The organism is Aureimonas sp. AU4, assembly GCF_001463765.1.
Lineage (GTDB): Bacteria > Pseudomonadota > Alphaproteobacteria > Rhizobiales > Rhizobiaceae > Aureimonas.
Map to the genome: position 1 here is coordinate 1 of NZ_BBWK01000027.1, position 112198 is coordinate 112198.

111 protein-coding genes and 1 pseudogene (1 of these 112 cut by a window edge) are annotated in these 112198 nt (G+C 68.3%); 81 read left to right on the top strand and 31 right to left on the bottom strand.

The window, feature by feature from the left end:
- The 3 genes from AUL35_RS08850 to odc2 form a co-directional block, all read right to left on the bottom strand.
- Positions 1 to 1848: PAS domain-containing protein (locus AUL35_RS08850; protein ID WP_062014157.1), on the bottom strand; the 1848-nt coding region annotated here is incomplete at its 3' end.
- Positions 1849 to 1982: 134 nt separating this feature from the next.
- Positions 1983 to 2549, bottom strand: coding sequence for a GNAT family N-acetyltransferase (locus tag AUL35_RS08855; RefSeq protein WP_062014159.1), 567 nt, complete (start codon positions 2547 to 2549; stop codon positions 1983 to 1985).
- Positions 2550 to 2701: 152 nt separating this feature from the next.
- Entirely contained in the window at positions 2702 to 3835 is a 1134-nt protein-coding gene (odc2, locus tag AUL35_RS08860; RefSeq protein ID WP_062014161.1) for an ornithine/lysine decarboxylase, read from the bottom strand.
- 539 nt (positions 3836 to 4374) lie between these two features.
- On the opposite strand from odc2, the gene AUL35_RS08865 reads away from it, so the two are divergent.
- The 4 genes from AUL35_RS08865 (at position 4375) to AUL35_RS08880 (ending at position 7592) form a co-directional block, all read left to right on the top strand.
- Positions 4375 to 5295 carry a LysR family transcriptional regulator gene (locus tag AUL35_RS08865; RefSeq protein WP_062014163.1) on the top strand — a complete coding sequence of 307 codons (921 nt, stop codon included), beginning with the start codon at positions 4375 to 4377 and terminating at the stop codon, positions 5293 to 5295.
- Positions 5296 to 5336: 41 nt separating this feature from the next.
- Positions 5337 to 5849: a L,D-transpeptidase gene (locus tag AUL35_RS08870; RefSeq protein WP_082666214.1), complete on the top strand. Its 513-nt coding sequence runs from the start codon at positions 5337 to 5339 to the stop codon at positions 5847 to 5849.
- Between the two features lie 64 nt (positions 5850 to 5913).
- Positions 5914 to 6582, top strand: coding sequence for a DUF1007 family protein (locus AUL35_RS08875; protein ID WP_062014165.1), 669 nt, complete (start codon positions 5914 to 5916; stop codon positions 6580 to 6582).
- On the top strand, positions 6570 to 7592 hold the full coding sequence (locus AUL35_RS08880; protein WP_062014167.1) for a nickel/cobalt transporter: 1023 nt from the start codon (positions 6570 to 6572) through the stop codon (positions 7590 to 7592). The genes AUL35_RS08875 and AUL35_RS08880 overlap by 13 nt, the downstream gene beginning before the upstream one ends.
- Here AUL35_RS08880 and AUL35_RS08885 read toward each other — a convergent pair.
- On the bottom strand, positions 7589 to 8398 hold the full coding sequence (locus tag AUL35_RS08885; RefSeq protein ID WP_062014169.1) for a gamma-glutamyl-gamma-aminobutyrate hydrolase family protein: 810 nt from the start codon (positions 8396 to 8398) through the stop codon (positions 7589 to 7591). The two genes, AUL35_RS08880 and AUL35_RS08885, sit on opposite strands and share 4 nt — an antisense overlap.
- 273 nt (positions 8399 to 8671) lie before the next feature.
- Here AUL35_RS08885 and AUL35_RS08890 point away from each other — a divergent pair, with 273 nt between their 5' ends.
- From AUL35_RS08890 to AUL35_RS08920, 7 genes and pseudogenes are all read left to right on the top strand, one after another.
- Positions 8672 to 9373 carry a hypothetical protein gene (locus tag AUL35_RS08890; RefSeq protein ID WP_062014171.1) on the top strand — a complete coding sequence of 234 codons (702 nt, stop codon included), beginning with the start codon at positions 8672 to 8674 and terminating at the stop codon, positions 9371 to 9373.
- Positions 9374 to 9416: 43 nt separating this feature from the next.
- On the top strand, positions 9417 to 9974 hold the full coding sequence (locus tag AUL35_RS08895; RefSeq protein ID WP_062014437.1) for a regulatory protein RecX: 558 nt from the start codon (positions 9417 to 9419) through the stop codon (positions 9972 to 9974).
- Between the two features lie 102 nt (positions 9975 to 10076).
- Positions 10077 to 10640, top strand: coding sequence for a type 1 glutamine amidotransferase domain-containing protein (locus AUL35_RS08900; protein WP_062014174.1), 564 nt, complete (start codon positions 10077 to 10079; stop codon positions 10638 to 10640).
- 143 nt (positions 10641 to 10783) lie between these two features.
- Complete coding sequence (locus AUL35_RS08905) at positions 10784 to 11041, top strand: aa3-type cytochrome c oxidase subunit IV (RefSeq protein WP_062014176.1); 258 nt, start codon at positions 10784 to 10786, stop codon at positions 11039 to 11041.
- Positions 11042 to 11123: 82 nt separating this feature from the next.
- A complete protein-coding gene (locus AUL35_RS08910; RefSeq protein WP_062014178.1) occupies positions 11124 to 12359 on the top strand; it encodes a Re/Si-specific NAD(P)(+) transhydrogenase subunit alpha in 1236 nt (411 codons plus the stop codon).
- A 125-nt stretch (positions 12360 to 12484) separates the two neighbouring features.
- Positions 12485 to 12778 (top strand): annotated as a pseudogene (locus tag AUL35_RS08915) (proton-translocating transhydrogenase family protein); the annotation flags it as partial.
- Between the two features lie 6 nt (positions 12779 to 12784).
- Positions 12785 to 14185 carry an NAD(P)(+) transhydrogenase (Re/Si-specific) subunit beta gene (locus AUL35_RS08920; protein ID WP_062014182.1) on the top strand — a complete coding sequence of 467 codons (1401 nt, stop codon included), beginning with the start codon at positions 12785 to 12787 and terminating at the stop codon, positions 14183 to 14185.
- A gap of 74 nt (positions 14186 to 14259) precedes the next feature.
- Here the strand turns inward: AUL35_RS08920 and AUL35_RS08925 are convergent, their stop codons facing one another.
- The 4 genes from AUL35_RS08925 to AUL35_RS08940 all read right to left on the bottom strand — a co-directional run bounded on the left by AUL35_RS08925 (position 14260) and on the right by AUL35_RS08940 (position 18253).
- Positions 14260 to 14766 carry a DUF992 domain-containing protein gene (locus AUL35_RS08925; protein WP_062014184.1) on the bottom strand — a complete coding sequence of 169 codons (507 nt, stop codon included), beginning with the start codon at positions 14764 to 14766 and terminating at the stop codon, positions 14260 to 14262.
- Between the two features lie 143 nt (positions 14767 to 14909).
- The gene (locus tag AUL35_RS08930; RefSeq protein WP_244493716.1) at positions 14910 to 15755 is read right to left on the bottom strand and encodes a tetratricopeptide repeat protein; all 846 of its coding nucleotides are present in this window, start codon (positions 15753 to 15755) and stop codon (positions 14910 to 14912) included.
- A gap of 168 nt (positions 15756 to 15923) precedes the next feature.
- Complete coding sequence (gene rpsU, locus AUL35_RS08935) at positions 15924 to 16160, bottom strand: 30S ribosomal protein S21 (RefSeq protein ID WP_062014187.1); 237 nt, start codon at positions 16158 to 16160, stop codon at positions 15924 to 15926.
- A gap of 44 nt (positions 16161 to 16204) precedes the next feature.
- Positions 16205 to 18253, bottom strand: coding sequence for an FUSC family protein (locus tag AUL35_RS08940; RefSeq protein ID WP_062014189.1), 2049 nt, complete (start codon positions 18251 to 18253; stop codon positions 16205 to 16207).
- A 212-nt stretch (positions 18254 to 18465) separates the two neighbouring features.
- Here AUL35_RS08940 and AUL35_RS08945 point away from each other — a divergent pair, with 212 nt between their 5' ends.
- The 4 genes from AUL35_RS08945 to AUL35_RS08960 all read left to right on the top strand — a co-directional run bounded on the left by AUL35_RS08945 (position 18466) and on the right by AUL35_RS08960 (position 22341).
- Positions 18466 to 19377 carry a hypothetical protein gene (locus AUL35_RS08945; protein WP_062014191.1) on the top strand — a complete coding sequence of 304 codons (912 nt, stop codon included), beginning with the start codon at positions 18466 to 18468 and terminating at the stop codon, positions 19375 to 19377.
- Between the two features lie 237 nt (positions 19378 to 19614).
- Entirely contained in the window at positions 19615 to 20526 is a 912-nt protein-coding gene (locus AUL35_RS08950) for a class I fructose-bisphosphate aldolase (RefSeq protein ID WP_062014193.1), read from the top strand.
- A 127-nt stretch (positions 20527 to 20653) separates the two neighbouring features.
- Positions 20654 to 21103, top strand: coding sequence for a Fur family transcriptional regulator (locus AUL35_RS08955; RefSeq protein WP_192847073.1), 450 nt, complete (start codon positions 20654 to 20656; stop codon positions 21101 to 21103).
- A 449-nt stretch (positions 21104 to 21552) separates the two neighbouring features.
- Positions 21553 to 22341, top strand: coding sequence for an outer membrane protein (locus AUL35_RS08960; RefSeq protein WP_062014196.1), 789 nt, complete (start codon positions 21553 to 21555; stop codon positions 22339 to 22341).
- A gap of 168 nt (positions 22342 to 22509) precedes the next feature.
- On the opposite strand, the gene AUL35_RS08965 is transcribed toward AUL35_RS08960, so the two are convergent.
- The 3 genes from AUL35_RS08965 to AUL35_RS08975 all read right to left on the bottom strand — a co-directional run bounded on the left by AUL35_RS08965 (position 22510) and on the right by AUL35_RS08975 (position 25471).
- On the bottom strand, positions 22510 to 23466 hold the full coding sequence (locus tag AUL35_RS08965; RefSeq protein ID WP_062014198.1) for a carbohydrate kinase: 957 nt from the start codon (positions 23464 to 23466) through the stop codon (positions 22510 to 22512).
- 208 nt (positions 23467 to 23674) lie between these two features.
- Complete coding sequence (locus AUL35_RS08970) at positions 23675 to 24544, bottom strand: DUF6492 family protein (RefSeq protein WP_062014200.1); 870 nt, start codon at positions 24542 to 24544, stop codon at positions 23675 to 23677.
- A 189-nt stretch (positions 24545 to 24733) separates the two neighbouring features.
- Complete coding sequence (locus AUL35_RS08975) at positions 24734 to 25471, bottom strand: DUF3750 domain-containing protein (protein ID WP_062014202.1); 738 nt, start codon at positions 25469 to 25471, stop codon at positions 24734 to 24736.
- Positions 25472 to 25571: 100 nt separating this feature from the next.
- Between AUL35_RS08975 and AUL35_RS08980 the strand changes: the two genes are divergently transcribed.
- Positions 25572 to 26573 (top strand): asparaginase, encoded by a 1002-nt coding sequence (locus tag AUL35_RS08980; protein ID WP_156417914.1) that lies wholly within the window; start codon positions 25572 to 25574, stop codon positions 26571 to 26573.
- A gap of 19 nt (positions 26574 to 26592) precedes the next feature.
- Here the strand turns inward: AUL35_RS08980 and AUL35_RS08985 are convergent, their stop codons facing one another.
- From AUL35_RS08985 to AUL35_RS09005, 5 genes are all read right to left on the bottom strand, one after another.
- Positions 26593 to 27363, bottom strand: a complete 771-nt coding sequence (locus AUL35_RS08985) for an NYN domain-containing protein (protein ID WP_062014439.1) — start codon at positions 27361 to 27363, stop codon at positions 26593 to 26595.
- A 212-nt stretch (positions 27364 to 27575) separates the two neighbouring features.
- Positions 27576 to 28640, bottom strand: coding sequence for a magnesium transporter CorA family protein (locus AUL35_RS08990; protein WP_062014206.1), 1065 nt, complete (start codon positions 28638 to 28640; stop codon positions 27576 to 27578).
- 124 nt (positions 28641 to 28764) lie between these two features.
- On the bottom strand, positions 28765 to 29118 hold the full coding sequence (locus AUL35_RS08995; protein WP_062014208.1) for a hypothetical protein: 354 nt from the start codon (positions 29116 to 29118) through the stop codon (positions 28765 to 28767).
- 93 nt (positions 29119 to 29211) lie between these two features.
- Positions 29212 to 30789: an FAD-dependent oxidoreductase gene (locus AUL35_RS09000; RefSeq protein WP_062014210.1), complete on the bottom strand. Its 1578-nt coding sequence runs from the start codon at positions 30787 to 30789 to the stop codon at positions 29212 to 29214.
- 61 nt (positions 30790 to 30850) lie between these two features.
- Positions 30851 to 31573, bottom strand: a complete 723-nt coding sequence (locus tag AUL35_RS09005) for a L,D-transpeptidase (protein ID WP_244493717.1) — start codon at positions 31571 to 31573, stop codon at positions 30851 to 30853.
- 261 nt (positions 31574 to 31834) lie between these two features.
- Here AUL35_RS09005 and AUL35_RS09010 point away from each other — a divergent pair, with 261 nt between their 5' ends.
- From AUL35_RS09010 to AUL35_RS09025, 4 genes are all read left to right on the top strand, one after another.
- Complete coding sequence (locus AUL35_RS09010; RefSeq protein WP_156417915.1) at positions 31835 to 32701, top strand: branched-chain amino acid aminotransferase; 867 nt, start codon at positions 31835 to 31837, stop codon at positions 32699 to 32701.
- Between the two features lie 117 nt (positions 32702 to 32818).
- Positions 32819 to 33421: a superoxide dismutase gene (locus AUL35_RS09015; RefSeq protein WP_062014214.1), complete on the top strand. Its 603-nt coding sequence runs from the start codon at positions 32819 to 32821 to the stop codon at positions 33419 to 33421.
- Between the two features lie 153 nt (positions 33422 to 33574).
- Entirely contained in the window at positions 33575 to 34027 is a 453-nt protein-coding gene (locus AUL35_RS09020; RefSeq protein WP_062014216.1) for a cytochrome c, read from the top strand.
- A gap of 13 nt (positions 34028 to 34040) precedes the next feature.
- Positions 34041 to 34961, top strand: a complete 921-nt coding sequence (locus AUL35_RS09025; RefSeq protein WP_062014218.1) for a cytochrome c — start codon at positions 34041 to 34043, stop codon at positions 34959 to 34961.
- A 7-nt stretch (positions 34962 to 34968) separates the two neighbouring features.
- On the opposite strand, the gene AUL35_RS09030 is transcribed toward AUL35_RS09025, so the two are convergent.
- The gene (locus AUL35_RS09030; RefSeq protein WP_062014220.1) at positions 34969 to 37083 is read right to left on the bottom strand and encodes a S9 family peptidase; all 2115 of its coding nucleotides are present in this window, start codon (positions 37081 to 37083) and stop codon (positions 34969 to 34971) included.
- A gap of 291 nt (positions 37084 to 37374) precedes the next feature.
- Between AUL35_RS09030 and AUL35_RS09035 the strand changes: the two genes are divergently transcribed.
- Genes AUL35_RS09035 through AUL35_RS09075 form a run of 9 tightly spaced genes read left to right on the top strand, consistent with a single transcriptional unit; the run spans position 37375 to position 44653 of the window.
- A complete protein-coding gene (locus AUL35_RS09035; protein WP_062014222.1) occupies positions 37375 to 39747 on the top strand; it encodes a putative monovalent cation/H+ antiporter subunit A in 2373 nt (790 codons plus the stop codon).
- Positions 39744 to 40163 carry an MnhB domain-containing protein gene (locus AUL35_RS09040; RefSeq protein ID WP_062014224.1) on the top strand — a complete coding sequence of 140 codons (420 nt, stop codon included), beginning with the start codon at positions 39744 to 39746 and terminating at the stop codon, positions 40161 to 40163. Before AUL35_RS09035 ends, AUL35_RS09040 begins: the two co-directional genes overlap by 4 nt.
- Before the next feature lie 3 nt (positions 40164 to 40166).
- A complete protein-coding gene (locus AUL35_RS09045) occupies positions 40167 to 40544 on the top strand; it encodes a Na+/H+ antiporter subunit C (RefSeq protein ID WP_062014226.1) in 378 nt (125 codons plus the stop codon).
- Between the two features lie 14 nt (positions 40545 to 40558).
- Positions 40559 to 42247, top strand: a complete 1689-nt coding sequence (locus AUL35_RS09050; protein ID WP_062014441.1) for a proton-conducting transporter membrane subunit — start codon at positions 40559 to 40561, stop codon at positions 42245 to 42247.
- Positions 42244 to 42717, top strand: a complete 474-nt coding sequence (locus AUL35_RS09055) for a Na+/H+ antiporter subunit E (RefSeq protein ID WP_062014228.1) — start codon at positions 42244 to 42246, stop codon at positions 42715 to 42717. Before AUL35_RS09050 ends, AUL35_RS09055 begins: the two co-directional genes overlap by 4 nt.
- Entirely contained in the window at positions 42714 to 43073 is a 360-nt protein-coding gene (locus AUL35_RS09060) for a cation:proton antiporter (RefSeq protein WP_062014230.1), read from the top strand. The genes AUL35_RS09055 and AUL35_RS09060 overlap by 4 nt, the downstream gene beginning before the upstream one ends.
- Complete coding sequence (mnhG, locus tag AUL35_RS09065; protein ID WP_062014232.1) at positions 43070 to 43447, top strand: monovalent cation/H(+) antiporter subunit G; 378 nt, start codon at positions 43070 to 43072, stop codon at positions 43445 to 43447. Before AUL35_RS09060 ends, mnhG begins: the two co-directional genes overlap by 4 nt.
- Complete coding sequence (locus AUL35_RS09070; protein WP_062014234.1) at positions 43444 to 43815, top strand: DUF423 domain-containing protein; 372 nt, start codon at positions 43444 to 43446, stop codon at positions 43813 to 43815. Before mnhG ends, AUL35_RS09070 begins: the two co-directional genes overlap by 4 nt.
- Before the next feature lie 52 nt (positions 43816 to 43867).
- A complete protein-coding gene (locus tag AUL35_RS09075; protein ID WP_062014236.1) occupies positions 43868 to 44653 on the top strand; it encodes an SDR family NAD(P)-dependent oxidoreductase in 786 nt (261 codons plus the stop codon).
- 4 nt (positions 44654 to 44657) lie between these two features.
- On the opposite strand, the gene AUL35_RS09080 is transcribed toward AUL35_RS09075, so the two are convergent.
- Both AUL35_RS09080 and mprF read right to left on the bottom strand, forming a co-directional pair.
- Positions 44658 to 46067 (bottom strand): virulence factor family protein, encoded by a 1410-nt coding sequence (locus AUL35_RS09080; protein WP_062014238.1) that lies wholly within the window; start codon positions 46065 to 46067, stop codon positions 44658 to 44660.
- Positions 46064 to 48664 carry a bifunctional lysylphosphatidylglycerol flippase/synthetase MprF gene (gene mprF, locus AUL35_RS09085; RefSeq protein ID WP_062014240.1) on the bottom strand — a complete coding sequence of 867 codons (2601 nt, stop codon included), beginning with the start codon at positions 48662 to 48664 and terminating at the stop codon, positions 46064 to 46066. The genes AUL35_RS09080 and mprF overlap by 4 nt, the downstream gene beginning before the upstream one ends.
- Before the next feature lie 349 nt (positions 48665 to 49013).
- Here mprF and AUL35_RS09090 point away from each other — a divergent pair, with 349 nt between their 5' ends.
- The 3 genes from AUL35_RS09090 to AUL35_RS09100 all read left to right on the top strand — a co-directional run bounded on the left by AUL35_RS09090 (position 49014) and on the right by AUL35_RS09100 (position 54393).
- Positions 49014 to 50435 (top strand): NAD(P)-dependent oxidoreductase, encoded by a 1422-nt coding sequence (locus AUL35_RS09090; protein WP_062014242.1) that lies wholly within the window; start codon positions 49014 to 49016, stop codon positions 50433 to 50435.
- Between the two features lie 15 nt (positions 50436 to 50450).
- Complete coding sequence (gene preA, locus AUL35_RS09095) at positions 50451 to 51794, top strand: NAD-dependent dihydropyrimidine dehydrogenase subunit PreA (protein ID WP_062014244.1); 1344 nt, start codon at positions 50451 to 50453, stop codon at positions 51792 to 51794.
- A 139-nt stretch (positions 51795 to 51933) separates the two neighbouring features.
- Positions 51934 to 54393 (top strand): bifunctional diguanylate cyclase/phosphodiesterase, encoded by a 2460-nt coding sequence (locus AUL35_RS09100; RefSeq protein WP_156417916.1) that lies wholly within the window; start codon positions 51934 to 51936, stop codon positions 54391 to 54393.
- A 9-nt stretch (positions 54394 to 54402) separates the two neighbouring features.
- Here the strand turns inward: AUL35_RS09100 and AUL35_RS09105 are convergent, their stop codons facing one another.
- The gene (locus tag AUL35_RS09105) at positions 54403 to 55056 is read right to left on the bottom strand and encodes a TetR family transcriptional regulator C-terminal domain-containing protein (RefSeq protein WP_062014442.1); all 654 of its coding nucleotides are present in this window, start codon (positions 55054 to 55056) and stop codon (positions 54403 to 54405) included.
- Between the two features lie 165 nt (positions 55057 to 55221).
- Here AUL35_RS09105 and AUL35_RS09110 point away from each other — a divergent pair, with 165 nt between their 5' ends.
- The 8 genes from AUL35_RS09110 (at position 55222) to AUL35_RS09145 (ending at position 63660) form a co-directional block, all read left to right on the top strand.
- The gene (locus AUL35_RS09110) at positions 55222 to 56550 is read left to right on the top strand and encodes an aspartate aminotransferase family protein (protein WP_062014247.1); all 1329 of its coding nucleotides are present in this window, start codon (positions 55222 to 55224) and stop codon (positions 56548 to 56550) included.
- 29 nt (positions 56551 to 56579) lie between these two features.
- Positions 56580 to 57836 (top strand): Zn-dependent hydrolase, encoded by a 1257-nt coding sequence (locus AUL35_RS09115; protein WP_062014249.1) that lies wholly within the window; start codon positions 56580 to 56582, stop codon positions 57834 to 57836.
- Complete coding sequence (locus AUL35_RS09120) at positions 57833 to 58240, top strand: VOC family protein (RefSeq protein ID WP_062014251.1); 408 nt, start codon at positions 57833 to 57835, stop codon at positions 58238 to 58240. The genes AUL35_RS09115 and AUL35_RS09120 overlap by 4 nt, the downstream gene beginning before the upstream one ends.
- A 170-nt stretch (positions 58241 to 58410) precedes the next feature.
- Positions 58411 to 59859 carry a dihydropyrimidinase gene (gene hydA / locus AUL35_RS09125; protein WP_062014253.1) on the top strand — a complete coding sequence of 483 codons (1449 nt, stop codon included), beginning with the start codon at positions 58411 to 58413 and terminating at the stop codon, positions 59857 to 59859.
- A 65-nt stretch (positions 59860 to 59924) separates the two neighbouring features.
- On the top strand, positions 59925 to 60689 hold the full coding sequence (locus AUL35_RS09130; RefSeq protein ID WP_374754483.1) for an ABC transporter ATP-binding protein: 765 nt from the start codon (positions 59925 to 59927) through the stop codon (positions 60687 to 60689).
- 12 nt (positions 60690 to 60701) lie between these two features.
- Positions 60702 to 61652: an ABC transporter permease gene (locus tag AUL35_RS09135; RefSeq protein WP_082666217.1), complete on the top strand. Its 951-nt coding sequence runs from the start codon at positions 60702 to 60704 to the stop codon at positions 61650 to 61652.
- Positions 61649 to 62629 carry an ABC transporter permease gene (locus AUL35_RS09140; RefSeq protein WP_082666218.1) on the top strand — a complete coding sequence of 327 codons (981 nt, stop codon included), beginning with the start codon at positions 61649 to 61651 and terminating at the stop codon, positions 62627 to 62629. Before AUL35_RS09135 ends, AUL35_RS09140 begins: the two co-directional genes overlap by 4 nt.
- A gap of 50 nt (positions 62630 to 62679) precedes the next feature.
- On the top strand, positions 62680 to 63660 hold the full coding sequence (locus AUL35_RS09145) for an ABC transporter substrate-binding protein (protein WP_374754484.1): 981 nt from the start codon (positions 62680 to 62682) through the stop codon (positions 63658 to 63660).
- Positions 63661 to 63702: 42 nt separating this feature from the next.
- On the opposite strand, the gene fliI is transcribed toward AUL35_RS09145, so the two are convergent.
- Together fliI and flgF are read right to left on the bottom strand one after the other, a co-directional pair.
- Positions 63703 to 65049: a flagellar protein export ATPase FliI gene (fliI, locus tag AUL35_RS09150; RefSeq protein WP_082666219.1), complete on the bottom strand. Its 1347-nt coding sequence runs from the start codon at positions 65047 to 65049 to the stop codon at positions 63703 to 63705.
- Positions 65046 to 65774: a flagellar basal-body rod protein FlgF gene (gene flgF, locus AUL35_RS09155; RefSeq protein ID WP_062014255.1), complete on the bottom strand. Its 729-nt coding sequence runs from the start codon at positions 65772 to 65774 to the stop codon at positions 65046 to 65048. The genes fliI and flgF overlap by 4 nt, the downstream gene beginning before the upstream one ends.
- A gap of 218 nt (positions 65775 to 65992) precedes the next feature.
- On the opposite strand from flgF, the gene motA reads away from it, so the two are divergent.
- The 32 genes from motA to fliQ all read left to right on the top strand — a co-directional run bounded on the left by motA (position 65993) and on the right by fliQ (position 94208).
- On the top strand, positions 65993 to 66862 hold the full coding sequence (gene motA, locus AUL35_RS09160) for a flagellar motor stator protein MotA (protein ID WP_062014257.1): 870 nt from the start codon (positions 65993 to 65995) through the stop codon (positions 66860 to 66862).
- 18 nt (positions 66863 to 66880) lie between these two features.
- Positions 66881 to 67810 carry a FliM/FliN family flagellar motor switch protein gene (locus AUL35_RS09165; RefSeq protein ID WP_062014259.1) on the top strand — a complete coding sequence of 310 codons (930 nt, stop codon included), beginning with the start codon at positions 66881 to 66883 and terminating at the stop codon, positions 67808 to 67810.
- On the top strand, positions 67791 to 68144 hold the full coding sequence (locus tag AUL35_RS09170) for a hypothetical protein (protein WP_062014261.1): 354 nt from the start codon (positions 67791 to 67793) through the stop codon (positions 68142 to 68144). Before AUL35_RS09165 ends, AUL35_RS09170 begins: the two co-directional genes overlap by 20 nt.
- Positions 68145 to 68222: 78 nt before the next feature.
- Positions 68223 to 68639 (top strand): flagellar motor switch protein FliN, encoded by a 417-nt coding sequence (gene fliN, locus AUL35_RS09175; RefSeq protein ID WP_082666221.1) that lies wholly within the window; start codon positions 68223 to 68225, stop codon positions 68637 to 68639.
- Between the two features lie 13 nt (positions 68640 to 68652).
- Positions 68653 to 69678: a FliG C-terminal domain-containing protein gene (locus tag AUL35_RS09180; RefSeq protein ID WP_062014263.1), complete on the top strand. Its 1026-nt coding sequence runs from the start codon at positions 68653 to 68655 to the stop codon at positions 69676 to 69678.
- Between the two features lie 56 nt (positions 69679 to 69734).
- The gene (gene flhB / locus AUL35_RS09185) at positions 69735 to 70823 is read left to right on the top strand and encodes a flagellar biosynthesis protein FlhB (RefSeq protein WP_062014265.1); all 1089 of its coding nucleotides are present in this window, start codon (positions 69735 to 69737) and stop codon (positions 70821 to 70823) included.
- Positions 70824 to 70879: 56 nt separating this feature from the next.
- On the top strand, positions 70880 to 71329 hold the full coding sequence (locus AUL35_RS09190; RefSeq protein WP_062014267.1) for a hypothetical protein: 450 nt from the start codon (positions 70880 to 70882) through the stop codon (positions 71327 to 71329).
- A 198-nt stretch (positions 71330 to 71527) separates the two neighbouring features.
- Entirely contained in the window at positions 71528 to 71908 is a 381-nt protein-coding gene (gene flgB / locus AUL35_RS09195; protein WP_062014269.1) for a flagellar basal body rod protein FlgB, read from the top strand.
- 9 nt (positions 71909 to 71917) lie between these two features.
- Positions 71918 to 72331: a flagellar basal body rod protein FlgC gene (flgC, locus tag AUL35_RS09200; protein ID WP_062014449.1), complete on the top strand. Its 414-nt coding sequence runs from the start codon at positions 71918 to 71920 to the stop codon at positions 72329 to 72331.
- Positions 72332 to 72336: 5 nt separating this feature from the next.
- A complete protein-coding gene (locus AUL35_RS09205; RefSeq protein WP_062014270.1) occupies positions 72337 to 72660 on the top strand; it encodes a flagellar hook-basal body complex protein FliE in 324 nt (107 codons plus the stop codon).
- Positions 72661 to 72676: 16 nt separating this feature from the next.
- Positions 72677 to 73459, top strand: a complete 783-nt coding sequence (gene flgG / locus AUL35_RS09210) for a flagellar basal-body rod protein FlgG (protein ID WP_062014274.1) — start codon at positions 72677 to 72679, stop codon at positions 73457 to 73459.
- A gap of 3 nt (positions 73460 to 73462) precedes the next feature.
- On the top strand, positions 73463 to 73915 hold the full coding sequence (flgA, locus tag AUL35_RS09215) for a flagellar basal body P-ring formation chaperone FlgA (RefSeq protein ID WP_062014275.1): 453 nt from the start codon (positions 73463 to 73465) through the stop codon (positions 73913 to 73915).
- Positions 73912 to 75114 (top strand): flagellar basal body P-ring protein FlgI, encoded by a 1203-nt coding sequence (locus tag AUL35_RS09220; protein WP_082666222.1) that lies wholly within the window; start codon positions 73912 to 73914, stop codon positions 75112 to 75114. The genes flgA and AUL35_RS09220 overlap by 4 nt, the downstream gene beginning before the upstream one ends.
- Before the next feature lies 1 nt (position 75115).
- Complete coding sequence (locus tag AUL35_RS09225) at positions 75116 to 75730, top strand: MotE family protein (protein WP_062014276.1); 615 nt, start codon at positions 75116 to 75118, stop codon at positions 75728 to 75730.
- A complete protein-coding gene (gene flgH / locus AUL35_RS09230; protein WP_062014277.1) occupies positions 75727 to 76434 on the top strand; it encodes a flagellar basal body L-ring protein FlgH in 708 nt (235 codons plus the stop codon). The genes AUL35_RS09225 and flgH overlap by 4 nt, the downstream gene beginning before the upstream one ends.
- 129 nt (positions 76435 to 76563) lie before the next feature.
- On the top strand, positions 76564 to 77079 hold the full coding sequence (locus tag AUL35_RS09235) for a flagellar basal body-associated FliL family protein (protein ID WP_062014278.1): 516 nt from the start codon (positions 76564 to 76566) through the stop codon (positions 77077 to 77079).
- The gene (fliP, locus tag AUL35_RS09240) at positions 77076 to 77858 is read left to right on the top strand and encodes a flagellar type III secretion system pore protein FliP (protein WP_062014279.1); all 783 of its coding nucleotides are present in this window, start codon (positions 77076 to 77078) and stop codon (positions 77856 to 77858) included. Before AUL35_RS09235 ends, fliP begins: the two co-directional genes overlap by 4 nt.
- Before the next feature lie 191 nt (positions 77859 to 78049).
- A complete protein-coding gene (locus tag AUL35_RS09245; protein WP_062014281.1) occupies positions 78050 to 79717 on the top strand; it encodes a flagellin in 1668 nt (555 codons plus the stop codon).
- A gap of 351 nt (positions 79718 to 80068) precedes the next feature.
- Entirely contained in the window at positions 80069 to 80890 is an 822-nt protein-coding gene (locus AUL35_RS09250) for a flagellin (protein WP_062014283.1), read from the top strand.
- A 206-nt stretch (positions 80891 to 81096) separates the two neighbouring features.
- Positions 81097 to 82797: a flagellar basal-body MS-ring/collar protein FliF gene (gene fliF, locus AUL35_RS09255; protein ID WP_062014451.1), complete on the top strand. Its 1701-nt coding sequence runs from the start codon at positions 81097 to 81099 to the stop codon at positions 82795 to 82797.
- Positions 82798 to 82800: 3 nt separating this feature from the next.
- On the top strand, positions 82801 to 83616 hold the full coding sequence (locus AUL35_RS09260; protein ID WP_062014285.1) for a hypothetical protein: 816 nt from the start codon (positions 82801 to 82803) through the stop codon (positions 83614 to 83616).
- Complete coding sequence (locus AUL35_RS09265) at positions 83613 to 84737, top strand: flagellar motor protein MotB (protein WP_062014286.1); 1125 nt, start codon at positions 83613 to 83615, stop codon at positions 84735 to 84737. The genes AUL35_RS09260 and AUL35_RS09265 overlap by 4 nt, the downstream gene beginning before the upstream one ends.
- Positions 84738 to 84919: 182 nt before the next feature.
- Complete coding sequence (locus AUL35_RS09270) at positions 84920 to 85978, top strand: hypothetical protein (RefSeq protein WP_062014288.1); 1059 nt, start codon at positions 84920 to 84922, stop codon at positions 85976 to 85978.
- The gene (locus AUL35_RS09275; RefSeq protein WP_062014290.1) at positions 85975 to 87441 is read left to right on the top strand and encodes a flagellar hook-length control protein FliK; all 1467 of its coding nucleotides are present in this window, start codon (positions 85975 to 85977) and stop codon (positions 87439 to 87441) included. The genes AUL35_RS09270 and AUL35_RS09275 overlap by 4 nt, the downstream gene beginning before the upstream one ends.
- A gap of 332 nt (positions 87442 to 87773) precedes the next feature.
- On the top strand, positions 87774 to 88445 hold the full coding sequence (locus tag AUL35_RS09280) for a response regulator transcription factor (protein ID WP_062014292.1): 672 nt from the start codon (positions 87774 to 87776) through the stop codon (positions 88443 to 88445).
- Between the two features lie 190 nt (positions 88446 to 88635).
- A complete protein-coding gene (locus AUL35_RS09285) occupies positions 88636 to 90015 on the top strand; it encodes a flagellar hook protein FlgE (RefSeq protein WP_082666224.1) in 1380 nt (459 codons plus the stop codon).
- Between the two features lie 107 nt (positions 90016 to 90122).
- On the top strand, positions 90123 to 91541 hold the full coding sequence (gene flgK / locus AUL35_RS09290) for a flagellar hook-associated protein FlgK (RefSeq protein WP_062014296.1): 1419 nt from the start codon (positions 90123 to 90125) through the stop codon (positions 91539 to 91541).
- Between the two features lie 14 nt (positions 91542 to 91555).
- Positions 91556 to 92641: a flagellar hook-associated family protein gene (locus AUL35_RS09295; protein ID WP_062014299.1), complete on the top strand. Its 1086-nt coding sequence runs from the start codon at positions 91556 to 91558 to the stop codon at positions 92639 to 92641.
- 65 nt (positions 92642 to 92706) lie between these two features.
- The gene (flaF, locus tag AUL35_RS09300; protein ID WP_062014301.1) at positions 92707 to 93057 is read left to right on the top strand and encodes a flagellar biosynthesis regulator FlaF; all 351 of its coding nucleotides are present in this window, start codon (positions 92707 to 92709) and stop codon (positions 93055 to 93057) included.
- Positions 93058 to 93060: 3 nt separating this feature from the next.
- The gene (gene flbT, locus AUL35_RS09305) at positions 93061 to 93525 is read left to right on the top strand and encodes a flagellar biosynthesis repressor FlbT (protein ID WP_062014303.1); all 465 of its coding nucleotides are present in this window, start codon (positions 93061 to 93063) and stop codon (positions 93523 to 93525) included.
- A 3-nt stretch (positions 93526 to 93528) separates the two neighbouring features.
- Positions 93529 to 93939 (top strand): flagellar hook assembly protein FlgD, encoded by a 411-nt coding sequence (gene flgD, locus AUL35_RS09310; protein WP_062014305.1) that lies wholly within the window; start codon positions 93529 to 93531, stop codon positions 93937 to 93939.
- Positions 93940 to 93941: 2 nt separating this feature from the next.
- Complete coding sequence (fliQ, locus tag AUL35_RS09315; RefSeq protein WP_062014306.1) at positions 93942 to 94208, top strand: flagellar biosynthesis protein FliQ; 267 nt, start codon at positions 93942 to 93944, stop codon at positions 94206 to 94208.
- A gap of 84 nt (positions 94209 to 94292) precedes the next feature.
- On the opposite strand, the gene AUL35_RS09320 is transcribed toward fliQ, so the two are convergent.
- On the bottom strand, positions 94293 to 94712 hold the full coding sequence (locus AUL35_RS09320) for a VOC family protein (protein ID WP_062014308.1): 420 nt from the start codon (positions 94710 to 94712) through the stop codon (positions 94293 to 94295).
- Between the two features lie 521 nt (positions 94713 to 95233).
- Here AUL35_RS09320 and flhA point away from each other — a divergent pair.
- From flhA to AUL35_RS09365, 9 genes are all read left to right on the top strand, one after another.
- Positions 95234 to 97339: a flagellar biosynthesis protein FlhA gene (gene flhA / locus AUL35_RS09325; protein ID WP_062014310.1), complete on the top strand. Its 2106-nt coding sequence runs from the start codon at positions 95234 to 95236 to the stop codon at positions 97337 to 97339.
- A complete protein-coding gene (locus AUL35_RS09330) occupies positions 97336 to 98091 on the top strand; it encodes a flagellar biosynthetic protein FliR (protein ID WP_062014312.1) in 756 nt (251 codons plus the stop codon). The genes flhA and AUL35_RS09330 overlap by 4 nt, the downstream gene beginning before the upstream one ends.
- Positions 98088 to 98489, top strand: a complete 402-nt coding sequence (locus AUL35_RS09335; RefSeq protein ID WP_062014314.1) for a hypothetical protein — start codon at positions 98088 to 98090, stop codon at positions 98487 to 98489. Before AUL35_RS09330 ends, AUL35_RS09335 begins: the two co-directional genes overlap by 4 nt.
- 94 nt (positions 98490 to 98583) lie before the next feature.
- Positions 98584 to 98997: a rod-binding protein gene (locus AUL35_RS09340; RefSeq protein ID WP_062014316.1), complete on the top strand. Its 414-nt coding sequence runs from the start codon at positions 98584 to 98586 to the stop codon at positions 98995 to 98997.
- Positions 98998 to 99062: 65 nt separating this feature from the next.
- Complete coding sequence (locus AUL35_RS09345; RefSeq protein WP_062014318.1) at positions 99063 to 99413, top strand: hypothetical protein; 351 nt, start codon at positions 99063 to 99065, stop codon at positions 99411 to 99413.
- Positions 99410 to 99895 carry a hypothetical protein gene (locus tag AUL35_RS09350; protein WP_062014320.1) on the top strand — a complete coding sequence of 162 codons (486 nt, stop codon included), beginning with the start codon at positions 99410 to 99412 and terminating at the stop codon, positions 99893 to 99895. Before AUL35_RS09345 ends, AUL35_RS09350 begins: the two co-directional genes overlap by 4 nt.
- Before the next feature lie 93 nt (positions 99896 to 99988).
- Positions 99989 to 102094: a DUF1217 domain-containing protein gene (locus tag AUL35_RS09355; protein ID WP_062014322.1), complete on the top strand. Its 2106-nt coding sequence runs from the start codon at positions 99989 to 99991 to the stop codon at positions 102092 to 102094.
- Positions 102095 to 102152: 58 nt separating this feature from the next.
- On the top strand, positions 102153 to 102404 hold the full coding sequence (locus AUL35_RS09360) for a hypothetical protein (RefSeq protein ID WP_062014324.1): 252 nt from the start codon (positions 102153 to 102155) through the stop codon (positions 102402 to 102404).
- A gap of 123 nt (positions 102405 to 102527) precedes the next feature.
- Positions 102528 to 103304, top strand: a complete 777-nt coding sequence (locus AUL35_RS09365; RefSeq protein ID WP_062014325.1) for a Crp/Fnr family transcriptional regulator — start codon at positions 102528 to 102530, stop codon at positions 103302 to 103304.
- A 14-nt stretch (positions 103305 to 103318) separates the two neighbouring features.
- Here the strand turns inward: AUL35_RS09365 and glpK are convergent, their stop codons facing one another.
- The 8 genes from glpK to glpD form a co-directional block, all read right to left on the bottom strand.
- A complete protein-coding gene (gene glpK / locus AUL35_RS09370; protein ID WP_062014327.1) occupies positions 103319 to 104809 on the bottom strand; it encodes a glycerol kinase GlpK in 1491 nt (496 codons plus the stop codon).
- 82 nt (positions 104810 to 104891) lie between these two features.
- Positions 104892 to 106664 (bottom strand): ABC transporter substrate-binding protein, encoded by a 1773-nt coding sequence (locus AUL35_RS09375; protein WP_062014329.1) that lies wholly within the window; start codon positions 106662 to 106664, stop codon positions 104892 to 104894.
- A 98-nt stretch (positions 106665 to 106762) separates the two neighbouring features.
- Positions 106763 to 107044, bottom strand: a complete 282-nt coding sequence (locus AUL35_RS09380; RefSeq protein ID WP_062014331.1) for a DUF2160 domain-containing protein — start codon at positions 107042 to 107044, stop codon at positions 106763 to 106765.
- 64 nt (positions 107045 to 107108) lie between these two features.
- Positions 107109 to 107921 carry a carbohydrate ABC transporter permease gene (locus AUL35_RS09385; protein WP_062014452.1) on the bottom strand — a complete coding sequence of 271 codons (813 nt, stop codon included), beginning with the start codon at positions 107919 to 107921 and terminating at the stop codon, positions 107109 to 107111.
- A 95-nt stretch (positions 107922 to 108016) separates the two neighbouring features.
- Positions 108017 to 108904, bottom strand: coding sequence for a carbohydrate ABC transporter permease (locus tag AUL35_RS09390; protein WP_062014333.1), 888 nt, complete (start codon positions 108902 to 108904; stop codon positions 108017 to 108019).
- A gap of 6 nt (positions 108905 to 108910) precedes the next feature.
- On the bottom strand, positions 108911 to 109993 hold the full coding sequence (locus AUL35_RS09395; RefSeq protein WP_062014335.1) for an ABC transporter ATP-binding protein: 1083 nt from the start codon (positions 109991 to 109993) through the stop codon (positions 108911 to 108913).
- Positions 109994 to 110005: 12 nt separating this feature from the next.
- Entirely contained in the window at positions 110006 to 111088 is a 1083-nt protein-coding gene (locus AUL35_RS09400) for an ABC transporter ATP-binding protein (RefSeq protein ID WP_062014337.1), read from the bottom strand.
- A gap of 60 nt (positions 111089 to 111148) precedes the next feature.
- Positions 111149 to 112198, bottom strand: partial view of a glycerol-3-phosphate dehydrogenase gene (gene glpD / locus AUL35_RS09405; protein ID WP_062014338.1) — the 3' portion only. 459 nt of this gene lie beyond the right edge of the window; 1050 of the gene's 1509 nt are visible here — the last part of the coding sequence; its start codon lies beyond the right edge, outside the window; its stop codon occupies positions 111149 to 111151.

The window sequence follows — 112198 nt, forward strand, 5'->3', positions numbered from 1 at the left end:
GCCGAAGCCGCGGCCTTCCGGCACGCTCACTGGCGGGCCGCCGCTCTCGCGCCATTCGATGCAGAGCGCCGGCTGGTCGTCGTCACGCTCGATCCACCAGGCGAGGTCGACCGCGCCCGTTTCCACCGACAGGGCCCCGTATTTCACCGCGTTCGTCGCCAACTCGTGCAGGGCGAGCGACAGGGCAAGGCTCTGGCGGGCGTCGAGGGCGATGTCGGGTCCCCCGAAGCGGATGCGGGGGGCTTCCGGCTCGCCGGTCTCGTGGGTCGCGAGCGCGCCGGCCACGACCTCGCGCATCGACGCTCCGGTCCAGTTCGTGGCGGTCAGAACGTCGTGGGCCTGGGACAGGGCGTCGAGGCGGGCGGCGAAGTTGGCGATGCCCTCGGCGGTCGAGGGCGCGCGGCGCAGCGTCTGGTTCGCCAGCGCCTTGACGATGGCCAGCGTGTTCTTGACGCGGTGCTGGAGCTCGCGCGCGAGCAGGCGCTGCCGGTTCTCGCTCTCCTTCTCCAGCGTGACGTCGCGCAGGAGACCGATGAGAATGCGCTCGTCCCGGTCGTTGCGGATGAGCTGGGCCGTCGCGTGGACATGGCGGACCTCCCCGTCCGTCGGTCGAACGATGCGGTACACGATGTCCAGCGGCTCGGGCGGATCCTCGACGGCGCGCTTCGACGCCTGCGCCACCCGATCCGTGTCGTCGGGATGCGTGAGGGCCAGGATCTCGTCCCGGTGGGTGACCGGGTCGTCCGCCGCGATGCCGAACACCTCGCGGCAGCGACGGTCCCACGTCAGCGCTCCGGTCGCGACGTTGAACTCGTAGACGCCGAGATCGGCCGCCTCGTGCGCATGGCGCAGGCGGCGCTCGGCATCGGCCAGCTGGAGCTGGGCCTGACGGCGCTGGCTCGAGATCCAGGCGCGATTCAACACATCCCGGACGAAGTCGACCTCCTCGTCCGGCCAGGTGCGCGGCTCCCGCGCGTGAAGGAACAGGATCACCTCGACCCTGTCCTCGCGCACCACCGTCAGGTTGAGGAGGGAGCGACTGCCGATCGCGCGCCACGCCTCGGTCTTGTCGCTGGTCAGCGGATCGACCTCGACATCGTCGATCCGCACGAAGCCGCTGCGCAGGGCGTCGAGGAACTGTGCGCCGAAATGGGAGATGTGGAGCGGCCCGGACAGCGGCGTGACGCCCGGCGCGCACCACTCCGCCGCGATCGCCACGCGGTTCTGGTCGACACCCACCGTGGCGTAGCCGACGCGGTGGATGTCCAGCGTCTCGCCGAGGATCGCGAGCGCCTGCGTCGTGAGGTCGGTCTTGGCGTCGGTCTGGCTGGCGAGGTCTCCGAGTTTCAGGAGCGCCTCCTGCCGCTCGGCGCGGTGCTTTTCGCGCGTCACGTCCACCACGGCGCCGGGGAAGCGGACGGCGTGGCCCGCCGGATCGTAGAAGGCGCGCCCGCGCGCGAAGACCCAGCGCGTCTCGCCCTCGCGATTTCGCGTGCGGTACTGGTGGGCGAAGATGGTGCCGCTCCGGATGGCGCCGTCGATGGCTTCGACGAGCCCCGGCCGGTCGGCCTCGAGGACCCCGTCCGTGTAGCGGGCTATGGGGAGGCCGCGGGGGCCGTCCTCCGGGTCGAGGCCGTAGAGCGCGGCAAAGCGCGAGTCCGCGAAGATCCGGTCGTGGCGGAGATCCCAGTCCCAGGTGCCGACCAGCGCTGCCGCATCGAGCGCGAGACGCAGGTCGTCCTGGTGAGGCTGGGCGTTCAGCCTCGCCTCGAGATTCTCCTTGGCGTCCCGGAGCCGCCTGATCTCCTCGTGCGCCTGCGCAAGCTGTCGCTCCAGTTCAGCCGTCATCCGTCGAAGGCCCCCTCTCCCGACGGCGAGCGCGGGAGCAGGCGCCGCACCGAAACGTCCCGATGCGACGACAAGCATGTTTCCGGGCGCAAGCAAAGCAAGCCGCGCGAGGCAGACCGTTAGCTGGCTGCGAATCAGGCGTCCGACCGGGGACCGTTCGGCTGGATCAGGCCGCAGGCACCCTGAAGGCTGGCCGTCGCGAGCTCGAGTCCGAGCAGGCGATGGCGCTCGAACGGACCCGGCATGACGAGGCCGGCCGCGGCTTCCGCCCGGAAGCCGAAGCGCTCGTAGTAGGGCGCGTCGCCCACGAGCACGATCGCGCGGTGGCCGCGCCAGGCGGCCTCGGCGATCGCGCGGCGCATGAGCTGCGAGCCGATGCCAAGCCCCTCGAACGGGCGCGCCACCGCCAGCGGTCCGAGGAGGAGAGCCTCGACCGGCGCACCGCCGCGCTCGCCGGCCGCGACGTGCCACAGTCGCACCGAGCCCGCGAGCACGCCGTCGGTGGTTTCGCTGACGAGCGACAGGCCCTGTGCGGGAAGACGGCCGCGCCGGATGGCCTCGGAGGACTTGCGCGTGCGCCCGGCGCCCATGGCGGCGTCGAGCAGCGCCTCGCGCGCGCCGACGTCCTCCGCGCGCTCGGCGCGGATGAGCGTGTGGAAGGGCTGGAGCGAGACGTCGAGGGGAAGGGCGAGAGCGGACATGGGCGGAACCACCGGACAGCGAAGTCGAACGACGGATCGGCCGGGCGCCTTTCGGGCGCACGAGCACGGGCGAGGACCGCCCGGCACGAAGACGTGCCGGGCCTGTCGCATTTCGGAATGAGGGGAGAGGGCGGCGAAGCCGCCCGCCGAACTCAGATCACGTAGGAGCGCAGCGGCTCGAACCCGTTGAAGGCGACGGCGCTATACGTCGTGGTGTAGGCGCCGGTTCCCTCGATCAGGACCTCGTCGCCCACGGTCAGCGAGATCGGGAGCGGGTAGGGGGTCTTCTCGTAGAGGACGTCGGCCGAGTCGCAGGTCGGGCCGGCGAGCACGCAGGGCTCCATCCGGTCACCGTCGCGCTGGGTGCGGATCGGGTAGCGGATGGCCTCGTCCATCGTCTCGGCGAGGCCGCCGAACTTGCCGATGTCGAGATAGACCCAGCGATTCTCGTCGGTGACCGACTTCTTCGACACCAGCACCACCTCGGCCTTGATGACGCCCGCGTCGCCCACCATGCCGCGACCCGGCTCGATGATCGTCTCGGGCACCTTGTTGCCGAAGTGGCGGCGAAGCGCCTCGAAGATCGACCGGCCATAGGCCTGCGCGCTCGGAACGTCCTTCAGGTAGCGGGTCGGGAAGCCGCCGCCCATGTTGACCAGCGTCAGCTGGATGCCGCGCTCGGCGAGCTCGCCGAAGACGTGCGCGGCATCGGCCAGCGCGCCGTCCCAGGCACCGGTGTCGCACTGCTGCGAGCCGACATGGAACGAGACGCCGGTCGGAACGAGGCCGAGGGTCGCCGCATGGGTCAGGACGTCGATCGCCATGGCGGGCACGCAGCCGAACTTGCGCGACAGAGGCCACTCTGCGCCCTCGCCCGAGGTGAGGACGCGGCAGAAGACGCGCGCGCCGGGCGCGGCGCGCGAGACCTTCTCAACCTCCTCGACGCAGTCCACCGCGAAGAGCGACACGCCGTGGGCGTGCGCGGCTGCGATGTCGCGCTCCTTCTTGATCGTGTTGCCGTAAGAGATGCGCTCCGGGGTCGCGCCGGCGTCGAGCGCCATCTCGATCTCGGCGACCGAGGCGCAGTCGAACGAGGAGCCGAGCGAGGCGAGCAGGCGCAGGATCTCGGGCGCGGGATTGGCCTTCACCGCGTAGAAGATCGCCGAATCGGGAAGCGCGCGCCGGAAGGCGCGGAAGTTGTCTTCCACGATGTCGAGGTCCACCACGAGGCAAGGGCCGGTGGGACGTCGGGTGGCGATGAAGTCGAGGATACGCTGCGTGGCCATGTGGGGCTCCCAAGAACCAAAGGTCAAAGAGAGCGCACGCGTGCGAACCCACGAGCAGCCGGTGGAGACCCCGCTCGAAGAATCGACGCGAAACGCGACATGCTCCATTCGAACGCCGGCGGAACGCCGTTCGTTCAGACAGAGAAGTGTGCCATGGCTTGGAGGGTGGGGACCCGCCGCACTTCAGGCAAGGATGGTGTGCCTCTGCAGAATTCCCGGATATGGAGACCGGGAGAGACCAGAAAGGCCCGCACCGTCGTTGCTTCAAGGCGTCCACGATTCCGCCAGCAGCGGAACCGACCGGAGGTTCACTCCAGGTACCGTCCCGGCAACCCTCGCATTCGAGGACCGGGGGACGCCCACAGGCACGTGCGACATTGGGCAAGGACGCATATAGAAGCGAGTTTCGTCACAAACAACCGGATTTTGACGGGTCGGATGCAAAAATCCTCGCCGCGCTGGACACGGCAAACCATTGTCGTCAAAGCGCAACAGCGGTCGGTCTCGCTCAAGCCATTTGTGCCCGAGGAAAAATTTTCATGGATACGCTGACCCGCATGCGCGCCTTCCTCTCCGTCGTGGATGCGGAAGGCTTCTCGGCGGCCTCGCGAAAGACGGGCCGCTCCAAGGCGCTCCTGTCCAAGTACGTGCGCGAGCTGGAGGACGAGCTCGGCGTGCTCCTCATCAACCGCACGACGCGGCAGGTTGCGCTGACGGCGGCGGGCGAGGTCTACGTCTCGCGCGCCTCGGCGATCCTGAGCGATCTGGAAGCGTTGAACGAGGAGGCGCGGGAGGCGACGGGCGAGGCCAAGGGCTCGCTGCGCGTGACCGCCGCGCGCACCTTCGGCGACGCGGAGCTCGGCCTCAGCCTCGTCGAGTTCTCGGCCGCCTATCCCGCGATCTCGCTCGACCTCCACCTCAACGATTCGTTCGTGAACCTCGTGGAGGAGGGGTTCGACGTCGCCATCCGCATGACGCGCCTCACGGATTCGGCCATGATCGCGCGCCGGCTCGGCTCGCTGGAATTCGCGATCTGCGCGACGCCCGACTTCCTCGCCCGGCACGGCACGCCCGCCCATCCGCACGACATCGCCCACATGCCCGCGGTCATCGATTCCAACGCCAAGGCCCTCTACAACTGGACCTTCCAGGATCCGCGCACCGGCTCGCCCATCCCGATCAACGTGTCGGGGCGCTTCTCGGCCAACTCCCCCTATACGGTGCGGGCGGCGACGCTGGCGGGTCTCGGCGTCGCGCTGATCCCCGAGTTCATCGTGCGCGATGACATCGCGCAGGGGCGGCTCGTGGCGCTTCTCGACGACTTCGTGCCGAAGGACGCCGGTATCTACGCCGTCTTCCCGCATCGGCGGCACCTGCCGGCGCGCACGCGCGTCTTCGTTGACTTTCTGGCAACCTGGTTCCGCAAGTATGAGGCGGAGCGCCTGGCGGCGGCGGCCTGATCGGGGCGCGCGCCGGGCGCACACAAGGAATGGCCTGTCCCATGCTCCGCGCTGCCCTCTCGCTCGCCCTTCTGCTTCTCCTGCCCGGCCTGGCCGAGGCCGCTCCCGGCACCGGTCCGCGCGCTCGCGAGACCGTGTTCGTCGGCGACTACGAGCCCGGCACGATCGTCGTCATGACGGGCGCGCGCCAGCTCTTCCTCGTCACCGACAGGAACTCCGCGCTGCAGTACGACATCGCCGTCGGCAAGCCGAGCGAGCAATGGTTCGGCACGAGCTGGGTCTCCAAGAAGCGCCTCAATCCGACCTGGGTCCCGACCGATTCCATGCGCAAGGCCAAGCCCTCGCTGCCCGCCTCCGTCGGGCCCGGCCCGAAGAACCCGCTCGGGCAGCGGGCGATGAATCTCGGCTGGGGCACCTATCGCATCCACGGCACGAACTCGCCCAACTCCATCGGCTCGGCGGCCTCGGCCGGCTGCTTCCGCATGCGCAACGCCGATGTCGTCGACCTCTTCGAGCGCGTGCACGTGGGCGCGCAGGTCGTCGTCCTTCAGTAGGACGCATCCGTAATTTCGCCCCGAACGCCCGCTCCAAGAAGCGGCCGTCGTTCGGGGGACCCGCATGCCGAAACCGACATCTCTGGCCGTCCGCCTCGGCGTGGCGGCGCTCGCGTTCGCGCCCGGCGTCGCGATGGCTCACCCGCACGTCTTCGTCGACGCCCAAATGGAGATCGTCGGGGGCCGGGGGAGCGAACTGGGCTCGATCCGCAACATCTGGCGCTTCGACGAGCTCTTCTCCTCGTCCGTGGTGGTGGACTTCGACAAGAACGGCAACGGAACGCTCGATCCCGACGAACTCGAGGCGGTGGGCGAGACCGTGCGCGGCTCGATCGCTGAATGGAGCTACTACACGTTCCTCACCACGGGAGGACACGACGTGAAGCTCGCGCCCCCGGACGTCATCCGGGGCAAGTACGACGGCGGGCAGCTCACCCTCTTCTTCGAGATGAAGCCGGCCGAGCCCGTGGACCTCGCCAAGGAGAAGGTGACCTTCTCGGTCTTCGACGAGAGCTACTTCGTTGCCTTCGACTTTCCCGACGTCGGACGCTTCCAGCTTCTCGACCTGCCCAAGACCTGCCGGACCGACTTCTCGCGGCCCGATCCGGACGCTGACGCCGAGGACTGGATGGCGCAGGTCTCCATGCTCAAGCCGAACCAGCAGATCCCGAGCGACGGCGTGAACTTCGCCGAGGCGCTGGCGACCAAGGTCGACGTCTCGTGCGCGCCGTGAGATGGGCGGGTGCGGGCGCCCTTCTGCTCCTGGGAGCGGGTCTGGCGCATGCCAACTCCTCGCTCGGCATCGGCAACGCCGAGGTGACCGCCGCGCCGAGCGGCATCCTCGCCGGACCCTTCATGGAGATCATGCGCATCCAGCGCACCTTCTTCGTGGACCTGCGCCATGCGCTGGTGGCGATCCGCGACGGTGGAAACGGCGGTCTCGCGTGGCTGATGGCGCTGTCCTTCGTCTACGGCGTCTTCCATGCGGCCGGTCCCGGCCACGGCAAGGCGGTGATCGCCTCCTACCTGATGGTGGACGGGCGGGCGCTGCGCCGGGGCGTCGTTCTGTCCTTCGCCTCCGCCGCCGTGCAGGGCCTGTCGGCGGTCGCGATCACGGCGGCCGGCTGGTGGTGGCTGCGCGGCAGCGCGGTGACGATGACCGAGGCCGCGAACGTTCTGGAACTCGGCTCCTACGCGATGATCGCGCTGCTCGGGCTCTGGCTTCTCCTGCGCAAGGGGGCGGCACTCGCCTCGCGCCTGCCTCTGATGCTGCCCGCCTCGCGCGCCATGGGCACACTCGCCTTCGGCACGCCCGGCGCTTCGCAGGCCGGGGCGCCGAGCCGCTTCGCCGCCTCCGGCTTTCTGGGCGCCAACGACTGCCGGGGCGAGGCGGGCTGCGACTGCGCGGTGCCGCACATGCCGCCGCCAGTCTCCGGCGGGCGCGGATGGCGAAGAGACGCCGCGACGGTTCTCGCGATCGGCCTGCGGCCCTGCTCGGGCGCGATCGTGGTTCTGACCTTCGCGATCCTGAATGGGCTCTGGCTCGGCGGGGGGCTCGCGGTCGCCGCCATGGCGCTCGGCACGGCGATCACGGTCTCGGCGCTCGCCGCGCTCGCGGTCGGGTCGAAGGGGCTGCTGTTGAGGGCTGGGCGCGGCAGCACGGCGCTGCGCCTCGTTCTCGAGACGGCCGGCGCGCTCGTTCTCGTCGCGCTCGGGGCGGGCCTGTTCTGGGCGACGCTCTAGCGGTCTTCTGTCGACGCCTTGTCCTGCGCAGCGGCAGACTGCGCTTTGGCCGGAAATGCTCTGGCGTCCCGATAGGCGCGGCAGGCGTCCGCGAAGGCTTCGAACAGGCGGCGCGAGGGCTCGTCGCTCGCCGACCAGTATTCCGGGTGCCATTGGACGCCGAAGGCGAAGCCCGGCGCATCGCGCACCGACACGGCCTCGACCGTCCCGTCCGGCGCGCTCGCCTCGACCGCGAGGCGGGGCGCCAACTCCCGCACGGCCTGGCGATGCAGTGAGTTCACCTCGACCTCCCCCCCGCCGAGGATCGCGGCGAGCCGGCCCCCTTCCTCGATGCGGACCGGATGGCGCAGCGCGAAGCGCTGGTCCTGCTCCGGATGCACCGGCGCCCGGTGGTCCATGCGGCCCTCCAGCTCCTGGATCTCGGTGCCGAGCGAGCCGCCCAGCGCCACGTTGAGTTCCTGGTGGCCCCGGCAGATCGCCAGAAGCGGCAGGCCGCGCGCGAGCGCCCCCTCGATCAGACGCGCGGTCAACGCGTCGCGCCGCGTGTCGTAGGGCTCGTGGCCGGCGGTCGGTGCTTCCCCGTAGCGCTCGGGATGGACGTTCGAAGCCGATCCCGTGAGAAGCACGCCGTCGACCCGGTCGAGAACGGCGGCTGGGTCGATGTCGTCCAGCGCCGGCACGATCACGGGCAGGGCGCCGATCCGCGCGATCGCATCGAGATAGGTGCCGGGAGCGGCGTGCCAGAGGTAGGACTCGAACTGGCGCGTGTCCGCCGGAACCGCGATCAGAAGGCCGCTCGTCGTCATGCTCGTCCCTGGCGTGAAAGGATATTCGCTCCGATCCATGCCTCCCGTGGCATCGGGGCGCAAGCCCGACGAAAGCGGGGAAGTGTTGCAGTGCGCCTGTCGCATTCCACGCGGCCCGCAGAATCGGTCGTCCGCCCGGCGGCACGACCGATGGCGGGGCGCAGGTTCCAACACCGGGCGAGACGATCGCCCCATCCGCGCGAACCGGCCGCTCCCACGGCCCGGCGCGCCAGAAGCGGCGTCCCGTCCGGGGCGCACGAGAGGTACCCTCGCATGATGCCCGTGATCTCGGTCGGCTCGCTCAAGACCTCCGGTTCCTCGACCCTGGCCCTGTCGCTCGCGGGCGTCGCGGCGGCGGCCGACATTCCCGTGGTGCTGATCGACGGCGCGCGCGACAAGGATATCGCCGAGTGGGCGACGAAGCCCGGCCGCCCGGACTGCCTGATGGTCGAGGTCGCCGACGACGAGATGACGGTGGAGCGGCTCGTGCGCGCGGCCCGGCGACGGGGCGACCTGTGCATCGTCGATGCGGGCGACAACGCGGAGCTGCTCCGAGCCGGTGCGCGGCTCGCCGACCGGGCGCTGATCCCCGTGCGCTTCTCGCCCCTCTCGGCCTACGCCGCGCTCGCGACCGACCGGCTGATCGCCGCCGAAAGCATGAAGGGCCGTCGGGGGCGTGACTGGGCCTTCGTCGCGAGCGCCGTCACGACCATTCCGAGCCGCGTCGCGCGCACGATCGAGACCATGATCGAGCGCACCGCCACCCCGCGCCTCGAGATCGGCCTCGTCCAGCGCGCGGCCTACGAGGCGCCCTTCCTGAACGGGGGAACGCTCTTCACGATCGACGACACGATTGCGCCGGGCCTCGACCGCGCCCGCGCCGAGGCCGCCATGCTGGCCTACGAGGTCGGCATCCTGGGCGAGGCGGTGGAAGCGACGCGCACGCGTCAGCCCGCGCGCGCCGTCGCCGCCTGACGCCCTCCCACGCGGCCCCCGCCCGTCCTATATGGCGGGGGCGATGAGCCTCTCCGATTCCGCCTCCCCGCCGGCCCGCAAGCCGCCGCGCCCCGTGTCGCGCGAGTGGCTCTTCCGCGCGGCCGCCTTCTACCTCGAGCGCTACAGCTCCTCGTCGGGAAACCTGCGCCGTGTCCTGCAGCGCAAGGTTCTCAAGCGCACGCGCGAGCGCGGCGAGGAGGCGTCCGACTTCCAGGCGCTGGTCGACGAGACGGTCGCCCACTTCGTCGAACTGAAACTCCTCGACGATCAGGCCTATGCCGAGGCCCGCGTCGCCACGCTCCGGCGCAAGGGCACCTCGCTCAGCCGAACCCGAATGAAGCTGATCGAGAAGGGCGTCGACGCCGAGACGGCGCAGGCCGCGCTCGGCCGCGACGAGACGCCCGAGGCCGAGGCGGCCCAGCGCCTCGTGCGCCGCCGCCGGCTCGGGCCCTACCGCACGCGCGAGCGCGACGAGCGGCGCGACCGCGACATCGCGGCCGTGATGCGCGCGGGCTTCTCCTTCCGCGACGCCGCCGCCGCCGTGGACGGCACGGCCGAAGAGGACGGAATGGGAACCTGAGCCTCGAACGGGGCGTTGGACCGGCGAACACTCACCACATGGCGCGCGTGCGAACCGTCCCTCGGACGGTGTCCCGCTGCCCGCCGGGAGGACGCCACCGACATGCCCAGCATCAGCCAAGCCCGTATCGCCATCCTCGCCACCGACGGCTTCGAGCAACTCGAGCTTACCGAGCCCCTGAAGAAGCTGCGCGAGGCCGGTGCCACCGTCGATGTCGTCTCGCTCGAGAAGGGCGAGATCAAGGGTTGGGACAAGGACCATTGGGGCGAGAGCGTGCCGGTCGACAAGACGCTCGCCGAGGTGTCGGTCTCCGACTACGACGCGCTCGTCCTGCCGGGCGGCCAGATCAACCCCGACAAGCTGCGCACCGAGGAGAAGGCGGTCGGCTTCGTGCGCGACTTCTACAACAGCAAGAAGACGCTGGCCGCGATCTGCCACGCGCCCTGGCTCTTGATCGAGGCGGGCGTCATCAAGGACCGCGACGTCACCTCCTTCAACTCGATCAAGACCGACGTCGTGAACGCCGGCGGCCGCTGGCACGACGACGAGGTCGTCACCGACCAGGCGCTGATCACCTCGCGCAATCCGAACGACCTGCCGGCCTTCATCTCGAAGATCATCGAGGAGGTCGAGGAGGGCCGTCACGAGAAGCGCCAGGCCGCCTGAAGCAGGCACCGGTCGACGATCGCATGACGGAAAAGGGCGTCCTCGGGCGCCCTTTTTCGCGTCCGAGCGCTGCCGACGAGGTCGATTGCTCCGCGCCGGACCTTTGTATATCAGCGAACGACAACCCTTACCCAGAAGAGGCGATGACCATGGCCGAGGATGCAGGCTTCGAAACCGGCGCACGGGGCGTCATGGACTACCCCGAGCACGAGCGCACCTACGGCCGCTTCCTCTGGCTGGTGAAGTACGGCACGATCGGCGTCGTCTCGATCCTGATCGGTATGCTGATGGGCCTGATCGTCGGGGCCGGCGTCATCACGAGCGTCCTGTCGGCGCTGGTCTTCGGCGGGGTCGCGAGCTTCCTGATGGCGAGCGGCGACCAGAAGTCGATGAAGCACTGAGGAAACGCGCGGCCGGACCGGGCGGGAGGAAACGCCCCGGCTCCCGGCCGCGCACGCTCGAGCGGGCGCGGGGAGGAATGGAATGGTGAGACTGTTCGTGCCGCGCGAGCGCGAAGCGGGGGAGCCGCGCGTCGCGGCATCGCCCGACACGGTTCGCCGGCTGATCGGCCTCGGTGCGGAGGTGACGGTCGAGCGCGGCGCGGGCGAGGGCTCGCGCATCCCGGACCGCGACTTCGAGGCGGCCGGCGCGCATCTTGCCGACTCGGACGGCGGCCGCGAGGCCGACATCGTCCTGAAGGTGCGCCGGCCGACGGCCGAGGAGATCGGGACCTACAGGCACGGCGCCGCGGTCGTCGCGATCCAGGATCCCTACGGCCACGACGAGGCGTTGCGGGCCATGGCCGAGGCGGGGCTGACGAGCTTCGCCATGGAACTCATGCCGCGCATCACGCGAGCGCAGGTCATGGACGTCTTGTCGAGCCAGGCGAACCTCGCCGGCTACCAGGCGGTGATGGATGCCGCCGGCGTCTACGACCGCGCCTTTCCCATGATGATGACCGCCGCCGGTACCGTTCCGGCCGCCCGCGTCTTCGTGATGGGCGCGGGCGTCGCGGGTCTGCAGGCGATCGCGACGGCCCGGCGCCTCGGCGCCGTCGTGACCGCGACCGACGTGCGGCCGGCCGCCAAGGAACAGGTCGAATCGCTCGGCGCGAAGTTCATCGCGGTCGAGGACGACGAGTTCCGCGCCGCCGAGACGGCCGGCGGCTACGCCAAGGAGATGTCGGAGGACTACCGCCGGCGCCAGGCCGAACTCACCGCCTCTCATATCGCCAAGCAGGACATCGTCATCACGACGGCCTTGATCCCGGGCCGGCCGGCGCCGCGTCTCGTGACGCGCGCCATGGTGGAATCCATGAAGCCGGGCTCGGTCATCGTCGATCTCGCGGTCGAGCGCGGCGGCAATGTGGAGGGCGCCGTGCCCGGCGAGGTGGCCGAGGTCGGCCCCGCCCGCGTCGTCGGCTATCTCAACGTGCCGGGCCGGATCGCCGCAACCGCCTCGCTGCTCTATGCGCGCAACCTTGCCGCCTTCATCGAGACGCTGATCGACAAGGAAACGAAGACGCTGCGCATCGACCCGACCGACGAACTCCAGCGCGCGACCATGCTGACCCACGCGGGGCGCGTGGTTCACCCGAACTTCGCGCCGCCTGTCCCGAACGCGCCAGCGGGCGATCCGAATCCGGCCGAGAGCGCCGCGCCCGCGATGGATGCCGCCGCCGCCGGAGCCGTTTCCGAACCCGAGAAGGGGGACCACTGATGGAAGAGCCGATCCATACCTTCACCCGTCAGGTCCTCGACAACGCCGAGGCGGCGATCCGCGCGGCCAAGGCCGGCGTCGACCAGATGGCGGCCCACCCGGCGGTCGTGCAGGTCGTCGAGCGCGGCGGAGGGCAGGACCCCTTCGTATTCCACCTCGCGATCTTCGTGCTCGCGATCTTCGTCGGCTACTACGTCGTCTGGTCGGTGACCCCGGCGCTCCACACGCCGCTGATGAGCGTGACCAACGCCATCTCCTCGGTGATCGTGGTGGGCGCGCTCCTGTCGGTCGGGCTCGCGGCCTCGGGCGCGGCGACCTTCTTCGGCTTCGTGGCGCTCGTGCTTGCGGCGGTCAACATCTTCGGCGGGTTCCTGGTCACCCAGCGCATGCTCGCCATGTACAAGCGCAAGGACCGGTAGACCCCGATGTCGGCCTCCTTCGCCTCCTTCCTGTATCTCGTCTCCGGCGTCCTCTTCATCCTGGCGCTGCGCGGCCTGTCCCATCCCTCCACCAGCCGTCAGGGCAACCTGTTCGGCATGGTGGGCATGGGGCTCGCCATCGTCACGACGCTGTTTCTCGCGCGGCCGAGCTTCGGCGGCCTCGTGCTGATCGTGCTGGGCCTCGGCCTCGGCGGCGGGGCGGGCGCCTATATCGCGCGGCGCATCGCGATGACGGCGATGCCCCAGCTCATCGCGGCCTTCCACTCGCTGGTGGGCCTTGCCGCCGTCATGGTGGCGGCGGCCGCGCTCTATGCGCCCGAGTCCATCGGCATCGGGACGGTCGGCGCGATCCATACCCAGGCGCTCGTCGAGATGTCGATCGGCGTCGCGATCGGCGCGATCACCTTCACCGGCTCGGTGATCGCCTTCCTGAAGCTCGACGGCCGCATGAGCGGCAAGCCGATCCTCCTGGCCCACCGCCATCTCATCAACATCGCGCTGGCGGTGCTGCTGGTGGTGCTGGTGATCGCCTTCGCATCCACCGAGAGCCACGTCCTGTTCTGGCTGGTGGTGCTCGTCGCGCTCGTGCTCGGCGGCCTCCTGATCGTGCCGATCGGCGGCGCGGACATGCCCGTCGTCGTCTCGATGCTGAACAGCTATTCGGGCTGGGCGGCGGCCGGCATCGGCTTCACGCTGCAGAACCTTGCGCTGATCATCACGGGCGCCCTGGTCGGCTCGAGCGGCGCGATCCTCTCCTACATCATGTGCAAGGGCATGAACCGCTCGTTCGTGTCGGTGATCCTCGGCGGCTTCGGCGGCGAGACGGCGTCTTCGAGCGGTCCGGACGGCGTGGAGCGCACCGTCAAGCAGGGCTCGGCGGACGACGCCGCCTATCTCATGAAGAACGCGAGCCGCGTCATCATCGTGCCGGGCTACGGCATGGCGGTGGCGCAGGCGCAGCACGCGCTGCGGGAGATGGCCGACACGCTGAAGCGGGAGGGCGTGGAGGTGAAGTACGCGATCCATCCGGTCGCGGGCCGCATGCCCGGCCACATGAACGTGCTGCTTGCCGAGGCGAACGTTCCCTATGACGAGGTGTTCGAGCTGGAGGACATCAACTCCGAGTTCGCCCAGACCGACGTCGCCTTCGTGATCGGCGCCAACGACGTCACCAACCCGGCGGCGCGCGACGACAAGACCTCGCCGATCTACGGCATGCCGATCCTGAACGTCGATCAGGCGAAGACCTGCCTCTTCATCAAGCGGTCCCTCGGCTCCGGCTATGCCGGCATCGACAACACGTTGTTCTACAAGGACAACACGATGATGCTGTTCGCCGACGCCAAGAAGATGGTCGAGGATATCGTCAAGGCGCTTGCTCACTAGCAACGGGCGCACACGACACGAAAAAGGCCCGCGACCGTCGTCGCGGGCCTTTTTTCATGGATGTCGGGACGGCGTCAGGGCTTGTACACGACGGCGACCGGCTCGGCCTCCTGAAGCGTCAGGCGCGCGACGCCGACAGCCGCGTTCACGCCCTCGCCGATCTGGAGGCTGGCCGGCTGCAGGGTGAAGCCTCGATCCGGTCCGCCGATCAGGGCCTTGGCGCCGACGCTCACCGCATAGCCGGCATCGACGCTTGCCCCGTAGTAGCGTCCCGCCAGCGACATCGGCTCGCCGCGATGGAAGCTCGCCGCCAGCACCGACCAGGCGTTGACCGTCTTGCCCGTGATGCCGAGGTCGACGCCGTAGGTGTCGAGCGTGCCGACATAGGTCTCGGTCGCATGGAGGCGACCGAAGGGCGTGTAACGGCACAGGACCGTCTCGGACGAGGTGATGATCTGGTTCACGGTGCCCTGGCTGCGGCACACGAGGGTTCCGACCTTGGCGCCGGCCTGTGCGGAAGCGGGCGAGAGAGCCGCGGCACCGGCGGCGAGAAGGGCGGCGAGAGCAAGTTTCGTCTTCATGGTATGACTCGGGTGTTAACAGGCTTGTTGCGCTGTCAACCAACCGAATCCCCGTTCGGTTTCATGCCGGAAGTCCCCAGCCATCACATTGCGTGACGGCTGGAAACTTGCGTGACGATTTGGGAAGGCGGTCGGCGCCCGCCTCAGGCCGAAGGCGCCGAGCCGCGCGTACGTGACACGCCGTCCTTGGCCGGTTGGTAGTTCGGGTCGAGCTGCGAGGCATGTGCGAAGGAGCGGTAGGCCTTGCCCTTGTCGCCGCGCGCCTCGAGAACGAGTCCCTGTGTCGCCCAGAACTCGGCGCGGTTTCCGTCGAGCTGGATCGCGCGATTGATGTCGTCGGCGGCATCCTCGACGTTGTTGAGCGCCAGGTAGGACACAGCCCGGCCGGCATAGGGCTCGGGCGCATTGGCATCCATCGAGATCGCGGTCGAGAAGTCCTCGATGGCCTGCCGGTGCTGGCCGTCGATCTGATACAGGAGGCCGCGATTGTGGTAGGCGCGCGGGTCGGTCGTGTTCAGGTCGATCGCGCGCTGGAAGTCGCTCAGCGCCTCGCGGTTGCGGCCGGCGACCCGATAGATGTTGCCTCGCCCGATATAGGCCGAATCGTAGTTCGGGTTGATCTTGAGCGCGCGGTTGTAGTCCGCCACGGCCTGGGCGTTGTCGTTGGTCTGCCGCAGCACCAGCGCCCGGTTGGCATAGGCCTGGTAGAAGTTCGGGTCGAGCTGGATCGCCGTGGTGAAGTCTTGGATCGCCCGGTCGTTCTCGCCGGAGCGCCCGTAGGCGATGCCGCGCACGTTGTAGGCTTCCGGGTTGCGCTGGTCGGCGTTCACCGCCGCCGTCAGCGACTGGATGTTCTGGGCCGAGCCCTGGGCCTGATCGAGGCTGATCGACTGCAGCGTCGGACCGCTCTGGCAGCCGGCGGCGACCAGAAGCGCGGACAGGACCGCCGTTCGGCGGAGGGCGGTCAGGGCAAGGGGGCTTCGGATCACGATGCTTCAGCTTCCTTTCGCGGGGCGACGATTCGGGTTGCCGCCACCGGACGGCGCGGGCTTCGTGCCCGAACCGCAGAAACTATCGTGACTGGCTTGCGCGAAACCGCAACCCTCGCAACATGGCCTTTTTGGGGTCGCGGTGCGCGACCCCGTGGCGCGTGCCGCTCAGCGCGCGGCGACGCGGGGCTTGGAGGCGGGAAGGAGACCCTCGCGCTGCGCCTGCTTGCGCGCCTGCTTGCGGGTGCGGCGCACGGCCTCGGCCTTCTCGCGCACGCGGCGCTCCGATGGCTTCTCGAAGGCGGTGCGCATCTTCATCTCGCGGAAGACGCCCTCGCGCTGCAGCTTCTTCTTGAGCGCGCGAAGGGCCTGATCGACGTTGTTGTCGCGAACGAGTACCTGCAAGGGAGGCTTTTCCGTAAGGTTCGGTGGAATGACTAAGGGGGCTCCTAGGTCGAGACCGGCCCGGGAACGGCGGGCTCCTTATCAGACGCGCCCTGGCCTGTCGAGGCGCTGCGCCGGCTCCCGTCGCGCGCGCCGCCGAGCTGCGCCAGGACGTGCCGGATCGCATGCAGGGCGAGCGCCGGGTCGCCCTCGGTCGACGGGCCCTGCGACTCGCGCGGCGCGCGCAGGCTGGCCGGCTGCGCGCGCTCGAAGAAGCGCTCCGGCTGGCCGCGCGCGGCGCGGATCTCGTCCCGGCAGGCTTCCAGCGCCGCGTCGAGGCCCTGCGGCCCATCGCCTTGCGAGCCCGCCAGGAGATGGGCCCAGTAGCTGAGGACGGTGAATCGAAGGAGGCCGACCTCGAAGTCGCGCCGCCGCGCGCCGGCCAGCCAGCCGCTTTCGAGCGGACGCACGGCGGCCGCGATCTCGGAATGGCGGCGGTCCAGGCTGCGGGTGACGGCCACGAGGCGCCAGGACGAGGCGTTGCCCCGGCGCATCTCGCCGAAGGCCTCGATCAGGCGGTCGAGTTCGGACAGGAAGCCGTCCACCGCCTTGCGCACCGCGTCGAGCGTCGGGCGCGGCAGAACGAAGAACGAGACGAACATGCCGGACGCCGCGCCGATCAGCGTTTCCTCGAGGCGCAGAAGAAGAAGCTCGGGCGAGAAGTTTCCAAGAAGGCCGTAGATCAGCGACAAGGCGACGGTGACAAAGAAGCTGAGCGCGCCGTAGCTCGTCTGGAGCAGGTAGAAGCCGAGAAAGACGCAGGCCGCGATCAACGCGAGCGACAGCGCGAAGGACCCGTGCAGGAGGGTGGCAAGGCCGATGCCCAGGACCACGCCGCCCGCCGTGCCGAGCGAGCGGTCGAGGCCGCGCAGCAGCGCGTCACCGCGCGACTGGGTATTCACGAAGACAAGGAAGGCGGTCAGCACTGCCCAGAACCAACGCTGCTCCGACAGGAGGTAGCCGCCCGCCATGGCGATGGCGCAGGCGAGCGTGACCTGGAAGGCGGTGCGCACGAACGGGTCGCCCGCAAGGTTCGACCACGCCAGCGGGCCCGCCTGGCTCGGCACCGCGACGGCTGGGTCCAGCATCTCGTCGGTGAGGTTCGCGACGGTCCGCCGAACCTGGAGGCGCAGGCGGGCGAGCCGCTCCAGCGATGAACGGAAGACCCGGTCGTCGTCGCGCCTTGCCTCGAAGGCCGCGCCGATCGCCGTCTCCAGCGCGAGGTGGAGGTCGAAAAGCTGGATCGACGCCTGCATCGGCGCGGAAAGGGGCGCGGTTCCCCCGCCCTCGGTGGCGGGAAGCAGACCCTCCGCGATCAGGAGGCCGTCGCGCACACGCTGCTCGGCCTGGAGCACGGCGTCCCGCGCGCCGTCCGGCCAATCGTTCTTCAGGCCCTGGCGAAGACGCGAGGCGACGCGCCCGACGCGTCCGTCGACGACCCGCAGGGTCCGCCGCAGATCGTCGGCCGGGCGATCCGGCAGGGCACGGTCCCGAACCCAGTGGGCGACGATGACGCAAAGGATCAGCGCCAGGGCGATGGCCGGAAGGTCGCCCGGGGCCGGGGCGAAATAGGCGGCCATGAAGTAGGCGTTGAAGCCGAACATGCCGGCCGCGTTCCAGCGCGGCCCCCAGCGACGCGCAAGAACGGCCGCGAAGGCGACGGCGAGAAAGAGAAGGTCACGCAGGAGCGGGACGCCGGCCAGCAACGACGCCGAGGTCAGCGCCGCCATGCCCACGAGGGCGCTCCAGAGGCGCGTGCGCACGCGCTGCGAAACCGTCGTGTCCTTGATCGCCACCGCCCCTTGCAGCGCGAGCGCCAGCGCGACGGCGTAGGCGACCTGCGGCAGGGCGACGAAGCGATGCGAGACGAGAAGCGCGAGCGCCACCAGCGCGAGGGTGAGCGTCACGCGCAGGCCGAGCCGCAGGCGGATCAGGGCCGGGTCGGCGTCCTCCAGCCGGCGGAGGAGGCGCGCAAGCGGTCCCGCCCGGCGCTCGACCGAGCCGCCCGGCTGGGCATCGAAAAGGGGAGGGCGGGCCGGTTGGGGGTCGGTCATGTCGAGTGCGGCAACCTTTGGCCCGGGCACGCGGCCCGGCGCAACCCGTCGCGCCAAGAAGAACGGTCAGACTGGCTGGTGTACAAAAATCTTTTGCACGCACTGGATATGGCAAAACTGCGGCCATCTATCACGGTACAGAACAAGACTCGTGTCGGACGACGGTGTCTTGTCTCAAACCTTAATGTCGCCTTGCCAGTTTGGAGTGTCCCATGGCCGACTATACCGATCGACCCGTCGCCGTCGCAGGCGCTGGTCTCCGCCGCATCTCGTGGGGCGCGATCATCGCCGGTACGATCCTGATCCTCGTCTTCCAGCTGCTGCTGGCCCTTCTCGGCCTTGGCATCGGTCTGGCGACGGTCGATCCGGCCAGCAACGATACCCCTTCGCTCGCGACCTTCGGTTCGGCCAGCGGCATCTGGGCGCTTCTGACGGTTCTCCTCGCCACCTTCGCCGGCGCCTATGCCGCCGCCCGCTTCGCCGGCACGCCGTCGCGTCGTGACGGCGCGCTGCACGGCATCACCACATGGGCCACGGCCACGCTCGTCGCGGTCTACGTGCTGAGCACCAGCGCCACCGGCCTCGTCTCGACCGCCTTCGGCGCGCTCGGCTCCACCGTCCAGTCGCTCGGCTCCACCGTCTCGTCGCTCGTGCCCGGCTCGCTCGATGCCCTCCCGCCGCAGCTGCGCGCCCAGGCCGAGCAGCTCCTGCAGCGTGGCCAGAACGAGGCCCAGCAGGCCGCGAACACGGTTCAGAACGAGGCGCAGCAGGCCGCCAATAACGCCCGCCAGGCTGCCGGCACGCCGGACCTGACCGCCGCGCTCGGCGAGATCGTGAAGGGGCTCGGCCAGAACGCCACGCCGGAACAGCGCCAGGCCGCCGTGCAGGCCATCTCGACCCAGGCCGGCATCAGCCAGCAGGAGGCCGAGCAGCGCCTGACCCAGTTCCAGGGTCAGTACGACCAGGCCGTCGAGCAGGCCCGCCAGGCGGCGGACAAGGCGGCCAAGGTCGCCAGCACCACCGCCTTCGTCACGTTCGTCGGCCTGCTGCTCGGCATGATCGTGGCGGCGCTCGGCGGCATCGCCGGACGTCCGGCGCGCACGGTGGGTTACTACCGCGACTGATCTTCCCGGGAAGACCCAGCCGAATCGATCCGCAGAAGCCGGCGCCCCGCGCCGGCTTTTTCGTGCGCGATCGTCTCTCGGGGGCAGGCTTCGGGGCCCGAGGCGCCTGTCGTCGTCATCTAACCGATTTTAATATCCGCCCTGCCTGGCAGGGCTCTTTACCCCCTTGGGGCCGCTGCGCAGAAAGACGCCGAGGCCTGCACGAGCTGGCCGTTTCGAACACCCCTGGGGGAACCGATGCTGAGAACCGAGACCGTCCGCGAGATCCTGCGCTGGTACGAGGGCGAGACCCCGGGCCTGAAGTCCAACCTGTCGCGTCTTCTCATGCACGGGCGCCTCGCAGGAACGGGACGTGTCGTGATCCTGCCGGTCGACCAGGGCTTCGAGCATGGTCCGGCCCGCTCCTTCGCGCCCAATCCCGCCGCCTACGATCCGCACTACCTCTACGAGCTGGCGATCGAGTCCGGCGTATCGGGCTACGCCGCGCCGCTCGGCCTCCTGGAGCAGGGCGCCGACACGTTCGCCGGCGAGGTGCCGCTGATCCTCAAGCTCAATTCGGGCAACTCGCTGGCGGCAGGCGCCGGTGACCAGGCGTTGACGGGCACGGTCGAGGACGCGCTGCGGCTCGGCTGCGTCGGCGTCGGCTTTACGATCTACCCGGGCTCCGACCACGCCTATGCCATGCTCGAGGAGCTGCGGGAGATCACGCTGCAGGCGAGGTCGCGTGGCCTCATGACCGTGGTCTGGTCCTACCCGCGCGGCGGCAAGGTGACCAAGCAGGGCGAAACCGGCCTCGATATCATCGCCTACGCCGCCCATATGGCCGCGCTGTCGGGCGCGACCATCATCAAGGTCAAGCTGCCGACCGACTATATCGACCTTGCGGACGCCCGCTCGACCTACGACAAGTTCCCGGTCGGACCGAGCCAGGCGGACCGCGTGCGTCATATCATGCAGGCTTCGTTTGCCGGAAAGCGCATCGTCGTCTTCTCGGGCGGCGCGGCGAAGAACACGACCGAGCTTCTCGACGAGGTCCGCGCCATCCGTGACGGCGGCGGCAACGGCTCGATCATCGGCCGCAACTCGTTCCAGCGCTCGCGCGAGGACGCGCTGAAGCTTCTCGCCGAGGTCATGGACATCTACGCCTGAGGCCAAATGGACCGGGCAGGCGGCGAGCCTTGTTCCTCGCCGCCTGCCTCGCTACCTAGCAGCCGGGTTCGCGCGACCGCGCGCGAACCGGTCGCCGCGACCCTCGCGGACATCACCGAGGCCAAGCGTGACGACTGCGGCTCCCGACAAGCGTCCCGTGACGCGAAACGAAGAGCTCGTCCTCTCCGCGCTGAAGCGCGCCGAGGCGCCGCAAACGGCCTACCAGCTCCTGGACGCGCTGCGGGAGGAGGGGTTGAAGGCGCCGCCCCAGATCTACCGCGCCCTTCGCTCGCTCGGTGAGCGCCATCTCGTGCATCGCCTCGACAGCCTCAACGCCTTCGTCGCCTGCGGTCACCACCACGAGCACGACGCCCGGACGCTCGTCTTCCTGATCTGCGGCGGTTGCGGGCGGGTCTGCGAATTCGCCGACGAGTCCCTCGACCGCCTTCTGAAGGACGCGGCGGGGCGGCGCGGCTTCCAGGTGGACGACGCCGCCGTCGAGGTGCGCGGCCTCTGCGATTCCTGCCGCAAAGGGACGGACCTTAGGAATTATGGCGGCGCGGTGGCAACGCCTTAATTCGAGCGATGTCCCCTGAGTCGCGGTTCGGTACCCGCCGACCATCCCTCGGCACCCCTACGAGGGGCCTCTATCCGGTTTGAGTACCCCATCCGGGGTGTGAACGTGCCGTCGCGCGATCAAGTGTTGCATCACGGTGCCAGATTGCGTGAGACGTGATCTCGGCTGTTCCAACCGCTATTCATTTCAATGGTTTAAGCCGAAGATCCGGCCGGGTATCGTTAAGTCGCGATTAAGCTTGCAGGGGTATCCCTGTTGTCGAACGCGGTGGGTGCCGGACGGCCTTGTTGCCCCTCAGCCACACAGCGGTCGGGAACGCAAACCGGGCCATTGCTCGTACCGGGGTGCCGACCCTAAATCGACCTAACCCCGAGCCAATCGGGTCCCCGCTTTCGGTCTCGCAAGGGTCCGACAGAACAACGTCGCAGAAGCGACACTGGAGTATCACCATGAAGCGTTTCGCCCTCCTGCTGGCTTCGGCCGCTTTCGTCACCCCGGCTCTGGCCGCGGACGTCGTGTACGAGGAGCCCGCGGCTCCGGTCGTCGCTCTGCCCCCGGCCTACAGCTGGACCGGCTTCTACATCGGTGGCCAGGCTGGCGCCGCTTTCAACCGCGACTCGGGCCCGTTCTCGTCGGACAACACCTCGTTCATCGGCGGTTCGGACAACAGCGATGACGCGGCCTTCATCGGCGGCGTGCACGTCGGCTACGACTACCAGATCAACAACCTGATCGTTGGCGCGATCGCCGACATCAACTACATCGACGCGTCGTCGGCCACGAGCTACACGATCCCGAGCTTCAACGGTGGCGTTGACTCGTTCGGCGTCGTCAACGACATCAACTTCGTCGGCACCGTTCGCGCCAAGGTCGGCTTCGCCGCCGACCGCTTCGCGATCTACGCCACGGGCGGTCTCGCCTACGCCAACTTCGACAACTCCTACAACGGTTCGTCGAGCTTCCGTTCGCGCGCCGGCACGATCTACACGGTCAACGCGAACCAGGACAACAACGACGTCGGCTACGCCGTCGGCGGTGGCGTCGACTACCTCGTGACGCCGAACCTCTCGCTCGGCCTCGAGTACCTCTACACGGACCTCGGCTCCTCGGACGCCAAGGTCACCTACACCGCGATCGGCAACCGCTTCGGCGCCGACGCGCAGTCGTTCACCGCGAACTCGAACTCGGACCTCGACTTCCACACCGTGTGGGCCAAGGCTTCGTTCCGCTTCAACTAAGCGGACCGGGTTCCGGGCTCCTCTACAGGAGTTCGAACTCAGAGTTGAACCCGTCGCAGCGAAGGCTGCGGCGGGTTTTTTGTTGCGGCGAACGCCTGCCGTGAACGCTCAGGGCAAAAAAAGGAGCGCTCGAGGCGCTCCTTGATCGTCAGCGATGGCGGCGTGCCGTCACGCCAGCGGCGCAAGACCGAGATCCGCGCGGCGGGGCAGGTCGGCGCCTCGCCGCGTGCAGGTCACGGCGGCGGCCCGCACCGCGAAGTCCAGAAGCTCTCCGAGATCGGCTTCCGACAGATCGAGCAGGCCCTCGCGTGACAATCGTCCGCTCTCGGCAAGCCGGCTGAGCGTCGCCGCCTGGAACGTATCGCCCGCGCCCACCGTGTCGGCCACGACCACGGAGCGACCGCCGACACGCGTCGAGGCGCCGCTGGCGCTCGCCGCCAAGGCGCCCCGCTCGCCGAGCGTGATGATCGCCATCGCCGCGCCGGCCGTGATCCAGTCCGCCAGCACGGACTCGTGGCTGCGGCCGGGAAACACCTGCTCCACGTCCTCGTCGCTGGCCTTGATCAGTGTCGCAAAGGGCGCGGTGGCGCCGATGCGCGAACGCCAGATGTCGAGGTCCGGCTGCACCGATGAACGAATGTTGGGATCGTAGGAGATGAAGCGCCGGTCGTGCTCCTGCGCGACGAGCTTGGCGAGGGCGGAGGCGGTCGGCTCGCTGACTGTGGAGTAGGAGCCCGCCAGGTGGATCGCCTTGAGGGCGTCGGAAAAATGCGAGGGGACCTCGCGAGGCTCGACCGATCGATCCGCCGTGCCCTCGATGTAGAAGTCGTATCGCGGCGTGCCCTGGGGCGAAAGCGACACCATGGCCAGCGTCGTGTTGCGCGTCGTCTCGATGAGGAAGCGGTCGTCGATGCCTTCCCGGTTCATGAAGGCGCGGATCCGGCGACCGAACAGGTCGCCCGACATCTTCGTGAAGAAGGCTGAGCGATGTTCGAGCCGGGCAAGCCCGAGCGCGACATTGAGGGCCGAGCCGCCGATGCGACCCGACAGCGAGATGCTGGAGACATCCGCTTCGTCTCCGCCCGCGAACATGTCGAACAGGGCGTCGCCGCAACTCATGAACATGCCATCTGTCTCCCCTCGATCGTCCGTCGACGCCCGAGCTGCCCCGAGGCGCTGCGTGTGTCCGCAATGCGTGCCGGCCACTTCCTGTATCAGGAGCGCTCGAGGGGCAAGAGACCGTTCCGGGATCGTGTAATCCGACGCTCGTTCAGGAGGGTACGAGCGACTGCGACTTCAGGCCCGTCGCCGCGAACCGTCGGTCGAACTCGCCTCAGGCGAGGCCGGTGAGCTGCCGGATCAACGAGACGTCGGTGCCGATGAAGGATTGGATCCCGACCATCGGCTGCTGCGGGCTCGCGGTCTGGATGAAGCTGCGCAGGTGCTGCGCGTCGAGCGCCGAACCCATCCAGTAGCTGTGACAGACCGAGGTCTCGACCTTCTGGTGGCGTTCCGGGCGGTTCTCCACCTCGTCGACGAAGCGACCGTAGATCAGGCATTCGGAGAAACGGCGGCGCGCGGCGACCGCCGAAACCCAGGACCGACCCATCGTGTCCTCGATGCGTCCCACCATCTCGCGCGCCGTGTCGCCGCGCCAGGTGACCGACTGCGCGATGTAGTCGGTCTCCGTGGTCAACCGCGGGTCGATGCCGAGAAGCGCCGCCGCCCGTGCCGCCCAGACGCGATGCTCGTCCATGTCGCGCGTGATGCCGCGCGGCTTGCGATAGAAGGCGAGGCGGCCGTCCGCGTCCCACTGGTCGGCGACATCGGTCTCGCGCACGAGCACGGTGTCGGAGTCGCAGAACAAGGCACCATCCTCGTCCATGCGCGCCGCAAACGCGATCTTGCGCAACTGCTGGACATGCCAGCCCCGCAACGGGAGCCCCCGGCTCGAAAGCCAGAGCCGCCGACGCCCCAGCCGCGTCGGATCGGGCACGACGCGCAGCCAGCGGGGCAGGAGTTCGCGCTCGTCGATGACGACGCGCCGGGGTCCCGCCAGCTGGCGGAACAGCGCGACGTCGGCCGGCTCCACGAGAAGATAGTGAAACGTATAGCCGCTGACGCGACGATCGATGCTTTCGCACAAGAGGCGGCATCGCTCGAAGTCGCCGCTGTAGCTTGCAGTCACGATGGCGGTTTTCATCGGTTCATCCGAATCAGTGTTGCTGAGACGGAGATTAACGTTTTGTTAGTAACTTCGTTGACGCAAGGTGAACCTATCCTTAATCGCTAAAATGCATTTCAAGGTGAACCCGATCTATTCGCCGGGCGATGGAGCTGGGTCGGATTGGATCCGTTGCTTGCCTTGAGCCGCCGGATGAACGGCGCTTCCTCAGCTTGGGTAGGTGAAGGCGCCGAGAGCCGGGACCTTCACGGTCCAGCGGAGCGGATCGACGCCAGCCACGAGGCCGAGGATGTTGATCTCGAGGCCCGTCCTTGCGCCGACCGCCAGTCCCGCAAAGCCGAAGAGCGAGGCGCTGAAGCCGTCCGCGTCGAGGCGCACGAGGCGTCCGTCGACCGGGTAGTCGCGACCGACGGCCGCCGGGGGCAGAACCGCGCCGAAGCCCGGAACCGCGCGCATGACATGGGCGGTGAAGCTGTTGGAGTTGGGGCCGGGAAAGATCCGGTAGCCGCCACGGGCGGCGAAGGGGTAGTCGGCAATGGCCGCCCGGATGCGAGGGATGGCCGCTTCCGCCGCAGCCCCATGCAGCGCCGCCACGATGCGCGGCTCGTTCGAGTACCAACGCCCGTCGGGTGCATAGCCGTCGCGCCGGATCGGCGACCCCCATCCGACCTTGTCGAACCGCTCGTAGCGTTGCGCGCACCTGGCCTTGACGACGATCCAGGAATGCTCGGACACCGCGCCCTTGAGCCCGCCCGTGCGCGCCGACAGAACATAGGCGGCGGCTTCCGGATCATCTGAGGCGGCCGGAAGGAGCCGCGCGCTGGTCCAGTCCGCATCGCGCCAGGAGGCGGGGTGACTGCCCGCGATCCAGAGGCCGGCGGCAAGCGCGAGCGGGACGAGGTAGACGAGGACAAAGGCAAGGGCGACCAGTCGCAGGGCGATCATCGGGCTCCGGGCAAGGGGCGGGCGGACCGGAAAGTCCGTTTGCGCGGCCGCCGCGTTGCTGTAGGGCACGACGACCGATCCGTCCGGAAGGCCCGTGCCCGTGTCCCATATCGTCATCGAAGCCACGCGCGGCAACGCCGTGGAAAGCCTCCATCTCGTCAGCGCCGCCGTCGTCGACGCAGGCGGGCAAGCCGTCACGTCACATGGTGACATCGAGACCCCCGTCTATCCGCGCTCCGCCATCAAGGTGATGCAGGCCCTGCCGCTCGTGGAGAGCGGAGCGGCCGACCGCTACGGGTTCGGCGCGCGCGAATTGTCGCTCGCCTGCGCCTCGCATTCCGGCGAGGCGCCGCACGTGGCCCTCGCCGCCGACATTCTCGGGCGTGCGGGCCTTGGCGAGGCGAACCTCGAATGCGGCTGCCACTGGCCCTTCGACCAGAAGGTGGCGATCGCGCTCGCGCAAGGCGGCGGGACGCCGAACCAGCTCCACAACAACTGCTCGGGCAAGCACGCGGGTTTCCTCTGCACGGCGGTGCATCTGGGAGAGGAAACGCAAGGCTATGTCGGCGCCGCGCATCCCGTGCAGCGCCGCGCGCGCCAAGCGATCGCGGACCTCACAGACACGGAGGTCGGCGAGGAGACACCCAGCGGCATCGACGGATGCTCGATTCCGACCTACGCCGCCTCGCTGCGCGCCTTCGCGCTCGGCTTCGGACGCCTGACGGGCGGGACCGGCATTTCGCAGGCGCGGGCTGCGGCCGGCCGGCGCCTGATGGACGCCTGCATGGCGGAACCCTTCTTCATGGCGGGAACGCAGCGCGCCTGCGTGGCGCTCATGGAGGCCGCTCCCGGCCGCGTCTTCGCCAAGACGGGGGCGGAAGGGGTCTTCTGCGGTGCCGTCCCCGAACTGGGCTTCGGCTTCGCGCTGAAGGCGCATGATGGCGGCACGCGCGCCGCCGAGAGCGCGGTCGCGCAGCTGATCTCCGATATCTGGCGGCCGCAGGATGCCGCGCTCTCGGAGCGTTACGCCGAGCTCGCGCGCCACACGCTGCGCAACTGGGAGGGAACCGCGGTCGGCGAGATCCGCCCGCGCCGGGCCTGACGACGCGGGCTCCGGCTCGTCAGGCCTTGGGCTTGGCGGGCGCCCGGCGGCGAGCCGGCGGTTTCGCCGCCGCCGCCGCTGCGGGCGGCGTCGGCTGAAGGCGGATGCGCAGCATGCCGCCCGGTGTCTTCTCGACGTCGAAGATGCCCACCGCGCGCACGAAATCGCTCAGCTTCTTGTGGCCGTAGGTGCGCGGATCGAAGTCCGAGAAGCGGTTGAGGAGCTGCTGTCCGAAGGCGCCGAGCGGAACCCATCCGTCGTCGCTTTCCATCTGCTCCATGACCTGCCGCACCATCGGCAGCGGATCGGGCGTTGCCGCCGCCTCGGGCTTCGCGCGCTCGCCGAGGTCGTGCAGAAGGTTTTCTGTATAGATGAAGCGCCGGCAGGCCTGTCGGAAGCTTTCCGGCGTCTTCTGCTCGCCGAAACCGTAGACGTCGATGCCGTGTTCGCGGATGCGCGAGGCGAGGCGCGTGAAGTCGGAGTCGGAGGAGACGAGGCAGAAGCCGTCGAAGCGGCCCGAGTGCATGAGGTCCATCGCGTCGATCACCAGCGCGATGTCGGAGGCGTTCTTGCCGGTCACATAGGCGAACTGCTGCTGCGGCAGGATCGCGTGCCGCGACAGGACGTCGGCCCAGCCCTTCGAGCGGGGCGACGAGAAATCCCCGTAGATGCGCCGGACGCTCGCCTCGCCGATTGTCGCGATCTCCTGGAACAGGCCGTCGGCGATGCGCGCGGAAGCGTTGTCGGCGTCGATCAGGACGGCGAGGCGAGGGGATCGGACATCGCTCATGGCGGCCTCAGGTCGGCGGGAGAAGGAATAGCTGGCGGGCGAGGCGGCCACAGCGACGGGGCTCGGCTCGGGCGCGTGTCGTGGCGGCTTGGCTGTCGCCCGTCGCCGCTGCGGCTGGCGGGCGGCGGGCGCTTCGGCGGGCGGAGCCGGCTCCGCGACGGTCGGAAGAACGCGCAGGAAGGCCGGCATGCCGTCCTCCCCCCAGGGATCGTTCACAGCCATTTCTTGTGCCGGAAGAACATGAGCGGAAGGACGGCCGACAGCACCATCAGGCCCAGAGCCATCGGGTAGCCGAGCGGCCAGTTGAGTTCGGGCATATGGACGAAGTTCATGCCGTAGATCGAGGCGACCAGCGTCGGCGGCATGAAGCCGACGGCGGCGACCGAGAAGATCTTGATGATGGCGTTCTGCTCGATCGAGATCATGCCGACCGTGGTGTCGAGCAGGAAGGTCGTCTTGTTGGACAGGAACGAGACGAAGTCGTTGAGCGAGTGGATGTCTCGCGCCATCGCCTTGACCCGGAGCTTCAGCTCCTTCTGCGGCTTGCGCCGGTCGAGAACGAACTGGAGGAACGGCAGGAGGCGGTCGATCGTGGCGAGGCTTTCCCGCGTGCGCGAGGACAGGTCGCCCGCCGCGCCGATGCGGCGCAGGAGTTCCTTGAAGTCGCTGGTGGGGGTGGGGGTGTTGTCGGCCGAGGAGCGGAAGATGTCGGCGCCGATCCGGTCGAGATCGGCGGCGATGGCTTCCAGAAGGTCGGCGACCCTGTCGATCACGGTCTCGAGCAGGCCGACCGCGATGGAATCGGCCGTCGGTCCCTTGGCGCGCGAAGGCTTGGGCGGCGCGGCCGGCGGACCGTAGAGGTCGAAGCCCGGCAGTTGCAGCGCACGGTCGCCCTCGCCGTTCGCTTCGCCACGGCACAGCTTGTTGGCGTAGATCGCGAAGGAGCGCGGCTCCGTGTAGCGAAGGGTGATGAGGCGGTTCTCGACCAGAATGAAGGTGACGGGGCCGAAGCCGGGGCGGCCCTCGTCGAGCCCGTAGACGATCGACGTCGTCATGAAGTCCCCGCCGTCCTCGGAGTACAGGCGGCTGGACACCTCGATCTCGCGCATCTCCTCGCGCGTCGGCACTTCGAGGCCGCACAGGCGCTCGACGGCCTTCTCCTCCTCGCGCGTCGGGTTGCGCAGGTCGATCCAGATGGCTTCGGGCGGGAGTTCGTCCGGGGGAATGGCGGTCTGCCTGCGGACCTGTCCCCCGAACGCGATATAGGCATCGATCATGCTGTCGCCGTTCCGGCGCGGCAGGCCTGCCGCGCCTTTTCCTCAACGGGCAAATCGCCCGCCCTGCCGCGCGCAGAGGGGAACACCTTTCGCGCTCGGGAAGGCAAGCGGAATCTGCGCGGCTTCAGACGAACTGCGCGAGGCCCGGCACCGAGGAGATGGCTCGGTCCACCGTCTCCTCGCCGACCGCGGCCTTGGCCTCGGCCACCATCTCGACGGCGATCGTGCGCATCTGCCCCATGTCGAGGCCAAGGCCCATCAGCTTGCCGCCGAGCGCCATAATGCCGCCCCCGCCGAAGCTCGGATCGCCCGCCGCCGCGATGCTTTCGTGCGCGCCCGGCGTCTTGCTGATCATCTCGCCCACGGCTTGGTCGTCGCCTTCCTCGCGCATGAAGGCCAGGATGTGGCCGATGGCCTGATTCGCCGTGTCCGGAGAGATGTCGGCTGCGGCGGCGACGCGGTCGGTGAGTTGGCTCATGAGGCTGGCTTCGTCCTTCGAAGGGCGATGATCGGAAACTGCATCCCGAAGATTGGCGCAGCCCCGCCCATGGCAAGGGCCGCGCCCGGGGTTTCACGCAGAGCGTTCGGCTTCCAGGAGCCTTGCCGGGTCCCAGCCCGCGGATGCGAGCCGCTCGCGCGAGGGCGTCGGGTCGTCCAGCATCACCGCATGGAGCGCCGGGGTCCGGTCGCCCTTGCCAAGGCCCAGCGCGGCGAGCACCCTGCCGTCCTTCACGTAGAAGGCGGTGTAGGAGTTGCCCCTCAGGTCACCCTCGACATGCACCTCGTCGAAGCCCTCGGCATGGCCGAGATAACTCAGTCGTCCGTGCTGCGCGGACCAGAAATAGGGAACGGCGTCGAACCGGCAGCCGTCGCCCAGAAAGGCGCGGGCGGCATGGCGCCCCTGCTGCTCGGCGATGCGCCAGTGCTCGATGCGCATCGGCTCGCGTCCCGCCAGCGTAAACTCGGCAATATCGCCCGCCGCAAACACCCGGCCCGCGGCACGCAGCGAACGGTCGACCTTGACGCCCTTGCCGGATGTCTCGACCCCTTCGAGAAGCGCGGCGCGGGACCGGGCACCGGTGGCTGCGATCACGAGATCGGCGGGAACGACCGATCCGTCGCCGAGCCGCACGCCTGTCACCCGTTCGCCCTCGCGCTCCAGCGCGGCGACCTCGACGCCTGTGCGCACCTCGACGCCCTTCTCGCGGTGGGTCGCAAGAAGCTGCTTTGCGACGTCCTTGCCGAACTGCTTGGCGAAGGGAAGCTCGGCGCGCGACAGCACGCAGACCGTCTTGCCGAGCGAGACGAGGCTCGCTGCAGCCTCCATGCCGATGAAGCCCGAGCCGATCACGACGATCCGCTCGGCGCGGTTCACCTCCGCGCGCAGGCTTTTCGCGTCGTCATGGCTGCGCAGCGTCAGGACGTTCGGTGCCTCGGCTCCGTCGAGGTCGAGCGGCGCGGCGTCGCTGCCGGGCGCAGCGAGGCAGCCGTCGAAGTGAAAGCGCTCGCCGCCCTCCAGCACCAGCTCGGAGTTTGCCGCATCAATCCGAGCGACACGGGCGGGCCGCATCTCGATGCCGAGCGCCTCGATCTCGGCGGCCGGCATGAGCGGAAGGCCGTCGTCCTGCTTCTTGCCCTGGAGATAGGTCTTGGACAGGTCGGTCCGGTCGTAGGGCGGCTCGCGTTCGGGCGCGAAGAGGACGATGCGGCCGTCGAAGCCGCCGCTCACCAGTTCCTTGGCGCAGGCAAGGCCCGCGGCTCCCGCGCCGACGATCGCGAAGATCCTGTCGCCGCCCGATCGACGGTCGTCGGGCGTGACCGAGGGGCGATGCGGCTTGGCGCCGTCGGGCAACTCGACGAGGACGCGACCGTTCTGAACTGTGGCCTCGAAGCGCGCGAGGCAGCCCTGGCCCGGCGGCTCGCGATGATCGCCCGTTTCCAGATCGAAGATCGCGTGGTGCCAGGGGCAGATCACGCGGTTGCCGATGCGCTGGCCGTTCTTGAGGGGCGCGCCCTTGTGGGTGCACGTGGCCCCCGTGGCGAGCACGCGCTCGCCGTCCCTCGCCAGGAGGATCTTGAGGTCGCCGACGGCGACCTCGCTCAGTCCGTCGGATGGAAGGTCGGCGAGGGCGCAGAGGTCGTGGCGCATCCGGGAAGGGCTCCGAAAAGGTTGGCCCTTCCCAACACGCGGTGCCGCGACCCGTTCCCGGTCAGACCGTCGCGCCGGCCGGCTGGTTGACGATCACCGTCGCACCGGACTGGGCCCGGTTGTAGAGGTCGATGATGTCGTGGTTCATGAAGCGCACGCAGCCAGACGACACCGCCTTGCCGATGGTCCACCATTCCGGCGTGCCGTGCAGGCGATAGAGCGTGTCCTGCCCGTTCTGGAACAGGTAGAGCGCGCGCGCACCGAGCGGATTCTTGAGGCCCGGGTCCATGCCGACGCCGCGCAGGTTCTCGAGCTCGGGCTGCCGGTCGATCATCTCGTTGGGCGGTGTCCAGCGCGGCCACTCGCGCTTGTACTGGATGTTGGCGCGCCCTTCCCAGGCGAAGCCCTCGCGGCCGATGCCGACGCCGTAGCGCATGGCCGTGCCGTTCGGCTGGATCAGGTAGGCGTAGCGCGTGGGTGTATCGATGATCACCGTGCCGGGCGTCTCGGGACCGGCATACTCGATCTCCCGGCGCAGGTAGCGCCGGTCCATGCGATTGAGGTCGATGGGCGGGATCTGGAAGCCGCCGTCGTAGATCGGCCCGTAGGCCGTCGCGTAGTCGACGTCGAGGCCGGGCGGCAGGCCGTTGCCGGAAAAGGCGGTGAGGTTCGCCATCGGGCGCGAGGCGGTCGCGCAGCCCGAGAGCAGCGCGGTGGCGCCGAGGCCGCCGAGGCCGAGGAGAAGCGAGCGGCGCGAGACGCCGCGGGATGTCGGGTCGTTCATCATGGTCCAGCCAAAGGAAGACGCGAACCGATGGCGGGCGGCATCCTGCCGTGCAGCCTTCTATCCGTCGGTCGCGACAGATCATTGAGCCACCAACACATGGGCACCCCTTTCGTTCCCTCGCAAGGGGTGCGGTGCGACGAAGGCCGTCGCGAGACTCAAGTGACAGCGTCGTTCGGGCCGCTTATAGCCGCAGGCGGGAAGGGGACCGGCGGCTGCCTCGTCGCTTCGGGACCGAGAACCGGGAAGGGCATCACGATCATGGCATCCGAACTCTCGCGCACGCTCACCTTCGTCGACGGAAGCTGGGTCGAGGGCAATCCGGGTCTGGTCGGGCCGCGATCCCACGTCCTGTGGCTGGGTTCCTCGGTCTTCGACGGCGCGCGCTGGTTTGAGGGGCTGGCGCCCGATCTGGATCGGCACGCGGCGCGCGTGAACCGCTCGGCCGAGGCGCTGGGCCTCGCGCCCACGATGGCGCCCGACGAGATCGTCCGCCTGACGCGCGAGGGGCTGCGGCGCTTCGACGGCGAGACGGCGGTCTATATCCGGCCGATGTACTGGGCCGAGGACGGCGGCTACATGGGCGTGCCCGCCGACCCCGCCTCGACGCGCTTCTGCCTGTGCCTCTACGAGGCGCCCATGATCCCCTCGGCCGGCTTCTCGCTCGGCCTCTCGCCGTTCCGCCGGCCGACGCCCGAGACCATGCCGACGCTGGCCAAGGCCGGGTGCCTCTACCCCAACAACGCGCGCGCCATCATGGAGGCGAAGAGCCGGGGCTTCGACAACGCGCTCGTGCGCGACGTGATCGGCAACGTCGCCGAGACCGGCACGTCCAACATCTTCCTGGCGCGAGACGGCGCGGTCTTCACGCCCGTTCCCAACGGTTCCTTCCTGAACGGCATCACGCGCCAGCGCGTCATCCAGCTTCTGCGCGAGGACGGGGTCGAGGTCGTCGAGACGACGCTGACGCCCGAGGACTTCGCGCAAGCCGACGAGATCTTCTCGACCGGCAACCATTCCAAGGTCGTGCCGGTCACGCGCTTCGAGGATCGCTCGATCGAGGCCGGGCGCTTCTTCGAGCGGGCCCGCGAACTCTACTGGCGCTTCGCGCGCGAGAGCGCGGCCTGAACGCTGACATCGGGGCGACGCGGCCTAGCTAAGGCCCGGCCCGAACCTCAAGTTCCCGGCGCCGGGCCCCGGCCCGCGCTGCGGCGACGCAAAGAGAAACCGCAAGGAGACGAACCGATGGCCTTCACGCTTCCCGAGCTGCCCTACGCCTACGACGCGCTTCAGCCCTACATGTCGAAGGAGACGCTGGAGTATCATCACGACAAGCACCACCAGGCCTATGTCGACATGGGCAACAAGCTGGCGGGCGAGGCCGGCATGGCGGACGCCTCGCTGGAGGAGATCGTCAAGCAGAGCTTCGGCAAGAACCAGCCGCTCTTCAACAATGCGGGCCAGCACTACAACCACATCCACTTCTGGAAGTGGATGAAGCCGAACGGCGGCGGCAAGGCGCTGCCGGGCAAGCTGCAGACCGCCTTCGACAGCGACCTCGGCGGCTACGACAAGTTCCGCAACGACTTCATCGAGGCCGGCAAGGGCCAGTTCGGTTCGGGCTGGGCCTGGGTCGCGGTGAAGGACGGCAAGCTCGCCATCATGAAGACGCCGAACGGCGAGAACCCGCTGGTGCACGGCGCGGAGCCGATCCTGGGCGTCGACGTGTGGGAGCACTCCTACTACATCGACTACCGCAACGCCCGGCCGAAGTATCTCGAGGCCTTCGTCGACAGCCTCGTGAACTGGGACTACGTGCTCGAGCGCTACGAGGCCGCGGCGCGCTAAGCCCGGCCGACCCGTTTCCCGACGCGAGGGCCCGCCGGCAAAACCTGCCGGCGGGCCCTCGCGCGTGATGGACACGGGATCGAAAACGCGCTTCCCTCCGTTTGGAACTCGTCCAAACCAGTGCCGGATTCGATAGTCCGGGGAGGATTCGGAATGAAGCGCACCCACAAGGTTCTGGCCGTCGTCGCGGCGGGTCTCCTGACGATCGGTTCCAGCGCGCTCGCGCAGAACCTCGACGTCATCAAGGAGCGCCAGCAGGTCATGAAGATGAACGCGCAGGCTGCCAAGCAGGCCAACTCGATCATCAAGGGCGAGACCCCCTACGACGCGGCGAAGGCGGACGAGCTGTTCCGGATGCTGAACGACGACGCCCGCAAGTTCGCGACGCTCTTCCCCGAGGATTCCAAGACGGGCGGCAAGACCGAGGCCGCGCCGGCGATCTGGGAGAAGCCGGCCGAGTTCAAGGCGGCCAACGACAAGTTCATAGCCGACACGCAGGCCGCCGTGGACGCCAAGCCGCAGGACGTCGCGAGCTTCGAGGCCTCGTTCAAGACCGTCGCCGCCAACTGCCAGAGCTGCCACCAGCAGTTCCGCCAGCGCGACTGACGCCGGACCCGGCATGCGCCGCCTGCCCGTTCTCGCCGGCCTCGTTCTCGTCGTCCTCGCCGGCGGCGCGGCCTGGGCGCTGATCCCGGGGCGCTTGCCCGCCTCGGCGATCGCGGCCGAGGGGGCGGGCGATGCCGCGCGTGGTGAACAGGTCTTCTGGGCGGGGGGCTGTGCCTCGTGCCATGCGAGCCCGGGCGGCGAGGCGACGAAGCTGGGCGGCGGCGAGCCGCTCGTCACGCCCTTCGGCACGTTCCACGCGCCCAACATCTCGCCGGATCGCGAAAGCGGCATCGGCGCGTGGACGCTGGCGGACTTCGCCAACGCCATGCAGCGCGGCGTCGCGCCCGAGGGCGCTCCGCTCTATCCCGCCTTTCCCTACACGTCCTATGCGCGCATGAGCGCCGGGGACGTCGCCGATCTCCACGCCTATCTCCTGACGCTTCCGCCGGTCGGCGGCGCCGCGCCGCCCAACGATCTGCGCTTTCCCTTCAATATCCGGCGTGGCGTCGCCGTCTGGCAGAAGGTGTTCCTCGATTCCGATCCGGTGGTGGCGCTCCCCGCCGACGCGCCGGACGAGGTGAGGCGAGGGCGTTATCTCGTGGAGGGGCCGGGCCATTGCGGAGAGTGCCACACGCCGCGAGGCTTTGGCGGTGCGGGCGCGCCGGACCATGACCGCTGGCTCGCCGGCGGTCCCGCGCCGGACGGCAAGGGCCGTATCCCGAACATCACGCCGGGCGGCCCGATCGGAAAGTGGTCGCAGGACGAGATCGCCGAATATCTCGCGACCGGCTTTACGCCGGACTTCGACAGCGTGGGGGGCTCGATGGCCGAGGTCCAGAAGAACCTCAGCCACCTGCCGCGGGCCGACCTCGAGGCGATCGCGGCCTATCTGAAGGCCGTGCCGCCGATCGCATCTAGCGAGAGCGGAAGCTGACGCGCGTTCATCGACGCGGCTCGGCCCCCTCCAGACCCATGGCCTTCAGCGAGAAGGCGTAGATCATGGCCACCTCGTCGAGCTTGGCGAAGCGTCCCGACGCGCCGCCGTGGCCGGCGCCCATGTTGGTGCGCAGGACGATCGGCGCATCGTCGGTCTTGCGCTCGCGCAGCCGCGCGACCCATTTGGCCGGCTCCCAGTAGGTCACGCGCGGGTCGGTGAGCCCGGCCAGGACCAGGATCGGCGGATAGTCCTGCGCGCGGACGTTGTCGTAGGGGCTGTAGTCCGCGATCGTCCGGTAGTCGGCCGGCGAGGCGATCGGGTTGCCCCATTCCGGCCATTCGGGCGGCGTCAGCGGAAGCGTGTCGTCGAGCATGGTGTTGAGGACGTCGACGAAGGGCACGACCGCGACCATCGCGCCGAACTTCTCGGGCGCCATGTTGGCGACCGCCCCCATCAGCATGCCCCCGGCCGACCCGCCCTGCGCCACGATACGCTCGTAGCTCGTGAAGCCTTCCGCCACGAGATGATCGGCGCAGGCCACGAAGTCGGTGAAGGTGTTGCGCTTGTGCTCGCGCCGGCCCGCCTCGTACCAGCGGAACCCCTTGTCCTTGCCGCCCCGGATATGGGCGATCGCCCACACGAAGCCGCGATCCACCAGCGACAGGCAGTTCGTGTTGAACGAGGCCGGGATCGTGATGCCGTAGGAGCCGTAGCCGTAGAGCATCAGGGGCGCCGAGCCATCGAGCTTCGTGTCGCGGCGGTAGAGAAGCGAGATCGGTATGGTCTCGCCGTCGGCGGCCGGCGCCAGGATGCGGCGCGTGACGTAGGCGTCGGGGTCGTGGCCGCTGGGCACTTCCTGCGTCTTCAGGAGCGTGCGCTCGCGCGTCTCCACGTCGTAGTCGAAGGTCTGGTTCGGCGTCGTCAGCGAGGAGTAGGAGAAGCGGATCGTCGTCGTGTCGAACTCGTAGGTGCCACCCAGCCCCAGCGAATAGGCTTCCTCGTCGAAGCTGATGACGTGCTCGGCGCCGTCGGCGAGGCGCTTCACCACGATGCGCGGCAGGCCCTCGCGCCGCTCGAGCCAGACGAGGTGCCGCCTGAGAACGAGATGGTCGAGGATCAGGCGGCCCTCCTCGTGCGGAACGAGGTCGGTCCACTCGGCGCGCGAGGACGCGTTGACCGGCGCGGTGACGATCTTGAAGTCGCGCGCGCCGTCTGCGTTGGTCAGGATGAAGAGTCCGTCCTCGCCCTCGTCGACGTCGTACTCGACGCCGGTCTCGCGCGGGGCTACGAGGCGCGGCTCGGCGGCGGGGTTGGCCGCCGGGATGAGCCACGCTTCGGACGTCTCGTGGTCGTGGATGTCGATCACGACGTGGCCGCCCGACTGCGTGGTGCCGACGCCCATGAAGAAGCCGGCATCGGGCTCCTCGTAGATCAGCGTGTCGTCGGCCGGGTTGGAGCCGATCGTGTGGTGGAAGATGCGGCTCGGGCGATGGTTGGCGTCGAGGCGCGTGTAGAAGAAGCCGCTCGACCGGCCGTTCCAGGCGACGCCGCCGCCCGTGTCGGGCAAGCGCTCGGCATGGTCCTCTCCCGTTTCCAGGTCGCGGACCGCGAGCGTGTAGAATTCCGAGCCCTTGTCGTCGTAGCTCCAGGCGAGCCAGCGGTGGTCCGGCGAGTGCTCGACGCCGCCGAGCGAGAAGTAGTCGCGTCCCTCGGCCTCGACCTGTCCGTCAAGCACGGTCGACAGCGGGCCGCCGTCGCGCGCGCCGCGCACGAAGCGCGGATATTCCGCGCCGGTCTCGAATGCCACGCCGTAGCGGAACGGGCCGTCGGGGGCGGGAACCGAGGAATCGTCCTCCTTGATGCGCGCGCGCATCTCGGCGATCAGCTTCGTCTTCAGCGGCTCCAGATCGCCCAGCATCGCCTCGGCATAGGCGTTCTCCGCGTCGAGATGCTGCCGGATTTCAGGGTCGAGAAGGCTCGTGTCCTTGAACATCTCCTGCCAGTTGCCGGCCCGCATCCAGCCGTAGTCGTCCGTCCGGCGCTGGCCGTGCTCCTCGCTTTCCGTGGGGCGGATCGCGGCCTTGGGGGGACGAGGCAAAGCGGAGTGGGCGTTGGACATGGGCTCTTCGAACACGATGCGTTGCGGGGGACGCCCGGTCGCCGCTGGATGGCCATCCTGGCGGGATCAGGTGCGCGCGAATTCGCCATGAATCCTGACACCTGCACGAACATGTGCAGGACGGCCCATCGCGAATCGCGCCGCCGATAGCTAGGCAGAGCCGGCGCTCGTCACAAGCGCATGAACCGCCGGGATGGGGATCGAGCCTTGAAATCAGGCCCTTCCACCGCATCTTAACGGTCACGGGGAACATGGCCGGAGGCCTGACGCAAACGGGGAAACCACGCGCGGATGAACACGCTTTCGGACAGCCTGCTCTTCCTCGTCATCGCACTTCCCTTCCTCGGCGCCATTCTAGCTCCCCTCGCCATCATCCTCCTCGATCGCTGGGGAACGCTTGCGATCGCGCTCTTTCCGGCTGCCGCGCTCGCGCTCCTCTTCCAGCAGAGCGCCCAGGTGCAGGACCGGGTGGCGATTCTGTTCGGGTTCGACTGGATCCCGAGCTTCGGCGTCCGTTTCTCGTTCCGCCTCGACGGCCTGTCCTTCGGCTTCGCCTTCCTGATCCTCTTCATCGGGGCGCTGGTCGTCCTTTATTCCGGGGGCTACATGCCCAAGGGCGCGCGGCGCGGGCGCTTCCTCCTGTTCATCATGCTCTTCATGGGCGCGATGCTGGGTCTCGTCATGGCCGACGACCTCGTCACCCTCTTCGTCTTCTGGGAGCTGACCTCGATCGCCTCCTTCCTCCTGATCGGCTTCGATCACGAGCGTGAGGCGGCGCGGCGCGGCGCGATCCAGGCGCTCGTCATCACCGGCGGTGGCGGCCTGGCGCTTCTGGCCGGCCTCGTCCTGATCCGCGAGACGACGGGTCTCTCCTCGATGACGGAGCTCATCGACGCGCCGGATGCCTTGCGCGCGGGAACGTCCTACGTGCCCATCCTGCTGCTGGTGCTGGCCGGTGCCTTCACCAAGTCGGCGCAGATGCCGCTCCATGTCTGGCTGCCCAACGCCATGGAGGCGCCGACGCCGGTCTCGGCCTATCTCCACTCCGCGACCATGGTGAAGGCGGGCATCTACCTCTTGATGCGCACCTTTCCGATGCTCGGTGGGACCGACCTCTGGAGCACGATCCTGCCGGTCTTTGGCGGCATCACGCTGGTGGTCGGCGCGACGCTGGCGCTGCGCCAGAGCGACATCAAGCTGATGCTCGCCTATACGACCGTCGCCTCGCTCGGCCTTCTCGTCATGCTGATCGGGATCGGGACGCCGCTCGCGATCGAGGCCGCGGTCCTCTACCTCTTCGCCCATTCGCTGGCCAAGGCTTGCCTTTTCATGGTGGCCGGCTCGATCGACCACGGGGCTGGCACGCGCGACATCCGCGCGCTGGGCGGCCTTGCCCGCAAGATGCCCGTGACCTTCGTCTGCGCGATCCTGGGCGCCGCGGCCATGGGCGGTCTGCCGCCCCTTTTCGGCTTCCTCGCCAAGGAGGAAGTGTACGCCGCGACCGCCACCGCCGACCCGATCGGCATCGCCACGACGGCCGCCGCGCTGGTCGGCAACGCGCTGATGTTCGCGGTCGCGCTTCAGGTCGCGGTCCGGCCCTTCATCGGGCCGCTGCCCTCCGGCCTTCGCCGGGCCCACGAGACGGACGTGCTCGTCTGGATCGGCCCGCTGATCCTCGGCGTGATCGGCCTCTTGGCCGCGATCTTCTCGGTCACGACGCACCAGTTCATCTCCAACCCCATGTCGCCGCCCGACCCGTCCGGCGCGCTCGCGGTCGACATCGCGCTCGGCTTCCATTGGGGTCCGGCGCTAATCCTCTCGATCCTCACGGTCGTCCTGGGCGCGCTTCTCTTCTGGCGCGCCGCGCAGGCGCGCGCCCTCATCGCCGCTCGGCTGACCCGGATCGGCTGGGGGCCGGATCGCGGCTTCGACCAGTTGATGCGCGGCCTCGTTCAGGTCGCCTACAAGGTGACCATCGCGCTGCAGCCGGGCCTTCTCGACGTCTACATGCGCGTCACGCTCGCCGTGATCGTGGGAACGGTCTGGGTCACCATGATCTGGACGAAGAGCCTGCCGGCATGGCCCGACATGCCGCAGCTCTTCTTCTACGAGTGGGCGGTGATCGGCATCATCGTGATCGGCGTCCTGGTGGTCGTGCTCGCCGCCAGCCGCCTGACCGCCGTCGTCTCGCTCGGCATCCAGGGGCTCGCCGTCGCGCTTCTCTTCATGCTGCTGGGCGCGCCCGATCTGTCCTTCACGCAGTTCATGGTGGAGGTTCTCTCGGTCTCGATCCTGGCTCTCGTCATGACGCGCCTGCGCCTCATGCCGGCTGACAAGCGCCCCTGGCGCGACATGGGGGCCGAGGCCGCGCTCTCGGTCGCGGGCGGGCTCGGGCTCGCGCTCTTCCTGCTCGCCATCGTCCAGCGTCCGTTCGACACCGCGGTCACCGACTTCTACGAGCGCTACAGCTATACGATCGCCCACGGGCGCAACATCGTGAACGTCATCCTCGTCGACTTCCGGGGCGTCGACACGATGGGCGAGATCGCGGTCGTCCTGACCACGGGCGCGGCGATCCTGGCGCTGGTCCGCATCCGGGCGGCCAAGCCCGACGCGCGCCACACGCGAAAGCGCCGACGGCGGGCAGGGGAGCTGCAGCCATGAGAACCGTGATCTTCCGCGTCGCCGCGCCCTACCTCACCGCGCTGATGCTTCTGTTCTCGCTCTTCGTGCTCCTGCGCGGGCACAACGAGCCGGGCGGGGGCTTCATCGGCGGGCTGATCGCCTCCTCGGCGATCGCGGTCTACGGCATGGCCTGCGGCGTCGAGGCCGTGCGCAACGCGCTCCACTTCCACCCGATCGCCTATGCCGGCCTCGGCTTGCTCCTCGCCGTGTTCGCCGGCTTCATGCCGCTCGTCGGCGGCGCGCAGTTCATGACCGGGCTCTGGATCTTCCTGAACATCTCGGGCAGCGAGGTCGCCCTCTCTACGACCCTTCTTTTCGACATCGGGGTCTTCCTCGTGATCGTGGGCGCGATCTCCGCGATCGCCCTGTCGCTCGAAGACTCGCAGGCGGGCTGAGGCATGGAGGTCGCGCTCGTCGCCCTGATCGGCATCATGTTCTCGGTGACGATCTATCTTCTCCTGTCGCGCTACATCATCCGCATGCTGCTCGGCGTCGTGCTTCTCGGCAACAGCGTGAACCTCACGCTCTTCGTGGCGGGCCGGATCGATCCGATCGCGCCGCCGCTCATTCCCGCGCGCCTGACGACCCCGCCCCAGGACGTCGCCAACGCCTTGCCGCAGGCCCTGATCCTGACGGCGATCGTCATCTCCTTCTCGTTCTTCGTCTTCCTGCTCGTGCTGGCCTATCGCGCCTATCAGGACCTGGAGACCGACGACACGCACGAGATGCGCGTGGCCGAGCCCGAGGACGAGGGGCTTCCGCCCCTCGGCTACTGATGGAAAGCGCAAAGATGGACGACACCCAGGCGCTCATCGACGCCGCGATGGTGGCTCGCGACTACTCGTCGGATCAGGCGCTGATCATCCTGCCGGTCCTGATCTGCTTCGTCTTCGGCGCGGTTCTCCTCATGGCACGGCGCCGGATGGACCTTCACCCGCCGATCGCGGTGACGGGTCTCGCGCTCCTTCTCGTCGCGGATCTCGCCCTTCTCGCGCGCATCGCGGGCTGGGGGCCGATGTCCATGGCGATGGGCGGCTGGCGGCCGCCCTTCGGCATCTCGTTCACGGCCGACCTCCTCAGCGCGCTCTTCCTCACGGTCTCGGGCTTCGCGGGGCTGGCCTGCGGCATCTACGCCGTCGCCTCGATCGACGAGGAGGGGCGGCGCTACGGCTTCTTCCCGTTCCTCTTCATGGTGCTGGGCGGCGTGTCCGGCGCCTTCCTGACCGGCGACCTCTTCAACCTCTACGTCTGGTTCGAGGTGATGCTGATCGGCTCCTTCGGGCTCCTGATCCTCGGCTCGGAGCGCGAGCAGCTCGACGGCGCGACGAAGTACGGCTTCCTGAACCTGATCGGCGCGACGCTCTTCCTGCTCTCGATCGGCTATTGCTACGGCGTCTTCGGCACGCTCAACATGGCCGACATCGCACTGAAGTCGGCGAGCCTCGAGGGCAACGGCGTGCTCCTCACCATCGCCTCGCTCTTCCTTGTCGCCTTCTCGATGAAGGCGGCCGCCTTTCCGCTGAACTTCTGGCTGCCCGCCTCCTACCATACGCCCCGCTTCGTCGTGTCGGCCCTGTTCGCGGGCCTCCTGACGAAGGTCGGCATCTATGCGCTTATCCGCGTCGTCCTGATGCTGTTCCCGCCGGAACGCGGGGGCATCGGCTTCGTGCTCGCCTGGATGGCGGCCCTCACCATGCTGGTCGGCTCGCTCGGGGCGCTCGCCCAGAGCGACCTGCGCCGGCTTCTGAACTACGTGGTGATCGCGGGCATCGGCACGATCATGGTCGGGCTCGCCGTTCCGCCCGTCCTGGAAAGCACGTCGAGCGCCATCACGACCGGCGCGGCGGCGGTTCTGCGCGAGCAGTCGGGCCTGCCCTTCAACAGCGGCGTCTCCAGCGACGGGCCGCTCGCGACCGGGCTTTCGGGGGCGATCTTCTACGCGGTCCACTCCATCGTCGTCATGACCGCGCTGTATCTGGCGGCCGGCGTCGCGGCGTTCCGGACCGGCACGTCCTCGCTGCACGAGATGGGCGGCATGTGGCGGCGCCACCCGCTCTTCTCGGTCCTCTTCCTCGTGCTTCTCCTGGGCGTCGCGGGCCTGCCGCCCTTCTCGGGCTTCTGGCCGAAGCTTCTTCTGGTGCGCGCCTCGATCGCCGCCGACCTGCCGTGGCTGGCGACGACGGTGCTCGTTTCCGGCTTCCTTCTCACGATCGCAAGCGCCCGCATCTTCGCGCTCGCCTTCTGGCGTCCGCTGCCCGTGCTGACCGACGCGAGCGAGACCCATCCCCATTCCGAGGACGGCTTCCGCGCGCCGCCTCCAGGGCGCCCGCTCGCCCTCGTTCCGCTCGTCGCGCTCAGCCTCTTCGTGGTGGCGATCGGCGTCTGGCCGGAGGGGCTCGGGCGCCTCAGCTTCGAGGCCGCGCACCAAGTGCTCTCGCCGAGCGCCTATCTCGCTTCGGTCCTGGGAACGCCGCCATGAACCCCTTCGTCGCCAACCTCCTCCTCTCGCTCGTCTGGCTGGTGGTGACCGGCACGTTCAGCTTGGGCAACCTCGTCTTCGGCTTCTTTCTCGGGGCGGGGAGTCTGTTCCTGATCCGCGAACAGATCGGCGCGGTCTCCTACTTCCGGCGCGGGCGCAAGATCGTCTCGCTCGTTCTCTTCCTGATCTACGACCTGGCGATCTCGGCCTGGCGCGTCGCACGAACGGTCCTCAGCCCCAGGCTCGACGTGCGACCCGGCGTCTTCCTGTATCGCCACCGTGTCTCCTCGGAGTTCGAGATCGCGCTTCTGTCGAACCTCGTCGGGCTGACGCCGGGAACCCTGATCCTCGACATTTCCGACGACGAGCGGACGCTCTTCGTCCATGCGCTCGACTGCTCCGACCCGAACGCCCGCCGCCGCGAGATCCGAGACGGATTCGAGCGGCGCATCCTGGAGCTCTTCGCATGAACCTCCTCCAGTTCTCCGAACTCTTCCTCGACGTCTGCCTGTCGATCGCGCTCGCGCTTCTCTGCCTGGCGCTGCTTCTCACCGTCGCGCGCATCTGGAAGGGGCCGACCCTGCCAGACCGCGTCCTCGGCCTCGACGTCCTGACCTCGTCGGCGATCGGCTTCATCGCCGTGATCGGGATCGACACGGGGTTCACGCTCTATGTCGACATCGCCATCGCGCTCGGCCTCGTCGGCTTCCTCGCCACCATCTCGTTCGCGCGCTTCATCCTGACACGCGGCGATACGGAGCGCTCGCCGGTCTACGGCGCGCCCGAGCCAGCCGACCTCCGGGCACGGCGCGAGGAGGACGCATGAGCGGCATCGGCAACATCCTGGCCGGCATCTTCGTCGTCATGGGCGCGGGCTTCGCCCTGATCGCCGCGATTGGCATCCTGCGCCTGCCGGACTTTTACACCCGCATCCATGCCGCCTCGAAGGCGGGGACCGTGGGCTCGGTCCTGGCGCTGCTGGCGCTGGCCATCGTGTCGGACGAATCGGCCGAGGTCCTGCGCGCGATCGCCGCCATCGTGTTCTTCTTCCTGACGGCGCCGATCTCGGCCCATCTTCTCGGCCGCGCCGCCTACACGGCGGGCTACCGCATGTGGGAGGGCTCGGTGCGCAACGAGATGCAGGAGTTGAAGGAGACGGGCCGCGTCGCGTCCGCCCCCAGCACCGAGACGCCGAGTTGAACCGGCCGCTTCTCGACCGCCTCGCCGTCGCGCTTGCGGGCCTGTTCGGCGCGTTGGCGACGGCAGGGGCCGCGCTCGCAGCCCATGGGCGTGTGGAAGGTTCGTTCCTCACCATCGCCTCGGCCGTCGCCTTCGTTCATGCCCCCGCGCTCCTGGCCCTCGGCTTGGCCGGATCGGGGCTGCGCCTGCGCGCCCTGCCAGTCGCGCTGATGACGCTCGGCACGCTTCTCTTCTCGGGCGACCTCGCCTCGCGCGCGCTGCTGGGCGGCCGGGCCTTCGTGAACGCCGCGCCGACCGGCGGCTCGCTCCTGATCCTCGGCTGGCTGTCGCTCGCGGTTCTCGCCTTTCTGCCCGCGCGCCGGCCTTGACGCGGTTGCCCCTTCGGCTTCTACGCGAAGGGCAAACCGGGAGGGCAGGTTGATGACGGGGTTCGACAGGGCGTTGTTCGAGGGACGGCGCGTGGTGGTGACGGGGGCGGGACGCGGCATCGGCGCGGCGGTCACGGCCGGATTTCTGGCCTGCGGCGCCCGTGTCGTCGCTCATGCGGGCCGCGATCTGTCCCATGCCGAGGCCGATCTCCTGCCGCGCTTGTCGGCCGAGGAACGCTCGCGGCTCCAGCTTGTGACCGGGGATCTCGCCAGGCCCGACGGCGGCGAGCGCCTTGCGGCATCCGTGCTTTCGGCTGCGAACGACGAGGTGGACGTCCTCGTCAACAATGCGGGGACGATGGGCGGCCGCGTTCCGGCCGGCGACACGACACCCGCGTTCTACGACGAGGTGCTCGACCTCAACATCCGGCAGGTCGTCATGCTGACGGCGGCGCTTCTTCCGGCGCTGCGCCGAGCGCGCGAGGCGGCGATCGTGAACACCGTCTCGATCTCGGCGCGGCAGGGCGGCAGCGCGGGCTCGTCGCTCTACTCGGGCACCAAGGCCTTCGTCTCGGCCTGGACCAAGTCGCTCGCCAAGGAACTCGCGCCGGACGGCATCCGCGTCAACGCCGTCTCGCCGGGCACGATCATGACCGACTTCCACCGTCGATACTCGTCGGAGGAGAAGCTGCGGGCGACGGCCGAGAGCATCCCGCTGAAGCGTCTCGGCACGGCCGAGGACTGCGCCCCGGCCTATCTCTTCCTCGCGGCCCCCTCGCTCGCCGGCTACCTGACGGGGCAGGTGATCGAGGTGAACGGCGGACAGCTCATGGCCTGAGGGCTCAAGGGGTGGTGGCAGTGACGGTGGCCGTCACCGCCGCCTGCGGTCCGCCCTTGAGAGCTGCGAGGATGCGTTCGGCCATGGCGTCGTAGTTGCCGTCGAAGTGGTGCCCGCCGTCGATCGGCAGCTTCGTCACGCCTGCGAGTTTGGGGTCGAGGCAGGCCGTGTCGGTCTCCTCGGTCCCGTAGACGCAGAGCACCTTGGCGGCAGGGATCGAGGCCGCCGAGGCGACGACGCCGCGATCGCCCGTCGACATGCCGAGCCAGCCGCCGACCGAGATCTGGAAGCCTGTCTGAAGCGAGGGCGCGAGCAGGCCGACCAGCGTCACGCGGTCGCGCAGCGTCTGCGGCAGGAAGCCGTAGGCGAAGGGCAGGGTGTCGGCGCCGAAGGAATAGCCCATCAGGGCGACGGGGATGCCGGGTTTGGGCTTGGCGTCGGCGAGCATGTCGCCGATGTCGGACGCCATCTGCTCGGGCGTCTTCTCGCTCCAGAAGTAGCGCAGGGAATCGACGCCGATCACCTCCACGCCGTGTTCGGTGAGCCAGTCGCCGATGGTCTTGTCGAGATCGCGCCAGCCGCCGTCACCCGAGAAGAAGATCACGGTTGCCACCGGGTCGCCCTTCGGCTTGCCGACCACGATCGGCAGCGCGGAGTTGTCGGCCTCGGCGATCTTCACGGCCGCCTCGACGCCCGCGTCCTGCCGCTCGCCGGCATCCGTGCCGATCTCGGTTCCCGCATGGAGCGTTCCCGTCAGCGGCGTCGGCGCCGGCGTGCCCGAATCCAGGACGAAGGTGAAGGGCTGCGGCAGTTCCGCCGTGCGGTCGTAGCTGAACGTGTTGTGGCCCTCGGGGGTCGCCTTGGCGCCCTCGCAGACCGGCAGGCGCGAGCGGGCGGTGTCGGAGGGCTGGATCGCGACGCCGCCGGCGAGCGTTGCCGCCGGCGCGTCCGCCACGGCGGCGTAGGCCATGGTGCCGCCTTCGCCCCGGCCGATCACGACCGGATGGAAGTAGGTGTCGAGCTGGAGCGCGCGCAGCGCCTCCTTGGCGATGCCCTCGAGATCCGACCCGAGATAGATGCAGTCGTCGCCGGCCTCGATCTCGGCCTCGACGCCCGCGCGCCAGCGGTCGAGGTCGACCGGCAGGACGATCAGGCCGCTGTCGACGAGGTCGGCCGCGAGCGACCGGTCGGCAGCCGTGAGGCCGCCGCCGTCGGAGATCAGGACCGCCAGACCCGTCGCTTCGCCGTCGGGCGAGAGGACCGGCACGTTGGTCATGTTCTCGTAGGAGACCGTGGTGGCCGGGACCGCCTCGGCGGTGTCTGTGCCCACCGCCCGCATGACGAGCGCGCCGGTGGCGGCTCCCGCCAGGATCACGGCACCGAGCGAGGTGAGAACGAGTGCGATGCGGTTCATGGCAGCTTGGGCCGTCCTGAGATGAGCGTGGTCACGTCGACGAGAACCTTGGCCGTGTCGAAGCCGCCGGGGCAGACGAGGTAGTGCGGTGTCCAGACCGGCCCGAACTTCTGCTTGAAGGCCTTCAGGCCGTCGAAGTGGTAGAAGGATCCGCCACGCCGGTAAAGAAACGAGCCGAAGCGGTTCCAGCGCGAGGCGCCGCGCCGGTCCACGAGGCCCGACAGCGGGGCCGCGCCGAGGTCGAACCACTGGTAGCCCTCGGCCTTGGCGTGGAGCATCAGGCGCGTGAAGAGCGCGTCCATGATGATGCGCGACACGTTGGGCAGGAAGCGCATGAGATCGATCGAGAGCTCGTACTTGTCGGCGCCGCGCCACAGGTTCGCGAAGGCAACGATCTGGCCTTCCTTCTTCAGGACCGCCATGTCGAAGTGGCGGAGATAGGCGGGATCGAAGTAGCCGAGCGAGAAGCCTTTCTCCGAGCCCGACTTGATGGCGAGCCAGGCGTCCGAGACCGCGCGCAGCTCGTCCATGGAGGCCGCGACCTCCTCGCGGCTGATGATCGAGAACTCGAGACCCTCGCGCTCGGCGCGCCGGACCGCCGTGCGCAGGTCCTGCTTCTTCGGGCCGTCGGTGTTGAACTTGGTGAGATCGACACGTGCGACCTCGCCGAGTTTCAGCGCGACCAGCCCCATGTCGAGGAAGAGCGGAAGGCTTTCGGGCCGGACCTGGTAGAAGACCGGACGCTCGGCCTCACGGTCCGCCTTGTCACGGAAGGCCCAGGCGAGGTCCGCCATGATGTCGGGCGGGGCGACGGGCTCCCCGAGTGCGATCAGGCTGCCGCCCGAGCGGGCGTACATGACGAAGCCGCGCTTGTCGGGCGAGAACAGGAAGCGCTTGTCGCCGAGAAGCGCTAGGGCAGCGGCCGTGTGCGGCGAGGCGGCGACGATGGGCGCGACCTCGGGGGGCACTTCGGAGCGCTTCTGCACACGCTCGGTGCGCCGGTGAATCGCGACGTCGAGTCCGACCGCCGCCAGCACCGCGAAGGCGACGAGGCTGGCGCGCAGGAAGCGCGGCGCGTTGCCGTGGGTCGCGAAGTCGAACCAGAGCGTGTTGGCGTAGTCGACATTGCGATAGGCGAGAAGGCCGAGCCACACCGTGGCGATCAGCGTCGCGCAGACGGCGGCAAGCCAGCCCCAAGTGATCGCGAAGGGATTGATGCCGGACCGCCGGTAGAAGGCGTGGCGGAAGCCGAGCAGAAGCACCGCGAGGATCAGGAGTAGGATCGCCTCCTCCCAATCGAGCCCCTTCAGGATCGAGAAGGCGGCACCTGCGATGAGGAGCCCGATCGAGACCACCCAGGCGCGCCACAGCCGCTTGGCCAGACCCCGTGCGACGACCAGCAGCGCCACGCCGACCACGGTCGCGGCCAAATGCGTGATCTCGATGAAGGGCAGGGGAAGATAGGCGTGTAGGATCGTCAGGCGCTCGTAGACGCCGGGCGTCGAGCCGGACGCGAGAAGCACGATGCCGCCCGCGAAGGCCAGAACCGCCACGGTCGGCGGGACCATCGGCTCGAAGACGCGTACGAACTCGCGCGTCGGCCCCTTGATGGCGTCGCGCCGCCGAACGGCCTCCACCGCCAGCAGCGCCACGACGGTGAGGACGAGCGGCAGGACGGTGTAGATCAACCGGTAGATCAGCAGCGCGGCGACGACGTCGGCCCGGTTCTCGAGGCCGAGGCTGACGACGATCGTCGCCTCGAAGGCGCCGAGGCCGCCCGGCGCGCTGGAGGCGACGCCCACCACCACGGCCACCGCGAAGATCACGGCGAAGAGCACGAAGGATCCGACGCTGCCCTCCGGCATCAGGACGTAGAGGACGCCCGCCGCCGCCGCGAGGTCGACGATGCCGGCCGCGATCTGGATCAGCGCGCCGTTGCCCGAGGGAAGCGGCAGCGACAGCTTGCCGATGCTGGCGCGCCGGTCGCCGTAGGAGAGCCAGATCACGAAGCCGACCACGGCCGCCACGAGCCCAGCGCCGAGCGCGATCTCGGCAAACAGCCCGAGGTCGCGCAGAACCGGCACGTCGCCGGGATCGACGAGAAGCGCTGCACCCACCATCAGCGCGAGGGCGAACCAGAGCGCGAACCAGGATGTCCCGACGATGCGGCCGATGTCGGCGAGCTCGATGCCGCCGGACTTGTAGACGTGGTAGCGCAGCGCGCCGCCGGTCAGGAGCGGGAAGCCGAGGGCGTTCGACACGGCGTAGCCCGCCGCCCCGACGGCGGCCGCCATCGGCCGCGTGACGCGGCCCGGTGCGATCGTGTCCACGGCCACGACGTCGTAGAGCGAGACGGCCGCAAAGCTCAGGACCGTCAGGAGGACGGCCAGAACGAGGTCGCGCGTGCTGACGGCCGAGAGCGCCTGGCGGACGTCGGCGAGCGAGAGCTCGGAGACCATGTGCTCCAGCGCCACGAAGGCGGCGAGCGTGATGGCGACGCCGATCACGATCGGAAGGAAACGCTTCCAGGCCGGCGCGGACTCGGCCGCGGGCAGCGATGAAGCGGGTGCTTCGGTCCGTTCGACGCCAGTTGTCATGCCCGGACGATCCCCGTGGTTGAGAACGGTTGCACGACCCTTCCCGGACCGGCCGCCCGCGCATCTACCCAAACGGTGGGGCGACACAAGGGGCGCTCCCTTACGTTCCGCCATTTTAATCCGGCCGGCGACTGGACGACCATGGTTCGCGCAAGACCCGACGCGAGCCGGACACCCTCGGACGGTGTGTTTTGACCGGCTGGTAAAATTATTTGACGGCCCCCGTTTTCTGGGATCATTCTGATCTGGAACGGTTCAAGACGATCCGCTCTCCAGGGGATCGCTCCGAGCCGCGAGGATCAACAGCCCTTCCGGCGCCTCGGGCGCCGCGGGCCACGGAGGCGCGTTCATGCCGCATCAGACGCTGGGTCCCGACATCGCCCACGGGCGCCTCGACGCCGCCGACATCGCCAGCGGCTTCACCGATCTTCATCCGCCGCTGGAGGCGCACGAGGCGCTGGTCGAGGCGGACCGCTGCTACTTCTGCTTCGATGCGCCCTGCATGCAGGCCTGCCCGACCTCGATCGACGTGCCGCTCTTCATCCGCCAGATCCAGACCGGCACGCCGCTGGCCGCCGGTCGCACGATCCTCGACAGCAACATCCTGGGCGGCATGTGCGCCCGCGTCTGTCCCACCGAGACGCTCTGCGAGGAGGCGTGCGTGCGCGAGGCGGCGGAAGGCAAGCCCGTGAAGATCGGCATGCTGCAGCGCTTTGCCACGGACCGCGTGCTCGAGACCGGCGATCATCCGTTCGAGCGGGCGGCGCCGACCGGCTGCACGGTCGCGGTGGTGGGCGCGGGGCCAGCGGGCCTGTCCTGCGCCCACCGCCTCGCGATGCTCGGCCACGACGTCACGCTCTTCGACGCGCGGCCCAAGGCCGGTGGCCTCAACGAATACGGCATCGCCGCCTACAAGGCGACGGGCGGCTTCGCGCAAGCCGAGGTGGACTTCGTTCTGGGCATCGGCGGCATCCGGCTCGAGACCGGCAAGGTGCTCGGCCGCGACATCCACCTCACGGACCTGCGCGCCGACTTCGACGCGGTGTTCCTCGGCATCGGCCTGTCCGGCGTCAACGCGCTCGGCGCGGACGGCGAGGGGGCGGGCGGCTCGCACGACGCGGTGGCCTGGATCGCGGACCTGCGTCAGACCGTCGACCTGTCGCAGCTGCCGGTGGGCCGGCGAGTCGTCGTGGTGGGCGGCGGCATGACGGCGGTGGACGCCGCCGTGCAGGCCAAGGCGCTGGGCGCCGAGGAGGTGACGCTCGCCTACCGGCGCGGACGCGCCGCGATGAACGCCTCGCGCTACGAGCAGGAACTCGCACAGACGCGCGGCGTGCATATCCGCTGCAACCTCGCACCCCGCCGCATCCTCGCCGAGAACGGGCACGTCATCGGCATCGAGATGGAGCGCACGCGCGAGGAGGGTGGATCGCTCCGCTACACCGGCGAAAGCGTGGTGATCGAAGCCGATCAGGTCTTCAAGGCGATCGGCCAGCAGCTCGTCGCCGACGGCCTGTCCGACGAGACCGACGGCATCGCGATCGAGGGCGGCCGCATCCGGGTCGACCGGGAGCGGCGCACGAGCCTGTCGCGCGTCTGGGCCGGCGGCGACTGCGTCAAGGGCGGCTCTGATCTTACCGTCGTCGCCGTGGAGGACGGCAAGGTCGCTGCCCTCTCGATCGACGCCGCCTTGAGGGCGGCCACGGTGCCAGCCGGGCTCGCCGGCCGGCTTCTCGACGCCACGACCCCTCTTCACGCCCCCGAGCGCTGACACGGAGCCCGACCCATGGCCGACCTTTCGACGAGCTTCCTCGGTATCCGTTCGCCCAACCCGTTCTGGCTGGCCTCGGCGCCGCCCACCGACAAGGAGTACAACGTCCAGCGCGCCTTCGAGCAGGGCTGGGGCGGGGTGGTCTGGAAGACGCTGGGCGAGGGCGACCCCGTCGTGAACGTCAACGGGCCGCGCTACGGCGCGATCCACGGACCCGACCGGCGCCTTCTGGGCCTCAACAACATCGAGCTCATCACCGATCGCTCGCTCGACACGAACCTCGAGGAGATTGCGCGGGTCAAGCGCAACTGGCCGGACCGGGCCATGATCGTCTCGCTGATGGTGCCCTGCGAGGAGGACAGCTGGCAGCGCATCCTCAAGGTGGTGGACCAGACGGGCGCGGACGGGGTCGAGCTTAACTTCGGCTGCCCGCACGGCATGTCGGAGCGCGGCATGGGCTCGGCCGTCGGCCAGGTGCCCGAATACATCGAGATGGTGGCGCGCTGGTGCAAGCAGCATTCGCGACTGCCCGTGATCGTGAAGCTGACGCCCAACATCACCGACATCCGCTACCCCGCCCGCGCCGCCAAGCGCGGCGGGGCCGACGCGGTGTCGCTCATCAACACCATCTCGTCGATCGTCTCGATCGACCTCGACAACTTCGCGCCGACCCCGACCATCGACGGCAAGGGCAGCCACGGCGGCTATTGCGGGCCGGCGGTGAAGCCGATCGCGCTCAACATGGTGGCCGAGATCGCACGCGATCCCGAGACCTGGGGCCTGCCCATGTCAGGGATCGGCGGCATCACGACCTGGCGCGACGCGGCCGAGTTCATCGCGCTCGGCTGCGGCACGGTGCAGGTCTGCACGGCGGCGATGACCTACGGGTTCAAGGTCGTGCGCGAGATGACCGAGGGCCTCTCGGACTGGATGGACCAGAAGGGCTACGCCACGATCGAGGACTTCCGCGGCCGCGCCGCGCCCAACGTCACCGACTGGCAGTATCTGAACCTCGCCTACGTGACCAAGGCGCGGATCGACCAGGACCTCTGCATCTCGTGCGGCCGCTGCCACATCGCCTGCGAGGATACCTCGCACCAGGCGATCACCAACATGGTCGACGGACGCCGCCGCTTCGAGGTGATCGACGAGGAATGCGTCGGCTGCAATCTTTGCGTCAACGTCTGCCCGGTCGAGAACTGCATCACGATGGAGCGTATCGCGGGTGTCGATCCCCGAACCGGCAAGCCGATCCCGGACGGTTACTCGAACTGGACGGTGCATCCGAACAACCCGATGCGCCGCGAGACGATGCAATTCGCGCCCGAGCCGGTTCGTCTTCCCGATGCGGCGGAGTGACAAGACGAAATTCCCGCGTCGCGATGCGATAAGCGTAACGGAAGAATAAGATACAGCGGCAATAGTGAAACAACGCGAGCGGGCGAAACATAAAAGGTTGCCCGCCGCCTCGCTTCGCAAGCCTTTCCGGGTGCCCGCCGTGCGTCTGTCCATCAATGCGAAACTCATTGCCAGCGGGGTGATCCTGGCGGCGATCGCGTCGGCCTTCTCGTTTCAGATGTATCGGGGAACGGGCACGCTTGGGCAGACCGTCCAGGCCGTGTTCGACTTCGGGGTGGATCCGCTTCGGGATGTCGATGCGGCCATCGCGCGGGTGCAGCGCCTTCAGGACCGGGTCGTCTCGGACACGGAGGATGCGGGCGAGCCGCTCGCGATCGACGGGGAGATGCAGGCCAGGGTGCTCGACGACCTGTCGGCCGCGCTCGGCGCGCTGCGCAAGGCCGGCACGCGTATCGGCGATCCCGCTCTCACCCAGCAACTGCAGCAGGTCGACTTCGCGATGTCGCGCCTGCGCGCGACCGAGGGTGACGTCACGCGTCGCTTCCTGCGGCGCGAACTGGCGGAAACGCTGGCGGGTCTCGAGGACATGACCCGGAACCTCCAGCAGGGCATCCAGCGCCTGCGCGACGACACCTCGACGCAGAGCCGGCAGCTGACGGACCTCAACTGGTTATCGCTCGCCGCGCTCCTGGGCGCGGGCGTTCTTCTGATCGCCTATCTCGGCTGGAGCATCTCGGGCCCGATTCGCCGCGCGGCCATGACGCTGCGTGACGTGGGCGGCGACGACGAACCCCTGCCGCGGCGTCGATCCAGAAACGCGCTGCAGGATCTCGCCAACGCGGTCGCCTTCGTCGAGGCGCTGGTCGTCCAGCGGGCCGATGCGGCACAGCAGCGCGACACCGACCAGAAGGAGCGCGCCGAGCACGAGGTCGCCGCCCAGCGCCGGCGCTTCGACGCGGCGCTGGATCGCATGTCCCAGGCCTACTGCCTGCTCGACCGGGACGGCGACCTGCAATCGGCCAACGAGGCCTTCTACCGTCTCTTCCCGAACGTGACGCGAAAGGCGACAGCCGCTCTTCTTGCGGCCGATGCCGATCTCGGGCCGCTGTTGGCCGAGCCGGCCAGCCGCGAGACCCCCCGGCGGCTCGGCGTGGGGCGCAGCGTCTATCTCCTGCGTCATCGCGCGGCGCGGACCGGGGACGAGATCCTCGTTTTCGAGGACGTGACGGACCGCGAGGCCGCGCGCGAGGCGATCGAGCGTCTCGAGGGCGAGGATGCGCTGACCTCGCTCCCGAACCGTCCCGCCTTTATCGCCCATATCGAGCAGCTCATCGGCGGCGGCGACCGCTTCACGCTCGTCGCGCTCGATATCGAGGGGTTCCGCAACATCAACACGACGCTCGGCCACGGCGCCGGCGACGAGGTGCTGCGGCAGGTCGGCCGCCGGGTCGCGACCGCGGCCGGCACCGATGCCTTCGTGGCGCGGCTGGGTGCGGACGAGTTCGGCATCGCGCTCGCTCGGCAGGCCGACGCGTCGGCGGCCGAGCGGCTGATGCGCGCAATCCTCCTTGATCTGCAGGAGAAGCCGGTCGTGGTCGCCGGTCGCCCGCTCTCCGCGCGCGTCGCGGCCGGCGTCGTTCCCATCGCCGCCGCCGCAGATCGGACGGAAGCACTCGACGCGCACAGCGCCATGCAGGACTGCGAGGTCGCCCTCCACCGCGCCAAGAGCGAGGGCTCGGCGCAGCTTCAGGTCTTCGCGCCGGAGCTGCGGGCCGAGATGGAGGCGCGGCGCCGGCTTGTGGCCGACCTGCACGACGCCATGGCACGCAACGAGTTCGAACTCTACTTCCAGCCGATCGTCGACTGCCGCCGCAAGACCGTCTCGGGCTTCGAGGCGTTGGCCCGTTGGGCGCATCCGCAGCGGGGCATGGTGTCGCCGGCCGAGTTCATTCCCGTGATGGAAGAGGCGGGCATGATCGGGGCGCTGGGCCGCTTCGTCCTGCGCGAGGGCTGCCGACAGGCGGCACGCTGGCCGAGCGACCTGTCGATCTCGCTCAACCTGTCGCCGCTGCAATTCAAGAGCCCGACGCTCCTCTCCGACGTGCGCAACGCGCTGGCGTCCAGCGGACTGTCGCCGGACCGGCTGCATCTGGAGGTGACGGAGTCGCTCTTCCTCGACGATGCGGAAGGGGTGCTGCAGACCCTGCAGAGCCTGCGCCAGATGGGGCTCGTCGTCTCGATGGACGATTTCGGCACCGGCTATTCCTCGCTCGGCTATCTCAGCCGCTTCCCGTTCGACAAGATCAAGATCGACCAGTCCTTCGTGCGCGACATGGCGCGGCCGGAGAACATCGCGATCGTGCGCGCCGTCATGGGGCTCGGCACGGCCATGCGCATGACGGTCGTGGCGGAGGGCGTCGAGACCGTCGAGCAGATGCAGCAGCTGGAGCGCGAGGGCTGCCGCGAGATGCAGGGCTACCTCTTCTCCCGGCCTCGTCCCGCGGGCGATCTTCCCAAGATGCTGATGGAGATCCGCTCGCGCTTTCGCGCCGACGGCTACGGCGTGGTGCGCGCGGACAACGACGCCCGGCGCGCCTGACGCGGGCGCTCAGCCCGCTTCCGGCCTGGGGCGGATGCCGCTGAGAACGATCGTCAGAACCGCCTGCGCGGCCTGATCGTCGAAGCCGGGCTTGTCGATCTGATCGCCGAGGATCGCGCGGATTTGCGGCGCGAAATCGGCATAGTGCTGGGTGGTCGCCCAGATCAGGAAGATGAGGTGGACCGGATCGATCGGGGCGAGCCGGCCCGTGCCGACCCAGCCACGGATCACCGCCGCCTTCTTCTGCACGAGACCGCGCAACCGCGTCTCCAGCGCTTCTCGGATGACTGGCGCCCCCGAGAGGATCTCGTTGGCGAAGAGGCGCGAGGCCTCGGGCGTGCGGCGCGACATGCGCAGCTTCAGCGTGATGTAGCGGCGCAGCTCCTCCACTGGATCGCCTTCCGGGTCCAGCGCCTCGAGCGGCGCCAGCCATTCGTCCAGCGTGCGCTCCAGAACGGCGCGGTAGACGTCCTCCTTGCGCCGAAAGTAGTAGAGGAGGTTGGTCTTCGACATGCCCGCGCCGCGCGCGATCTCGTCGATCGTCGTGCCCCGGAAGCCGTGTCCTGAAAAAGCCTTCAGCGCCGCTTCCAGGATGACCTCCCGGTTCTCCCGCTGGATGCGGGTCGCGGGCCGTTCCTCCTCCCCAGTCACCTTAGCGTCCATCGCCGCATGCCCTGAAATGTTGCGCCGCCGCATCGTGCCGATCAAGCGTGCAACTCGGCTTGACCGGTTCCAAATGTCCCCATAGCCTCGCTTTTGACCAGCCAGTCAAGAACGCGCCGGCCCCTGCCGGAAGCGGTTCGACTCGGGACAGAAAGCGATGCGGCCATGAACGAGCACGCCCCCATCCAGACCAACAATCTGGAAGCCTTCTGGATGCCGTTCACGGCGAACCGTCAGTTCAAGAAGGCCCCTCGTCTCCTGGTCGGCGCCAAGGACATGCACTACACGACCGCGGACGGTCGCCAGCTTCTGGACGCGACGGCCGGTCTCTGGTGCGTGAACGCCGGGCACTGCCGTCCGAAGATCACCGAGGCGATCGCCGCGCAGGCCGGGCAGCTCGACTACGCGCCGGCCTTCCAGATGGGTCACCCGAAGGCGTTCGAGCTCGCCGCGCGCCTCGTCTCCATCGCGCCCGACGGCCTCGACCACGTGTTCTTCACCAATTCCGGCTCCGAGTCCGTCGATACCGCGCTCAAGATCGCGCTCGCCTACCAGCGCGCGAAGGGGGAGGGCTCGCGTTTCCGTCTGATCGGCCGCGAGCGCGGCTATCACGGCGTCAACTTCGGCGGCATCTCGGTCGGCGGCATCGTGAATAACCGCAAGATGTTCGGGACGCTCCTGACCGGCGTCGATCACATGCGCCACACGCACGACCCGGCGCGCAATCCCTATCCGAGCGGCGAACTGGAGCACGGCGCGGAACTTGCCGACGATCTCCTTCGCATCGCGACGCTCCACGACCCGTCGACGATCGCGGCCGTGATCGTCGAGCCCGTCGCCGGATCGACCGGCGTGCTGCCGCCGCCCAAGGGCTATCTCCAGCGCCTGCGCGAGATCTGCGACCAGCACGGCATCCTTCTCATCTTCGACGAGGTGATCACCGGCTACGGGCGCATGGGCACGCCGTTCGCGGCCGACTATTTCGGCGTGACGCCGGACATCATGGTCACCGCCAAGGGCCTGACCAACGGCGTCATTCCCATGGGCGCGGTGCTGGTGCGGGACTCGATCTACGACGCCTTCATGGGCGGCGGCGAGAACCTCATCGAGTTCGCGCACGGCTACACCTATTCCGGCAACCCGATCGCGGCGGCGGCGGGCCTTGCCACGCTCGACACCTACAAGGAGGAGGGCCTGTTCGAGCGTGCGAAAGCGCTGGAGCCGGTCTGGGCGGATGCGCTGCATTCCTTGAAGGGCGAGCCGCACGTCATCGACATCCGCACGATCGGCCTGATCGGCGGCGTCGAGCTCGAGCCGATCGCCGGCGCCCCGACCAAGCGCGCCTTCGCCGCCTTCCTCGACGCCTACGAGAAGGGTCTCATGATCCGCACGACCGGCGAAATCATCGCCATGTCGCCGCCGCTCATCGTGTCGGAAGCGCAGATCGGCGAGATCGTCGACACGCTGCGCGCCGTGCTCCACCGCCTCCAGTAGAATCGCCGAGCCGAAGGGCACCCGACAGCATGAGCCTTGCCACGAACATCCAGACCGACGGCGATCGGCTCTGGAACACGCTCGACGAGATGGCCGCCATCGGTCCCGGCATCGCCGGCGGCAACAACCGGCAGACCCTGACCGACGCGGACGGCGAGGGACGCTACCTCCTGAAGCGCTGGTGCGAGCGCGCGGGCCTTTCCATGGGGCTCGACACGATGGGCAACATGTTCTTCCGCCGCGAGGGGACGGAACCCGATCTCGCGCCGGTCTACATGGGCTCGCACCTCGATACCCAGCCGACCGGCGGGCGCTACGATGGCGTTCTCGGCGTTCTCGGCGGGCTGGAGGTGATGCGCACGCTGAACGACCTCGACATCCGGACGCGCCGGCCGATCGTCCTCGTGAACTGGACCAACGAGGAGGGCACGCGCTTCGCGCCCGCCATGCTCGCCTCGGGCGTCTTCGCCGGTGTCCACGAGGAAGACTGGGCGAAGGCGCGGGTCGACCGCGAGGGCAGGAGCTTCGGCTCGGAGCTGCGCCGCATCGGCTGGGAAGGGGACGAGCGCGTCGGCGACCGGCCGATCCACGCCATGTTCGAACTCCACATCGAGCAGGGGCCGATCCTGGAGGACGAGGGCGTCGACATCGGCGTCGTGACCCACGGCCAGGGCCTCTGGTGGCTGGAGGTGACGCTGACGGGACGCGAGAGCCATACGGGCTCGACCCCCATGCCCAAGCGCCGCAACGCCGGGCTGGGTCTCGCGCGCGTCACCGAACTCGTTCACGAGACGGCCATGGCGCACCAGCCGGATGCGGTTGGTGCGATCGGCCATGTCGAGGTCCATCCGAACTCGCGCAACATCATTCCCGGCCGCGCGGTCTTCACGATCGACATCCGCTCGCCCGACAAGGCCGTGCTCGACGCCATGCGCGAGCGCATCGAACGCGGCATCGGCGAGATCGCGGCCGACCTGGGCCTTCTGTCCACGGTCGAGTCCGTCGGCCACTTCGACCCCGTCGCCTTCGACGAGGGCTGCGTGTCGGCGGTCCGCGCGGCGGCAGACCGCCTCGGCCTGACGCATCGCGACATCGTCTCGGGCGCTGGCCACGACGCCTGCTGGATCAACCGCATCGCGCCGACATCGATGATCTTCTGCCCCTGCGAGGGCGGACTGTCGCACAACGAGGCCGAGCGCATCACCAAGCCTTGGGCGAAGGCCGGAGCGGACGTTCTTCTCCAGGCGGTGGTCGAGATGGCCGAGATCGCGGAGGCGCAGGGGTGACCGATCACCTGGGCCGGCTCATCGACCATGTCGAGCTGCGCGTCGCGGATCTGGAGGCGAGCCACCGCTTCTATGGCGCCGTGCTGGAGACACTCGGTCACCGGATCGAGCGGAAAGGTCCCTATCTCTTCTGCGACGAACTGGCGATCTCGCAAGCCTCCGGGCCCGTATCGCATATGCATCTCGCCTTTCAGGCGGCGAGCCGGGACGAGGTGCGGGCGTTTCACGCCGCCGGCCTCCTGAACGGCGGCCGCGACAATGGCGGCCCCGGCGAGCGGGACTATCATCCCAGCTACTACGGCGCCTTCGTCCTCGACCCGGACGGAAACAACGTCGAGGCGGTGACCCACGGCCCCGTCCGGCGCAGCGCCCGAAGCGTCGTCGTCGAGCGGACGGACAGCTGATCCGATGCGGCCCGCCGATCCCCGCTCAGCTGCCGCATCGCCCCATCGAAGAACATTCCGCCCTTCATTCCTCGCCGCCATGCCGCGACGCGCTTGCTTGCGCGTGCATGCCTTCTCGCGGGCGCGTTCAAGCGCGTCTCGCCGTCCCGCAACCGGAGAGCCGTGATTTCATGAGCATCGTGATCAAGGGCGGAACGCTCGTCACCGCCGACCTCACCTACAAGGCTGACATTCGGGTCGAGGACGGACGGATCGCCGAGATCGGTCCGGACCTGTCCGGCGACGAGACGATCGACGCATCGGGTGCTTATGTCATGCCCGGCGGCATCGACCCGCACACCCATCTCGAAATGCCCTTCATGGGTACCCATTCCTCGGACGACTTCGACACGGGCACCGCCGCCGCGCTGTCCGGCGGCACGACCATGGTGGTCGATTTCTGCCTGCCGGCGCCGAACCAGGGCCTGATCGACGCGCTGCAGGCCTGGCACCAGAAGGCCGGCAAGGCGCGCTGCGACTTCGGCTTCCACATGGCGATCACGTGGTGGGGCGAGCAGGTCTTCGCCGAGATGCCGCGCGTCGTCGAGGAGGGCATCAACACGTTCAAGCACTTCATGGCCTACAAGGGGGCCCTGATGGTGAACGACGACGAGATGTTCGCCTCCTTCTCGCGCTGCGCCGAGATCGGCGCCCTGCCGCTCGTTCATGCCGAGAACGGCGACGTCGTCGCCTTCCTGCAGCAGAAGCTTCTGGCGGAGGGCAACAACGGGCCGGAAGCGCACGCCTATTCCCGCCCGCCCGAGGTCGAGGGCGAGGCGACCAACCGCGCGATCATGATCGCCGACCAGGCCGGCGTTCCTCTCTACGTCGTCCACGTCTCCTGCGAGGAGTCGCACGAGGCCATCCGGCGCGCCCGCCAGAAGGGCATGCGCGTCTTCGGCGAGCCACTGATCCAGCATCTGACGCTGGACGAGGGTGAGTATCGCAACGCCGACTGGGACTACGCGGCGCGCCGCGTCATGAGCCCGCCCTTTCGCGACCGGAAGCATCAGGACTCGCTCTGGGCAGGCCTGCAGGCCGGCTCGCTGCAGGTGGTTGCGACCGACCACTGCGCCTTCACGACGGAGCAGAAGCGCACGGGCCTTGGCGACTTCACCAAGATCCCGAACGGCACGGGCGGCCTTGAGGACCGGATGGCCGTCCTGTGGACCAGGGGCGTGCGCACCGGACGGCTGACGATGAACGAGTTCGTCGCCGCGACCTCCACCAACATCGCCAAGATCCTGAACGTCTATCCCCGAAAGGGCGCGCTCCTCGTCGGCGCGGATGCCGACATCGTGGTCTGGGACCCGAATGCCACCCGGACCGTGCGGGCCGCGAACCAGAAGTCGGCGATCGACTACAACGTCTTCGAGGGCTTCGAGCTGACCGGCCTGCCGGTGGTCACGCTTTCGCGCGGCCGTGTCGCCTACCGCAACGGCGAGGTCCTCGCCGGCACGGGCGAGGGGCGCTTCGTCGAGCGGCCGGCCAACGCTCCGGTCTCTCGCGCGCTGTCCACCTGGAAGGAACTCACCGCGCCCCGCCGCATCGAGCGCTCCGGCATTCCGGCGGGCGTGTGAGCGCGGTGTATCGCCCGACCTCCTTCGCTCAATCCGAGCCGGCGCCGGCCGGCGCCGCTGCCGCGGTGGACGCGCGCGGCCTGTCGCTGACCTTCGAGACGGGCGACGGGCCGGTCCATGCGTTGAAGGACATCGATCTCACCATCGGCCACGGCGAGTTCGTCTCCTTCATCGGCCCGTCGGGCTGCGGGAAGACGACGCTCCTGCGCGTCATCGCCGATCTCGAACAGCCCTCGGCCGGCACGATCTCGGTCAACGGCCTGCGCGCGGAAGAGGCCCGGCTCAGGCGCGCCTACGGCTACGTCTTCCAAGCCGCCGCGCTCTACCCCTGGCGCACGATCGAGCGCAACGTCGCGCTGCCGCTGGAGGTGATGGGCGTGCCCAAGGCCGAGCGGGCCGGACGCATCGCACGCAATCTCGAGCTCGTCGGCTTGAAGGGCTTCGAGCGCAAGTTCCCCTGGCAGCTGTCGGGGGGCATGCAGCAGCGCGCCTCGATCGCCCGCGCCCTGTCGTTCGATCCTCAACTTCTACTGATGGATGAACCGTTCGGCGCGCTCGACGAGATCGTTCGCGACAGGCTTAACGAGGAGTTGTTGAAGCTTTGGATGAAGACACGGAAGACCGTCGTCTTCGTCACGCACTCGATCCCGGAGGCGGTGTTCCTGTCGACGCGCATCGTCGTCATGAGCCCCCGGCCCGGGCGCATCACCGATATCGTCGATTGCGACCTCGGACCCGACCGGCCTTTGGAGATCCGCGAGACGCCGCGCTTCCTGGAGATCGCGCACCGGGTGCGCGAGGGGTTGAGGGCGGGGCACTCCTATGACTGAGGCGGGCGGACGATGAGCGCGACGGCCCCCGTTTCCGAACCCGGTGCCGCGATCGACGCCTCGGCGCCCCTTCGCACGTCGAGGCGCTGGGGCGGAACCGGCCGCACGGGACCGGTTCTCGCGGTCGTCGCGGCCATACTCGCCGTCTGGTATCTTGCCGCCGTTCCCATGAACTGGCCGACGGTCGGCGCCCGGCTGACGACCGCCAATGGCGGGACGCCGCCGGATCCGTGGACCCACGTCCTCGCGACCTGGGCCGCCGAGCGTCCGGTCCTGCCGGCGCCTCATCAGATCGCCGCCGAGATCTGGCGCACCACGGTGGACGTGCGGCCGACCTCGCCGCGCTCGCTCCTCTTCCACGCGCAGGTGACCTTGTCCTCGACGCTGCTGGGCTTTGCGATGGGCTCGGTCCTGGGCATCCTGATCGCGGTCGGCATCCTCCATTCGCGCACGCTCGACCGCTCGCTCATGCCCTGGGTGATCGCCTCGCAGACCATTCCGATCCTCGCCGTCGCCCCGATGATCATCGTGGTGCTGAACTCCGTCGGCGTGACGGGCCTCGTGCCCAAGGCAATCATCTCGACCTACCTTTCCTTCTTCCCGGTCACGGTCGGCATGGTGAAGGGCCTGCGCTCGCCCGACCGCATGCATCTCGACCTCATGCGAACCTACGGCGCCAACCGCCTGCAGACGCTCCTGAAACTGAGAACGCCGGCGAGCCTTCCGTTTCTCTTCGCCTCGATGAAGATCGCAGTCGCCGCGGCGCTCGTCGGCGCCATCGTCGGCGAGCTGCCGACCGGCGCGCAGGCCGGGCTCGGCGCGCGGCTCCTGGCGGGCTCCTACTACGGGCAGACGATCCAGATCTGGTCGGCGCTGGTGGCGGCCTCGCTTCTCGCCGGCATCCTCGTCGCGCTGGTGGGCGTCGCCGAAAAGATCGCCGTCAGGCGAATGGGGGCCCGATGAGCATCGCGGCCGCGACCCCGCGCGCTGCCGTTGGCCGCGCCGACATTCCGGTCTCCCTCGCGGTGACGCTTGCCGCCCTGGTCGGAGCGCTCGCGCGCGTGGCCGACGGGGCGACGGGACCGATCTTCTGGGGGCTCGTTGTTCTCTTCTGGCTGGCGGCCTGGCGTCTGACGGCGCGGCTGGCCGCCCTCGAGCCGACCACGCCGCTCGGTCGCCGCCTTGTCGGTGTCATGGTGCCGGCCGTCTTCGGCCTGACGCTCGTTGCGCTCTGGGAACTGGTGGTGCGGGGGCTCGACGTTCCCGTGGTGCTCCTGCCCGCGCCCTCGCTGATCGCCCAGCGCATCGCCGGCTCGCTGCCGATCCTGTGGGCCGACTTCCGGCAGACCTTCCTGCGCTCGGTGATTGTGGGCTACGCGATCGGCTGCGGCGCGGGGTTCCTCGCCGCGATCCTGATCGACCGTTCGCCCTTCCTCCAGCGAGGGCTCCTGCCGGTCGGCAACCTCGTTTCGGCCCTGCCGATCGTCGGCGTCGCGCCGATCATGGTCATGTGGTTCGGCTTCGACTGGCCGTCGAAGGCCGCCGTCGTGGTGGTGATGACCTTCTTTCCGATGCTCGTGAACACGGTGGCGGGGCTTGCCGCCAGCGGCGCGATGGAGCGCGACCTCATGCGCACCTACGGCGCGAGCCCGGGGCAGACGCTCCTGAAGCTGCGACTGCCGGCCGCCATGCCCTTTGTCTTCAACGCGCTGAAGATCAACTCGACGCTGGCCCTCATCGGCGCCATCGTCGCCGAGTTCTTCGGCACGCCGATCGTCGGTATGGGGTTCCGCATCTCGGCCGAGATCGGCCGGCTCAGCACCGACATGGTCTGGGCCGAGATCGTGGTCGCCGCGCTGGCCGGCTCCTTGTCCTACGCGCTGATCGCCCTGATCGAGCGCCTCGTCACCTTCTGGCACCCCTCGATGCGGGGCGCCTGATGCCAAGTCCAACCCCGATGGAGAACCAGCGCATGAGGACCACGACCACCATGCTCGCCGGCGCGCTTGCAGCGCTCGGCCTGTCGACCGCGATGGCGAATGCCGCCGATCCGCTGACGCTCCAGCTGAAATGGGTGACGCAGGGCCAGTTCGCGGGCTTCTACGTCGCCCAGGAGAAGGGCTACTACAAGGACGCCGGCCTCGACGTGACGATCAAGCCGGGCGGGCCCGACGTCGCGCCCGAGCAGGTGATCGCGGGCGGCGGCGCCGACGTGATCGTGGACTGGATGCCGGCCGCCCTCGCCGCGCGCGAGAAGGGGTTGGCGCTGGTCAACATCGCCCAGCCCTTCAAGGCGTCGGGCATGGAGCTGACCTGCCGCAAGGATACGGGGATCACCGGCCCCGAACAGTTCAAGGGCAAGACGCTGGGCGTCTGGTTCTCGGGCAACGAGTATCCGTTCCTGTCCTGGATGTCGAAGCTGAAGCTCTCGACGCAAGGAGGCCCGGACGGCGTGACCGTGATCAAGCAGGGCTTCAACGTCGACCCACTGATCCAGAAGCAGGCCGACTGCATCTCCACCATGACCTACAACGAGTACTGGCAGGTGATCGACGCCGGCATCCCGGCCGACCAGCTCACCGTCTTCAAGTACGAGGACCAGGGCGTCGCGACGCTGGAGGACGGGCTCTACACGACCGAGGAGAAGCTCAAGGACCCCGCGATGGTCGACAAGCTCGCCCGCTTCGTGAAGGCCTCGATGCGCGGCTGGCAGGATGCGGCCAAGGATCCCGACGCGGCCGCGCAGATCGTGCTCGACAACGACACGACCGGCGCACAGACCGAGGAGCACCAGAAGCGCATGGTGGGCGAGGTCATCAAGCTCGTCGGCGACTCCGACGGCACGCTCGACACGAAGGCCGCCGAGAACACCGTGGCCGTCCTGATGGGCGGCGGCTCCGATCCGGTGATCACCAAGAAGCCCGAGGGCGCCTGGACCAGCGCCGTCACGGATCGCATGAAGGCGATGTAAGGCCGAGGAGCCGGGCCGGGACGTCATCCGGCCCGGCCCGTCTCAATCCGGCGTCAGCCCGGCCTTGAGGTGGCGCGAAAGCTCCTCGAAGGGCTTGGGAACCGCCGGGTCGCGCGGATGCTGCGAAAGCGCGGCGTAGATGCGCGGCACGAGGTCCACGGCCTGGTCGAGGATCGGGTCGGCGCCGCGCTGGTACCCGCCGAGAAGGCGCAGGTCGCGCGTGTCCTCGAAGCGCGCGATCATGGCGCGCAGCCGGCTCATGAGATCGCGCTCCGTCGCGCTCCAGCAAAGGTCGGCGAGGCGGGAGATCGAGCGCAGGACGTCGATCGCCGGAAAGCGGCCTTCCGCCGCGATCGCCCGGTCGAGGACGATATGCCCGTCCAGCGTCCCGCGGATCGCGTCGGCCACCGGCTCGTTGTGGTCGTCGCCGTCGACCAGAACGGCAAAGAGGCCCGTGATCGTGCCACCGCCTTCCGCGCCCGGGCCCGCCCGCTCCAGAAGGCGCGGCAGGTCCGAGAAGACGCTCGGGGGATAGCCGCGCGCGACCGGCGGCTCTCCCGCCGCCAGCGCCACGTCGCGGGCCGCGAACGCTAGGCGCGTGATGGAGTCGACGATCAGGAGCACATGATCGCCCCGGTCCCGGAAATACTCGGCGACCGTCATCGCGGTCTTGGGCGCCAGGCGCCGCATCATGGCGCTCTCGTCGCCGGTCGCGACCACGGTCACGACCTTGGCGAGGTCGCCCTGCATGGTCTCTTCCAGGAACTCGCGAACCTCGCGACCGCGCTCGCCGACCAGCGCCACGACCACCGTGTCGAAGCCCTTGGAGCGCGCGAGCATGCCGAGCAGCGTCGACTTGCCGACGCCCGAGCCCGCGAAGATGCCCATGCGCTGGCCGCGCACGAGCGGGGTGAAGAGGTCGATCGCCGAGACGCCGGTCGGCACGGGGTCCTTCACACGGCCGCGCCGCATCGCGGCGTCGGGCATCGTGTCGGTCGGAAGCGCTTGCTCGCCCGGCTCGATCGGGCCCTTGTCGTCGCAGGGTTGACCGAAGGCGTTCACGGTCCGCCCGCGCCACGCGGGCGAGGGGGCAACGGTGATCGGCCCGGTCTTCCAGGCGAGCGTGCGCACGCCGCTCTTGAAGCGCACCGCGAAGGGCTTCACGGTCGCAGCATGTTCCTCGACGCGCACGACCTCGCCGAGCTCGGGTCCGTCCGGGCCCTGGCAGCTGATGCAGTCGCCCAGGCGCAGGTAGGGGCTGAGGCCCGCGACGCGGAAGCTCTGCGGCGAGACGTCCACGATATGTCCGCTGACGCGCACGGGGTCCTGCGACAGCGCCTCGACCGTTCGGGCGCTGGGTATGCGGGCGGCGCCGGCGGGTGCCGTCATTTCGGCGCGCCGAGCATGGAGATGGCGCTACCGAGCGAGGACTCCGAGGTCTGGATGAGGTTCGCGGCCTGTTCGAAGGCGCGCTGGACGGCGATCATCCGCGTCATCTCGAGGATCGGATTGACGTTGGAGCCCTCCTGGAACCCCTGAAGCACGTGGGCGTCGGTGAACTCGACCACCGGAATGGCGGCCCGGTCGGGCACGACGCCGGACGTGCCGGCGCGCGACAGGTTCGCGCCCGGAGGCATCTGGAACAGCCCGAGCGCGCCGAGCTGGATGCCGTTCTGCGTGATCATGCCGTCGCGCGCGACCGACGGGGCGCCGCCGGCCGGATCTAGAAGGATCGGGGCGCCGCCGACATCCAGGACCGGCTCGCCGTTCAGCGTCTGGAGCTCTCCCGTGTCGAGCATCTGCATGCGCCCATCGCGGGTATAGACCGTGCCGCGCGGCGTCTGGATCGCGAGGAAGGCCTCGCCCGACACGGCGACGTCGAGCGCGTTGCCGGTCTGCGTCAGCTCGCCGGAGCGCGTCGACAGATAGGTCTCGCCCGACGAGGCGAAGGCCACGGAATCGCGCTGGCTCGCCGTCGAAAGGAGCTGCTCGAACTTCACCTCCTCGGACCGGAAGCCGGCGGTGCGGCTGTTGGCGAGGTTGTTGGCGATCGTGTCGAGCCGTTTCTCGGCCGCGAGCTGGGCGGACAGGGCAACGGGAAGCGTGGTCTGCATCGGGACAAGGATCCGGGCTGGGGAGGGCCGCGGGAGCGATGGAGCGCTTCCGCCGGCGGCGCGCCACGGCGGGCGCCGCGTCGGCCGGGATACTGCCAAGCGCCCATGGATCGAGGCTGACATCGCGGCGTCGTTCCGGGCCGTTGCGGCGCACAGTCTCGCGCAAGCGCCTCCCCCTACATCCGAAGGCGATCTCCTGCGCATCATAGGGACTTCGAATGGGTATCATCCTCGGCCTGATCGTCACGGTCGGCTGCGTGCTCGGCGGCTATGTCGCCGGCGGCGGGCATCTCTACGTCCTCTGGCAGCCCTTCGAGCTCATCATCATCCTGGGCGCCGCGCTCGGCACCTTCCTGGTGGCCAACAACGCCAAGGTCGTGAAGGACACGGGCAAGGCCATCGGCGAGGCCTTCAAGAACTCCGTGCCCAAGCAGCGCGACTACCTGGACCTTCTCAGCCTCCTCCACTCCCTGATGCGGGAGATGCGCTCCAAGTCGCGCTCCGAGGTCGAGGCCCATGTCGACAACCCGGCCGAGTCGGCGATCTTCAGCGCGTTTCCGAACATCCTGAAGAACCAGGCGATGACCAACTTCATCTGCGACTACTGCCGCCTGATCATCATCGGCAACGCCCGGCCGCACGAGATCGAGGCCTTGATGGAGGAGGAGATCCAGACCGTCGCCCGCGACCAGCTGAAGCCCAAGCACGCGATTCAGGACATCGCCGACGGCCTGCCGGCGCTGGGCATCGTGGCCGCGGTCCTGGGCATCGTCCACGCCATGGGCGCGCTGGACCAGAGCCCCGAGGTGCTGGGCCATCTCGTGGGCGCGGCGCTGGTCGGAACCTTCGCCGGCATCTTCTTCTCCTACGGCGTATTCGCGCCGCTCGCCAACAAGGTGAAGAGCGTGCGCGAGAAGAAGATGCGCCTCTACGTCATCATCAAGCAGACGCTGATCGCCTACATGAACGGCGCCCTCCCGCAGGTCGCCCTCGAATACGGCCGCAAGGCGATCTCCGCCTACGACCGTCCGACCATCGACCAGGTCGAGGCCGAGACGATCGGCGGCGCGGCACCGGCTGCGGCATAAGGCGGGGCGACGATGGACATGATCACCGAACCCGGCATCTCCGAACGGCTCCGCTCGGCCGCTCGCCTCGAGCCCGAACGCTTTCCCCGCCTCAAGGTGCTGGGAACGCAGTGGGCCGAGGCCGCCGCCGCCAAGCTGAACGCGACCTACGCCTCGCCGGTCCAGGTCGAGTTCGCCGCGCTGTCGACCTTCGTCTTCTCGGGCCAGGCGATGGAGATCGCCGAAACGCAGATCGCGCTCGTGATGCGCGCGCCCCAGTGGCGCGAGCAGGCGCTGCTGGCGGCGGACGCGCGCTTCGCCGACACGGTGAGCGAGGCGGCCTTCGGCGGCGACGGCCGCACCGTGTCCGACGGCAAGCGCTCGCTGACGAGCGTGGGCAAGTTCTTCTCCGATAACGCGCTGCGCGCCTTCGGCGAGACCGGCAACGCCGTCTTCGCCGACGTCCTGCCGCTGAACATGGTGCCGGACCGTCTGCTGGCGGAAAGCGTCGGCGAGAAGCTGGAGGCGCTGCTTCCGCCCGACAACCGCAACTTCGTCGAGTTCCGCTTCCGCATCAGCATCGGCCGGTGCGAGGGGGCCCTGCGGGTCGCGCTGCCCGAGGCGGTCATCGCGCCCCACAAGCGCAAGTTCGCGACGCTGCCCGAGGCCGCGCCCTCGATCGTCGACGAGGCCTGGGCCAAGGGGCTCGAGGCCAGCGTCCAGAAGGCCGACATGCAGGTGCGGGCCTTCCTCGGCGAGCACAAGACGACGCTCGGCGACGTCGCCTCGTTCCAGGTCGGCCAGACCATCGCGCTCGATGTCCTCGTGGACAGCCTGCTCGTGGTGGAATGCGAGGGCCAGCGCATGTTCCGCGGACGCATGGGCCGCTCGCGCGACAACTACATGGTGCGCATCGAGGAGACGATCGATCCCACCGAGGAGTTCATCGATGACATCCTGGCTGACTGACATCGTCCTGATCGCCGCGCTCTGCATCACGAGCTGGCGCGTGGGCGCGATGTACAAGGAGCTGCAGCGCCTGCGCTCGGGCGAGGCGGGCTTCAAGGTGGCGCTGGAGGAGGCGGACGCCTCGATCAACCGCGCCGCCAACGCCGTCGTTCTCCTGAAGAGCGAGGGCCTGCGGACGCTGCGCGCCCTCGAGGAGCGCATCCACGAGGCGAACGAGCTCGGCGAGCGGCTCGACGCCGTGCTCGAGAGCTACGAGCGCGCGCGCCTGTCGACCCCGGCGACGGCCGAGGAGGCCCGCTCCCGCCTCGCGTCAGTTACAGCAGCTAATCGTTAACGAACCGTTGGGCGAGAGCCCGAGCGACCACCGGACAGGACGTCCGCCGCCCCCACGGCTTTGCGAAGGAAGACATCCATGCAGGACGAGACCCTTGAGCTCGAGACGAACCCGGCCTTCGATCCTTCGGCCTTCGCGGCCGGCGGCTTCGGCGCCGAAGAGGCGTCGTTCGGGGTCGAGGAGGCCGAGATCGTTCCCTCGGTCGGGCCCGGACAGCCCAATCTCGACGTCATCATGAACATCCCGGTGACGATGCAGGTCGTGCTCGGCTCGACCGTCATGCCGGTCGCCAACCTGATGAAGCTCGGGCGCGGCGCGGTGGTGAAGCTCGACACCAACATCTCCGACCCGGTGGACCTCATGGTCAACGGCCGCATCGTGGCGCGCGGCGAGGTCGTCGTCCTCGACAACGAGGACTCGCGCTTCGGCATCACGCTGACCGAGATCGTCACGCCGGCGAGCGCCGCGCAACCGCGCTCCAAGTCGCACAGCTGATACCAGACCACCGATGCTAGGCGCCTCCTACTCTTTGCTGGAAGCCGAGCGGAGCCCGAAGTCGGGCGCCGCGCGGGCGGCGATCCTTCTCCTGGCCATGGGCGGGGAGGGCGCGGCCAAGCTTCTGAAGCACTTCAGTCCCGAGGAACTGCGGCAGCTGCGCCAGGGCGCGGCGGCCCAGAGCCCGGTCAGCAGCATGGAGCTCGAGGAGATCGTCTCCGAGTTCCAGGATGCCTTCCGGAGCGGGCCCGGACTGATCGGCCTCGACGGCGAGCTTTCCAAGCTCCTGCGCAGCTCCCTCTCCACCGACGAGCTCGCGCTCGTCTTCCAGGGCGAGGAAGCGGCGGTCGATTCCGGCCTGCCGGTCTGGTACGAGCTCGAGCAGCTGGGCTCCGAGGCGATCGGCGCGCTCCTGTCGCGCGAGCATCCGCAGGTCGCCGCCTACGCGCTCCAGCGCATCAAGGCGGAGGTCGCGGCCGCGATCGTCGCGACGATGGATCCCGCGCGGCGCAACGACGTCGTGCGGCGCATGCTGTCGGCCAAGCCGCCGGCCGAGGCCATGCAGCGTCTCATCGAGCAGCGCTTCCGCGAGGCTTTCGTCCAGGGGTCGAACGGCGCCGAGCGCCGCGCGCGCCACGCGACGCTCGCCGAGATCGTGAACCGCATGGAGAAGCAGCAGACCGAGGAACTGCTCCAGGCCATCGAGGTCGAGGAGCCGGAGGAGGCGGTCGCCCTTCGCAAGCTCCTGTTCGCCTTCGAGGACATCCTGACGCTGCCGCGCAAGTCGCGCCTGCTTCTGTTCGATGCGATCCCGACCGAGACCGTCACGCTGTCGCTCGCGGGCGCCGAGCCCGACCTGCGCGAGGCCGTCCTGTCCTCGCTCGGCGCGCGCGCCCGGCGCATGGTCGAGGCCGAGCTCTCGCGCGGCGATGTGGGCAACGCGGACGCGGTGCAGGCCGCGCGCCGCACCATCGCGGCCAGCGCGCTGCGTTTGTCGGCCGAGGGGCGGATCGACCTCAGCGAGAAGGCCGAGGCCTGATCGCCGCCCGTCCCCCGCTGGGGGGCGGGGCACCCTAGCCTGAAGGAGGCACCCGGATGGCCGAGGGCGAGGACAAGGAGTCCAAAACCGAGGAGGCGACCGAGAAGCGCGTCCGCGATACCGTCGAGAAGGGCAACCTTCCGGTCTCGCGCGAGGCGCCGATCCTCGCCTCCCTCCTGGCGGCGATCGCGGTCGCCGTGTTCCAGCTTCGCGACAACCTCGCCCAGCTGACCGACGACCTGCGCGTCACGTTCGAGAACCCGCTGCAATGGCCGATCGGAAACGCGATCGACGCCCTCAGCGTGCTGCATGCCATGAGCATCCAGAGCGCGCGCGTTGTGCTGCCGGCCTGCGGACTGTTCGTGGCCGCGGGCATCCTCGCCTCGCTTCTCCAGAACCCGCCGCAGATCAACCTCGAGCGCATCCGCCCCAAGTATTCGAACATCTCTCCGGTACAGGGCTGGGGACGGTTGTTCGGACGCCGCGGATTCACCGAGTTCGGTAAAGCCTTATTCAAGGCGTCGGCGATTACGATCATCGTCGGATGGATCCTGTCCGACGATTTGACGGCGCTGCTGCAGACGATGTTCTCCGATCCGCTTCTGCTTCCCGAGACGATCCTGCGGCTGTCGATGCGGCTTCTGGCGGCCGTGACGATCGCGACGATCGTGCTGGTCGCGGCCGACCTCCTGTTCTCCCGCATCCTGTGGCGGCGCGACCTGCGCATGTCGAAGCAGGAGATCAAGGACGAGCTGAAGCAGAGCGAGGGCGACCCGATGGTCAAGGCGCGCCAGCGCCAGCTCGCCCGCGAGCGCACCAAGCGTCGCATGATGACGGCGGTGCCCAAGGCCACCGTCGTCATCGCCAACCCGACCCACTACGCCATCGCCCTGCGCTACGTGCGCGAGGAAGGCGGCGCGCCGCTCGTCGTGGCCAAGGGCGTCGATGTGCTCGCCCTCAAGATCCGCGAGATCGCCGAGACCCACGACATCCCCGTGATCGAGGACAAGCTCTTGGCAAGGTCGATGTACGACCATGTCGAAGTCGATCAGATGATCCCGCCGCAGTTCTTCAAGGCTGTTGCCGAACTCATCTACTACCTGCACACGCGCCAAGCTCCGCGCATGGAGATCGGTGCAGCATAGCTGATCGAAGCGTTCTTCGCGTCCCGCCGTCCCGGCATCCGCATTCGAAGGTTCCCATGGGCTCTCATGTCATGCTCAACGTTCGCAACCAGCATGCAGTGGAGCGGGAGAAGATCCTGGCCGGCGGCATCAAGGAGGTGGTTGCGGAGCTGCGGCTGGTGGAGGTCGTCGACTACGTCGCCTTCCTGCGGCTCGACCTCCTCGGCAACATCGCGGACATCGTGGACTCCTCCGCGCAGCTCTTCCTGCGGCCGGGCACGCTGCGCTTCGCGGACGGCGGCGACGTCCAGCTCGGCTGGGGCTCGGTGCCCCGCATCGACCTCGACATGGAGTTCCGCAGCGAGGGCGTGACGGTCCACTTCCGCCTCGAGCTTTCGGCGACCATGGCGGCGGTCCAGATCAACTACATCGCCTTTGCGGAACCCGACGCCGATCCGTCCGTCAACACGGAGCGCCTCGCGGCAGCGGTCGAGGCCGCGCGCATTCCGCGCTCCCCCAAGGCCTGATCACCTTCATCCGTTCTGCGGCTCGAGGAGCCCCGATCGCGCGCGCGATCGGGGCTCTTTCGTTTCCGCGGTCGTTAACCACTCGTTAATACTGGTTAACATCAAGTAAAATATAATAAATCCGAAATGCGGACAGCTTCGGACAAGTGGTCGATCCTAGAAGCGGATGTACCGCATCTTACGACCGGATCGACCGCCTTGAGCGAGTTCTACCTCTTCGGATTGTCGTCCCGCCGCGCCGATTGGCTGACCCAGCGCCAGAACGTCGTGGCCGAGAACGTCGCCAACGCCGATACGCCCGGCTTCAAGGCCAAGGAAATCTCGGCCTTCACGACCGTGCTCGACCGCACGAGCCTCCAGATGTCCGGCTCCTCGGCCGCCCATCTCGTGGCCTCGGCGGGTCGCGACTTCGGCATCGACGAGCACCAGCAGACGCCGTGGGACGTCACCCATTCCGGCAACTCCGTGAGCCTCGAGCAGGAGATGCTGAAGTCGGGCGAGATCCAGCGCGACTACGCGCTCGACACGTCGATCGCCAAGGCTTTCCACCGCATGTACCTGACCGCCATCAAGGGCTGATCCGACATGATCGACGCCATCTCCTCCGCCCTCAAGGTCGCGTCCAGCGGCCTGGAAGCCCAGTCGACGCGCCTTCGCATCGTCTCCGAGAACGTCGCCAACGCCCGCTCCACCGGCGACACGCCGGGCAGCGACCCGTATCGCCGCAAGACCGTGTCCTTCACGGGCGAGCTGGATCGCCTGACCGGCGCCTCGATGGTCAAGGTCAAGTCGGTCGGCCTCGACCGCTCGGAGTTCAAGGAAGAATACGACCCCGGCAATCCGGCGGCCGACGGCAACGGCTACGTGAAGATGCCCAACGTCCAGCCGCTCGTCGAGATGGCCGACATGCGCGAGGCCAACCGCTCCTACGAGGCGAACCTCCAGGTCATCAAGCAGACCCGCGAGCTGATCAACCTCACCATCGACCTCATGAGGGGTTAACGCCGATGCTCTCCGCCGTTTCCAGCAGCTTCTCCCGCATGGACGCCACGCCGGTCCGCGCGCCCGGCCTGTCTGCCCCGACCGCGGCGGCCACCACCGCTGCCGCGCCCGAGCAGAGCTTCGCGGCCGCCATGGCCGAGGTCGTGCAGGACGCCACGCGCTCCCTCAAGGGGGCCGAGACGACCTCGATCCAGGGCATCAACGGGCAGGGCTCCACCCAAGCTGTCGTCGACGCCGTGATGGGCGCCGAGCGCACGCTCCAGACCGCCGTCGCGCTGCGCGACAAGGTCGTCTCCGCCTATCTCGAACTCTCCCGCATGTCGATCTAACGGAAAGCCCGAACCCATGCGCGCCCTCGCCATCGCCGCCACCGGCATGAACGCCCAGCAGACCAACCTGGAAGTCATCGCCAACAACATCGCCAACATCAACACGACCGGCTTCAAGCGCGCACGCGCCGAGTTCACCGACCTCCTCTACCAGGTGGAGCGCACGGCGGGCGTGCCCGCGCGCGGCGGCGAGAACCTCGTGCCCGAGGGCGCGCAGATCGGGCTGGGCGTGCGCACCGCCGCGATCCGCGACATCCACCTCCAGGGCGCGCTGGAGCAGACCGGCAACGATCTAGACGTCGCGATCAACGGCCAAGGCTACTTCCAGATCCAGGGGCCCGGCGGCGAGACGCTCTATACCCGCGACGGCGCCTTCAACAAGAACGACACCGGCCAGATCGTGACGCTCGACGGCTTCACGGTCGACCCGGCCATGACCGTTCCGGAGAACACCACCAAGATCGCGATCAACGACTCCGGCCAGGTCTACGCTACGGTGGACGGCGCCGACCAGCTCCTCGGCCAGCTGACGCTCGTCAACTTCGCCAACGAACCGGGCCTTGCCGCGCAGGGCGGCAACCTCTTCCGCGAGACCGCCGCCTCGGGCGCGCCGATCGCGGGCGTGCCGGGCGATCCGGGCTACGGCGTCCTCAAGCAGGGCTATCTCGAGAATTCCAACGTCGATCCGGTCAAGGAAATCTCCGAGCTGATCTCGGCGCAGCGCGCCTACGAGATGAACTCCAAGGTCATCCAGGCCGCCGACGAGATGTCGGGCGTCGTCTCCAAGGGCATTCGCTGATCCATGCGCGGCCGCCTTCTCCTCCTCCTCGCCGCCTTTCTCGGCGCGGCCCCGGCGTCGGCGGCCGACATCGCCCTCTATGTTCCGGCAAGCGTCGTCTATCCCGGTCAGAACGTGCTCGATCGCGGCGTCATCGCCATGCGCTTCGACGTTCCGGGCGATCGCCTGTCGTCCTATGTCGTGGAGCAGGGCATGCTGCGCGATCGCGTCGCGCGGCGCACGCTCCTGCCCAACCAGCCTATCCTTCTGTCGGACCTCAAGTCCCCGAACTCGGTCACGGCCGGCGTCGCGGCGACGCTGATCTACCGCGAGGAGGGGCTTCTCATCACCGGACTCGGCACGCCGCTCCAGTCGGCCGGCGCGGGGGACGCCGTGCGCGTGCGCAACGTCGACAGCGGCGTCACGATCAGCGGCGTCGCCCAGGAGGATGGCACGATCGAGGTCTCCTCCCAATGACGCGCTCCCTCTCGCGCGTCACCGCGCTTCTCCTCTCGGCCGCGCTCGCAGGCCCCGCCTCGGCGGCCGACTACGTCGGCGGCACCGCCTACGGCCAGGCGGGCATCGGCGCCCGCGAGACCTTCCAGACCGTCGTCCCGCGCGTGCGGCCGACGGGAGGCGTGCGCATCAAGGACATCACCACCATCAAGGGCGTGCGCGACAACCAGCTTGTCGGCTACGGCCTCGTGGTCGGCCTGCAGGGTACCGGCGACAGCTTGCGCAACTCGCCTTTCACCGAGCAGTCGCTGCAGTCGATGCTCGACCGCATGGGCGTCAACGTCCGCTCGGCGAACCCGCGCACGCGCAACGTCGCGGCCGTGGTCGTCACGGCCGATCTGCCGGCCTTCGCCGGCATCGGCTCGCGCATCGACGTGTCGGTCTCCTCGCTCGGTGACGCGTCCTCGCTGATGGGCGGCACGCTCGTCATGACGCCGCTCTACGGGCCGGACGGCGAGATCTACGCGGTCGGGCAGGGGGCGCTCGCGGTCTCTGGCTTCTCGTCGGAGGGGACCAACGAGAGCCTGACGCAGGGAACGCCCACCACCGGCCGCATCGCGGGCGGCGCCCTGATCGAGCGCGAGGTCCCGCGCGCCACGGTCGATACGCCGCTCGTGACGATGGAGCTGCGCAATCCCGACTACCGCACGGCGATCCGCGTGGTCGACGCGGTGAACGCCTACGCCGTCTCCGCATACGGAAAGCCGGTCGCGCGCGAGCAGGATTTCCGCACGATCCAGCTGACGCGCCCCACCAAGGTCTCGACGACGCGCTTCATCGCCGATCTCGGTGACCTGCAGATCACGCCGGACCAGGCGGCGCGCGTCGTGATCGACGAGCGCACCGGAACGGTGGTGATGGGCGCCGACGTCCAGATCTCGACGGTCGCCGTGACCCACGGATCGCTGACGGTCCGCATCACCGACATTCCGAACGTCTCCCAGCCCGGCCCTCTCAGCAACGGCCAGACCGTCGTGACCAAGGACACGGTGGTCAACGCGGAGCAGGGCGGCGGCAACCTAGCCATCGTCCAGGGCGCCAATCTCGAGGCGGTGGTGCGTGGCCTCAACCGCCTCGGGCTGAAGCCCACCGGCATCATCGCCATCCTCCAGGCCATCAAGACAGCCGGCGCGCTGCAGGCCGATCTCGTGGTGCAGTGACATGACCCGAACCGCTCTCACCTTGGCGCTCGCCGCCCTTCTCGGCACCGTACCCGTCCGGGCCGAAGAGGCCGCGGGAGGCGCGAGCGCCGCCGCGCCGCCCGCCACGCCCGCCAAGGTCCGCGTCGTGGGGCCCGACGGCCAGGCCGTGGCGCCGGCCGATCCCGCGCCCATGACCGACGTTCAGCGCTACTGCGCCAACATCGCCGACCCCGCGCTCGACGCGCGCAACGCGCTTCAGCTGAAGAAGGTGCAGGACGCCGAGGCGCAGCTGTCCGAGCGGATCGCCCAGCTCGAGGCCAAGCGCCAGGAGGTCCAGGGATGGATCGCAGAGCGCAAGGCCTTCCTGGAGTCCACGACGGGCATCATGACCGACATCTACGCCGCCATGAAGCCGGATGCCGCGGCCGCGCAGCTCGCAGGGCTGGACCGCCCCGTCGCCGCCTCGCTGCTGACGCGTCTCAAATCGCGCCAGGCGAGCGCGATCCTGGCCGAGATGCCGGCGCCCGTCGCCGCCGAGCTCGCCGACCTGATCGTGCGCAAGACCGACCGCGCCGCGACGACCGCCGCCGCGGCCGGCTCGGCACCCAACGCCGGATCGGAGAACCGCTCGTGAAGAAGGCCGCCTCCCTTCTCGTTCTCCTCGCGCTCGGCGGTTGCCAGACGGCGACGCGCGACGAGCTCATGCGCGAGCCTCTCCTGACCCCGCCCGGCACCGGCCTCAACCAGTTTCCGGCCGTGGTCGCGCCCGAGCCCACGGCCTACGAGCCGCCGCGCAACGTCAACTCGCTCTGGACGGGACGCAACGCCGACTTTTTCCGCGACACGCGCGCGCTGAACGTCGGTGACATCGTCACGGTCAAGATCAAGATCGACGACAAGGCGACGCTCGACAACAACACCAAGCGCTCGCGCGACTCCGGCGTGAACGTCGGTGCCGACCTCAAGGGCGCGCTCGGCTCCTGGGATCTGCCGACCGTCGGCACGACGCTCGGCCTGAAGGGCGGCACCAAGACCACCGGCAAGGGAACGGTGGACCGCAAGGAGGAGATCAACGTCTCGGTGGCGGCCGTCGTCACGCAGGTCCTGCCCAACGGCAACCTCTACATAGGCGGCCAGCAGGAAATCCGTGTGAACTTCGAGGTCCGCGTCCTGTCGGTCGCCGGCATCATCCGTCCCGGCGACATCCTGCCCAACAACACGATCCCCTACGACAAGATCGCGGAAGCGCGCATCTCCTACGGCGGTCGCGGGCGCCTGAGCGAGGTGCAGCAGCCGGCCTGGGGGCAGCAGGTGCTGGATCGGGGCTTGCCCTACTAGCGGGACCGCAAGGCTCGCATCAGCACACTTTCTTAACACTCGGCGCTGTCGGGGCTCTGGCCCGGGCGGCGCCGATCGCCGTCCGGCCGCGAGAGGTCCCTAGCATCCGACACGCCGGGAACGCCCGCTATGACCGAACTCTCCCCCGAAGCGCTGGCCATCCTGAGTGGCGCGGGCGCGCCTCCCAAGCGCAGCGGCTGGATCGCGACCGCGGGGACCGTCGCCGTGCTGACGCTGGTGGCGGCGGGCGGCGGCTGGGCGCTCGGAACCATGCTCGGCGCCAAGGAAGTCGCCCCGCCCGCGGCGGACGTGCCGGCCGCACCCGACGCGCCGCCGACGCCGGCCGCAACCGTGCAGAGCACCATCGTCCCGCTCCAGCCCGTCACGGCCGACATCTCCTCGCCGCCCGGAACGCAGCTGCGCCTAGGTGCCAGCCTCGTCATGAAGCCCGGCAGCGCGGCCGACGCGAACCTTGTCGCCGCGCAGGTCCAGGCCGACACGGTCGTCTTCGTCCGCTCGCTGGAGCTTGCCCAGGTCGAGGGGTCGCGCGGGCTGCTGCACCTCAAGGAAGACCTCCTGGAGCGCGCGAGGCTGCGCTCGCCGGACGTCGAGGACGTTCTGATCAACGTCCTGGTGGTCAAGTGAGGCGCGCCGCCCTCCTCGGGCTGGCGCTGCTGCCGCTCCTCGCGCTGCCCGCCTTCGCGCAGGACGCCGTCGCCCAGGCGGCAGGCGATCTCGCCTCGCTGATCCCGGCTGGCGACGCGGCCGTTTCGGGCCGCATCGTGCAGCTCTTCGGCATCGTCACCGTTCTGTCGGTCGCGCCCGGGCTGCTCGTCATGGTGACGGCCTTCACGCGCGTCGTGATCGCGCTTTCGATCCTGCGCACGGGCCTCGGCCTCCAGTCGACGCCCGCCAACCTCATCCTGATCTCGCTGTCGCTCTTCATCACCTTCTTCGTGATGATGCCGACCTTCGACCAGGCGTGGCGCGACGGGCTGCAGCCGCTGATGCGCGGTCAGATCCAAGAGGCGGAGGCGCTGCCGCGCATCGCCGAGCCCTTCCGCGAGTTCATGCTGGACCAGGTGCGCGAATCGGATCTCGCCCTCTTCGAGAACATCAACCAGGCCTCGATCCGCGACCGGCTGCCGGAGGTCGAGCAGGGTTCGGGCGAGGGGCAGGTCGTCGATTTCCGCGTCCTCGTGCCCGCCTTCATGATCTCGGAGCTGCGGCGCGGCTTCGAGATCGGCTTCCTGATCGTCCTGCCGTTCCTCGTGATCGACCTGATCGTGGCGACGCTCACCATGTCGATGGGCATGATGATGCTGCCGCCCACCATCATCTCGCTGCCCTTCAAGATCCTGTTCTTCGTTCTCATCGACGGCTGGAACATGCTGACGGGATCGCTCGTGCGCTCCTTCCTGTAGATCTTCGCGGCGCACGGCATCTTTTCGCAAGCAGAGCGCGCGCGTTTTACCCGGCGTTAAAGTCGTCACGGCATGGTGAGGGCATAGGAGATTGGCCGATACGCCTGCGGGCTCGGCCAAAGGCATGACGCCGCGCTCCTATGCCGGCCCGACCCGGTCTGTCCCAGCGTATTTCTTACGGGACATGAATTATGACCTCTGTGAACTTCAACAACGCCGCTGTTTCGGCTCTGCGTAACCTGCAGTCGACGAACACGCAGCTCGATGCGACGCAGAACCGCATCTCTACCGGCCTCAAGATTGGCGAAGCGAAGGACAACGCCGCCTACTGGTCGATCTCGACCACGATGAAGTCGGACAACAAGGCTCTTTCGACTGTCTCGGACGCGCTCGGCCTTGGTGCCGCAACCGTCGATACGGCGTACCAGGGTCTGAACGCGACGCTCGACATCCTGAACGATCTGAAGTCGAAGCTTACAGCTGCTTCGGGCAACGGTGTCGATAAGGGCGCTGTTCAGTCCGAGATCGCTCAGCTTCAGTCGCAGCTCAAGTCTATCGCGTCGTCCGCGACGTTCTCGGGCGAGAACTGGCTTTCGGTGAACACCTCGGTCACCGGCTACAACGCGACGAAGTCGGTTGTGTCCGGCATGAACCGTGACACTTCGGGCAACGTGACGCTCAATTCCATCTCGATCGACTCCTCGTCCTTCGTTCTGCTCGACGGCAGCACGACGTCGGAAGGCATCCTCGACGCTGGCAAGGCGGGCAACACGCTTTCGGGCGGTTTGGCTGCTTTGACGACGCCTGCGGTCGGTGCCGGCGCGCCCGGTACCTCGACGCAGGGCACGGCGTATCTCTATACGGCGAGCACGTCCGGCGACTACAACGCTGCCGCAGAAACGCTGCAGATCGGCTTCACGATCGATGGCACGAAGACCTTCTCGTTCACCTTGACCGGTGCGTCGAAGTTCTCCACCGCTGATGCGCTCGTCGCGTCGATCAACGGCCAGATCGGTAGCGCCGGCGTTGCGTCGAAGGACGGCTCGGGTCAGATCGTCATCACCAGTGCCTCGGAAGGCACGACGTCGACGGTCGATCTGACGACGGCAACCTTTGTTGGTACCGGTACGTCGGTTTCGACGTTGGCGGGCTTCAGCGCCACTGCCGGTGCGACGACCGAGACCAGCGCACCGGGTTCCGCTTCGGCGGCAACCACGACGATGGCTCAGGCCTTCGGCGCGACGGTCATCACGCTGGACTCCAACGACACGATCACCTTCTCGATCTCTGCCAACGGCAACGCCGCCAAGGCGGTGTCGATCGATCGTGACCTTGTGAATGCCGCCCTCGGTAATTCTGCGAACGGCAAGATCGCTAACGCTGCGGACTACGCGACGGTCATTCAGAAGGCGCTTGATACCAACGGCGTCGCTGGCATGAAGGTTGACACCAACACTGGTGCCATCCGTCTGACCAGCTTGGTCGCTGGCTCCAAGTCGGCGATCAACATCTCGTCGGTGGCAGCTGAGAAGGGTCAGAGCATCCTGACGATGGACGTCACCACGGCGTCCGTCGACAAGCTGACGACCTACCTCAACGCTGTCAGCGATGCGATCAGCAAGGTTACGTCGGCTGCTTCGACGCTCGGTGCCGTGTCGTCGCGCATCGATCTCCAGAAGACCTTTGTCACCAAGATGATGGACACGATCGACAAGGGCGTTTCCGGCCTCGTCGACGCGGACATGAACGTCGAGTCGACCAAGCTTCAGGCTCTGCAGGTCAAGCAGCAGCTCGGCGTGCAGGCGCTCTCGATTGCCAACCAGTCGGCGCAGAACGTCCTGTCGCTCTTCCGCTCGTAAGCGATCCAAATCCTTGCGGGGGCTACCCCGCGAGCCGACCCACGGGGCGCACCCCTCGGACCGAAAGGTCCGGGGGGTGTTTTCGTTTCGAGCTAGCAGAAGCGCGCCAATCGGCTGCGCCGAAAGCCTTTCGATCGTCGTTGGATCGGCGCGACCGAGCGAAATTGCATCGCATTTGAGCGATCGCGGATACGGGGCGCTGACTCTATACTTCACGCGCGCAGGCAACGAAGTCATTGCGTCCAATTTGAACAATCCAATTCAGCAGGTATTGGCGCGCGAGTCGTAGTTTGTTCCTCGAAGCAAAGAGCAAAAGCTCAAGAATAGCTTCAAGCAACGGGGAAAAGAAACATGGTCAGCGTCAACTCTTCGATCTCGTCCGCCGCCGCTCTCTCAAGCCTCCGCAACATCTCCAAGTTGATGGAGCAGTCGCAGAACCGTATCGCCACCGGCCTCAAGGTGGCCTCCGCCAGCGACAACGCCGCGATCTGGGCGACTGCGACGAAGCTGCGCTCGGAATCAGCCGCCAACTCCACGCTGAAGAGCGCGATGAGCACGGCGCAGGGGCAGGCGGAGGGAACCGCCGCGGTGCTGGACCAGATTGCCGAGGTCCTCGGCAAGATGAAGGAAACGCTGGCTCTTGGGTACAACTCGGCCGCGGATTACTCCGGCATCGACAGCCAGATCGCCGGCTACCAGTCTCAGATCAAAACCCTCGTGAGCGGCGCCAACATCAACGGCGAGAACTGGCTGAACGCCGTCGTTGGAAAGGATGTGACGGTCAGCGTCTCCGGATCGGACGCGACGAACGTCACCTTCACGCAGGCTACGGCATTCAACGCGGACACGGACTACGCAGCCGCGATCGCTACCATGGCAACGACGAACGCCACGACTGCCGGTTCCAATATCGACTTGGTGGATGCGGCTCTGAAGAAGGTTACGGCCTACGCAGTCAAGGTCGGAGCGTTCTCCGACAGCCTCGACACGATGAAGTCACTCCAGGATACGGTCGACGGCATCCGCCAGAAGGCGATCGGCGAACTTGTCGACGCGGACATGGAGAAGGAGTCGGCCCGCGTGACCGCCCTCCAGGTCCAGCAGCAGCTTGCGTACCAGGCGCTCGCCATCGGCAACTCGTCGGCCCAGAACGTCCTGCGCCTCTTCCAGTAAGCCGGTCTGCGGACCGAGGCTTCGGTCCCCGTCGCGGCGAAGGTCCGCGCGGCTTACCATGGAAGGCCCCCGACGCATTCCGCGTCGGGGGCCTTTTCGCGTTCGCGAAACGTCCTCCATCCTCTGTCCTCCATCACGCCCGCACAAGCTTGTCGCCCCATGGTGGCGTCGTCACTCCCTGACAAGCAGCGGAACATACGATGGCGATGGTCGCTCGGGCCGAGGCCCGAAAACTCCTGTCCAACCTCCAGGCGCTTGGTGGTCGAAAGCTCGGCGCCCTGGCGATCGTGGGCCTCGTGGCGGTGGCGCTGGTCTCGCTCGGCGCCTACGCGCTGTCGCGACCGACCACCGAGACGCTCTATTCGGGCCTCGACCGGCAGGACGTGACGCGCATCGGCGCGGCGCTGACGGAGGCCGGCATTCCGTTCGACGTGAACGCGGCCGGCGACACGGTGTCGACCGCCGTCTCGCAGACCGCGTCCGCTCGCATGCTTCTCGCCGAGAAGGGCCTGCCGCGCTCCGACAAGGCGGGCTACGAGCTCTTCGACACGATGGGTTCGATGGGCCTCACCACCTTCATGCAGGAGGTGACCAAGGTCCGCGCCCTGGAAGGGGAGCTCGCCCGCACCATCCAGACGCTGAAGGACGTGCGCGCTGCGCGCGTCCATATCGTGCTGCCCGAGGCCGGCTCATTCCGCCGCGACCAGCAGCCGCCCTCCGCCTCGGTCGTCATCCGCACCGACAATTCCGAGGACTTCGCCAACGCGCAGGCCATCCGCCACCTCGTCGCCTCCGCCATTCCCGGCATGAAGGTCGACCAGGTGACGATCCTCAACACGGACGGAACGCTTCTTGCGTCCGGCGACGACGCGGCGTCCGCCACCTCCACCAAGCAGCTCGGCATGGAAGGCATCGTCTCCCACTCGATCGAGGATTCGATCCGCCGCACGCTCGCCCCCTATCTCGGCGTCGGAAACTTCCAGTCCAGCGTCGTCGCGCGCCTCGACACCGACCGCCGCCAGATCAGCGCCCGCGTCTTCAACCCGGACGGCCGCGTCGAGCGCTCGACGCGCACGGTCCGCGAGACCGGGCAGAGCAACGACAGCCAGGCCAACCAGAACGCCGCGACCGCCGCGCAGAACGTGCCCCAGGCGCAGCCCGCCGCCAACAGCAACGGCAACACCTCCTCGCAGGCCAACGAGCGGCGCGAGGAGCTGACCAACTACGAGATCAACGAGACCACGACGCAGACCGTCTCCGACGGCTACGACGTCAAGAAGCTGTCGGTCGCGGTGGTCGTGAACCGGGCGCGCCTGCTGGCGACGCTCGGCGAGAACCCGGCGCCCGAGGCCGTCGACAAGGCGCTGAGCGAGGTGAAGACCCTGGTCGCCTCCGCCGCCGGCATCACGGAGGCGCGCGGCGACCAGCTCGAGGTCACGGCGGTGGACTTCGTGTCGAACGGACAGGATCTCGAGCCCGTGCCCGCGCCCGGTGTCGGCGAGATGCTCCTCAAGCAGTCCGGCACGCTGGTGAATGCGCTGACCATCCTCGTCGTGGCGGTTCTCGTGATCTGGTTCGGCCTGAAGCCCGCCATCCGCGTCATCGCCGGCCCCTCGGAAGGCGCCAACGACAACATGGCGCTCGGCTCCGACTCCATCGAGCTCCGCAACCCGCTGCTCGACACGCCGGAGATCACCGGCATCCCCGGCGCGATGACCTTCTCCGAGGATCTGGCCGCCTCGCTCGGCTACGGCACGGACGGCGTGGGCTCCGACGAGCTCCTCGATGAACTGACGCGCAACCGCGCCAACTCGCCCAAGGTCCGCCTCGAAAAGCTCGTCGACTTCGACGAGGCGCAGGCGGCGGCGATCCTGAAGCAGTGGATTCACCAGAAAGAAGCGGCCTAACCGATGATCCCTCTCGCTCAGTTCCTGGCCGACGACAGCGGCGACGAGTTCGTGCCCCTGCGCGCCACGCCGCGCGCAGCGCCCACCCCGGTGCGCGGCTCCGAAGCCGCCCCGTCCCGCACGCCCGCCGCACCGGTCGCCATGCGCCCGGCGTTCACCGCCGCGCCCCGGGGGGCTGCGGCGCCGGTCGCAGCCCGCCCCGCGATGGCCGAGCCGCGCGTCGCCACGCGTGAGATCGAGGCCGAGCGCATCGCCTTCGCGATGGAGCGCAACGCCCTGCGCGAGGAAATGCGGCAGGCCGTCGCCCGGGCGCGGGAGGAGGCGCTGCAGGAAGGGGGCGATGCCGTCCGTCAGGATCTGGAGGCCGTGTCGCAGGCCCGCATCGCGGAGCTGCGCGCCCAGCTCGAAACCGATCACGCCGCGGCGCTCGCCGAGGCGCGCCGTGCCTGGATCGAGAGCGAGGGCGAACGCCTCGCCGACCTCGTCGTCCTGCAGATGGCCGTCTTCGAGGATGCGCTGCGCCAGACGCTGAACGCGCTCCTGCGCCCGCTCGTCCTGGACGCGCGCAAGCGCCAGACCGTGGACGAACTGGCGGGCGCCGTGAAGACGATCGCCTTCGACGGCCATGCCGTGAAGATCGCGGCGAGCGGGCCGAGCGACCTTCTCGAGGCACTCGAGACCAAGCTCGGCGACCATGCCCGTCACGTCTCCTTCGACGCTGACGAGGCCCATACCGACGTTCGCATCGACGCCGACCAGACGGTCATCGAGACGCGCCTGGCCTCGTGGCTCAAGGCCGTGGAGGAGGCTCTCTCGTGAGCGCGGCCGGACCTCCCGTCCACAATTCGGAGATCGTGATCGTTCGCCGCTCGGGCGAGATCGAGGACGGTCACCACGGCGGCGCCTGGAAGATCGCCTTCGCCGACTTCATGACGGCGATGATGGCGTTCTTCCTCGTGATGTGGCTGACATCGGTGTCGGACGACGCGACGAAGAAGCAGATCGCGCAGTATTTCAACCCGATCGAGCTCAACAGCACGGTTCCGCCGACCGAAGGCGTCGAGCAGACCGACACGGCGCCTACCGATCCCAGCCGCAAGCCGCAGACCGGCGAAATGGACGCGCCCGGCGCGCCCGGGGGCAAGCCGGTGGGCGGCGCCGCCAAGGGCGGCGAGGACCAGGCGCTGTTCCGCGATCCCTATGCGGTTCTGGCCGAGATCGTTGCGGAAGCGGGCGTCGGCAAGGGCGAAGGCGAGACGGCGGCCAAGCCGAACGGCTCCGGCCTGCCGGGCCTGAACGGCGGCGACGCCTATCGCGACCCTTTCGACCCGACGACCTGGCAGCTGGAGCCCAACGTCACGCGCGCCGCCGGCGATCAGGCGATCGGCGACACGGCGCAGTCCTTCGCGACCGTCGTGACCCCGGCCGAGCCGGCGCCTCCGTCCGCCGCCGCGCCCGCCGCTCCCCAGAGCGCGGAAGGGGCCGATGCCGCCAAGCTCGAGAAGGAGATCGAAGCCAGCGGTCCGGCCAGCGCCGACATCGAGGTCAAGCCCGGCGAGGCCGGCAGCGGAACGGTCACCATCTCGCTCGCCGACACGCTCGCCACGGGCATGTTCGAGATCGGCTCGGCCAAGCCGACCGCCGAGGCGATCCATCTCATGGAGCGCATCGCAGCGATCCTGAAGGAGCGTCCCGGCCGGATCGTGATCCGCGGGCATACGGACGCGCGCCCCTATACGGGCTCCGGCGCCCTGGACAACTGGCGTCTTTCGACCGACCGCGCCCACATGGCCTACTACATGCTGCGGCGCGGCGGGCTCGACGACGGCCGGGTGGAGGCAATCGAGGGCGTCGCCGACCGGCAGCCCAGCAACACGGCCGATCCCGACGCGGCCAGCAACCGCCGCATCGAGATCCTCCTGCAAGAGCCCAAGGCGTGAAACCCGTTCCGCGATACAAGGCTTTGACTTTGGCGTGGCTTCTCGCCGCCGGCTGCGCGCCCGCGCTCGCCGAGGAAGGGTCGGCGCCGGCGACGAGCCACGGAGCATCGACCGAGGAGCCGGCCGCCGCATCCTCAGGGGAGGGCGCAGACCACCCGGCCTGGCCGACGACCCGAACGCCCATGCCTTTCGACGTGATGCGCTCGGTCCAGGCCCTTCAGGATCAGGTCGCGCGCGGCAACTCGGCCGCGATCCGCGTACAGGCGATGCTCCTGCGCCGCTTCACGCAGTCGTTCCTCCAGGCCGATCCGGCCGTTTGGCAGGACGCGCGCAACAAGCGGGCGGCGGTTCTCTTCACGCTGAGCGGCGGCCCGCCGGAGCTTCTCGAGGGTCTTCATCGCGAAGCGCTTCTCGGCCCGGAATACGATGCGCTCGTTGAAGGGTCGCTCCGCTACGTTCGAAACGACCTCGAAGGCGCCTACAAGCAGTTCTCCACGATCGATCCCATGGCGATGGAGCCGGTTCTCGGAGGCCAGATCAGCCTCGTGCTCGGCCAGATCCAGCAGTTCACCAAGCCGGCCGAGGCGCTCGAACACCTCGATCGCGCGCGGCTTCTCGCGCCGGGCGGTCTGATCGAGGAGGCGGCGCTCAGGCTGGAAGCGCTCCTATCGGATGAGCAGGGGCGCCACGCGGAGGCCGATCGCCTGGCGCGGCGCTATTTCGACCGCTACTTCGAATCCACCTACGCCGCCAACTTCGAGGCGCGCTTCGCCTCGATCATGACCGATCGGGCGCGCGGCGACGCGCAGGCCGCCATGGTCGCGATGAGCGACGTCGTCGCAGGCTTGCCCCGTCCCCGGCAGGACCGCCTGTTCCTGTCCGTCGCACGCCGTTCGGTCGTGGAAGGCAATCTCGAATTCGGACGGCTCGCCGCGGAGCGCGCCTTGCTGTCCGAGGATCTATCGGTTCCCGACCGGATGCGCGCCCAGCTCTACGAGACGGCGTCCTCGCTCGCCAAGCTCGGACTCGACGAGGGGCGCCTGCGTCTCGACGCGGTCGATCGCGCCACGCTGCATCCCGAGGACGCCCTCCTGCTCGACGCCGCCTATCGCATCCTCGACGGCATCGGTGCCCCCGACGCGACGGTCGCAGAGGCCAGCCTTCCCGAGGCGCCCGTTCTCGCCCGCGCCGAACAGGCGCTGTCCGCCGCCGCCGGCGAACTGGAGTCCGCTCGTCAATGAAGATCGATGCATCCCCACTCCTGGCGCCCGAAAAGGACGCGGGCCCGCGTGGGCCACGTCCCGACTCGCGTGACGAGGGGGCAGGGCTGGCCTTCGGGGCCGCCGTCAAGAATGCCGGCGAGAAGGCGACCGCTCCCAAGCCGCGGCAGCCGGCATCCGAGCCGGGCGGCGCGGCGAGCGCGCAGCCAAGCCACGAGGAGACGACACCCGCCAAGGATGAGGGCAAGGACGCGAAGGGCGACGAGACGGTCGGTGCCAAGACGCCTGCGCTCGATCTCATGGCCCTGATGTCCGCCGTGACGCAGCCTGCGGCGGAACCAGACGCCGAGGACGGCGAGGGCACGGTCGCTGCCCGTCCGCATGCCAAGGAAGCGGCCGAAGGAGCGGGCGCGGAGCAGACGGCGTCCCGCCTGCCGCGCGTCCAGGTGCTGCGCACCGAGACGCATTTCGAGCCCCGCATGGAAGGAGCCGTCCAGTCGGGTCCTGCAGCCGCTGCTTCTGCCGCTTCCGCGTCGGCGGCGGCCGACGATCTGGCGGCCCGCATGGCGCTCCAGTTGCAGGAGCAGGGAGCCGGCGCCGCACAGGCTGGCGCTGACCGCCTTCGTACGGGCGGCCAGGCTGCGAGCGCGGACGCCGAAGCTGCGTCGCGCCCGGCGTCCATTCCGGTTCGCTTCGACGAAGCTGTAGCGCGCCTCGCGCAGGGCGGCTCACGCGCCGGTGGCGACACCGGCTCGGGTGCCCGGCAGGACGGGCGGGACGGTGGACGACGCGCCGCAGCCGAGCGCGCAGAAACGGTCGCGGATGCAACGCGTATCGGCGCGCGCTCCGAGGCTCTCGCCGCCAAGGGGTCGGACGACGCATCGCCAGCGGGCGGCGGGGCCATTCCCGGACTGGCGCTTCAGGTTGCCTCACGGATCGCGGACGCCTTGGGATCCGGTCCGTCCACGAGCGGTTCGGCACCGCGCCAAGCGCCCTTCGAGGGGACCGACGGTTCGCATCTCCGGATGCGGGCTGGCGGTGCGGCGTTGAAGACGCTGACGATCCAGCTTCAGCCGGAGCATCTCGGCACGCTGGAAGTGTCGATGCGCCTTCGCGAGGGCAAGCTGGCGATCGAGCTCGCCGCCTCAAAGCCCGAGGCGGCCGCCGCCCTGACGCAGGATCGCGAGACCTTGCGCAAGGTTCTGGAGAGCGCCGGCTTCTCGCTCGACGATGCCGCCCTCACGGTCACCACCCGCGACGCGCCCGCACTTCGTGCGAGCGATGCGGCCGGCGCGAACGCGAACAACGGCGGCGATTCGTCCGGCTCGTCCTTCTCCGGTGGCCAGTCGAGCCGCCGGGACGAGACGCAGCAACGGGAGGCCCGTCCGCGCCCGTCCGATCGTTCGGACGGTGAAGCGTCGTCGCGGACGCCCGCGCCCGGCGGCAGGCCGGCGCCGCGTTCGGCCGGCCAGACCTACCTCTGAGCAGCACCCCCCGATCGTCCTGCCGGATCGCCCGACACGAGGCGTTCCAGCAGCACGACGGCGCTTAGAACTTGCACGTTGCGCCCCTGACACAGGCCATGCTGCGATGCGGTTGCAAGCTCTGCAAAAGTTCGCTCGGTTAGGTAGAATCGACACGGCCTCTCATTCGCCCGAAATCCTAATGAACATACCTAACCGTCTGTTAAGAAAGCGAAACGCACGGTCTTAGGTAAATTAAGCATTAACCCTATAGTCATTTTTAGGGATGGTGCGATTTGGACCCCCGACGGTATCTCTGGGCCATCAGAACAAACCGGCGGCAGGGGTTTCAGATGATCGTTGTGGTGGATAATCGCGAGCTCGTGACGAGCGGCTACAAGTCGCTTTTCGGCAGCGAGGGCGTGTCTTCGGCCGGCTTCGGCGTCGACGAGTTCCGGGACTGGGTCGAGACCGCCTCTGACGCCGACATCTCCGCGGTGGAAGCCTTCCTGCTGGGCGAGTTCCCCGAGCGCAGCCACTACACCCGCCTCGTCCGCTCCCGCTCCGCCGCGCCGATGATCGCGCTGACCGAGGCGAAGGCCCTCAACTCGACCCTCGACCTCTTCGCCGCCGGCATCGACGACGTGGTCGCCAAGCCGGTCCACGTGAAGGAGATTCTGGCCCGCGTCGGCGCGATCCGTCGCCGCGACGTCACGCTGGACCGTGCCCGCAACGTCGTCGACGAGATCGCAGTCTTTGCCGACGGCCGCGACGCCGAGGTGGGCGGTGAGCCCATGGTGCTGCCGCGCCGCGAGCGTCGCATCCTCGAATACCTGGTTGCCAACAAGGGGCGACGCGTTTCCAAGCAGCAGCTCTTCTCGGCGATCTACGGTATCTTCGACGAGAACGTCGAGGAGAACGTCATCGAGAGCCACATCTCGAAGCTGCGCAAGAAGCTCAAGATGCGTCTTGGCTACGACCCGGTCTCGTCGAAGCGCTACCTCGGATATGGCATCGGCGTCTGAGCGGCTCCAGCAGGAAAGACGAAAAACAGCCCGGCCAAGTGCCGGGCTTTTTCATGCGCAAAACAGAATATTTAATTAATAGTTAAAGCTATAAAAAGTAACGTTTGGTCTAATGCAGCCTGACGCAAGCCTCGCGGCATATTCTTCTCGCGACAAACCTGACTCCTCTAGGATCGAGAGACGGACCGTCATGAGCATCGGCAGCCTAATGCGGACGAGCGTTTCCGGCATGAACGCTCAGGCGACACGCCTCAGCGCCGTCTCGGACAACATCGCCAACTCCAACACCAACGGCTACAAGCAGTCGACCACCGAGTTCTCGACGCAGATCCTGGCCCACAGTTCGGGGCAGTACAATTCGGGCGCGGTCGACGCCAACGTGCGCACGCTCGTCAGCCAGCAGGGCGGGATCACCTATACGGCGAACTCGACCAACTCGAAGAAGGTCGACCTCGCGATCCAGGGCAATGGCTTCCTGGTCGTCGACGACGGATCGGGCGGCAATTTCCTGACGCGGGCCGGCGCGTTCACGCAGCAGGCCGACGGCAGCCTCGTGAATGCGGCGGGCTACAAGCTCATGGGCTATCCCGTCACGGCCGGTGGCACCGACTACACGCTGAACGGATATAACGGCCTCAAAGAGGTCAACATGGGCGCCAACCTCCTCAGCGCCAATCCGACCACCAAGGGCGAGCTGACGGCCAACCTCGACATGGGGGCCGAGAAGGTCGACACGACGGCAGCCGGCGTTGTGATCCCCTCCGCGATCAGCGGCACGACCACTGCCGACACCAAGATCACCTATACATCGGCCAGCTCGATCACCGTCTACGACAACTCGGGCAAGGCGGTGAAGCTCGACGTCTACTATACCAAGATCGGCGACAATAAGTGGGAGATGTCGGTCTTCAACGCCGCCGACGCCTCCCCTTCGACCGGCACGAACGCTTCGACCACGGCGCCATTCCCGTACGGCAAGTCGGCCGGAACCGGCACCGCGCCCCTGAAGACGTCGACGCTGGAGTTCGATGCCACGACCGGCAAACTGAAGACGATCGACGCCGCGGCCGTCGACACCGCCTCCAAGAACGGCTTCTTCGACGTCGACCTGACGGGCGTGAACGGCCAGAAGATCGCGCTGAACATCAGCGACTTCAGCCAGTACACGAAAGAGTACTCGCCGCTGGTCGCCAAGGTCGACGGCAATCCGGCCGAGGTGATCGACAAGGTGTCGATCGGCACCGACGGCACGGTCACCGCCACCTTCACCTCCGGGACGACCCGCGACCTCTACAAGATCCCGCTCGCCATGGTGCAGGCGCCCGACAACCTGATCCAGGTTTCCGGTAACGCCTACTCGGCGGGCGTGGAGTCCGGAACGATCCTGATGGGCTTTGGCGGGGACAACGGCTTCGGCGACCTGCTCTCGGGCGCGCTCGAGGAATCCACCGTCGATCTCGCCTCCGAACTCACCACCATGATCGAGTCCCAGCGCTCCTACACGGCCAACTCCAAGGTCTTCCAGACCGGCTCCGAGATCATGGACGTCCTCGTCAACCTCAAGCGCTGAGGCCGAACAAGACAAGCTGACGGGCCGCACTCGGCGCCCGTCGGTCTCCGTCGCGGCGGGGCGCTCCTCCCAGCCATCCGCCACCTTCCTTTCCCGGATAGACCCGCATGTCGCTCTCGTCGGCTCTCAACACCGCCACGCAGTCGCTGGCCGCAAGCCAGGCGCAGACCGCGATCGTCTCGCGCAACATCTCGAACGTGAACACGGCGGGCGCCACGCTGAAATACGCGAACGTCGTCACCGGCGGGAACGGGGGCGTCGAGGTCCGCTCGATCTCCCAGTCGCAGAATACGGCGTTGTTTCGCAACGCGCTCGACACGAACGCCGCGCTGGCCAAGTCCACCGCAGTCTCGGACGGTCTATCGCGCATCAACGACCTGATCGGCGACACCGACAAGAACGGCTCGCCCGCCGCCAAGATCGCGGCGCTGTCCGACGCGATGCAGGACTTCGCGACATCGCCGGCCAGCGACTCCATCGCCCGCTCGGCGCTTTCCGCCGCCAAGGACGTCGCCAGCAACATCTCCGAGGCCTATAAGTCGGTCGACCAGCTGCGTCGCGACGCGGACGACGCCCTGAGCGTGGCCGCCGACGACATGAACGCCCTTCTCGGCAAGATCGAGAAGCTGAACGTGCGCATCGTCTCGGGCACGGCCGGCAAGACCGACGTCACCGACGAGGTGGACGAGCGCAACCGCCTCATCACCCAGCTGTCGGGCTATGTCGGCGTCTCGGTCCAGACGCGCGAGAACGACGACGTCGCGCTCTATACCGACTCCGGCGTGACGCTCCTCGACCGGACGGCGCGCAAGGTGGAGTTCGCCAAGACCTATCCGCTCGCGGACGGGCAGGCCGGCAACGCCTTCCGGATCGACGGCACGACCGTGACGGGGGCGAGCTCGGTCATGCCGCTGACGTCCGGCAAGGTCGCCGGCCTCGTACAGCTGCGCGACGAAACGACGGTTTCCTACCAGGACCAGCTCGACACGATGGCCGATGGCCTCGTGGCCGCCTTTCAGGAAGTGAACAAGACCGACGCGACCGACGTGCAGCAGGGACTGTTCCAGTCGAGCAAGGCCGGTTCGCCGGGTTCGGCGCGGGGCCTGTCCATTGCGGCGGCTGCCGCCGGCGACCCGTCCAAGATCCGCGACGGAGGCATCAACGGCGTCGACTTCGTGGCAGGGGTCAGCGGTACGGGAGACAACCGCAACCTCAACGCGCGCATCGCGAACCTCGCCGCCAGCCAGACCTTTCAGATCGACGGCAGTCCGGTCGCGGGCAGCCTCGCGAGCTTCGCCGCCTCCTCGCTGTCCTGGCTCCAGGGCGCTCGCTCGGACGCGATGGATAAGGCGGACTACCAGAAGACGCTGCTCGATCGCACCAACGAGACCTTGAGCAACGCCACCGGCATCAACCTCGACACGGAGCTGACCAAGCTCCTCGACCTGCAGCGGTCCTATCAGGCGTCATCCAAGATCATCACGACCGTGGACGCGATGATGAACGCCCTTCTGACCGCCATCTGACGGGACGCTAGATCATGAGCAGCATCTCCTCCCTTTCCCTCGGCAATGCGTCCCGCGCGTCGATCCAGCGTATCCAGAGCGCCCTGAAGGATGCGACGACGGAGGCCGGCAGCCTGCGCCATGCCGATGTCGGGCGCACGCTCGGGCAGGTGACCGGCAACGCGGTGAGCTACCGCGCGCAGGACACGAGCATCTCGCGCATGCTGGAGTCCAACAAGCTGGTGACGGCCCGGCTCGAGCTGACCGACGACACGATGGAGTCGATCTACAAGAGCGCCGAGAGCTTCTCGGGCAGCCTCATCACCGGGGTCGCGACCTCCAGCGGCACCTCCACGCTGGTGGCGAACGCGGCGACGAACCTGCAGCAGCTCGTCGGCTCCCTGAACCTCAACGTCGAGGGCCAGTACTACATGGCCGGCACGATGAGCGACGTCATGCCGGCCAAGGATGGCTCGGCCGACGTCAAGGCGAAGTTCGCGGCGTTCCTGACGGCCTCCGGCGCCAGCGGCGTCGACACCGTCGATCCCGCCAAGCTCTCGGCCTACTTCTCCGACACCGGGTGGACAGACGGCTCCACGGTCCCGCCGACCCTCTACCGGTTCGACGACCTGTTCGACGTCCAGACGGATGCGAGCGGCGTCGAGAGCGGGGCGTGGAAGGACAACTGGTCGAACGCCAACAGCGACGCGGCCCAGTCGCGCATTTCCAAGTCGGAGACGATCGCGTCCTCCGTCAGCGCCAACGAGGCCGCCTTCCGCAAGGTCGCCTCGGCCTACGCGATGATCTCCTCGCTTGGGCTCGAGACGATGAACGAGGGCGTCCGCTCTGCGGTCGCGACCGAGGCTACCAAGCGCCTCAAGGCCGGCATGGACGAGATCACCGCCCTGCGCTCGGACGTCGGCATGCGGCTCGGCCGCGTCGAGGCGGCCAACGCCTCGCTCACGCAGCAGAAGGACGTCGTCTCCGCGGCCTTCCAGCGGCTTGAGGGCGTCGACGAGACGGAGGCTGCGCTCCGTCTCAACAGCCTCAAGACGCAACTCGAGACCGCCTATGCCGTCACCGGCAAGCTGCAGGGCCTGAGCCTTCTCAACTACCTCTGACCGAAGGCTCGCGCCTTCCTTTGATCTGCAATGGGCATGATGCCCCGTCGTTTCGAGGACCTGGAATGTACCAATTCTCCTATGCCGAGGTTGCCCAGGAAAGCTCGGCGTCGGCGCGCGAGCGCGAGCGCGAGGCCTTCGATCACATGATCGCCTCGCTGGAGCGCGCCCAGGCCGCCGGCACCCGATCGCGTGAGGCGACCGAGGCGATCTACGCGGCGCGCAACCTTTGGTCGATCCTCGTCGAGGACCTGGCGAATCCGGAGAACGCGCTGCCCGAGGAGCTGCGCGCCAGCCTGATCTCGATCGGCTTGTGGGTCATGCGCGAGGCCGAGGCGATCCGCCTTGGGCGCGTCGACAGCTTCGATGCGATGATCGAGGTTACCACGATGATCCGCGACGGACTGGAAGCCTGAGCCATGTCGACGCTTCGCATCACGCTGCGGGCCGGCGAACGGATCTTCGTCAACGGTGCCGTCATGCGGGTCGACCGCAAGACCCATCTGGAGTTCCTGAACGACGTGACCTTTCTGCTTGAGAGCCACGTCATGCAGGCGAGCGAGGCGACGACCCCGATCCGCCAGCTCTACTTCATCGTGCAGCTGATGCTGATCGACCCGGCCGGCGCCGACGAGGCGCAGGCGGCCTTCGAGCGCAGCTACCCCATGCTGATGGCGACCTTCTCCTCGGCCGAGATCCGCAATGGCCTGCAGGACGCCGCGCAGTTCCTGGAGCGGGAGCGCACCTTCGAGGCCCTCAAGCGCCTGCGCTCGCTGATACCGCTGGAGGACGCGATCCTCGGCGAACACGTGCGCGAGGCGGCCACGCCGATCGCCGCAACCGCCGCCGCCGGCCGCATGCCGGCCCTTGCCGGAGCCCGATAGCCCATGTCCAACGTCACCAGCACCACGGCGGCTTCGACGGCCGCATCGGCCGTGAAGTCCGCGACCTCGAGCGAGATCAAGACCGGCCTCGACTACAACGCTTTCCTGCAGCTCCTCGTCGCGCAGATGAAGAACCAGGATCCGCTCAACCCGACCGATCCCACCCAGCAGATGAGCCAGCTTGCCTCGTTCTCGAATGTCGAGCAGTCGATCAAGCTCAACCAGAAGCTGGAGGCGATGACGACGCTCACCTCGCTCACGCAGGCCGACTCCCTGATCGGGCGCAAGCTGACGTCGGGCGACGGCGTTGTGTCGGGCACGGTGAAGTCGCTCCAGGTGACGAACGAGGGCACGGTCGCGACGCTCGCCGACGGCAAGACGATCGTTCTCGGCTCGGGCGTGAAGGTCGAGTAGCGATGAACGAGGCCGACGCTCTCGACATCGTCCAGTCCGCCATCTGGACCGTCGTCGCCGCCAGCGGCCCCGCCGTGGGCGGGGCGATGCTGGTCGGCATCCTGATCGCGCTCTTCCAGGCGCTGACGCAGATCCAGGAGGTGACGCTCACCTTCGTTCCGAAGATCCTCGCGATCTTCGTCATCATCGCCTTCACCGCGACCTTCACGGGCGCGCAGGTCTATGCCTTCACGCAGGAGACCTTCGCCCGCATCGAGCACGGCTACTGACGCGCGGGACGACCCGCCCTTGAACGACGGGGGCGGTTCGAACGCTCCCTTACCCTCGACAGGCCCGTTCGCGCGGTCGCCGGCTTAGCTTGCGGCCGCGTTTTGCGCAGCCGTCAGGTCCATCCACATCACCTCCCAGATATGACCGTCCGGGTCGCCGTAGGATCGCCCGTACATGAAGCCGTAGTCCTGCGTCGGCGTGGGATCGGCATGACCGCCCGCCGCCGTCGCGCGGGCGACCATCGCATCGACCTCCTCGCGACGCTCCTGCGACAGGCACAGGAGAACCTGCGCCTCGGTCGTGGCGTCGACGATCCGGCGCGTGGTGAACTGACGGAATTTCTCGTGCGTCAGAAGCATCACATGGATCGTGTCCGACACGACCATGCAGGCGGCCGTGCCGTCGCTGAACTGCGGGTTCCGCCGCGCCCCGGTCGCCTCGTAGAAGCGGACCGACCGGTCGAGATCGGTCACGGGCAGGTTGATGAAGATCAGTTGCGCCACCTCTTCACCCGTTTGATCGCATGCGCGGCCGGAACCCCGGGCCGACCGCCGATGATCCGCGATAAGCAACACGAGACCGCCCGAACTGCAACGAGCCCCGCCGATCGTGTCCTCACCCGCACGTGGAGGGGACGGTACAGGACGCGCTCGCCAAAAGGCATCGAGTGCCTCGGGCGCGATGCGAGTGAAACCGTCTATCCCATTGTGATGCAACGATATTCTTCTAAGACATTACGGTCGTGCGCTGAAGCGCTGCGACGGTGTGGTGATCGTTCCTGTCCTGCTGCGAGGGAGGAGAATTCCGTCATAAGTGCTTGCTGGCGCTCGTGCGCTTCCAGGCTGTCGCCCGGTTCAGGCGATGGATGAGCAGCCGGGTTTCCGGTTCCGCCGAGCCGCGTGACCCCCAATCCCCGCAGAGCCGTCCAGCCCTGCAAAAGTTAACGCGTCGATAACCGGCTCGCGCCGATAGCCCGGAATGGGTACGCTATTCGACCCTCGGCCGCGCCGTTCGCGAGGACCCGATGACCGCCGACACGATGAAGCTTGCCGGACCCGTCTCGAAGCAGGGGGCGGCGGTCCGCTCCTCGCGCGATATCGGCTTTGCGATCGGCATCGTGGCGATCCTCGCCGTCCTCTTCGTCCCGATCCCCGCCTTCGTGATCGACATCGGCCTCGTCCTGTCGATCGCCCTGTCGATCCTGATCCTGATGGTGGCGCTCTGGATCGAGAAGCCGCTCGACTTCTCGGCCTTTCCGACCGTCCTCCTGCTCGCCACGATGCTGCGCCTGTCGCTCAACATCGCGACCACGCGCGTGATCCTCAGCCACGGCGACCAGGGCCACAACGCGGCCGGCTACGTGATCGGCGGGTTCTCGCAGTTCGTCATGGGCGGCGACTTCGTGATCGGCATCGTGGTCTTCATCATCCTGATCACGGTGAACTTCCTCGTCATCACCAAGGGCGCGACGCGTATCGCCGAGGTCGGCGCGCGCTTCACCCTCGATGCCATTCCCGGCAAGCAGATGGCGATCGACGCGGACCTTTCCGCCGGCCTCATCGACGAGAAGCAGGCGCAGACGCGCCGGCGCGAACTGGAGGAGGAGTCGAGCTTCTTCGGCTCCATGGACGGTGCCTCGAAGTTCGTGCGCGGCGACGCCATCGCCGGCCTCATCATCACGGCCGTCAACATCTTCGGTGGCATCATCATCGGCGTCACGCGCCACGGAATGGACGCCGGCCACGCGGCCGACGTCTTCGTGAAGCTGTCCGTCGGCGACGGTCTCGTCACGCAGATTCCTGCGCTCGTCGTCTCGCTGGCCGCCGGCCTTCTCGTCTCCAAGGGCGGGACGCGCGGCGCCGCCGAGAAGGCGATTATGACGCAGCTCGGGCATTACCCGCGCGCGCTCATGGTGGCCGCGTGCCTCCTCGGAGTGCTGGCGCTTCTTCCGGGCCTGCCGTTCCTGCCTTTCGCCGCGGTGTCGGGTGGTCTTGCGGCGCTCGCCTACGCCATCCCGCGCCAGCGCGCCGAAACGCAGCGACGGGCCGACGAGGAGACCGCCGAGCGCGAGGCGAAGGCGATCGAGGCCGAGCGCCAGTCGGTCAAGGAAAGCCTGCGCATCATCGAGGTCGAGCTGGTGCTCGGCAAGCAGCTTGCCGCCCATCTCAACTTCTCGCGCGACGAGTTGGCCAACCGCGTCGGAAAGATGCGGCGGCGTTTCGCCTCGCGCTACGGTTTCGTGATCCCGGAGATCAAGCTCTCGGACGATCTCGGCGTCGATCCGCGCTCCTACGAGATCAAGGTCCATGGGACGACCGTCGCGACGCAGGCCGTGCGGCTCGGCGACCGTCTGATCGTGCTCGGCGAAAGCCCCGCTCCCGACATTCCGCACGACCTGACGCGCGAGCCGGCCTTCGGCCTGCGCGCGGCCTGGATCTCGGAGACCTTCTCCGCGGCCGCGCGTCGCGCCGGCTTCGAGCCCGTCGACACGCTCTCGGTGATGCTGACGCATCTCTCGGAGGTCCTGCGCAACAACCTCGCCCAGCTTCTGTCCTACAAGGACATGCGCTCGCTGCTTGACCGGCTCGAGCCCGAATACAAGCGCCTGATCGACGAGATCGTGCCCTCGCACATGAGCTATTCGGGGCTGCAGGCCGTCCTCAAGCTGCTCCTGGCCGAGCGAGTCTCGATCCGCAACCTGACGCTGATCCTCGAGGCCGTGGCCGAGATCGCGCCCCATGCCCGCCGATCCGAGCGCATCGTCGAGCACGTGCGCACGCGCATGGCGCAGCAGATCTGCGGTGATCTCCTTCACAATGGGCAGCTTGCGGTGCTGCGCCTCGGCAACCGCTGGGATCTGGCCTTCCACCAGGCGCTCAAGCGCGATGCCAAGGGCGATGTCATCGAGTTCGACATCGACCCGCGCCTCGTCGAGCAGTTCGCGGGCGAGGCCTCGAAGATCATCCGCGAGAAGACCGAGCAGGGCGAGAACTTCGTGCTCGTCGCCTCGCCGGACGCGCGCCCCTACGTGCGGATGATGATCGAGCGGATCTTCGTGAACCTGCCGGTCCTGTCGCATCTGGAGATCGCGCGCGGCGTCGACATCAAGGCCCTGGGCTCGATCTCGTGACGGCCGAGACGCAGGCGACGATCATCGCCGCCTTCCTGATCTTCTGTCGCGTCGGCGCCTGCCTCATGCTCCTGCCGGGCTATGCCAGCGTGCGCATTCCCTCCCAGGTCCGCCTCTTCATCGCCGTCGCGCTCTCGCTTGCGATCTCGCCGGGGCTCATGCCCACGATCCGGCCGATGGTGCTCGGCGCGAGCGACGACATGCGCATCGCCATGGCCATGGGCGAGCTTCTTACCGGGCTCCTGATCGGGCTTCTCGGCCGCGTCTTCATGGCGGGACTGCAGTTCGCCGGTTCGCTCGTCGCCAGCGCGATCGGCATGGGCCAGACGCTTGGCGTGCCGATCGAGGACCAAGAGGCCGTGCCGGCGCTGGTCACGCTCGTCACCATGACCGCGACGGTGCTGATCTTCTCGCTCAACCTCCATGCCGAGATCGTCAAGGCGCTCGTCGCGTCCTACGGGCCGATGCCCGTCGAGCGCGGCTTCGCGATCCGGGCCGCGCTGGCCTCGCTGGTCGACAATCTCGACGAGACCTTTCGGCTCTGCCTGCGCATATCGAGCCCCTTCGTGGTCTATGCGGTGGTGGTGAACTTCGCGATCGGCCTCGCCAACAAGATGACGCCGCAGATTCCCGTCTACTTCATCTCCTTGCCCTTCGTGCTCGCTGGCGGCCTCGTGCTCCTGGGTTTCTCGGTGCGCGAGTTCCTGACGATCTTCATCGAAGCCTATCGCAGCTGGGTCCTGTTCGGATGAGCGCGGGGCGGGCCGATCGCCTGGCGCGCGTGAAGGCGGTTCTCGATCAGAAGCGCCAGCTTGCGGAATGGAACCAAGCGCGTTGCCGGCGAGAGGAGGCGGAGCGCGAGGCCTTGAGCGTCGAGCTCCTCCAGACGCTCGGCGATCAATCCATGATGCAGGGCCTCTTTCTGGAGGCCAAGGCGAACGCCATCCGTCGCAACGACGCGGAGCTGGCGGCGGCCCGGCTCGCCACGGAACGGGCGACGGCTCTGGCGCGCGAGGCCGGCGCGACGCAGAAGCGCGTCGAGCGTGCGGAGGGGCGTGCCCGCGTGGAGGAGACATCCGCCAAGGAGCGCGCGAGCCTTCTCGACATCCTGGACGACCATCTGGCCGCGCAGGCCATGCGGCGGCTCTGAAGCGCCCGCAAGCTTCGAATAAGTGGAAACCTGTATCCCGATCGACACGACAGGTTCGGCATTCACCGGACCCAAGCCGAATGCAGGATTGCGAATGACGAGCGTCAACTCCATCTCCGCGGCCCAGGGCGCCACGCCGGCCTCGCCGGTACGCGCTGAGGCGTCGGTTGCGAGTGCGGGCGCGGCGAACAACGGCTTCGCCGCCGCGATGACCGAGGCCGAGGCCGAGGCCGCGCGCCACGCGCCCGCGACATCGGATCCCCACTTTCGTCATCAAACCTCGAAGAGCGGCGAACTGAAGCCCGAGCAGGCCTTCGAGAGCTTCGTGCTGCGCTCCTTCATCGAGGAGATGCTGCCCAAGGAGAACAAGGCGGTCTTCGGCTCGGGCACGGCCGGAAACATCTGGCGCTCCATGCTGGCCGAGCGCATCGCCGACGAGATGGCGGCGGGCGGCGGCATCGGTATCGCGAAGGCGATCTCGCGCGACGCGGCACCGAAGGCCGACTGAGCGCACGCGCCTCGACACCCCATTCGACCACGTCGGCTCCGGCCGCACAGGAAGGACATACGCAGTTGGAAGCGGTTCTCACCCAAGCCATCAATCGCCTCGAAGCTGTGCTCGCCGGCGAGACCATGGCCCTGCAGGCCGGCGACCACGTCGGCCTCGGCGACATCGCCAACCGCAAGAACCAGAGCCTTCTCGAACTCTCCCGCATCTCGCGCGGCCTCGACGCCGCCGCGATGAGCGACGGACTGCGCGGTCGGATCGGCACCTTGCGTTCGCGCCTCGACGACAACCGGCGCCTCCTGGAGCTTCACATCGAGGCGACGACCGAGGTGGCGGGCCTGATCGCGCAGAGCATCGCGGACGCGGAATCGGACGGCACCTATGCCGTCACGTCGCGGGGCGTCGCGGTCAAATGATCAAGGTTCTGGCGATCGGGCTGTGGGTCTGCGCGGCGACGCTTGGCTCGAGCTGGCTGGCGGCGAACCTTCGCGCGAGCGAAGCGCCCCAGGCGCCCAAGAAGGCCGACTTCTTCGAGGGGCTGGACTACCGCAAGACCGACAGCATCGCCGTACCCTTGATCGCCGACAACGCGATCAAGGGCTACGCGCTGGCGCGCTTCGTCTACACGATCGACGGCGCGCTCGTGGCCTCGCTTGCCGTGCCTCCCGAACCCGTCATCATCGACGAGGCGTTTCGCGCGGTCTACTCGGTCTCGGGTTTCGATTTCGACCATCCCGAGCGCTACGATCTCGCGGCTCTCGTCGCCTCGGTGAAGTCCGCCGTCAACGCACGCTACGGCCGCGACGTGGTCGAGGACGTGATGGTGGACCAGTTCGACTTCCTTCCGAAGTCGCCGCTCGGCGTCAACGCCGAGGTGAAGGCCGCGCAGCTACCGTAAGGCTCTCGTTAACCCTTCCGATACGGGAGGGGTGGTAGAGCATCGGGAAGCCTTTGCCCACCGGACAGCCGTCCGCCCCACGATGGCGCGCCCATGATCTCGACGCTTCTCAACTACCGGCTCTACACCAACAACATGGCTCGAACGCTCGAGCAGGTGGCGGGCCAGGCACAGACCGAGCGGGCCAAGGCCTACTACGACAGCCACATCGGGGGCGTGGCGACGGTCGACGAGTTCCTCGCCGACTACAAGCTCTACTCCTACGCCATGAAGGCCTACGGGCTCGAAGACCAGATCAGCTCCAAGGGGCTGATGCGCAAGGTGCTGCAGAGCGACCTGACCGACAGCAACAGCTTTGCCAACAAGCTGGTCGACAAGCGCTACCAGGCCTTTGCAAAGGCCTTCGACTTCTCGTCCGGCACCAAGGACCCGCAGGCGCAGACCACGGCCCAGACGGCGCTCGTGACCGAAGCCTATACCGAGCGCCTGTCGCGCACGGGTCCGGCCGCCGCGCAGGCCGCCGCCGGCTTCACGGCCGCCGTCGCGGGCGCGACCAGCCTCGACGGACTTCTCTCCAACCGGGCCAATGTCGACTTCGCGCTGCGGGCGGTCGGGATCGACGATCCCTCGCTGTTTTCGACGGACTACGTTCGATCGGTGCTGCAGGGCTCGGCCCCCAACCCGATCCCCGCCGGCCTCGCGGACTTGAAGGCAAGGCTGGCCGATGCGACGACCCCGGCCAAAAAAGCCGACATCGTGTCCCGTCTCGTCTACGACTACTACAACGAGACCGGGAACAGCTCGACGCCTGGCGCCGCACAGGCCAACGTCGACTACTTCAGCCAGAAGGTCACCACGACCCAGACGGCGGCGTCCTTCGTCGCCGACACCCGCCTTCTCCAGACCGCGCTGACGGCGGTCGGCTTCGAGCTCACCGGCTACTCGGCAGACTTCGTCCTTCCGCTTCTCAAGGATGTGACCGCGATCGACCGCCTGACCGGCGTCTCCGATACCGACAAGGCTCGCTTCCGGACGCTGAACGGGCTCATGGGCTTCGATGCCTCAGGCAACCCGGCCAGCCGTGCGCCGGATGCCATCGGCACGCTGACCGGCCGCTACCTGCAGAACTACGCGACCGCGCAGACTGGCAAGGACAATCTCGCGACAAAGGTCTACCTGACCACGATCAAGGACGTCGGGTCCGTTTCCGACCTCACGGGCAAGGCGGTGGAGAGCCTGCGCTATGCCATGCGCGCGTTCGACATCGATCCCGCCACCGTCTCGCTCAACAAGCTCCGTGCGGTTCTGACGAGCGACCCGTCGGATCCCAAGAGTTACGTCTCGAAGCTGAAGGACGAGCGCTTCTCCAAGCTCGCCGCCGCGTTCAACTTCGGCACCGACGGCAAGGCCGGTCCGACGCAGGGCGTCCAGACCACCGCGCAGCAGACCCAGACCGGAACGCTCTACGCCGCCTCGTTCGGGACCAACGTCTCGACCTCGCAGAAGGCCCTCATCAAGTCCGCCACCGAAGACTACCTGACGGGGATCTCCAAGGCCTACTCGCTCGATTCCCTGCTCGCCGACAAGAAGACCGTCGCCTATGCGCTGAAGGCCTATGACGTCGAGAACAAGAGCATGTCGACGGCGGAGCTGCGCAAGATCCTGACGAGCGACCTGTCGGACCCCAAGAGCTACGCCAACACCCAGTCCGACAAGGCCATCGTGAAGTTCGCGGCGGCCTTCCAGTTCGAACCGGACGGCTCGGTGCGAGAAGCCGGGCAGGGGATCCAGCTCGGTGCCGCGAAGCTCGCCACCGACAATCTCTACCTCCTGCAATCTTTGGAGGAGAAGGCCGGTGAAACCAGCGAGGGCACGCGTCTCGCGCTCTACGCCCTGCGGACTGCGCCCACCATCACATCGGCCTACGGCATCCTCGCCGACAAGGCGCTGTTCCAGGTGGTGCGGACAGCGCTCGGATTGCCGGAGGGCATGGCGTCCGCCGACATCGAGACGCAGGTGCGGGTCCTGGAATCCAAGCTCAACGTCAAGGACTTCGCCGACCCGAAGAAGCTGGATCGGTTCATCGCGCGCTTCGCGGCGCTCTACGATGCGCAGAACACCGACGCCTCGCAGAATCCGATCCTGCAGCTCTTCGGCGCTTCGTCCTCGGCCGGCAGCGGTATCGCGTCGCTGCTATAGAAGCGGAACTTCTGCCGGGAGCATTCCTTCCTCTTCCGAGCGAGAGAGGAAGGATCCCATGTCGAACACCCAGACGAACCGCCTGAACGATGCCCAGCTCGACGCCGACATCAGCGTCTTGGGCGACGACAGCCAGGGCGAGCCCAAGCTGCCGCGCCTCGGCGACGCGCCCGCGCCGACCTCCGGGGAAGGGCTGAACCAGGCCGTGGACGCCCCGCAGGACCGGGGCTCGACGGCCGTGTCCGCCGACGGGCAGCGCGCGGCACACGAAGCGACGCGCGACGTCGTCGACGGCTACGGAAAAGCCTGATCTCACATACCGCGGTAATATGTCGGCGGCCACAGATTCTCCGGCCGCCGACGGGGGTCAAGCGGCTTGCCCGTCCCGGACCCGTCCGGCACATGACGACGCCTCTCCAACGATAGGGTCCTCATGTCCGACCGCGATCCGTTCATCCTCAAGCTCGAGACGTTCGCGGCCCTCGACGAGGGCGACCGGGATCTGCTCCGCGACCGCTGCCGGCGCATCGTCGCCATGCGCGCAAAGGAAGAGATCGTTCAGGAGGGCGCAGATCCGCAGGTCGTCCATCTCGTGCTTTCGGGTTTTGCCTGCCGCTACAAGATCCTCGCCGACGGCAGCCGTCAGATCGTCGCCTTCCTTCTGCCCGGCGACTTCTGCGATCTCCACGTCTTCATCCTCGACGAGCACGACCACAACATCGCGACGCTGACCGACTGCCGCCTGGCGCTGCTGTCGCGCGAGGACGTCACCGCGCTTTGTGGTCGGCCGCGCGTCGCACGCGCCCTTTGGTGGTCGACGCTGGTCGATCAGGCGATACTGCGCGAATGGCTTCTCAACATCGGCCGCCGCTCGGCCGAGGAGCGCGTCGCCCATCTCCTTTGCGAGCTACTGGAGCGTCTTCGAAACGTCGGCCTCGTGTCGGCCGACAACAGCTTCAAGCTGCCGGTCACGCAGGGCGAACTCGCCGACACGCTCGGCCTTACCGTCGTCCACGTCAACCGCATGATCCGCAACCTGCGCGACATGGACCTGATCGCCGTTTCAGGTCGCCAGATCATGGTGCCCGACGTCGAGGGGCTCAAGCGCTTCTGCGGCTTCCGGGCCAACTACCTCCACCTGGAGCGCGACAGATCGCGCCCCGACGATGCGCTGGCGGAAAGCGAAGCCTTCGCCATGCGCGTCGACTGACGCACCCCGGGCGCTCAGCCGTTGGTCCGCGTCCGCTGCACGGCGTCGGCCCAGCCCTTGAGCTTCTGCCCCCGCCGAACCGGATCAAGGGTCGGTTCGAAGCGGCGCTCGAGGTTCCAGCGCTCGGCGAAACCGTCCATGTCGGGCCAGACGCCGGCCTGCCGGCCCGCCAGCCAGGCGGCGCCCAGCGCCGTCGTCTCGAGGACGGTCGGGCGGTCGACCGGCGCGTTCAGGAGGTCGGCGAGGCGCTGCATGGTCCAGTCGCTGGCGACCATGCCACCGTCGACGCGCAGCACGGTCTCGCCGGCGGCGGGCCAGTCGCGACGCATGGCGTCGAGAAGGTCGGCCGTCTGGAAGCAGACGGCCTCAAGCGCCGCCCGAGCGAACTCGTCCGGTCCGGTATTGCGCGTCAGGCCGAACATCGCGCCGCGCGCCTCGGCGTCCCACCATGGCGCGCCGAGGCCCGTGAAGGCGGGCACGAGATAGACGTCCTGCATCTCGTCGGCGCGCGCCGCCATGGCGCCGGTCTCGGCGGCCCGTTCCACGATGCGCAGACCGTCGCGCAGCCATTGCACGGCGGCGCCCGCGATGAAGATCGAGCCCTCGAGCGCGTAGGTCGAGCGGCCGTCGAGGCGATAGGCGAGGGTGGACAAGAGGCGGTTGCCCGAGCGAACGCGCTCGTGCCCGGTATTCAAAATCGCGAAGCAGCCCGTGCCATAGGTCGCCTTCATCATGCCGGGCTTGAAGCAGGCGTTTCCAAGCGTCGCGGCGTGCTGGTCGCCCGCCATGCCGCCGATGCGGATCGAGCCGCCGAAGAGCGCGGGCGCCGTTTCCCCGAAGTCGGCGGCGCAGTCGCGGACCTCCGGCAGAAGCGCCATAGGCACGCGTAGTAGGGCACAGAGCTCTTCGTCCCAAGCGTTCGCGCCGGTGTCGAAGAGCATGGTGCGCGCGGCGTTCGTCGCGTCGGTCGCATGAACGCGCCCGTCCGTCAGACGCCAGAGAAGGAAGCTGTCGATCGTGCCGAAGGCGAGCGCGCCGCTCTCGGCCCGCGCCCGCGCGCCCGACACGTTGTCGAGGATCCAACTGATCTTCGTGCCCGCGAAATAGGGGTCGATCACGAGGCCGGTGCGTTCGGCGACCAGCTCCTCGGCACCGCTCTCCACCAGTTCGCGGCATCGCTCGCTGGTGCGGCGGTCCTGCCAGACGATGGCGTTGTGGATGGGCCGGCCGCTCTCGCGGTCCCAGATCACCGTTGTTTCGCGCTGATTGGTGATGCCGAGCGCGCTGATGTCGCCGGCCGTCAGCGAAGCATCGGCGAGTGCCGCCTTCACGGTGGCCACGGCGCTGGACCAGATGGCTTCCGGATCGTGTTCCACCCATCCCGAGCGCGGCAGGATCTGCGGGAACTCCTGCTGCGAGACGCCGACCACGCGGAAACTGTCGTCGAAGACGATGGCGCGCGTCGAGGTCGTGCCCTGGTCGATCGCAAGGACGTAGCCGGACATCGGGTGGCACTCTCCGTAGGTGAGGTGATGCGAGAAGGGCCGGGATCGCTCCCGGCCCTTCCTGTTGTCGGTCGGCGTTCGCTTACTTGGCCGGCGCGGAGACCGGAGTGGCGGCGGGCGCGGCGGCGTTGGTGTCCGCCCAGCTCTTCACCAGCTCGTCATAGCTGACGGTCTGGCCCTTCTCCTTCTCGTTCTCCTTCTTGGGCTGGGGCGCGAGCGTACCGGCCTTCTTGGCCTCCTCGACCCAGTAGGCCATGTCATGCTCTTCGTTGAGCTTCGGCCCCTTGTCGCCCTGGACGCCGGCGCGCTCGAGGCGCTGCATGACGCGCTCCTGCTCCTGGCAGAGCGAGTCCATCGCCTCCTGCGGCGTCTTGTTGCCGGCCGCCGCGTCGCCGATCGCCTGCCACCAGAGCTGCGCGAGCTTCGGATAGTCGGGAACGTTGGTGCCGGTCGGCGACCACTGCTTGCGGGCCGGCGAGCGGTAGAACTCGACGAGGCCGCCGAGCTTTGGCGCGCGCTCGGTGAAGCTCTTGTCGCGGATCGTCGACTCGCGGACGAAGGTGAGGCCCATATGGCTCTTCTTCACGTCCACCGTCTTGGAGGACACGAACTGCGCGTAGAGCCAGGCGGCCTTGGCGCGGTCGGTCGGGGTGGACTGCATCAGCGTCCAGGAACCGACGTCCTGATAGCCGAGCTTCATGCCCTCGACCCAGTAGACGCCGTGCGGCGAGGGCGCCATGCGCCACTTCGGCGTGCCGTCTGCGTTGACCACCGGCAGGCCCTCCTTCACGGCATCGGCGGTGAAGGCGGTGTACCAGAAGATCTGCTGGGCGACCTCGCCCTGCGCCGGCACAGGACCGGATTCCGAGAAGTTCATGCCCTGGGCGACCGGGGGCGCGTACTTCTTCAGCCACTCGAGATACTTCTCAATGGAGTAGACTGCCGCCGGGCCGTTGGTGTCGCCGCCGCGCGCCACGCACGAGCCGACCGGCTGCGACTTGTCGTTGACGCGGATGCCCCACTCGTCGACCGGCAGACCGTTCGGAAGGCCCTTGTCGCCGTTGCCGGCCATGGAGAGCCAGGCGTCCGTGAAGCGCCAGCCGAGCGAGGGGTCCTTCTTGCCGTAGTCCATGTGGCCGAAGACCTTCTTGCCCCCGACCTCGCGGCCGGTGAAGAACTCGGCGATGTCCTCGTAAGCTGACCAGTTGACGGGAACGCCGAGGTCGTAGCCGTACTTCGCCTTGAAGTCGGCCTTGTTCTTCTCGTCGTTGAACCAGTCGTAGCGGAACCAGTAGAGGTTGGCGAACTGCTGGTCGGGCAGCTGGTAGAGCTTGCCGTCCGGGGCCGTGGTGAAGCTCGTGCCGATGAAGTCGTTGAGATCCAGTGTCGGCGAGGTGACGTCCTTGCCCTCGCCGGCCATCCAGTCGGTGAGGTTGCGGACCTGGTTGTAGCGCCAGTGCGTGCCGATCAGGTCGCTGTCGTTGACGTAGGCGTCGTAGATGTTCTCGCCCGACTGCATCTGCGTCTGCAGCTTCTCGATGACATCGCCCTCGCCGATGATGTCATGCGTCAGCTTTATGCCGGTGATGTCCGAGAAGGCCTTGGCCAGGACCTTGGACTCGTAGTCGTGGGTCGTGATGTTCTCGGAGACGACCTTGATCTCCATGCCGGCGAAGGGCTTCGCGGCATCGATGAACCACTGCATCTCCTTTTCCTGATCGGCGCGCGACAGGCTGGACAGATCCTTGATCTCGCCATCGAGGAACTTGGTAGCCGCCGCCATGTCGGCGAAGGCCGGCGAGGCCCCGAGCGTGAGCGCAAGGCCCGCCGCCGTCATCATCCAATGCTTCTTCATGTTTCCCTCCCCAGGGCATGGTTGATCCGGTGACCTTTGATCCCGACCGCGCGACCGGCGACGCGCGGCGGTTTCATGCTGCCCGTCCGAGCCGAAGCTCAGACGAAGCGAAAGACGAGAAGCGCGTAGAGGGCGCAGACGCCGAGCGCCCACCAGAGCGGCAGATCGGTGAGGCCGAGCCAGGCGAGGCATATGAAGGCCGAGCCGAGCAGCGACACGAAGAGGCGGTCGCCCCGCGTCGTCTCGAAGCGAAGGACGCCGAAGCGCGGTCCCCCGCCGGGCGAGGCGATCTCCCACACGCCCATCAGTGCGATCAGGGCGGCGATCGCCACGAAGAAGAGGGCCGTCGGCCAGGTCCAGGCCATCCAGGCGAAGCTCATCGCACGCTCCCGCGGTCGAAGCAGTTGACGGTGGTGTTGGGAAGGAACGGGCGTGAACGATGCATCAGACCCTCCCCAGGGCGAAGCCCTTGGCGATGTAGTTGCGCACGAACCAGATCACGATCGCGCCCGGAATGATGGTGAGGACGCCGGCCGCTGCCAGGACGCCCCAGTCCATGCCCGACGCCGAGACCGTGCGCGTCATGATGGCCGAGATGGGCTTGGCGTCGGTGACCGTCAGCGTGCGGGCGATCAGAAGCTCGACCCAGGAGAACATGAAGCAGAAGAAGGCCGCCACGCCGATGCCGCTCGCGATCAGCGGGGTGAAGATCTTGAAGAAGAAGCGCGGGAACGAGTAGCCGTCGATATAGGCGGTTTCGTCGATCTCCTTGGGCACGCCCGACATGAAGCCTTCCAGGATCCACACCGCCAGCGGCACGTTGAAGAGGCAGTGGGCGAGCGCCACCGCGATATGCGTGTCGATCAGGCCGAACGCCGAGTAGAGCTGGAAGAAGGGCAGGGCGAAGACCGCTGGCGGCGCCATGCGGTTCGTGAGCAGCCAGAAGAACAGGTGCTTGTCGCCGAAAAAGCGGTAGCGCGAGAAGGCGTAGGCCGCCGGCAGCGCGACCGCTACCGAGATCACCATGTTCATGACGACGTAGATGATCGAGTTGACGTAGCCCATGTACCAGGACGGATCGGTGAAGATCGTCCGGTAGTTCGCGATCGTGGGGTCGCTCGGCCACAGCGTGAAGGTGCCGACGATCTCCTGGTTCGTCTTGAAGCTCATGTTGACGAGCCAGTAGATCGGCAGGAGCAGGAAGAGGATGTAGAGGGCGGGGATGAGCGCCTTCGGCCGGAAGCCGCCGGAGGCCATGCGCGAGCGGGCCTTGAGCGCGGCCTCGGAATGGAGCGCGGGCGGGATCGGCCCGGCGCCCGGCGCCTCCGCGAGACCTGGAGCGGTGGCGGTGCTCATGCGGCGTCTCCCCGGTGCGGCCTGTCGGTGCCCGCATTGGTCATCACGGTATAGAAGACCCACGACAGGAGGAGGATGATCAGGAAGTAGACGAGGCTCATGGCCGCCGCCGGACCGAGGTCGAACTGGCCCACCGCCATCTTCACGAGGTCGATCGAGAGGAAGGTCGTGGAGTTGCCGGGGCCGCCACCCGTCAGCACGAAGGGCTCGGTGTAGATCATGAAGCTGTCCATGAAGCGCAGGAGCACGGCGATCAGGAGCACGCGTCCCATCTTCGGCAGCTGGATGTAGCGGAACACGGCCCAGCGCGAGGCGCCGTCGATCTTGGCGGCCTGGTAGTAGGCGTCCGGGATCGAGACGAGGCCGGCGTAGCAGAGCAGCACGACGAGGCTCGTCCAGTGCCAGACGTCCATCACGATGATGGTGATCCAGGCGTCGAGCGGGTCCTGCACGTAGTTGTAGTCGAGACCGAGCCCGGCGAGCGTGTGGCCGAGCAGCCCGATGTCGGTGCGCCCGAAGACCTGCCAGATCGTGCCCACCACGTTCCACGGGATGAGAAGGGGCAGCGCCATCAGGACGAGGCAGACCGGCACCCAGATGCCCTTCTTGGGCATGGCGAGCGCGACCAGGATGCCGAGCGGCACCTCGAGGCTGAGAATGATCCCGGAGAAGACGAGGTTGCGCCAGAGCGCGTCGTGGAAGCGCTGCGATTCCAGCACCTCCGTGAACCACTCGGTTCCTGCCCAGAAGAACTCGTTCTGGCCGAACGTGTCCTGCACGGAGTAGTTTACCACCGTCATCAGCGGGATCACGGCCGAGAAGGCCACCAAGAGCAGCACCGGCAGGACCATGAACCAGGCCCGGTTGTTCCAGGTCTTTTCCATCGCGCGTCAGGTCCTTCCGCCGACCAGCCAGGAGTCGGCATAGAGGTTGAGGGCACCGGGCTCGAAGACGACGGCAGCGTCGCCGGGAAGGGCGGCATCTTCCGCCACGACCGCCGCCAGCTTCTCGCCGCCGATGCGCGCGCGCACGATGCGCTCGGATCCGATGTCCTCGACCTTGTCGATCGTCACCGGCAAGGCGCCCGGCGAGCCCGAAGGCACGACGCGCACGAATTCGGGGCGGATGCCGAGTTCCAGCTTGCCTTGCGGCCGACTGGCCGGCGGCGAGGGCAGCACGATGCGGCCGGCGCCCAGATCGGCCTCGCCGCCCTCGATCCGGCAGGGCAGGACGTTCATGCCCGGCGAGCCGATGAAATAGCCGACGAACGTGTGGCGCGGCCGCTCGAAAAGCTCCTCGGGCGTGCCGATCTGCACGACCTCGCCGTCGTACATGACCATCACCTTCTCGGCGAAGGTCAGCGCCTCGGTCTGGTCGTGGGTGACGTAGATCATCGTGGTGCGGAACTCACGGTGCAGCTCCTTCAGCTGCGAGCGCAAGATCCACTTCATGTGCGGGTCGATCACCGTCAGCGGCTCGTCGAAGAGGATGGCCGAGACGTCGGAGCGGATGAGGCCGCGCCCGAGCGAAATCTTCTGCTTCTGGTCGGCCGTGAGGCCGCGCGCCTTGCGGTTCGCCTCGCTCATGAGCCCGAGGCGCTCCAGCATCTCGGGCACGCGTCGCTTGATCTCGGCTGTCGGAACGCCCCGGTTGCGCAGGGGAAAGGCGAGGTTCTCGGCCACCGTCATCGTGTCGTAGATGACCGGGAACTGAAAGACCTGCGCGATGTTGCGCGCCTCGGTCGAGCGATGCGTCACGTCCGCGTCGTCGAAGAGGACGCGGCCCTCGCTGGGCGTGACGAGGCCCGACATGATGTTCAGAAGCGTCGTCTTCCCGCAGCCCGAGGGGCCGAGCAGTGCGTAGGCGCCGCCGTCGTCGAACGTGTGGTCGACGCCGCGCAGCGCGAAGCTGCCGCGCGCTGCAAGCTCGGGCGTGTAGGCGTGGCGGATGCGATCGAGGCGGATGCGGGCCATGACAACCTCCGTTCAGGCCGCGAGCGGCAGAGAGGAATGATCAACGCGCCGGCCGTCCTCGTCGAAGACCAGAAGCGAGGCGGGATCGAAGTTGAAGCGCAGCGCGTCGCCTCGTTCCACGCGTCGTACGCCCGGCAGGAGGGCGACCAGGCGCGCACCGCCGCCGTCGGCATGGACGAAGGTCTGGGAGCCCGTGACTTCGGAGGTCAGGACCTCGGCGGCAAGCGAGCCCGTCGCCGCTTCGCCCTCGGCGAGGTGCAGCTTGTGCGCACGAATGCCGAGCTGGTAGCGCCCGGCGGCGAGCCCCACGCCGAAATTCGGCGGCAGGCTCAGGCCGTTCGAGCCCGTCGCGTGGCCGCCCGCCACCTCGAAGGGCAACACGTTTAGCGGCGGGTCGGAGACGATGCGGGCCGTCGCGAGGTCGGCGGGCGCGCGGTAGACGGCGGGCGTCGGGCCGAACTGCGTGACGCGACCCTCGCGCAGCGTCGCCGTGTTGCCGCCAAGCAGCAGCGCCTCGGTCGGCTCAGTCGTGGCGTAGACGAAGATCGCGCCGGAGGCGGCGAAGATGCGCGGCAGCTCCTCGCGCAACTCCTCGCGCAGCTTGTAGTCGAGGTTGGCAAGCGGCTCGTCGAGAAGCACGAGATCGGCGCCCTTGACGATGGCGCGAGCCAGCGCCGTGCGCTGCTGCTGGCCGCCCGAGAGGTTCAGCGGCGTGCGGTCGAGATAGGGCTCGAGCTTCATCAGCCGGGCCGCGCGCGAGACGGCCGCGTCGATCTCGGCGGCCGGCTTGCCGGCCACGCGCAGCGGCGAGGCGATGTTCTCGCGCACGGTCATCGAGGGATAGTTGATGAACTGCTGGTAGACCATCGCGACGTTGCGGCGCGCGACGGGCACGCCGGTCACGTCCTGCCCGTCCATGAGGATACGACCCGAGGTCGGCCTGTCGAGACCGGCCATGAGGCGCATGAGGGTGGTCTTGCCGCTCAGCGTCGGGCCGAGCAGGACGTTGAGCGATCCGCGTTCCAGGCGCAGATCGACATCCGCGACATGCACATCGCGTCCGACGGTCTTGCCGACCTTCTCCAACTGCAGCATGGGCTCCTCCCGGCGCCGCTGCGGCGCCAACCCGAACTCGTGTCGTCCCGCGTGCCGGTGCTACTGCGCCGCCACGTCCCTTCGCGATTCCAGCCGCTCCACGATCCGCCGGTCAAGCCGCGCCGCCTCGTCCCTGGCGAAGTGCAGGCCCAGCTTCGAGCGGCGCCACAGCACGTCGTCCGCGTTGCGCGCCCACTCGTGGTCGATGAGATAATCCAGCTCCGCCTCGCTGAGGCCGTGGCCGAGATCGGCTCCGAGATCGCCGCCTTCGGCGATTGCCATCGCCTTCGTGCCGTAGGCCCGCACCATGCGCCGCGCGGTCGCCTCGTCGAGACGCGGCGCAAGCTTGCGCAGGCGCGCTTCCAGGTCCGATGCCCCGCCTGTCGGGAAATCGCCGCCCGGCAGCGCGGCCGTCCCCGTCCACGGCGCGCCGCGCGCGCCGATCCGCTCGGCGATCTGGGCGACGGCATCCTCGGCCAGCTTGCGGAAGGTGGTGATCTTGCCGCCGAAGATGTTGAGGACGGGCGCCTGACCGTCTTCGCCGTCGACGCGCAACACATAGTCACGCGTCGCCTCCTGCGCCTTCGTCGCGTGGTCGTCGTAGAGCGGGCGCACGCCCGAGAAGCTCCAGACGATGTCGCTCGCGACGAGAGGCTTGGCGAAATATTCCGAGGCCGCCTTCAGGAGGTAGTCCGTTTCCTCCGGCGTGATCGCCGCCCTTGCCGGGTCGCCCTCGAAGTCGCGGTCGGTGGTGCCGACCAGCGTGAACTCGTCCTCGTAGGGGATGGCGAAGATGATCCGCCCGTCGGCGTTCTGGAAGATGTAGGCGCGGTCGTGCTCGTAGAGCTTGCGCGTGACGATGTGCGAGCCCTGGACGAGGCGGATGTTACGCGCCGAGTTCGAGCCCATCGCGCCGCCGAGCACGCGGTCGACCCACGGGCCGGCCGCGTTGACGAGGAAGCGGCAGCGATAGCGCGAGACCGCGTCGGTCTCGTGCGAACGCACGCTTACCAGCCAATGCTCGCCCTCGCGACGGGCCTCGGTCACCTCGCTGCGAACCAGGATCTCCGCGCCGCGCTCCTGCGCGTCGAGGGCGTTGAGGACCACGAA

Excerpts from the sequence above, each read along its gene's own strand:
- AUL35_RS08855 (WP_062014159.1), bottom strand. The coding sequence starts at position 2,549 with ATGTCCGCTCTCGCCCTTCCCCTCGACGTCTCGCTCCAGCCCTTCCAC.
- odc2 (WP_062014161.1), bottom strand. The coding sequence starts at position 3,835 with ATGGCCACGCAGCGTATCCTCGACTTCATCGCCACCCGACGTCCCACC.
- AUL35_RS08865 (WP_062014163.1), top strand. The coding sequence starts at position 4,375 with ATGGATACGCTGACCCGCATGCGCGCCTTCCTCTCCGTCGTGGATGCG.
- AUL35_RS08870 (WP_082666214.1), top strand. The coding sequence starts at position 5,337 with ATGCTCCGCGCTGCCCTCTCGCTCGCCCTTCTGCTTCTCCTGCCCGGC.
- AUL35_RS08875 (WP_062014165.1), top strand. The coding sequence starts at position 5,914 with ATGCCGAAACCGACATCTCTGGCCGTCCGCCTCGGCGTGGCGGCGCTC.
- AUL35_RS08885 (WP_062014169.1), bottom strand. The coding sequence starts at position 8,398 with ATGACGACGAGCGGCCTTCTGATCGCGGTTCCGGCGGACACGCGCCAG.
- AUL35_RS08890 (WP_062014171.1), top strand. The coding sequence starts at position 8,672 with ATGATGCCCGTGATCTCGGTCGGCTCGCTCAAGACCTCCGGTTCCTCG.
- AUL35_RS08895 (WP_062014437.1), top strand. The coding sequence starts at position 9,417 with ATGAGCCTCTCCGATTCCGCCTCCCCGCCGGCCCGCAAGCCGCCGCGC.
- AUL35_RS08900 (WP_062014174.1), top strand. The coding sequence starts at position 10,077 with ATGCCCAGCATCAGCCAAGCCCGTATCGCCATCCTCGCCACCGACGGC.
- AUL35_RS08905 (WP_062014176.1), top strand. The coding sequence starts at position 10,784 with ATGACCATGGCCGAGGATGCAGGCTTCGAAACCGGCGCACGGGGCGTC.
- AUL35_RS08910 (WP_062014178.1), top strand. The coding sequence starts at position 11,124 with ATGGTGAGACTGTTCGTGCCGCGCGAGCGCGAAGCGGGGGAGCCGCGC.
- AUL35_RS08920 (WP_062014182.1), top strand. The coding sequence starts at position 12,785 with ATGTCGGCCTCCTTCGCCTCCTTCCTGTATCTCGTCTCCGGCGTCCTC.
- AUL35_RS08925 (WP_062014184.1), bottom strand. The coding sequence starts at position 14,766 with ATGAAGACGAAACTTGCTCTCGCCGCCCTTCTCGCCGCCGGTGCCGCG.
- AUL35_RS08940 (WP_062014189.1), bottom strand. The coding sequence starts at position 18,253 with ATGACCGACCCCCAACCGGCCCGCCCTCCCCTTTTCGATGCCCAGCCG.
- AUL35_RS08945 (WP_062014191.1), top strand. The coding sequence starts at position 18,466 with ATGGCCGACTATACCGATCGACCCGTCGCCGTCGCAGGCGCTGGTCTC.
- AUL35_RS08950 (WP_062014193.1), top strand. The coding sequence starts at position 19,615 with ATGCTGAGAACCGAGACCGTCCGCGAGATCCTGCGCTGGTACGAGGGC.
- AUL35_RS08960 (WP_062014196.1), top strand. The coding sequence starts at position 21,553 with ATGAAGCGTTTCGCCCTCCTGCTGGCTTCGGCCGCTTTCGTCACCCCG.
- AUL35_RS08965 (WP_062014198.1), bottom strand. The coding sequence starts at position 23,466 with ATGTTCATGAGTTGCGGCGACGCCCTGTTCGACATGTTCGCGGGCGGA.
- AUL35_RS08970 (WP_062014200.1), bottom strand. The coding sequence starts at position 24,544 with ATGAAAACCGCCATCGTGACTGCAAGCTACAGCGGCGACTTCGAGCGA.
- AUL35_RS08975 (WP_062014202.1), bottom strand. The coding sequence starts at position 25,471 with ATGATCGCCCTGCGACTGGTCGCCCTTGCCTTTGTCCTCGTCTACCTC.
- AUL35_RS08985 (WP_062014439.1), bottom strand. The coding sequence starts at position 27,363 with ATGAGCGATGTCCGATCCCCTCGCCTCGCCGTCCTGATCGACGCCGAC.
- AUL35_RS08990 (WP_062014206.1), bottom strand. The coding sequence starts at position 28,640 with ATGATCGATGCCTATATCGCGTTCGGGGGACAGGTCCGCAGGCAGACC.
- AUL35_RS08995 (WP_062014208.1), bottom strand. The coding sequence starts at position 29,118 with ATGAGCCAACTCACCGACCGCGTCGCCGCCGCAGCCGACATCTCTCCG.
- AUL35_RS09000 (WP_062014210.1), bottom strand. The coding sequence starts at position 30,789 with ATGCGCCACGACCTCTGCGCCCTCGCCGACCTTCCATCCGACGGACTG.
- AUL35_RS09005 (WP_244493717.1), bottom strand. The coding sequence starts at position 31,573 with ATGAACGACCCGACATCCCGCGGCGTCTCGCGCCGCTCGCTTCTCCTC.
- AUL35_RS09010 (WP_156417915.1), top strand. The coding sequence starts at position 31,835 with ATGGCATCCGAACTCTCGCGCACGCTCACCTTCGTCGACGGAAGCTGG.
- AUL35_RS09015 (WP_062014214.1), top strand. The coding sequence starts at position 32,819 with ATGGCCTTCACGCTTCCCGAGCTGCCCTACGCCTACGACGCGCTTCAG.
- AUL35_RS09020 (WP_062014216.1), top strand. The coding sequence starts at position 33,575 with ATGAAGCGCACCCACAAGGTTCTGGCCGTCGTCGCGGCGGGTCTCCTG.
- AUL35_RS09025 (WP_062014218.1), top strand. The coding sequence starts at position 34,041 with ATGCGCCGCCTGCCCGTTCTCGCCGGCCTCGTTCTCGTCGTCCTCGCC.
- AUL35_RS09030 (WP_062014220.1), bottom strand. The coding sequence starts at position 37,083 with ATGTCCAACGCCCACTCCGCTTTGCCTCGTCCCCCCAAGGCCGCGATC.
- AUL35_RS09035 (WP_062014222.1), top strand. The coding sequence starts at position 37,375 with ATGAACACGCTTTCGGACAGCCTGCTCTTCCTCGTCATCGCACTTCCC.
- AUL35_RS09040 (WP_062014224.1), top strand. The coding sequence starts at position 39,744 with ATGAGAACCGTGATCTTCCGCGTCGCCGCGCCCTACCTCACCGCGCTG.
- AUL35_RS09045 (WP_062014226.1), top strand. The coding sequence starts at position 40,167 with ATGGAGGTCGCGCTCGTCGCCCTGATCGGCATCATGTTCTCGGTGACG.
- AUL35_RS09050 (WP_062014441.1), top strand. The coding sequence starts at position 40,559 with ATGGACGACACCCAGGCGCTCATCGACGCCGCGATGGTGGCTCGCGAC.
- AUL35_RS09055 (WP_062014228.1), top strand. The coding sequence starts at position 42,244 with ATGAACCCCTTCGTCGCCAACCTCCTCCTCTCGCTCGTCTGGCTGGTG.
- AUL35_RS09060 (WP_062014230.1), top strand. The coding sequence starts at position 42,714 with ATGAACCTCCTCCAGTTCTCCGAACTCTTCCTCGACGTCTGCCTGTCG.
- mnhG (WP_062014232.1), top strand. The coding sequence starts at position 43,070 with ATGAGCGGCATCGGCAACATCCTGGCCGGCATCTTCGTCGTCATGGGC.
- AUL35_RS09075 (WP_062014236.1), top strand. The coding sequence starts at position 43,868 with ATGACGGGGTTCGACAGGGCGTTGTTCGAGGGACGGCGCGTGGTGGTG.
- AUL35_RS09080 (WP_062014238.1), bottom strand. The coding sequence starts at position 46,067 with ATGAACCGCATCGCACTCGTTCTCACCTCGCTCGGTGCCGTGATCCTG.
- mprF (WP_062014240.1), bottom strand. The coding sequence starts at position 48,664 with ATGACAACTGGCGTCGAACGGACCGAAGCACCCGCTTCATCGCTGCCC.
- AUL35_RS09090 (WP_062014242.1), top strand. The coding sequence starts at position 49,014 with ATGCCGCATCAGACGCTGGGTCCCGACATCGCCCACGGGCGCCTCGAC.
- preA (WP_062014244.1), top strand. The coding sequence starts at position 50,451 with ATGGCCGACCTTTCGACGAGCTTCCTCGGTATCCGTTCGCCCAACCCG.
- AUL35_RS09105 (WP_062014442.1), bottom strand. The coding sequence starts at position 55,056 with ATGGACGCTAAGGTGACTGGGGAGGAGGAACGGCCCGCGACCCGCATC.
- AUL35_RS09110 (WP_062014247.1), top strand. The coding sequence starts at position 55,222 with ATGAACGAGCACGCCCCCATCCAGACCAACAATCTGGAAGCCTTCTGG.
- AUL35_RS09115 (WP_062014249.1), top strand. The coding sequence starts at position 56,580 with ATGAGCCTTGCCACGAACATCCAGACCGACGGCGATCGGCTCTGGAAC.
- hydA (WP_062014253.1), top strand. The coding sequence starts at position 58,411 with ATGAGCATCGTGATCAAGGGCGGAACGCTCGTCACCGCCGACCTCACC.
- AUL35_RS09135 (WP_082666217.1), top strand. The coding sequence starts at position 60,702 with ATGAGCGCGACGGCCCCCGTTTCCGAACCCGGTGCCGCGATCGACGCC.
- AUL35_RS09140 (WP_082666218.1), top strand. The coding sequence starts at position 61,649 with ATGAGCATCGCGGCCGCGACCCCGCGCGCTGCCGTTGGCCGCGCCGAC.
- AUL35_RS09145 (WP_374754484.1), top strand. The coding sequence starts at position 62,680 with ATGCTCGCCGGCGCGCTTGCAGCGCTCGGCCTGTCGACCGCGATGGCG.
- fliI (WP_082666219.1), bottom strand. The coding sequence starts at position 65,049 with ATGACGGCACCCGCCGGCGCCGCCCGCATACCCAGCGCCCGAACGGTC.
- flgF (WP_062014255.1), bottom strand. The coding sequence starts at position 65,774 with ATGCAGACCACGCTTCCCGTTGCCCTGTCCGCCCAGCTCGCGGCCGAG.
- motA (WP_062014257.1), top strand. The coding sequence starts at position 65,993 with ATGGGTATCATCCTCGGCCTGATCGTCACGGTCGGCTGCGTGCTCGGC.
- AUL35_RS09165 (WP_062014259.1), top strand. The coding sequence starts at position 66,881 with ATGATCACCGAACCCGGCATCTCCGAACGGCTCCGCTCGGCCGCTCGC.
- AUL35_RS09170 (WP_062014261.1), top strand. The coding sequence starts at position 67,791 with ATGACATCCTGGCTGACTGACATCGTCCTGATCGCCGCGCTCTGCATC.
- fliN (WP_082666221.1), top strand. The coding sequence starts at position 68,223 with ATGCAGGACGAGACCCTTGAGCTCGAGACGAACCCGGCCTTCGATCCT.
- AUL35_RS09180 (WP_062014263.1), top strand. The coding sequence starts at position 68,653 with ATGCTAGGCGCCTCCTACTCTTTGCTGGAAGCCGAGCGGAGCCCGAAG.
- flhB (WP_062014265.1), top strand. The coding sequence starts at position 69,735 with ATGGCCGAGGGCGAGGACAAGGAGTCCAAAACCGAGGAGGCGACCGAG.
- AUL35_RS09190 (WP_062014267.1), top strand. The coding sequence starts at position 70,880 with ATGGGCTCTCATGTCATGCTCAACGTTCGCAACCAGCATGCAGTGGAG.
- AUL35_RS09205 (WP_062014270.1), top strand. The coding sequence starts at position 72,337 with ATGCTCTCCGCCGTTTCCAGCAGCTTCTCCCGCATGGACGCCACGCCG.
- flgG (WP_062014274.1), top strand. The coding sequence starts at position 72,677 with ATGCGCGCCCTCGCCATCGCCGCCACCGGCATGAACGCCCAGCAGACC.
- flgA (WP_062014275.1), top strand. The coding sequence starts at position 73,463 with ATGCGCGGCCGCCTTCTCCTCCTCCTCGCCGCCTTTCTCGGCGCGGCC.
- AUL35_RS09220 (WP_082666222.1), top strand. The coding sequence starts at position 73,912 with ATGACGCGCTCCCTCTCGCGCGTCACCGCGCTTCTCCTCTCGGCCGCG.
- AUL35_RS09225 (WP_062014276.1), top strand. The coding sequence starts at position 75,116 with ATGACCCGAACCGCTCTCACCTTGGCGCTCGCCGCCCTTCTCGGCACC.
- AUL35_RS09235 (WP_062014278.1), top strand. The coding sequence starts at position 76,564 with ATGACCGAACTCTCCCCCGAAGCGCTGGCCATCCTGAGTGGCGCGGGC.
- AUL35_RS09245 (WP_062014281.1), top strand. The coding sequence starts at position 78,050 with ATGACCTCTGTGAACTTCAACAACGCCGCTGTTTCGGCTCTGCGTAAC.
- AUL35_RS09250 (WP_062014283.1), top strand. The coding sequence starts at position 80,069 with ATGGTCAGCGTCAACTCTTCGATCTCGTCCGCCGCCGCTCTCTCAAGC.
- fliF (WP_062014451.1), top strand. The coding sequence starts at position 81,097 with ATGGTCGCTCGGGCCGAGGCCCGAAAACTCCTGTCCAACCTCCAGGCG.
- AUL35_RS09260 (WP_062014285.1), top strand. The coding sequence starts at position 82,801 with ATGATCCCTCTCGCTCAGTTCCTGGCCGACGACAGCGGCGACGAGTTC.
- AUL35_RS09270 (WP_062014288.1), top strand. The coding sequence starts at position 84,920 with ATGCCTTTCGACGTGATGCGCTCGGTCCAGGCCCTTCAGGATCAGGTC.
- AUL35_RS09275 (WP_062014290.1), top strand. The coding sequence starts at position 85,975 with ATGAAGATCGATGCATCCCCACTCCTGGCGCCCGAAAAGGACGCGGGC.
- AUL35_RS09280 (WP_062014292.1), top strand. The coding sequence starts at position 87,774 with ATGATCGTTGTGGTGGATAATCGCGAGCTCGTGACGAGCGGCTACAAG.
- AUL35_RS09285 (WP_082666224.1), top strand. The coding sequence starts at position 88,636 with ATGAGCATCGGCAGCCTAATGCGGACGAGCGTTTCCGGCATGAACGCT.
- flgK (WP_062014296.1), top strand. The coding sequence starts at position 90,123 with ATGTCGCTCTCGTCGGCTCTCAACACCGCCACGCAGTCGCTGGCCGCA.
- AUL35_RS09295 (WP_062014299.1), top strand. The coding sequence starts at position 91,556 with ATGAGCAGCATCTCCTCCCTTTCCCTCGGCAATGCGTCCCGCGCGTCG.
- flaF (WP_062014301.1), top strand. The coding sequence starts at position 92,707 with ATGTACCAATTCTCCTATGCCGAGGTTGCCCAGGAAAGCTCGGCGTCG.
- flbT (WP_062014303.1), top strand. The coding sequence starts at position 93,061 with ATGTCGACGCTTCGCATCACGCTGCGGGCCGGCGAACGGATCTTCGTC.
- flgD (WP_062014305.1), top strand. The coding sequence starts at position 93,529 with ATGTCCAACGTCACCAGCACCACGGCGGCTTCGACGGCCGCATCGGCC.
- fliQ (WP_062014306.1), top strand. The coding sequence starts at position 93,942 with ATGAACGAGGCCGACGCTCTCGACATCGTCCAGTCCGCCATCTGGACC.
- flhA (WP_062014310.1), top strand. The coding sequence starts at position 95,234 with ATGACCGCCGACACGATGAAGCTTGCCGGACCCGTCTCGAAGCAGGGG.
- AUL35_RS09335 (WP_062014314.1), top strand. The coding sequence starts at position 98,088 with ATGAGCGCGGGGCGGGCCGATCGCCTGGCGCGCGTGAAGGCGGTTCTC.
- AUL35_RS09340 (WP_062014316.1), top strand. The coding sequence starts at position 98,584 with ATGACGAGCGTCAACTCCATCTCCGCGGCCCAGGGCGCCACGCCGGCC.
- AUL35_RS09350 (WP_062014320.1), top strand. The coding sequence starts at position 99,410 with ATGATCAAGGTTCTGGCGATCGGGCTGTGGGTCTGCGCGGCGACGCTT.
- AUL35_RS09355 (WP_062014322.1), top strand. The coding sequence starts at position 99,989 with ATGATCTCGACGCTTCTCAACTACCGGCTCTACACCAACAACATGGCT.
- AUL35_RS09360 (WP_062014324.1), top strand. The coding sequence starts at position 102,153 with ATGTCGAACACCCAGACGAACCGCCTGAACGATGCCCAGCTCGACGCC.
- AUL35_RS09365 (WP_062014325.1), top strand. The coding sequence starts at position 102,528 with ATGTCCGACCGCGATCCGTTCATCCTCAAGCTCGAGACGTTCGCGGCC.
- glpK (WP_062014327.1), bottom strand. The coding sequence starts at position 104,809 with ATGTCCGGCTACGTCCTTGCGATCGACCAGGGCACGACCTCGACGCGC.
- AUL35_RS09375 (WP_062014329.1), bottom strand. The coding sequence starts at position 106,664 with ATGAAGAAGCATTGGATGATGACGGCGGCGGGCCTTGCGCTCACGCTC.
- AUL35_RS09380 (WP_062014331.1), bottom strand. The coding sequence starts at position 107,044 with ATGAGCTTCGCCTGGATGGCCTGGACCTGGCCGACGGCCCTCTTCTTC.
- AUL35_RS09385 (WP_062014452.1), bottom strand. The coding sequence starts at position 107,921 with ATGGCCTCCGGCGGCTTCCGGCCGAAGGCGCTCATCCCCGCCCTCTAC.
- AUL35_RS09390 (WP_062014333.1), bottom strand. The coding sequence starts at position 108,904 with ATGGAAAAGACCTGGAACAACCGGGCCTGGTTCATGGTCCTGCCGGTG.
- AUL35_RS09395 (WP_062014335.1), bottom strand. The coding sequence starts at position 109,993 with ATGGCCCGCATCCGCCTCGATCGCATCCGCCACGCCTACACGCCCGAG.
- AUL35_RS09400 (WP_062014337.1), bottom strand. The coding sequence starts at position 111,088 with ATGCTGCAGTTGGAGAAGGTCGGCAAGACCGTCGGACGCGATGTGCAT.